This is a genomic window from Ruegeria sp. H7 (assembly GCF_056532945.1).
This window is the reverse complement of the sequence record NZ_JBQFNZ010000005.1, coordinates 1-114,423: the sequence shown is the minus strand read 5'-3', so window position 1 is coordinate 114,423 and position 114,423 is coordinate 1. Positions and strand designations below refer to the sequence as shown.

Here is a 114,423-nt window from a genome sequence, read left to right as displayed (position 1 = left end):
CCGAGTTTATAAACCGTTCGGTTCAGATACAAGGATTCTTGGCCATTGCGCGCAGTTTGACGTCACGATCCTGTGAAATCCGGCACTCCCAGCACGGTCACCCCTGTCCCAAGACCGGGCTTGCAGCAGGCCCAAACCATGCTAGGACAAGACCCATGGTCGAGGTCTTTCTGCGCACGCTGCCCTTCTTTGCGATCATCGGCCTGGGCTATTGGGCCGGGCGCACCCGGTTTTTCTCGGCCGAGGCCACCGCCTATCTGACCAAGTTCGTGTTCTTTTTCGCACTGTCGGCAATGCTGTTCAGGTTCGCAGCCACCCTGCCCTTTGCCGAGATTTTCAACGGCCGCCTGATCATCGGTTACCTGATCGGAACGCTGGCGGTCTATTCCCTTGCCACCTTTGTCGCGTGGTTGCGCGGCATGGACATCCCCACCGCAGCGGTCGAGGCGCAATGTGCCGCCATTGGCAATGTCGGATTTCTGGGCCTGCCGATGCTGGCCCTGCTGCTGACCGAGGCCGCAATTGGCCCGGTGATGCTGGTGCTGGCGGTTGATCTGGTGGTGTTTTCCTCACTGATTGTCATACTGATCAACGGTGGGCGGGACGGGAAACTGACCCCTTCAACGCTGCGCCTGATCGGGATCGGATTGCTAAAAAACCCGATGATCGTGTCCATTTCCGCCGGTCTGATCTGGTCAGCCTTGCAAGTGCCGGTACCCGGCCCCCTGAATGATTTCCTGACCATTCTGGGCGGGGCCGCAACGCCCGGCGCGCTGTTCGCCATCGGAGCCTCTCTGGCCGGAAAATCCGCCGAGCGCGTCCACATCGCCGCCTGGCTCAGCTTTTGCAAACTGGTCATCCATCCCGCCTGCGTGGCCGTGGCCGTAATATGGCTGGTGCCCGTCGAAGCCTTTCCGGCGGCGGTCGCAATCGCTGCGGCGGCACTGCCCGTGGCGGGCAATGTCTACATGCTGGCCGCGCATTATAATGTCGCTCCGCACCGCGCGTCAGCCGCGATTTTGTTGTCTACTGTGGCCAGCATCCTGACCGTCCCCGTGGTCATTGCCTGGGTCGGCACCTTCTGATCTTCACCTTTTCGAAAAATACGCGCGACGAAGGTGCCCGGACTTTACGTAGGGGCCTTGGACCGTTAGCCATGGGCGAACCCTAACGTAAGGAAAAGACCTGATGGAAACCCTTTCGGAAAATGCCTGTTTCGGTGGCGTGCAGGGCGTCTACCGCCATGCTTCGACCGCGTGCCAATGCGACATGACCTTTGGCCTGTTTCTTCCGGCCGAGGCAAAGGACGGCCCGGTTCCGATCCTGTGGTATCTGTCGGGCCTGACCTGCACCCATGAAAACGCGATGACCAAGGCGGGGGCGCAAGCCTGGGCTGCTGAACAGGGCATCGCAGTCATCTTCCCCGACACCTCGCCGCGCGGCGAAGGCGTGGCCGATCACGAGGATTACGATCTGGGCCAGGGTGCCGGGTTCTATGTGAACGCTACGCAATCCCCCTGGGCCCCGCATTTCAACATGTGGGATTATGTGGCCGAGGAGTTGCCCGCCTTGGTGGCCGAGAATTTTGCCATCGACATGGACCGTCAAGCCATCACCGGTCATTCGATGGGCGGCCACGGTGCGCTGACGCTGGCGATGAACCTGCCGGGACGTTTCCGGTCGGCGTCGGCCTTTGCGCCGATCTCGAACCCCACCGGGGCCGAATGGGGCCGCAAACAACTGAGAGCCTATCTGGGCGATGACGAAGCGGCCTGGGCGAAACATGATGCGTCCCTGCTGATGAAGGAAAAGGGGTTTGATGGCCCGATCCTGATCGACACCGGTGCAAGCGACCAGTTCATCGACCTGCTGCGCCCCGAAGCGCTGGCCGCCGCCATCGCCGAGCGTCGCCAGCAGGCCACTTATCGCCTGCAACCGGGCTATGATCATTCCTATTTCTTTGTGTCCACCTTCATGGAAGACCACATCACCTTCCATGCCGAAGCGCTGTACGGAGACTGAGGCATGACCGATTATGACTACGACCTGATCATCATCGGGTCCGGTCCCTCGGGGCGGTCCGCCGCGATTCAGGCCGGTAAGCTGAAGCGCCGCGTGTTGGTGATCGACCGCAAGGATCGGTTTGGCGGCGTGTCGGTCCATACCGGAACCATCCCGTCGAAAACCCTGCGCGAGACGGTGCTGAACCTGTCCGGCTGGCGCGAGCGCAGCTTTTATGGGCGGTCCTATCGCGTCAAGGACCAGATCCGCGCCGAAGACCTCAAGGCCCGTCTGCATATGACGCTGGATCATGAGGTCGATGTGCTGGAACACCAGTTCAATCGCAACCACGTGGAAACCCTGAACGGGTTGGCCTCGTTCGTTGGCCCGCATGAGATCGAAGTTGCCACCGATGCCGGTGAGAAAACGCGCCTGACCGCAGCCAAGTTTCTGATCGCCACCGGAACCAAAACCTATCGCCCCGATTATGTGCCCTTCAACGGCAAGACCGTCGTGGATGGTGACGATTTTCTTGAGATGGCCGAGATTCCACGCTCGCTGGTCGTCATCGGGGCTGGGGTGATCGGGGTGGAATACGCCACCATGTTCTCGGCGCTGGATGTGCGGGTGACGTTGATCGAACCACGGGAAACCTTCCTCGATTTCATCGACAGCCGGTTGATCCACGATTTCACCCATCAGATCCGCGAGAACGGTGTCGATCTGCGGCTGGGCTCTGCGGTCGAGAAAATCGAAGACACCGGCGACCACGTTGAAGTCACGCTGGAAAACGGGCGGCACGTCCGGGCCGAGATGCTGCTGTTTGCAGCGGGCCGCATGGGCGCGACCTCGGCGTTGAATCTGGACGCGGTCGGGCTGGAAACAGACCACCGCAACCGGATCAAGGTGGATCGCAAGACCTATCAAACCTCGGTGCCGCATATCTACGCAACCGGCGATGTGATCGGGCACCCCTCGCTGGCCTCTACGTCTTTGCAACAGGGTCGGGTCGCCGCCTGTCACGCGCTGGAAACACCGACCTTGCCTGAGAGCCCCTGGTATCCTTATGGCATCTATTCGGTACCCGAGATTTCCACCTGCGGCATGTCCGAGGAGGAGTTGCAGGAGCGTGGCATTCCCTATGAGGTCGGCGTGGCGCGGTTCCGCGAAACCTCGCGCGGGCATATCATGGGGTTGGAACATGGCATGCTGAAGATGCTGTTCTCGCTGAAAACCCGCCGGGTTCTGGGCGTGCAGATCGTCGGTGAAGGCGCGACCGAGCTGATCCATATCGCGCAGGCCGTGCTGAACCTGAAAGGCACCGTGGACTACTTTGTCCAGAACACGTTCAATTATCCAACGCTGGCCGAAGCCTACAAGATCGCCGGTCTGGATGCGTTCAACCGGATGCCGATCCCGGAAGAGTTCAAGGTGAAAAAGAAGCCAGCGGCGACGAAAGAGGCAAAGAAGGCGTGACAACGCTCTATATCGATGGCGATGCCTGCCCCGTGAAGGCCGAGGCCGAGCGGGTGGCGACCCGGCACAAGGTTCCGATGGCGCTGGTGTCGAATGGCGGACTGCGGCCTTCGGCAAACCCTTTGGTGCAGGTGGTCATTGTCTCGGAAGGGGCTGATGAGGCCGACAAGTGGATCGCCGAACGCTGCGGGCCGGGAGATGTGGTGGTCACATCCGACATCCCCTTGGCCGCAAAATGTGTCGAGGCCGGCGCGCGCGTACTGCGCCCCAATGGCGAGGCGTTCACCGCCGCCAATATTGGTCAGCAACTGGCGATGCGCGACCTGATGGCCGACCTGCGCGCGGCAAACCCGTTGGGTGCAGGGGGCGGCGGCAAACCCTTCGGCAAGGCCGACCGGTCCCGGTTTCTGGACGCCTTGGAACGGGAACTGAGAGCGGCAAAACGGGCATAGCCCTCCCGCCCGTCGGCGATGCATCAAGGATGCATCTTCTCCGGTTGGGCCGGGCAGCGCTGCGCGCTGCGGTTGGTGCTTGAACTTGAACGCCGGGCTTGGTTCAGTCGGCGCGGCAGGAAATTGAAGCAGGAACACAACATGCCCATCCAAGCGGTCATTTTCGACATCGGCAATGTACTGATCGAATGGCAGCCCGAGCGCTACTATGACCGCGTGATCGGAGAGGATCGCCGCCGCGCGATGTTCGACGAGGTCGATCTGCACGGCATGAACGATCTGGTGGATCAGGGCCATCACTTCACCGATACGATCTACAACTGGGCCGAGAAATATCCCAATTGGCGAAACGAGATTCGCATGTGGCACGACAAATGGATCGAGCTTGCCGCGCCAGAAATTCCGCATTCGGTCCGGTTGCAGCGGGCGTTGCGCGCCAAGGGCGTGCCCGTTTTTGCGCTGACGAATTTCGGTGTGCAGAATTTCGACTATGCCACCACCGTTTATCCGTTTCTGAACGAGTTTGACCGGCACTATGTCTCGGGCCGGATGAAGATGGTGAAGCCCCATGTGCCGATCTATGCGCAGGTCGAGGCCGATTGTGGTCTACCGCCCGAGACATTGCTGTTCGCGGACGACCGGATCGACAACATCGAAACCGCGCGGTCCCGTGGTTGGCAGACGCATCACTTCACCGGCCCGCAAGGCTGGGCGGACCGCCTGGTGGCCGAAGGCTTGCTGACCGAAGAAGAAGCCCGCTAGGCTGCAGCGGGTGTTGCGCCCCGGTTTTCGCGGATCGGCAGGTGGACGATGGCACTGAACGCTCCGACCGCGACGCCGATCCACCAGACCATGGTGTAGTCGCCATAGACGTCATACATCCGCCCGCCCAGCCAGACACCCAGGAACCCTCCGATCTGGTGGCTGAGGAAGATGAAGCCATAAAGCGTGCCCATGTAGCGCAGCCCATACAGATGCGCGACAAGGCCCGAAGTCAGCGGCACCGTAGCCAGCCAGAGCGATCCCATGACGATTGAGAAGACGATCACCGAGGTTGGCGTGATCGGCATCAGAATAAACGCCGCAGCCGCGAGGGTTCTGGCTGTGTAGATCGCGGCGAGCAGGTATTTCTTGGGGAAATGATTGCCCGCCCAGCCCGCCAACAGCGTACCGCCGATATTGGCAAGACCCACAAGCGAAATCGCCACCGCACCCAAGGCAGAAGTGGTGGTAATGCCCAGCGAATGCAGAACACCCCCGGGTTGGATGGGGCCGCACATCTCGGTCACGAAAGCCGGGAAATGGGCGGTGATGAAGGCCAGTTGATAGCCGCAACTGAAAAAACCCAAGAAGATCAAAGCGTAGGATGGGTCCCGGAAGGCGCGGCCCAGGATCTGGCTCATGCTTTCTTCCAGCTCGGCCTTGCTGACCGGTTGCGGCGCGCGCATGAAGGGCAGCGTCAGAACAAGCGCAAGGATCGCAACGGCGAACACGATAAACACCTGTTGCCACGGCAGGAAGGTGAGCAACCATTCCGCAGTTGGCGCGCCGATCACCTGACCAAAACTGCCCGCAGCAGTCACAATCGCCAGAGACATCGACCGGTTCTTGTCGGATGAGGCGCGGCCAACCACAGCCAGAACAACGCCGAACCCGGTTCCCGCGATACCGAAGCCCACCAGCCATGCATACATCTGGTGCCCGAAGGGCGTGATCGACCAGGCCGACAGAACCATGCCTGCGGCATAGGTCAATGCACCGAGGATGATCGCCTTTCGATCACCGATCTTTTCGGCAATCGCGGCAAAGATCGGTTGCCCAATGCCCCAGGCCAGGTTCTGGATCGCAATGGCCAGGGAAAAATCGGTGCGCAGCCAGCCGAACTCATCCGCAATCGGGATCTGAAACACCCCGAACGAGGCGCGGACGGCGAAGCTGACCGTGATGATGATACACCCCACGATCAGGATCGGATTCAACAGTCGGGCGGATTGCGGCATGGGGACCTCGGGGCGCATTGATCCGGCAGACGTTAGCGGATTCAGACGGCCCGTCAATTCAACAGATTTGCGGTTACGCATCAGAAATATTGATGCGCTAATCAACCTCGAAAGCAAAGGGCCGTCTGGTCGCGAATTACAGGCGGCCAAGTCGGACGACAGGGTCTAGACGGGCTTTCTAAGGTTCAATGTCGCCAAGGTCTCGCCCATCGTATGGTGCCACCGCTCTCGCAGCATGTGGTTCTCGGTGCGTCTCAGGTTCATGGATTTCAGAAGCTCGAACCGTTTCGGATCATCGCCCCCGAACGAGGCGGTCACGCGGGGCCACCAATAATCGACCGAGCTTTGCATCGCGTCTGCCTCGCCCGCCGCGATCAGCTTGGTTGCGCCTTCCAAGGCCAGATCGCCGTGGTTCGCCTCGATAGGCGCGACGATCCGGAAAGCCTCGGCCAGCGGCTGATACGAGATCGTCGAAAACTCAGCCAGTTGCTCGGCGACGGCGCGGCTCATCAGCAGGTTCATGACGACGGCATCTGTCCAGCCGCTGATCGGGTAGTTGAACACCGCAAGGCGCATGTCGTGTTTGCTGCGGGTCGCGCCAATATCGGCATCACGGTCCAGACGCGCGGTCCAGGGGTGATGGGTGGCGTATCTTTCGGTGTCCGCCCCGAACTCACCCATGATCTTCAGGACGCGATCCGCGTTGTCGGTTTTTTCAAGCACGATCTTGGCGGCCGCGATGCGTTCCTTGATGCCCGGCCCCTGATTGATGATGTCGGCAAACCCCGCGGCCCCGGCCAGTTCGCTATCCACGAAAGTGGCCATCAGCTTCATCAGTTCGGCCCGGTATCGCGGCGGGACATTGGTTGGATTGGTCAGCACCCCGCCTGCGGCCAGATAGCTGTCGAGTGTCATGGTATCGCTCATCAATCCTCTCCTGTCACTGATCGTAGTCGACGACGACGCGGTCGGTCACCGGATAGGCCTGACAGCTTAGGACATAGCCCTTTTCGACCTCGTAATCCTCAAGCGCGTGATTGGCGAGCATTTCGACCTCGCCCTCGAGCACGCGGCAGCGGCAGGTGGAACAAACTCCTGCCTTGCAGGCGTATGGCGCGTCCATGGCGTTTTCCAGCGCGGCCTCAAGAATGGACTGATCCTTGGGTAGGGTCATGGTCTGAGTGGCCCCGTCCAGCGTGATCGACGCACTGGTCTGGTTGGCCTGCGTGCCCGCCTGCGCCGCGCTTGCCTTGCGCTTGGCCCGTCCCGGTTGGGCGCTGGCGAAAAGCTCGAACTTGATCTGGCTGTCTTCCAGCCCGTGGTCGCGCAAAGCGGCGGCAATCCCCAGCATCATCGGTTCCGGTCCGCAGATAAAAGCGGTGTCCACGTTTGTGATATCGATCCAATGCTTGAAAAGCTGGCCGCATTTGTCCTGCGTGACCAGACCGGTGAACAAATCGATCTCTTGCGCGTCTGCTTCGAGGATGTGGATCACGTTCAGGCGGCCCATATAGAGGTTTTTCAGGTCCTCCAGTTCTTCCCGGAACATGATCGTGTTGATGCCTTTGTTGGCATAGATCAGCGTGAAACGGGATTTGGGCTCGCGGGCCAGCGTGGTTTTCAGAATCGACAGAACCGGCGTGATGCCCGAGCCGCCGGCAAAGCCAAGATACTGTTTCTGCGCATCTGCATCGATGGGCGCGTGGAAGCTGCCCATTGGTGGCATCGCCTGCACGACGTCGCCAACGGTAAGTTCTGCATTGGCCCAGCTTGAAAAGGCACCGCCCTCGACGCGTTTGATACCAACCTGCAAAACACCGTCATCCTTGCCCGCGCAGATCGAATACGATCGGCGCAGTTCCTCACCGTCAAAATCACGCCGGAACGTCAGATACTGACCGGCAGTAAAGTCGAACTGATCCGCCGCACCGTTTACCGGCTCAAGTGTCACCACAACCGCATCGCGGATGGTCTTGTGGATGTCGGTGACTTTCAGATCATGAAAACGTGCCATCCGGTGCTCCTCCTCAGATGCACTTGAAATAGTCAAAGGGTTCCAGGCAATCGGTGCAGCGCCAATGGGCCTTGCAGGGGGTCGAGCCGAACTGGCTGACCTTCTCGACCGCCTTGCTGCCGCAATGGGGGCACCGGTCCGGGCCGCCCGCCGGTTGCGGCGGTGCAATGCCATAGTCTTCCAACCGGGCGCGGCCCTTATCGCTCAGCCAATCGGTGGTCCAGGCGGGGGCGATGCTGGTTTCGATCCGCACATCCCCGATCCCATGATCGCGCAGGGCGGTTTCGATATCCATGCTGATCACCGACGTCGCCGGGCAGCCGGAATAGGTGGGCGTGACCGTAATGACCAACGTTTCAGCCTCCCACCGCACGCCACGGACAATGCCCAGATCCACGACCGAGATCACCGGGATCTCGGGGTCGGGAACGGCATCCAGCCAGCCCCAGATCTGTTCGGTCGAGGCCTGCATCACATCTCACCACTTCGCGCCGGGATAGGCGCGTTGCAGCCATTGCATCTGTGTCAGCAGGTGGCCCAGATGCTCGGTATGCATCCGCCCATCGCGCCCGCCCTTATGGGTAAAACGGCTGTCCGGAATGGTCAGCGTTGCCCTGGTCAGAACGCGTTCAACCAAAGCGTCATATTCGGCGCGCAGATCGGACGGGTTCGGTGCGATCCCCGCTGCAACCATCTGGGCATCGATGTCGTCGCCGACAAACATCTCACCCACGTAAGGCCACAGGTAATCCAGCGCCTCCTGCATCCTTGCGTGGCTTTCCTCGGTCCCGTCGCCAAGGCCCACAACCGTCTCGCCCGAGCGTTCCAGATGATAGATAACTTCTTTGCTGGCCTTCGCGGCAATGGCTGCGACCCGGTCGTCCGAGGATGTCATCAGACGCCCCAGCATGATCGAATGCCACGCGTCGAACAGGAACTGGCGCATCAGCGTACGGCCGAAATCGCCATTCGGCACCTCGACCAGCAGCACGTTGCGGAAATCCCAGGCATCGCGCAGAAAGGCCAGATCATCGGCGCTTTTGCCGCCTTCAACCTCACCCGCAAGGCCAAGCCACATCTGGGTCTGTCCGATCAGGTCCAGCGCCGTGTTGGCCAGCGCAATATCTTCCTCAAGCACCGGCGCATGGCCGCACCACTCGCTGACGCGGTGACCCAGGATCAGGGTATTGTCCCCCATCCGCAGCAGGAATTGCAGCAAAGCGTCGTTGGTAACCGAAACACTCATTACATCGCCCCCACATCTTCGGGAATGTCGAAGAAGGTCGGGTGGCGGTACACTTTGCTTTCACTGGGTTCATACAGCGGGCCTTTGTCGCTGGGTGACGAGGCCGAGATGTTGTTGGCTTCGACCACCCAGATCGAAACGCCTTCGTTGCGGCGGGTATAAACGTCGCGCGCGTTCTTGATCGCCATTTCCGCATCGGGCGCATGCAGCGAGCCGACATGCCGGTGGCTCATCCCATGCTGGCCGCGGATGAAGATTTCCCACAGGGGCCATTCGTTGTTCATCGGGTTTCCTCCTTTGGGCAAGCTTATTCCGCCGCCAGATTGCCGGCGCGTTTCTTGCGGGCATGGGCCAGTAGCCCGTCGCGGACCCACTGGCCGTCATCCCAGGCCTTGTTGCGGGCGGCCAGACGATCCACGTTGCAGGGGCCGTTGCCTTTGAGCACGTCGAAGAACTCGGACCAGTCGGGTTCCGAGAAATCGTAATGCCCGCGGTCCTCGTTCCATTTCAGGTCCGGGTCGGGGATGGTCAGACCCAGATACTCGGCCTGCGGCACGGTCTGATCGACGAATTTCTGACGCAGCTCGTCATTGGTGTTGATCTTGATCTTCCACGCCATCGACTGCGCCGAATGCACGGAATCCTTGTCGGACGGTCCGAACATCATCAGCGACGGGAACCAGAACCGGTTCAGCGCGTCCTGCGCCATCCTGCGCTGCTCGGGCGTGCCTTCGGCCATCTTGCGGATCGCGTCATAGCCCTGACGCTGGTGAAAGCTTTCTTCCTTGCAGATGCGGATCATGGCGCGGGAATAAGGGCCATAAGACGTGCGCTGCAGCGGCACCTGATTCATGATCGCAGCCCCGTCGACCAACCACCCGACCGCGCCGATATCGGCCCAGTTCAAGGTCGGGTAGTTGAAGATTGACGAGTATTTCATGCGCCCGTCCAGCAGCATCTCGGTCAGTTCATCGCGACTGACCCCCAATGTCTCGGCCGCGCAGTACAGGTACAGCCCATGTCCGGCCTCATCCTGCACCTTGGCCAGAAGGATCGCCTTACGCTCCAGCGTTGGCGCGCGCGTGATCCAGTTGCCTTCAGGCAGTTGGCCCACAATCTCGGAATGCGCGTGCTGCCCGATCTGGCGGATCAGGGTCTTGCGATAGGCCTGAGGCATCCAGTCCTTGGGTTCGATCTTGATATCCGCGTCGATCCGCGCCTGAAATTCCGCCAGCTTTTCCGGATCGTCGTCCGACGCTTCGGATTTTACCATCTGAGCGTACATGTTCCGTCTCCTCCGTCACACGCGTTCAAGAATAAGGGCCGCGCCCTGCCCGACACCCACACACATGGTGCAGAGCGCATAGCGGCCCCCGGTTCGTTTCAACTGATAGGCCGCGGTCAGCACCAGACGCGCGCCGCTCATGCCCAAGGGATGGCCAAGCGCAATCGCGCCGCCATTCGGGTTTACGTGCGGTGCATCATCGGGCAGGCCCAGTTCCCGCAGCGTCGCCAGCCCCTGGGACGCGAAGGCTTCGTTCAACTCTATCACGTCCATCTGTTCGATGCGCAGCCCCGCACGAGCCAAAACCTTGCGCGTCGCAGGCACCGGGCCGATCCCCATGACGCGCGGCTCTACCCCCGCGACCGACATGCCCACCACGCGGGCCATAGGGGTCAGATCGTTCTTTGCCGCTGCCGCCTCATTCGCCATCAGGATCGCGGCGGCCCCATCATTCACGCCCGAGGCATTTCCCGCCGTAACCGTCTTGTCCGGCCCGTTCACCCCTTTGAGACCCGAAAGCTTTTCTGCCGTTGTTCCCGGTCGCGGATGTTCGTCGGTGTCCGAGACAATCGGATCGCCCTTGCGCTGCGGGATCGAGACCGGGGTGATTTCGTCCCTGAACACGCCCGCTGCATGCGCGGCCTGCCAACGGGCCTGGCTGCGCGCGGCAAAGGCATCCTGATCCTCGCGGCTGATCCCGTAATCCTCGGCCACGTTATCAGCGGTTTGCGGCATGGAATCGATGCCGTATTCCTGCTGCATCTTGGGGTTCACAAAGCGCCAGCCAATCGTTGTGTCATACACCGCATTGCTGCGCGTGAAGGCGGACGTCGCCTTGGGCATCACAAACGGCGCGCGCGACATGCTTTCTACACCGCCCGCGATGGCCAGATCGTAATCCCCCGCTTTGATCCCACGCGCGGCCATTCCGACAGCATCCATGCCGCTGGCACACAGGCGGTTTATCGTTGTTCCGGGAACGTCAATCGGCAACCCGGCCAATAGCGCGGCCATGCGTGCCACATTGCGGTTGCTTTCACCTGCCTGATTGGCGTCGCCATAGATCACATCATCCACGCTGGCCCAGTCAACCTGGGGATTGCGGGCCTTCAGGGCGGCCAGCGGGATGGCGGCCAGATCATCCGTGCGCACAGAAGACAACGCTCCGCCATACCGTCCAATCGGAGTGCGCGTCGCGTCGCAAATGAATGCGTCCATCTGTAATGTCTCCTGTTCGCAGGAACCGTCATTAACCGTCTGGTCGGTTAATAAATGCAGATCCGATTCGAGGCAAGCCTTATGTTACCATATCATCGCCTGCTTCGCATATTGTGTAACATGATTATCCATGCCTATGCCGCCACAATGGTCGAACCAACCCAAGCCGCTGGTTTTGTGCCTTCACAGGTCTGGGCAACCGGCCCTGCGTCAATCGTCCAGCGCGGCTTCCAATGTTGCAAGATCGGGGCGGGGCAGCTTGTCCAGCAACCGAAAGACCGCCTCGCGGCACTCTTCCCCCTTCCAATCCGAAGGCAGAAACGCAGGTGGCAGGGCCGGGTGGCGCAGGATCAGACGCCGCCACCCGTGCACGATCAAAACGCGCAACACGGCAGTTCGCAGCACATCGTTCACCCCTTTTGCGGGCAGAAGGTGTTCGACACCCTGAATCGAGTTCCAGAACTGGTCATACGCCGTTTTCAGGGCCTCTGGCCCGCACAGATCACGCAGCCAATCGGGTGCCGCGATGGTGCTGCTTTCGATGCCCAGCAACTCCTCCAGCCCGTCCGGGATCGGGCCGGGCGCCATGGCTGTTGTGGGATTCACCGAGATATAATCTCCGGTCAGCATCAAATCCGACAATTCTTTCCGGGAACTCTCGGTATTGCTGGCAATCAGCACATGCCACACATCAGGCTTAGTCGTTTCGCGGGCATAGATACGCGGCGCGGCAGCCGCGCTTTGGCTGCGGCCGAATTCGGTGAGGCGATGCACACTGTTCCGCCCCACCCGCGTACTTTCGATCCAACCTTCCTTGCGCAACCGGTGCAGCGCGACACGCGTCGCTTCGGCCTTGATCCCGGCCAGAGCGGTGAGCGTGGTAATCAGCGCACCACTCACCTGATCCGATCCGTTCTGCGCCAGATCGCCAAAAATCGTAACCAGAACCGACCACACCCGCTGCGTGCCCGTGTTTGTCAGTTGGCTGACGCAGGTTTCGAACCAATCAGGAGCCGTATCTTTCATAGGCCAAGTATAATCGGGCCGGACGGAAATGCCATCCGGCCTTGTGGGTCTAGTAGGCGACCATGGTCAGCAATTCATACTCTGCGACCATGTCATCATCCTGCTGGGTCAGGGTGACATGCCAGCGAACCTCGCCATATTCGTCGTTTCGCTTGGTCTTGCTTTTGACTGTCAGGCGCACCTTGATCGTATCCCCCGCCTCGACCGGTTTCATGAAGCGCAACCCGTCCAGGCCGGTATTGGCCAGAACCGGCCCTTCATTCGGCTCAACAAACAACCCCGCAGCAAAGGACAGCAACAGGTATCCATGCGCGACACGGCCCGGAAAGAACGGGTTTCGTTCCGCTGCGGCCTGATCCATGTGGGCATAGAACGTATCACCGGTGAAATGGGCAAAATGTTCGATGTCCTCCAGCGTGATGGAGCGCGGGTCGGTGTGGATGGTCTCACCAATCGCAAGGTCGTGGAACCTGCGAGTAAAGGGATGCGCGGGGCCTTCGATTTCAGCAGCACCCGGCACCCATTTGCCGCCAATCGCGGTCAGCAGATCGGGTGAACCCTGAATGGCGGTGCGCTGCATATAGTGTTTCACGCCGCGCACGCCGCCCATTTCTTCGCCGCCCCCGGCGCGGCCGGGTCCGCCATGGACCATATGCGGCAAGGGTGAACCGTGGCCGGTGGATTCGGTCATCGAGTCGCGATTGTTGAAGTAAAGCCGCCCGTGATAGGCCCCCACCCCCATCGCAACCTGCCGCGCCACATCCGGGTCATGGGTGATAATCGACGCCACCAGCGACCCCTGCCCCCGGTTCGCCAGTTCGATCGCATGGTCGAGGTCGCGATACCCCATCACTGTGCTGACCGGACCAAAGGCTTCGGTGTCGTGCACGCGCTGTGCCGTGTCCGGGTTGGCGCAGTGGTACAGCATGGGCGGCAGAAACGCGCCTTTTTCGGCATCCGCGCCATCGACCGTGAAATCATCCGGGTTGCCAAAGACACGCTCGGCCTCTTTCCCGATGATCGCGGCCTTTTCCAGAACGTCGCGTTTCTGACTGGTCGAGACCAACGCACCCATGCGCGTGGTCTCCAGCTTTGGGTCTCCGATGGCCGTTTTGGCCAGCCGCGCGGATAGCGCCTCGATCACCGCCTGCACCTGCGACTCGGGCGCGATGATCCGGCGGATTGCGGTGCATTTCTGACCCGCTTTCGTGGTCATTTCACGCTGAATTTCCTTGACGAACAGGTCAAATTCCGGCGTGCCCGGCTGTGCATCGGGGCCGAGGATCGAACAGTTCAGGCTGTCCTGTTCCGCCACAAACCGCACCGAGTTCTGCAAGATCACAGGGTTGGATCGCAGGTTCAGAGCAGTATCGGCAGACCCTGTGAAACTGACCACGTCCTGCATGGTCAGGCGATCCAGCATATCGCCCAGCCCGCCCGAGACCAGTTGCAGCGCGCCCGCTGGCAAAATGCCCGAGTCCAACATCAGCCGGACACAGAGTTCAGTCACATAGCAGGAATTCGTCGCCGGTTTCACAATCGCCGGAACTCCTGCCAACAGGGTCGGTGCCAGCTTTTCCAACATCCCCCAGACAGGAAAGTTGAACGCGTTGATATGAACCGCCACGCCATGCAGCGGAGTGCAGATGTGCTGGCCCAGAAAGGTGCCATTGCGCGATAGCTGCTCGACCTCACCATCCAGATACACATGCCCGTCCGGCATCTCGCGCCGGCCCTTTGAAGCGAAGACGAACATCGTTCCGATACCGCCGTCGATGTCGATCAGGTGATCCGACTGCGTGGCGCCCGTGTTGAAGGACAGGTCATAAAGGGCCTGCTTGTGCTGGCCCAAATGCAGAGACAGCGCCTTGAGCATCTTGGCCCGTTCGTGAAATGTCATCTTGCGCAAGGCCGGGCCGCCGACGTTGCGCGCGTGGTCCAACATCGCCTGCACGTCCAACGCGTTGTTGCCCGCAGTGGCGATCACCTCGCCCGTGACAGCGCTGGCAATGGTGCGGGCCCCTTCGCCGGGCGAAACCCACTCACCGGCGGCGAAGCTGGAAATCTGTTGGATGGTCATGAGCGTCTCCTCATCTGCATGGCGATCTTCGCGCAGCCCTTTGCCGGTCTGGCGAAATGATATTTTAAACCGTACGGTCGGTCAATAAATTCCCGAACCGATACCCCTGAACCAAACATCTCAAACCTGCGCGGGCAGTCGTGCGAAGCCGCGAAACCGGATCCGCCCGCCGCGTTCGGCACCTTCCGTGATGCGATAGTTGGGGAACCGGGTCAGAAAACGCCCGACGGCAACGCGCCCCTCCATCCGCGCCAAAGTCAGGCCGACGCAGGTATGGGGTCCGCCGGCAAAGGCGTGATGCTTGTTGGGGCGGCGGTTCAACAGGACAGCATCGGGCCGGTCGAACTGCCGCGGGTCGCGGTTGGCCGCGCCGATGCACAGGTGAACGTCGGTCCCGGCCGGGATTGTTTCTCCGTGAAACGACACGTCTTGGGTGGTCAAACGATTGCCAAACTGGTTGGGGCTTTCCAGCCGCAGAAACTCATCCACTGCGGTGGTGATCAGATCGGGGTCGGCCAGCAACTCGGCCCGTTTGTCGGGGTGGCGGTCCAGCAACTCCAACGCGTTGCCGATCAGGTTGGTGGTGGTCTCATGCCCCGCATTCAGGATGAAAATGCAGTTCTGATACAGCTCGACTTCGGTCAACCCGCCATCGGTGTCGTCCTGCATCAGCCGCGTCAGAACATCCGTCGCGGGGTCTCCGGGATTGGCGCGGCGGTCTTCTACGATGTGCCTCAGGAAATCCTTGAAGTCGGATACCGAGCGGTTGCCCCACTCTTCTTGCTCTGGCGTCAATTTGGGCTCCAATGCGCCGAGAATGGCCAAAGACCAATCGCGCAGCGGCCCCCGTTCGGACCGGGGAATGCCCAAAAGGTTGCCGATGATTTCAATCGGGATCGCACCGGCAAAATCCTCGATCAGTTCCACCGTGCCCTTCGCCTGCATCTCGTCCAGCAACCCATCGACCAGCTGGATCAGCCCCGGCTCCATCTGCGCCAAAGCCCGCGGGTTCATCGCGCCGACCATCACCTTGCGAACACGGGTGTGCAGGGGCGGGTCGTTGAACACCAGGCTGGTCGTGTGATGTTCAAACAAAGGGCTGTCGATCCCGTATTTGGGGCCAAAAACCGCCTTTTTATCAGATATGAACCGGTCCGTGTCCCGATACACCAGATCCAGATCATCATATCGCGACAGAACCACAGATCCGTCGGGCTGCCAGCAGACCGGCGTGTCCTCGCGCAGCGTGGCGTAGATTGGATACGGGTCCGCGTGGAAACCTTGTGGCAATGCGGTCAGAGAAAACATCAGTGACCCATCGCCCCCATATGTTCAGGCAATACCAGTACCAGCCAAGGCACAAGAACGATCAGAGCCAGACGGAAGATGTCCGCCACCCAGAACGGCGTGACCCCTTTGAAGATTGTACCGGTCGACACATCGCCGACCACGCCTTTCAGGATGAACACGTTCAAACCGACAGGGGGCGTGATCAGGCTGATCTCGGTGACGACAACGACGACAATACCGAACCAGATCGGGTCATAGCCCAGCGACGTGACCAGCGGGAAAAAGATCGGCACTGTCAGCAGCAGCATCGACAGCGATTCAAAGACGCAGCCCAGAATGATGTAGATCCCGAGGATCATCAGGATGACCACGAAGGGTTCCACCTCATACGCCGTGACCAAGGCGATCAAGGCTTCGGGCAGACCGGCAAGGTTGATGAAATTCGAAAAGATCTGCGCCCCGATCAGAACCGAGAACAGCGCCGCCGCCGTGAATGAGGTTTCTTTCAGCACCTCAAAGGTGGACGCCAGCGTAAGCCCACCACGGGACAGAGCGATCAGGAACGCGCCCATTGCACCCATGCCCGCAGCCTCGGTCGGGCTGAAGGTCAGGTTCAGCGGGTAGAAATCGAACACACCATACAGGCCGCCGATCACCAGAAAGAATAACAGCAACACGGCCCAAACCGAACGCAGTGCTGACAGACGTTCGCCCCAGCCATGGCGTTCGCCCGCCGGGCCGGACTCGGGCCTGCGCCAAACCGTCCAGCGCACGGCAAACAGGTAAAACAGGATGCCCAGAACGCCGGGAATGATACCCGCGACGAACAGCTTGCCGATCGAGGTTTCGGTCAGCAGGCCATAGATCACAAGGATCACCGACGGCGGGATCAGAATGCCTAAAGTGCCGCCTGCCGCAATCGACGCCGTCGACAGCTCATCCGAATAACGGTAGCGGCGCATTTCCGGCATGGCAACTTTGGACATGGTTGCAGCCGTTGCCAGTGAAGAGCCGCAAATGGCCGAAAACCCGCCGCAGGCCGCGACGGTCGCCATGGCGATACCACCGCGAAAGTGCCCCAGAAAGGCGTTCGAAACCGCGTAAAGTTCACGCGCCAGACCGCCCTTGTTCACAAACAGCCCCATAAGGATAAATAGTGGTACGACCGACAGGCCGTAGTCCTGCGCCGTGTCGGTGATCTGACGACCCACCATCGACATCGCGGCCTTCAACCCGCGCTCGGACAGGATGCTGCCGCCGCGTTCATAAGCAAAACCCAGCGTACCGACCAGGCCCATTGCAAACACGATGGGCAACCGCAGCAGCACGAGGACAAGAACAAGGGCAAAACCGATTAGTGCGGCAGTCATCAGGCGTGCTCCGACAAGGCGTGGGGGGCAAAGATCTGCAGAAGGCCGGTGATGATCATTGCAACGGCGGTGATCGCAGTGAAACCGGCGATGAACCAACCCACGTAGAAAACCGGGATCGACAGGTATTCGGTGACATCACCATAATCCCGCGCGCGCTCCGCCAGAACCCAGACCCGCTGAATCGGCCAGATCAGCATGATACCGGACATCAGATAGACAATCGCATCGCGCACCCGGCTCAGTCGCAGGCGCGAGAATATCCCATCCGTCAGGTCCACTGCGATCTGCCCCTTCCCCGCCGAGATCATCGGCAGGACCGAGAACACAAGGATCGCCATCAGAATCCGCGTCAGCTCGGTCGCGGCCTCAATCGGAGCATTGAAGACAGAGCGCAGGATGACGTCGAAAAAGGTCATCACCATCAGGATGAACAGCGCCACACAGGCCAACACCGTCGGAATGATGCTGACGCGACGCGCAAAGGTCACGAGAGATTGCATGATTGGTCCCCGGTGGGTGAAACTGGCTGGCGGATCGATCCCGCCAGCCAAAGCGCGTTATTGCGCAGCCATTTCATTGACGATCATGTCATAGGCGGCCTGCGCATCGACACCGGTGCCGTTGACCTCATCGATCACCTTGGCGCGCACATCCACTGCAATCGCATTGAACTTTTCCAGATCCTCTGCAGAGGCTGTGTTGATCGCGTTGCCCTCGGTCCCTTCGGTGGCTTCCCGGCCAATCGCGTCAATCTCATCCCAGATCTTGCCAATCTCGCGGCTGAGCGGTTCGCCGAAGACGTTCTCTTCCAGTGCGGCCTGCAGGTCGGCGGGCAGATCGGCAAAGGTATCCTCGTTCATGATGAAAGCGAACGACCCGCGATACAGACCACCCGGAACCTCGTAAACGTTCTGCGCCACTTCGGTCAGCTTAAAGCCCTTGCGGGATTCAAAGGGCATGACCACGCCATCGGCCGCTTTCGAGGCCAGCGTTTCGTATACTTTCGGCGCAGGCACCTGAATACCGGTCGCCCCCAGCGCCGTACCGACGTCACCGCCAACACCGCCCGGAATACGGACCTTGAGGCCCGAGACCTCGTCCAGCGCGGTTACCGGGCTGCTGGAATGCAGCTGCGCCGGGCCATGGGTATGCAGGGCGATCACTTTAACCCCGCGATGTTCATCCGCTGCCCTGAGGTGCTGATCATAGGTGCGCCAATAGGCAACCGAGGCATCCTCGGCCGAGCCTTCATATCCAGGCAGTTCGATCAACTTGGTGGTGACGAACCGGCCCGGCTGATAGCCGTGGAAGATGATCGAGGCATCCGCCGCGCCGTCCATAATCAGGTCCATCTGCGCAGGCGGAGGGGCAAGACCCAGTTTCAATTCGGCAGTCACCTGACCATCGGTGGCCTCTTCAACCATCTCGACGAATTTCGGCCACATCTTGGCGTTGATGCCATGGGTCGGCGGCGCCCAACTGGAAATGGTCAGCGTGTAATCCGCCGCCAGCGCTACGGTGCCCGAAACGGCCAGCGCGGCCGAGGCCAAAAGCGTGCTCAACTTGGTAAGTTTCATGGTTCTGTCTCCTCCCTGTGAAACATGACTCGCAAATGCGTTAATGGTCGCTTTTGTAACCATCAACATGTTAAAGACCCTCAAGACCTTCCGCGATGCGCCACGACCCCGGACTTTCTGCAGCGACGGTTGCCATGGTTGCGCGGGTGACGTCCGGCCCGATCTCTTTGCAATAGGCCATCGGCCCACCCCGCCAGCGCGGAAAGCCGTACCCATGGATTTGTACCATATCGACGGCCTCGGTGTTTTCCGCGATCCCCTCTTCGAGGATCAATGCCCCCTCATTGGCCAGCACGGCGAGTATACGCGAGGTGATCCCGTCATCCGAAAAAGCGCGGCGAGTAATGCCCTGCTGCGCGGAATAGGCTTCGATCAGCGCCTCAACCTCGGGATCGCGGATCGGCTCGCGCTTGCCGTCCTCGTAGCGATACCACCCTTTGCCCGTGCGCTGGCCAAGCCGGTCCATTTCACACAGCTGGTCCGCGATAGTCACATAGCGTTCGCCCGGATCGCGGGTTGCAGCATTGCGCTTGCGATTGGCCCAGGCGATCTGAAGGCCGGTCAGGTCCTGCAACTCATACGGCCCCATGGGCATTCCAAACGCCCGCATGGCCCGATCCACCTGATAGGGCAGCGCCCCGTCCGCCAGCAGATAATCGGCCTCGCGCCGGTAAGCGGCCAGCATGCGGTTGCCGATAAACCCGTCGCAAATGCCCGACAGAACCGATATCTTGCGCAGCTTTTTACCCAGCGCAAACCCGGTTGCGACCACCTCGGCCGAGGTGTGCGGGGTTTGCACAACCTCCAACAGCTTCATGACATGAGCCGGGCTAAAGAAATGCAGGCCAATGCAGCGAGACGGGTTTTTAATGCCCTCGAAAATCTCCAGCGGGTCCAGATAAGACGTGTTGGTCGCCAGAATTGCATCTTGCGGCATATGGCGGGCCAGTTCCGCGAATACCTGTTGCTTGACGGACTGGTCTTCGAAAACCGCCTCGATCGCCAGTTCTGCATCGGCGGCTTCGGCGTACTTGTCCACGGCCCGAAAACCGGCCAGACGATCCCAAAACTGCACATCGGTCATCTTGCCCCGTTTGACGGCCCCTTGCAGCAGACCCTCGACCCGGTTGTGCGCCGCTGCCGCCGCATCCGAGTCCCGTTCGATCAAAGTGACTGACAGGCCACCTTTTAGGGCAGCGGTGGCAATTCCGGCGCCCATCAGCCCCCCGCCGACAACCGCGATCCGGCTTATGTCACGCGCGGTCGCGCCTTTGATCACAGCGGGTTTCGCCACGGTGCGTTCCGCAAAAAAGGCGTGGCGCAGGGCGCGACTTTCGGCGCTTTGGCGCAATTTCAGATGGCGGGCACGCTCTTTCGGCTGTGCTGTTGCAAACGGCTCGGCAGACCATTCCAGCGCGGTCAGGTTCTCCAGCGGCGATTGCTGCCCTTTGGCGCGTTTCTTCAGGGTCTGGCGGCTGATGTCCAGCAGGTCGGGCGCAAAATCTGCCACGGGGCGCTGGCTGACAGGGATCGGACGTTCGGGCAGCTTGGCGATGAAGTCGGGGATCGCGGCCTTGGGGTCCTCGGCAACAAGATCCACGCCCCCAAGTTCGGCCAAAGCCTCGGCTTTCAATATTTTTCCCGAGCACGCGATGTCGATTGCAGCCTGCATCCCCACAAGACGCGGCAAACGTTGCGTGCCCCCTGCGCCGGGGATCAGACCTACATTGACCTCAGGCAGACCAAAACCGGTACCCGGCGCGGCGATCCGCCAGGCGCAGGCCATCGCAACCTCAAACCCGCCGCCCAGCACATTGCCATGCATGCAGGCAATGAACGGCACCTGACTGTCTTCGATTTTCTGCACAACATCCGGCAAATGCGGCTCAACCGGCGGCGCATCGAATTCGGACATATCTCCGCCCGCGATAAAGGTTCTGCCCGCGCAACACAGCACCGCCACGCGCGCGCCTTTGACCGCGTCAACCGCGTCGGACAGCCCCTGCCGCACCCCGGTCGAGGTTGCGTTCACCGGCGGGTTGTCAACCGTGACCCAGGCCACGTCCCCCCTGAAATCAACACGCACCAGCGACATGAGCTATTCCTTTGATCGGCCCGGAATCGGTTCGGGTTTATATATTGACCAACCGTTCGGTTAATGCAATGATTAAGTTGGAACGGGACCGGGTGGGACAGTCATGAGCGATACGATTCTTGTGCAAGACAACGGGAACTGGGCCGAAATAACCCTGAACCGTCCCGACAAGCTGAATGCGTTCAACGAAGAGATGCACTTTGCCTTGCAGAGCGCGCTGAAATCTGCGCGCGACAATGGGGCTAGGGCGATCCTGCTGACCGGAGCCGGGCGTGGCTTCTGTGCTGGTCAGGACCTCGGCGACCGCGACCCGTCGAAAATGGACGGCCCGCCCGATCTGGGCAAAACGGTCCGCAGTTTCTATGCGCCGCTGGTCCGTTTAATACGGTCGATGGACTTTCCCGTGATCTGCGCCGTGAACGGCGTCGCCGCAGGCGCGGGCGCAAATCTGGCACTGGCCTGCGACATGGTTCTGGCCGGGGAAAGCGCAAAATTCATCCAAAGCTTCTCCAAAGTCGGTCTGATCCCGGATACCGGCGGCAGTTGGCACTTGCCCCGTCTTTTGGGTGAGGCTCGCGCCAAGGGTCTGGCCCTGACGGCGCAACCGCTTACCGCGAAACAGGCCGAAGACTGGGGGCTGATCTGGAAGGCGCTGCCCGATGATCAACTGATGGACGAGGCGCGCGCGCTTGCCGCGCAACTCGCCAACGGCCCCACTCTTGGACTTGGCCTGACAAAACACTGCATTCAAACCGCGGCCACCACATCCCTGAGCGATCAGCTTGAGATCGAAGCAGATGCGATGAAAACCTGCGGTGAAAGCGCGGATTATGCCGAGGGTGTTTCCAGCTTCCTGGAAAAACGCGCACCGAATTTTCAAGGACGCTAAGGATGACCCCAAAGGAACGCGCCGAAAAATCCGCCGCCGCAATGTGGGCCAATGATGAGGCCAGCAAATGGTTCGGGATGGAGATCGCCGAGGTCGATGAAGGCCGCGCAGTCCTGACCCTGACCATCGCGCCCCATCACTGTAACGGGCACGGCATGTGCCACGGGGGCGTCACCCATGCGCTGGCCGACAGCGCCTTTGCCTTTGCCTGCAACAGCCGCAACACGGCAACCGTCGCGCAGCATACGACGATCAGCTTTCTCGCCCCCGGAAAAAAGGGCGACCAATTGACCGCGACCGCGACCGAAGTCACCGTTGCGGGCCGCAACGGTATCTACGACGTCCGCGTTACCAACCAGGACAACACTCTGATCGCCGAGTTTCGTGGCATGTCCCGCGCGATTGGTGGTCAGAATTTCGAAGAATAGCTTCGCGACCAGAGGAGGCACGCGATGGAAGACCTTTCCCCGAACCGGGCGGACCTGGACCCGATCGAGATCGCCTCGATCGACGAAATCCGCGCCACACAGCTTGAGCGCCTGAAATGGTCGGTACGCCACGCCTATGACAACGTTCCGATGTATCGGCAGCGCTTTGACGAGGCGGGCGTGCATCCTGACGATCTGCAACAGCTCTCCGATCTGGCGAAGTTTCCGTTTACCTACAAGAACGACCTGCGCGACAATTACCCGTTTGGCCTGTTCGCCGTCCCACGCAGCGAGATCATTCGCCTGCATGCCTCATCCGGCACGACGGGCAAACCGACCGTGGTGGGTTACACAAAATCCGACATCGACAATTGGGCCGATCTGGGCGCACGGTCCCTGCGCGCGTCGGGGCTGCGCAAGGGGGACATGGTGCACAATGCCTATGGCTATGGGCTGTTCACCGGCGGTCTTGGGGCCCACTACGGGATCGAACGGCTGGGCGCGACCGTGGTACCCATGTCAGGCGGGCAAACCGAAAAGCAGGTCAGCCTGATCCATGATTTCCGGCCCGACGGGATCATGGTGACGCCGTCCTATATGCTCAATATCCTCGAACAGTTCCACAAAGCGGGGCTGGACCCGCGCGAAAGCTCGCTGAAGGTGGGTGTATTCGGCGCAGAACCCTGGACGGACGCCATGCGGGCCGAGGTTGAGGCCGCCTTTGACATGCACGCGGTCGATATCTACGGCCTGTCCGAAATCATGGGTCCCGGTGTCGCCAATGAATGCGTTGAAACCAAGGATGGCCCGGTGATCTGGGAGGACCATTTCCTGCCCGAAATCATCAACCCCGAAACCGGCGAGGTCCTGCCCGACGGCGAAACCGGAGAACTGGTGTTCACGACCCTGACCAAGGAAGGTCTGCCGATGATCCGCTATCGCACACGTGACCTGACCTGCCTTTTGCCGGGCACGGCGCGGTCCATGCGCCGGATGGCCAAGATCACTGGGCGCAGCGACGACATGATGATCCTGCGCGGCGTCAATGTCTTCCCCAGCCAGATCGAGGAACAGGTGATGGCGACCGGCGGCCTTGCGCCCTACTACCAGATCGAACTCTATAAATCCGGTCGCATGGACGCCATGCGTGTCTTTGTCGAGGCGGCGCTGGATTCCACCGATGAGCTGTCCAAGACTGCCGCGGCGCGAATGCTGACCAAGCGGATCAAGGACGTCGTTGGCGTTTCCACGGAAATTGTTGTAGGTGACCCCGGCGACGTCGAACGCTCTCAGGGCAAGGCGAAGCGCGTCATCGACAATCGCGACAAGGAATAAGCCGTGGCCCGGACAATTGCCAAAGACCACGACCAGAAACGCAAGCAGATCCTGAAAATGGCGGCCAAAGTGTTTGCCGATCAGGGGTTTGACCGCGCCTCGATGACCTTGCTGGCCAAGGAATGCGGGATCTCAAAGGCCAACATCTATCATTACTACGACAGCAAGGATGCCATCCTGTATGACATCCTTGAAACCTATCTGCGGGAACTGCGCGACCGGATTTGCAACGTCGATCTGAACGGCTTGGACCCTGAGGAAAAGCTGCACAAGGCCGTGCGCGAGATCCTGTTTGCCTATCAGGGTGCGGATGACGAACACCGGGTCCAGATCAGCGGCATGAGCGCTTTGACAGATGATCAGCAGAAGCGCCTGCGCGGCTATCAGATGGATCTGGTGAATTTCATGCGCGACATTCTGAGGGACCTGTCGCCGAAATCCTTTGGCGATGACAAGGACAAGCTGCGCGGGGCCACCATGTCTGTCTTTGGGATGCTGAACTGGTATTACATGTGGAATTCCGGCGCGGGGCCAAAAGCCCGCGAAGACTATGCCGATTTGGTCAGCTCCCTGACATCGGACGGGGTTCGAAACCTGTAGTTTCGGTATTTCTTCCCTGTCGGGTTATGTTGGCCTGAAACAGAATTCCTGCGCCTGCGCCGTGACCTTCTGGCAATTGGGCGGGCCATTCACCTGGGCACCACAACGATCCCGCAAAATTGATGCATTGTCCGAAATGACGCTTTTCAAGCCTGGGGGTCAAAGGTAAGGCTCGGGTTTATGACGGATTTGATCTCGCTTTACGACACCCGCATTGCCGAAGGCATTTTGACCCGCGACGACGCGCAAGAGGCTGTTCTGCCACATTTCGAACGGATCCGCGCCGCGCTGGCCGCGCCGGTGAAACGCGGGTTGTTTCGCAAGGCGCCACCTGCACCGCAGGGATTGTACCTGTGGGGCGGTGTTGGGCGTGGCAAGTCCATGCTGATGGATATGTTCGTCGACAATTTGCAGGACATCCCCGCGCGGCGCGTGCATTTCCATGCCTTCATGCAGGAAATTCATGCCGGGATGCACAAGGCGCGGCAGGACGGGGTTGAGGATGCGCTTGCCCCTGTTGCGCAAGCGGTCGTGAAATCCGTGCGTTTGCTGGCCTTTGATGAAATGCAGATCACCGATATCACCGACGCCATGATCGTCGGGCGGTTGTTCGATCTGCTGCATGAGGGCGGGGTTGTGGTCGTGACGACCTCGAACCGTCATCCGGATGAACTGTATAAGGACGGGCTGAACCGGCAGCTGTTTCTGCCTTTCATCGCGCATATCAAAGAGCAGTTGCAGGTGTGGGAACTGGTCTCACCCACCGATTACCGCCAGAACCGGCTGGAGGGCGCGCCGGTCTATTTCACGCCGATTGGCCCCGAAGCCCGGCAGAGCATCCGCGCGGTCTGGAGCGATCTGGCCGGTGGTCCGGCCGATCCGCTGGTGTTGCAGGTCAAGGGACGGGCGGTCGAGCTGCCCCAGTTCCGCAACGGGATCGCGCGGGCTTCGTTTTATGACCTGTGCGGACGGATGCTGGGCCCGGCGGATTATCTGGCCATTGCCGCTGAGGTGAAGGTTCTGGTGCTGGAAGACATCCCCCGCCTGTCGCGCAACAACTTCAATGAAGCCAAGCGCTTTGTCACGCTGATCGATGCTTTGTACGAGGCGAAGGTGCGGCTGATCTGTTCTGCCGCCGCCGAACCCGAGATGTTGTATGTCGAGGGTGAAGGGACGTTTGAATTCGAACGCACCGCCTCACGCCTGAGAGAGATGCAGGCTGAGGATTGGGGGGCTTAGGGGGCTCTGCCCCTGCCGCCTTTGGCGGCCCCCCGAGGTATTTTTAGCCAGATGAAGCCCTGCGGGCGGATCGCCTCAGCCGTTTTCGCGCAGGATATTGCCCGCAAGATAGAGTGAGCCGCAGATCAGGATGCGGGCTTGTGGATCTTGGGCCACGATGGAATTGAGCGCATCTGCAACGCTGCTGGCTGTGGTGGCGGGCAGATTGACTTTCGTCGCAGCCGCAGCGGTGTCTTCGGCGCTGAGCGTGGCGGTTTCACCGGGGATCGACACGGCGCTCAGGGATTCGGCCTGCGCCGCCAGCGGGGCGAGATAGCCGGTCACGTCCTTGGTGTTCAGCATGCCGCAGATCATATGGGTCGGGCGTTTGGGCAGTTTGGCCAGCACATCCGCCAATGCAATGCCTGCGGCGGCGTTGTGCCCGCCATCCAGCCAAAGTTCGGCCTGTGGGGCGGCTTCGACCAGCGGTCCGGATTTAAGGCGCTGCATCCGGGCGGGCCATTCGGCCTTGGTCACCGCAGCCTCATAGGCGTCGTCGCCCAGGTTCAGGTGCCGCAGAACCGCCAGCGCGGCGCCTGCGTTCTGGATCTGGTGCGCGCCCAGCAGATTGGGCAGCGGCAGGTCGCGCAGGCCGGTTTCGTCCTGATAGATCAGGCGTCCGTTTTCCTCGGCCACGTGCCAGTGCTGGCCATGGGCAATCAGCGGCGCGCCGAGGCGGGCGGCGGTCTGTTCGATGACCTCCATCGCCTCATCGTCTTGCGGGCCGACGATGCAGGGCACACCACGCTTGATGATCCCGGCTTTCTCCGCCGCGATCTTCGCCAGCGTGTTGCCCAAGAACTGCTCGTGGTCGATGGAAACCGGGGTGATCACCGTGACCGCGGGCTGTTCGATCACGTTGGTGGCGTCCAGCCGACCGCCCAAGCCGACCTCAAGCAGGGTATAGTCCGCCTGCGCGCGGGCAAAGGCCAGCAGGGCGGCGCAGGTTGTGATCTCGAAATAGGTGATGTTTTCGCCGCCATTGGCCGCGTAGCATTCATCAAGCACCGCGGTCAGATCGGGTTCCGAGATCAGTTCTCCGGCCAGACGGATGCGTTCGTGGAACCGTGCCAGATGCGGTGATGTGTAGGCATGCGCCGACAGCCCTGCCCCTTCGAGCCCCGCGCGGATCATCGCCTGGGTCGAGCCTTTGCCGTTGGTTCCGGCCACGTGGATCACCGGCGGCAGTTTGGTTTGCGGGTTGTCCAGCGCGTCCAGCAGACGCCAGACGCGATCCAAGGTCAGGTCAATGATCTTGGGGTGCAGCGCCATCATCCGGTCGAGGATGGCGTCCGATGTCTGCGCGGTCATTTCTTGTCCGTATCCTCAGCCGGGGCATCCGCCGCAGGCGCTTCGGGGTCCGGCGCGGGCAGATCGCCCTTGATCGCGGGGGGCTGTTTCATCAGCATCCGGGTGATGGTGATCAGTTCCTCGCGCATCTCGGTGCGTTTGGTCACCCGATCCAGCATGCCGTGGTCCAGCAGGTATTCGGCGCGCTGGAAGCCTTCGGGCAGTTTCTCGCGGATGGTTTGTTCGATCACGCGCGGGCCGGCAAAGCAGATCAGCGCATTGGGTTCCGAAATATGCACATCGCCCAGCATCGCGTAAGACGCGGTTACGCCGCCCGTCGTCGGGTGTGTCAGCACAACGATATAGGGCAGGTTCGCCTCTTTCAGCATTTCGACCGCGACAGTGGTGCGGGGCATCTGCATCAGGCTCAGGATCCCCTCCTGCATCCGCGCGCCGCCAGCGGCTGAGAACAGGATCAGCGGGCGCTTCAGTTTCACCGCCTCTTGCGCGGCGGCGATGATGGCGTTGCCGACATACATGCCCATCGACCCGCCCATGAACGAGAAATCCTGTGCGGCGGCAATGATCGGCGTACGTCCGATTTCGCCCGAAGCCACCAGCATCGCCTCTTTCTCGCCGGTCTTTTTCTGTGCGGCTTTCATGCGATCGGGGTATTTTTTCTGATCGCGGAAGTGCAGCGGATCGTCTTTGGGTGCGGGCACCTCGACCTCGGTGAAGATACCGCCGTCGAACAGATGGGTGAACCGCTCGCGCGGGGTGATCGCCATGTGGTGACCGCACTGGGTACAGACATTCTGGTTTTCCGCCAGCTCGCGATGGAACAGCATCGTTCCGCATTCGTCGCACTTGTGCCACAGGTTTTCGGGCACCTCGCGGCGCGAAAAGATCGAGTTGATCCGGGGGCGGACGTAGTTTGTGATCCAGTTCATGTCGGAACCTTGCTTGTGCGGCGTTGACGTCAAATAAGACGCTACGGAAAGAAATGCAATCAGCGCCTGATGGCAAGCCGTGCTGTGAGCCAACCGACAAACATTGCGACGAAATCCACCAGCAGCCATTGTCGCAACATGCCGGTTTCGGACATGTCATAAGGCAGCAGGTACAGGGCCAGCCCGCTGAGCGTGTCGGGCAGCGAGACAAACAGCAGCGCAACCGCATTGTTGAAGAAGTGCAAGGCGATAGCCGGGCCCAGGGTGCCGGACCGGGCCGTCAGGTCAGCGGCCAGCAAGCCGAAGACACAGGACCAGACCGCGACGATCAGGGCGTTGTCACCGGCAAGACCCGGGGCGTAGTGACCGGCGGCGAACAGGGCCGATGGCACCCCCATCCAGATCAGCGGCGATCTGAACCGCGCGGCCAGCGACTGTTGAAGGTAGCCGCGAAACAGGATCTCTTCGGCGCTGGTCTGGATCAGCACTGCGCAGGCGGCGAAAGGCAGTACGATCAACCAGATAGACAATGGCAAATTCGGCGTCAGCGGATCGCCCATGCCATAAGGCGGCAGGACAGCCATCGCAAATCCAAGCAGCACAAGGCCCACAAACACGCGCAAGAACTGATGAACGGCCAAAACTCGCGGCCCCAGAATCGCGCTGAGCGGGCGGTGCTGCATCACCCGGGCTGCAACGGCCACGCCCAGGGTCAGAAAGCCAAAGCTGGCCAGCAAAAGAAGCGCACCGGATGTCGAGGTTCCCAACAAGAACCCCTCGACCTCGGACGATGGGATCAGGCCCCCGATCAAGGCAAACAACACCGAGTTCAGTGCCAGATACAGCGCCATGACGATGACCAGCCCGGCCAGCAGCCGCCACAGCTCGGGCCGGGCACGGGCATCGCTGACCAGTTGCTCATGCGCGGAATAGGCCGTTGGCTCAGGCATCAGGGCCCGCACTTTCATCCTGAAGCGTCGTCGCAACTTCCGGGAAGATTTCCGATGGGTCCTTGGCGTTGTTGATACGTGTGGACAGCGTGGAAAGATAACCTGCCACAGTCTGCAACAGTTGCACGGCAACCCCGGCGTCGCTTTCGATCACGGCACGCAGTTCTTCCGCGCCGATGCGCAGGAAGGTGCAATCCTCGGTGGCGGTCAGATCAAGCTGCCGTAGATCTCCGGTGATGATCGACAGGTCACCGATCAGACGACCAGGTTCGATGATCGAGATCGTGCGGCGGTTTCCATCCTCGTCGGACCAATCCAGATTGGCCTTGCCTTTGATGCACAGATACGCCGCATCCGGAACCTGCCCGCGCGAAAAGATCATCTGACCAGCGGCGACATCATACCATTGCGCTGAAAATGCCAGCAGGCGCTGGTTTCGCGCGTCGATGCCCGAGAACAGCTCGGTCGACGATATGATTTCAAGCTTACGGCTCAGATCGGCCGAGACGCTTTCTTCGTGCAGGGTCTGCGTGCGGGACACACCGTCAATCCGGCCATCCTTGATCTCGATGAACAGATCATAGGCTTCGGGATGGGCAAAGTGATCCTCCATGAAAATCATGATCGAGTCCGGCAGCAGCTCGCGCAGTTTCAGGCGGGTGCGCAGGCGGCTTTCCGAATCGTGGCTGGCCAGTGCTTTGTCGAGGATCAGAACATCGGGCCGCTTGATACCGGCGCGCGAAAACGCGGCGCGTTCCTGAAACACCGTTGGCAGGTTGTTCCCGCCCAGACCCGATGGCAGATCGTAGATAATGGCCGCCGCGCGGCGCCGCAGTCCGGCCTGGTTCATAGCCTCGGCCACAACGTCCTCGATCTCGCCCGCATGGACGCCGGCGGTCAGAGAGATCCGCCCGTAGAGCGCGTTTTCAAGAACCGGCAGCATAGGGATATAGATATCCGGCGACAGCGGCAGGAACATACCGTTCATCGAACTGCGCAATTGTTCGCCCTGCCCCTGCCGGATCGCAAGGATCTTGTCCTTGTATTCATCGGGGAAATCCGCGCCGATCTGTTCTGCGGTCAGAAGGAAGGGCACGGTCAGCAGCAAGGCGCTTTCTTCATCGCTCAGCTCACCGTCGCCTTTGCCCTTGCGGCGATCTTCGATGTCCAGCCAGCGGTGGTACATCTCTTTACTCATCCCAAGTCGCAGGAACAGCGGGTGATCGGTGCCATCCCGGCCAAAGGTACGGCTCAGCGTATCCAGAACCGCCTTCGAGATGCTCATCGCGTCATCGGCCAGATCATGCGCCCTGAGCATGGAGAGGAAATGCCCGTCACTGGCCAGACTTTCGGGCGAGATATGGCGTGTGGGGGCTGCATACAGCAGGTTGCCGCCCAGCGGGACAGCCGGGTTAAAGCGGTTGGGATCGAACCGATAGACATATTTGTCCAACCCCTTCTCGCGCAGACGTTCGGCAATGGTGTCCCGCAAATTGACGATTTCCTGCGCCAGAACGGGATGCAGCTTAGGATCAAAGCGCGACCCAAGCGTCCGGCGGAACATGAATTCGTCAATGCCCATCGCCTCGACCAGCTCGAACCACCAATTGCGGATATCGTCGATATTCTCCAACCCCGCGAGACCCGGATCGATCCATTCATCGCTGAGCGAATCCGTCGGGTTGCCCGAGCGCGCGGATTCGATCTGTCGCCGCGTCGGGGCCTTCTTGTCGTCGCTTTCAGGCTGGGGATGCGTTCGCAGGGGCATCATCAGGTTGTCGCCCAGCGTTCCGTCAAACAGATATGGGCGCGAATAGGCATATCCGATGCGGGCCGCGATAACCGACTGATGCAATTCGCGCAAATCGTGTCCGGCCATGATCACGTCACCTTGAACCGGCAGAATCTCGCGCGTCAGCAGCTGACCCAAAGCGCTGCGCTCAGACGCGTGGGTGGACTGGATTGCCACGCGCGCGCCGTTGGGGATGACAAGATCAAGGTCCTCAAGGATGGTTTTGCCGTCACCATCCCGCACCGTTACATTCCGCAACTCGATATCACCATTCAAGTGCGGGATCGTGTCGGGTTCGCCGTCAAACAGATGCTCGGGGATCATGTTGTCCGGCGCAAATCGCTCGGTCACGATTTCCCAGCGCAGCGACATGTCCTGCACCTGATTGTAATAGGTCAGAAGATCCTTCCACGGACCGCTCAGATCCTTGTACGCGCCAAGGGCCGCGACCAGAGCGCCCACCGTGATCTCGCCCTTGATCGCCAGATAACCGCCGACGGAATAGAACAGAAACGGCGTCATCTGAGTGATCAGATTGTTGAGGAACTTCATGAAGAACTTTTTGTTGTAGATCTTGAACCGGATCTCGAACAGGTTCCCCAGCCGATGGCTGAATTGCGCCAGACGATAGCGCCAACCGCCATTGGTGCGCAGATCGCTGATCCCTGCCGCACTTTCTCCGATCTCGGAACTCAGGTGCCGGACCTCCTGAATGCGGTCCTTGTTCAGCAGGTTGATCTGACGTTGCAGCTTGGGGATCAGCCAGGCCTGCAGCGGGATCAGGGCGATGCTGGCCAGCCCGAACCAGACGCTTTGCATGAACAGGAAGGTGACGATGGTCATCATCTGGCCGAACTGGAACACCGGCTGTGCAATGGCGTCGCCCATCAACCCGCCCATCGGCTCGGCCTCGGAGGTGATCATCGAGACCAGCTCGCCCTGGCTTGTCGTCGCAAAGTAGGATTTTGGAAAACGCATGGATCGGTTGATCAGCGTGAACCGCAACCGGCGCAGCATCCGCTCGGCCAGAACGCCCTTCATCGTGTTGATGCGCATTTTCATCAACCCGCTTGCGATCACGGTGGCCAGAAAGGCGCAACACAGGATCAGCAGGTAATGGACCTGTGTGAAGGTGATCCCCAACAGGGTCACCGTATCCCCCGGCGCCCCAATGGCGTCGTTGATGATCTGCTTGGGCAATTCCAGCGAGGCATACAGGAACGGAAATGACAAAACGGTCAGAACCAGCAGCACAAGTTGCTGTTTCTTCGAGTATTTCCAAATAAACGAAAACAGAGTGGGTTCCATGCACTGGCCTTGTCTGTAATGAAATTGTTGCGCCGAGGTTCCTAAGAAAGACCCACTTTAAGTCAGGTGGCAGACGGTAAGCACTGGCCCCGCGTAATACAAGAACGCTTGGGGTGTTTCTTGGCACGAAATCGGGGCCTGCGGGGGTGCGTCTTCAGGATTGGTGAATATTCGCCCCCTACTGTGCCATTCCGGGTTTGTCCCGCACCGCGTCTTTGACTAAAGAGGTACAACTTCGGACGATGGGACCATGGGCAGGATTCTGGATCGCTATATTCATCGACGGGCCATGCAGCGTTGGCGCACCGCCGCGCAGCAGGCGCAGGATGTGCCGCAGTCCAAACTGCGGCTTCAGCGCGATCAGGCCCGCGGGCTGCGGGCCCATCTGAACAAGCTGATCCATATTGCCGATGGGCGTCTTATCCGTCCCCAGATTGGCTCGGTTCAGTTTCCCAAACCCGTCGGCACCGACTGGTCCTGGCGCCCGGACCTGTGGCGCGGACCTCTGGCCCGACCGGGTGTGGCCTCGGCCCCGCGCAAGGCCGGGATTGACGGTCAGGTCACCCTGTTCCACGACTGTCCACAATCCGAGATCGCGGTGCGGCAGGTCCGCAACCGGGGCGACGATGATCTGGCCCCGTTCAGCCTGGCGGTTGAGGCGTTCAGCTTCGAGGGCTCATTCCTGTCACTGTCCGTCGAACTGCCGCCCGAGGCCGCACGGGATCTGACCAAACAACATCTGATGCGTGTCGATACGTTGATTGACAGCGAACAGAACTCGGGCGTGTTTGCACGCCTCAACATCCAGCACGGGCCAAACACCGAACAGGTGCTGCGGCAGATGGATTTATCCGTATCCCCCGTGGCGGTGGATTTCGATCTGGCGCATCTGCCCCTGAACGAGCGGCGGATCGAAAAGATCTGGCTGGACCTGATCTTTAAAAACCCGCGCATGAACCGCATCGTTCTGCGCGATCTGACCTTCTGCCGCCGCCACCGCGCCGATTTGTGAGACGCCAGGACATGACGCAGCCCAGCTTGACCCCATCCAGCTTTGAAAACGGCATCTGGCAAGGCCATCTTGAGGCAGACACGCAGCCTCAGATCGAGGCCCGCTATCTGGGCGAAACCTTGTCTGGGGTCGAGGTCTCACCCGCCGATGGCGGTTGGACCATCACAGTGCCCGTTCCCGTTGCCGCCCTGTCCGAAGGCGTTCATAGCTTTGTCATCATCGACACGGCCAACACGCAAAAGCTGGGCGGTTTCACCATAATCGCGGGCGAGCCCGCCGCCGATGATCTGCGCGCCGAGGTCGAGCTGTTGCGCGCCGAACTGGAGATGCTCAAACGCGCCTTCCGCCGGATTTGCCGGGACGACGCCTGACCGCCCCGGGCCGGTTTCCCTATCTTTTCAGCCCTTTTCATGCATCATTGACCCACCAGGATCGAAAAAGGTGCGGATATGGAGCGGAGCAGCATCATAAAAGTCATCGCTTTGATGGTGACCGCCTTCGGCATCGGGATCGATTTTACCGGCGCCCTGATGCTGGTCCCGGCAATCGAGAACAGCTTTGACACCGATATCACCAGCACCCAATGGGTCCTGAATATCTATGCGCTGTTCTTTGCCATGACCATGGTGGCCGGGGGCCGCCTTGGCGATATGTACGGCCACCGCAAAATCATGATCATCGGCCTGACGATCTTTCTGTTTTCGTCGGTGATGTGTTTTGTGGCCCCCAGCCTCGATTTCCTGATCGGCGCGCGGGCGCTGCAAGGGATCGGCGCGGGCTGCGTCTGGCCCTGCACGCTGGCTTTCGGGGCCACCAAAGTCTCGCGTCAGGAACACCGCGCGCTGGTGATGGGTCTGATCCTGGCCGGCGTCACCTCGGGCAACGTCTTTGGTCCGATGATCAGCGGGCTTGCCGTAAACCTGGGCGAGTGGCGCTATTTCTTCCTGGCGAATGTGATTTTTTCCTGCATCTCGATGGCCACCGCGCTGGTCCTGATGGAGCGCGAGACCCAGCACAAGCAGGGCGAGCATATCGATTTCGCCGGTATGGGCCTGTTGTCCCTGGCCGTACTGCTTCTGCTTTACGGGCTTGATGTCGGCGCGGATTGGGGTTGGACCTCGGTTCCGCTGCTGCTTTTGTTCTTTGTCAGCGCGGTTCTGTTTTTCCTGTTCCCAAAGGTCGAGAAACGCGTGAAGGAACCACTGCTACTGCCGCAGATGATGCAGAACAAACAGTTCCGGATCACACTGGGGCTGAACATGTTCAACGTCTCCGCTGCCTTTGTCGCCCTGCTGTATTTCCCGCAATACATGCAAAAGGTGCTTGGCTGGTCGACCTTTGCCTCGGCTTTGGGGCTTGCTCCGCTGACCGTTCTGCTGGCCGTGGGCTCGATCGTGTCGGGGACGCTTTACAATGATTTCGGGCCCAAGCGGCTGTTGTTCTGGGGATACATGCTGGCCACCATCGGCTCGGCCAGCATCGTGCTTCTGCCCGGCGGGTTGGGGTATTTCCAGATCCTGCCCGGCATGGCGATGATCGGGCTGGGGGCAACGCTGACGGTTGGTCCGTCGGGCACCGCGGCAGTTTGTGCGGTCAAGCCCGAACGCGCCGGTCTGGTCGGTGGGCTGAGTTTCATGACCCACCTTGTTTACGGAGCGATCTCCGTCGCCTGCGCCACCGCGATCATGTATGTGGTGTCCCTGTCCAGCCTGCGCGACAAACTGGCCGCCGCCAAGATCACCCTGTCCGACACCGATCTGCGCGCCATCAACGGCGGCACACTCGATACAAACTCGGCCCGCGCGGTTTTGGCCAAATTTGATGCGGATCAGGTCGAAACGGTCAAATCCGCCCTTTCAGCGGCCTTCAACAGCGGCATGAGCATGGCCTTTGTCTTTTCCACCATCTCGGTCTCGGTCGGTATTCTTCTTGCGCTGAGGCTGGACGAAAGCAAACTGCACAAGATCGAGGGATGAAGAAGGTCCGCGCCCTGCTGCAAGCAACTTACCAGAAGTATTGCGAGGCCAGATACAAAGCACAGTGTACTAAACTACTCTAAAATTTAACCCTCGCATATTTCTGGGAATGTACCGCACCCGGGAACGGCGGCAGTGCGCAACAAAGCCGCAGTTTAATCGATGGCTTTTTTTACTGATCAGAACAGTACGCTTAAATTTGCTCCCAGGCCATGTTCTTCGCCATTGGAACGAGCCGAATAACTGTACCCTGCCGTGAACCTAGTTTGCTCAGACATCTGATACCCTAGCCCCAGCCCAAGAACGAACCCATTGGCTCCTCGGTTTTGTCCGACTTGAGTGAATGTCCCAAATATCGGGCTCGTAACGGTGATTTCGTGTTCCCTGTTCTTGTTGGCATAGAAGTCGTACTCGTAGCGGGCAAAGGCTATTGGTGTGAGCAAACCATTCTCGGTTAAGAAGTCCTGTTGATAGTCAATTCCAATGGAAGCGATCAGGGACTCCGCATCCGCATTTTCAACTGAATAGTTAAAGTCACCGCCCCCGGTCTCTGTCCCAGAGCCTTGCCGGATGCGACCAAAATTCAATCCAAAAACTGTGGACATTCTTGCACCGCTTTTCAGGTTGACCAGCTTCCTTGCCTGAACACCGGCGTGAATTCCCTCTTGGTCAAGATCCGATTTTGCCTCACCTCCAGTAAAGCCATCAAGAGAAGGGTTAATCCGCCTGGCGTCGGTTTCACCGAACATGTATCCGATCAACCCGGAAAATTCCCAGGTTCCGGTTGTCGTACGACCGTAAACACCAGCGTGATAGCTGTCGGTCGAAAAGTCTTGATCGACTTGATCGTGCTCATCCATGGAGGACGTCCCAACGCCTGCGTAAACGCCAACGACCCCTCTATCGGAACTTACGACATCCGCACCGGCCACAATGGTGCTGAGCGAATAATCGAATGTTCCGAGGCCGTTACTGCCATCGACATTGCCACTCACATAAGCTGTATCGATCCACCAGCGACGATCAGCACAGTCTATTGCACCAGTCCTGTTCTGGATGGCATCGATGTCACCGGACGCAATGGGTTGGTCCTGGGTCCTGAAGCCAACCGATTGATACCTGCGACAATCTGCGTGGCTAAGCACAGCGTTGGTTATCAGGTCCAGTTGCTCCAACCCGATTGTCAAATTTGAGGAATAGGGCTCGGCATGTACCCGATTGAACCCGGCCAACCCAGCATTGGTTAGCGTGCTGACAGCGTTGCCCAAAGTCGCGCCACTGCTAAGCATGGTTCCCGGCGAAGTGCTTGCCGTGTTCGCAACTGCTCCGGAAAGGTTACTGGCATTGGGAGAGCCTGCAACTAGGGGGTTCTGCGGCAGGCTTGAAACGGGCAGCGTCGTAAACGCTATATCAATTCTACCGTCTGCCGTTGGCACATTTGCGATACTCAAGCTGGAGAGAGCTGGCAAGGAACCCCCGGCAACAAGTATGGGGGTGTCACCGTCGAAACTGGAAGCTTGAAAGACTGTGTAATCGTTGCCAGACGCATAGTCTTGTGCTGACAAACCGGGTCGAGCTGCTTCGACCTGTATCCTCGCACGATTGATTCCGGTCACTGGACCGGTGGATGTAACCAAGTCGGCTTTTTGTCCGGCTAAGGGATCAACTTCAGTCAAGATGGTTGATCCGGCATCAAAGGCGATCCCTCCAGTGTTGTGGAGCGTTCCGATAGAAAAGCCCGGCGAAAGTACGCCGCCGTTTTTTACCGTGAAATTGACGGCATTTACCGTGCCATTGCCCGCCAAAGTGCCAAAATTGTCGAAGTTAAAGGAAGAAAGACTGCTTGACGCATCCAGGCGCAACGTTGTTCCGGCGGCAATCTCCATATCGCTGGTTGAAGAAATCGAACTATTGGTCAGTGTAAAATCAGAAGCCTCAACAATCCGAGTTTGAATAAAATATGCACCGAAAACGAATTCGGTTGCTCCCACAACCGTCAGGTTGTCGTAGGTTAACGGACGGTCGGATTGAAAGTACACTTCGGTGGGGTCGATGTTTTGGCCATTGAATGGCGCAAACGTCATGGATCGGCCCGATCCAATCGAAGTGTTGATCAGATTTACTCTAAGCTTGCCGTTCAGGTTTGTAGCCAGCGCTTCTCGGGAAACAAAGTCTCCACTACCTGCTGCGACATCTACATTAAGCAGGGTCAATACTGAAGCGTTACTGGGAACTACGTTCCGACCCGGGACATATATCTCGATCTCCCCAGAGGACGTTATTGATGAGTTTTCAATAGTAAGTCCCGTTATCGGTCCATTCGGGATTGGAAGACACGTACGCTCGGTTGTAGAGATAGTTTGGTTTGTAAGAGTAGTTTCAGATCCAGATGAATACTCTACTCGAGGCGATCCCAATTCAGCGCAAACCTGTGAGCTTTGGGCTTGTGCGCTGGCTGACAACAAAAAGTAAGCTAAACTTACGAATGTTAAACTCGTCAAAGCCGCGCGCTGCAATTTGCGACCCAAATCGATCGGGCTATTGATTATCACCAACTGTCTCCTCTCGCGGCAAAAGGCGAAACCACTTCACCATCATAAGGCTTGAAGAGAACAATTCATATATTTGTTTTTGATAGGAAATTCCTGTGGCATTTGAGCAAATTCACCAAACGAACACCGTTTGCTTTGGCACCCACAACTACCATTCACACGTTGTCGATCGCGCACTTATTCGCACACGATCAACACTTTTGGTCAGAGGTTCGGCCCTACGCCGCCCCGCGCCCCTAATGTCCAAGCGCCCTACTGCGAAGGCCCGTTTGGATTGAAGGCCGACAGGCCCTTGAGGATGTCGATGGCATAGGCCAGCTGGTAATCCTCTTCCCGCAGTTCAGCGGTGGCTTCGGCTTTGGCGCGGTCTTCTTCGATCTGGCGAATCTCGTCCTCGCTCAGGCTGTCATTGTCCAGGCTGCCGCGCAGTTCGGCCTCGGACCGGGTAAAGCGGTTTTCCTCTTCCTCCTCGGCTTCGGGCTGCGGGCGTGGTTGTTCGACGATGATATCCGGGCTGACGCCAAGCGCCTGGATCGAGCGTCCCGACGGCGTGTAATAGCGCGAGGTGGTCAGGCGCATCGCCCCGTCGCCCCGCAGCGGCATAACCGTCTGGACCGAGCCTTTGCCAAAGCTCTTGGTGCCGACCACGATGGCGCGGCGGTGATCCTGCAGGGCACCGGCCACGATTTCCGAGGCCGAGGCCGAGCCGCCGTTGATCAGAACAACGATGGGTTTGCCCTCGGCCAGATCACCGGGGGTTGCGTTGAACCGCTCGCCCTCTTCCGGGTTGCGGCCACGGGTCGAGACGATCTCGCCTTCGTTCAGGAACGCGTCCGACACCCGGATCGCCTGCGTCAGCAGACCGCCGGGATTGTTGCGCAAGTCCAGAACCACGCCATTGACCTTGTCGATACCACCGGCTTCGGCGATCTGTTCTTCCAGCCCGGCCTGCAGGTTGGGGAAGGTCTGATCGTTAAAGGTTGTCACGCGCAGCACCACGCTGGTGCCCTCGGTGCGAGCGCGCACGGCGGTCAGTTTGATCGTGTCGCGGATGATGGTGACATCGAAGGGCTCGGGCTCGCCTTCGCGGACAACGGTGATGATGATCTCGGAGCCCACCGGCCCGCGCATCAGCTCAACGGCCTTGTCCAATGTCAGGCCCAGAATGCTTTCGCCATCCACATGAGTGATGAAATCCCCGGCCTCGATCCCGGCCTCATCGGCGGGCGTGTCATCGATGGGCGAGACAACTTTGACAAAGCCTTCTTCCTGCGTGACTTCGATGCCAAGGCCACCAAACTCGCCCCGTGTCTGCACGCGCATCTGTTCAGCATCATCGGGCGACAGATAGCTGGAATGCGGATCCAGCGAGGTCAGCATGCCGTCAATTGCCGCTTCGATCAGTTCCTCGGGCTCGACCTCTTCGACATATTGCGCGCGGATGCGTTCGAAGATGTCACCGAACAGGTCGAGTTGCTGATACACATCGGCCTTCTTTTCGGCCTCTTGCGCCAGCAACGGGCCTGCAATCTGAGTGGTTGCAATGATGCCTGCCACGGTTCCGGCCAGTCCGGCCATCACAAATTTCTTCATACTCGTTTATCCATCCTTGCTGGTCCGAAACCACGATTCCGGGTCCACGGGGCTGTTGTCTTCTCTTACCTCTATATAGAGCGTTTCTGACCGGTCAGTTCCAGTGCCATCACCAGTTGTTGACAAAATAGCGCCGATTTCCGGGGTTTCACCGGGCATCAGCCCAACCGGTGTGCCTTCGGGGATCACTTGTCCGATGTCGCCATAGACCTCTTGCAGGCCGGAAAAAACGAACAGAAGCCCCGGTTGCGGTTCCAGAATAATCAGGTTTCCAAGATCCAGCAGCGGGCCGCGATAACGGATGGTTGCCGCAGTGGGCGCAGTCACCAGCGCGCGGGGCCGTGTGCCCAGGACCAGACCGGGGCGCGTCACGCCCGCAGCGTCGGTTTCGCCTGCCCTGTGCAGAAGAATGCCCTGAACCGGCAGCAATATATCACCCTTGCGACCCGAGACGCTGGCATTGGTGGCCGCAATCTCCCCTTCCGAGATTTCGGACAATCCGCTGGCAAACCCGTCCAGCGTTTCGGTGGACGAGATCAGGATCGCCGTCTTGATCGGATCCTCGACAAAGCGCTGCGGCAGGTCGGTGCGGTCGGCAATCGCCTCGCTCAGACGGGTGCGGGCCGATTGCACACCGGTCAGGCCTTCGGTCAGGGTTTCGGCGGCGTCCTGTTGCAACAGGCGCAGGGTCTGAACCTCTTGCAGATCACGCGCCAAAGCTTCGGCCTTGGCGTTTAGGCCCGGTGTGACCTCGGACAGCATCATGCCGGTGCGGGCCGCGCCCAAAGGGCCAGAGGGATGCAGCATCAGAACCGGCGGTGCGGTGGTCTCGATCGTCTGCAACACACCCAGCAGCTGCGCCACATCCTTTTCGCGGGCGCGCAATTCGGCAGACAGCTGCGCCTCACGCGTGGCGGCCATGCGCAAACCGTCGCGCATGGCGGACAGTCCGGCCTCGTAGGCCTGGATCGTCTGGGTCAGGGCCCGCACGCGGTCCCTCGCGCTGTCGGCTTCGGTCAGTGAAACCGAGGCCTGTTCCAGCATCTCGGCCGCTGCCAGCGCCGCCTCAGACGGATTGCTTTGGGCCGTCGCCGAACCGGCGAGACACAGCGCGACTGCGACGGCCAGACCCCTCATGACAGCAGGCTTTCCCCGGTCATTTCAGGTGGTTTGGGCAGGTCCATCAGGTCCAGAAGCGTTGGCGCAAGATCCGACAATCGCCCGCTTCGCAACGCGGCACCTGCGGGGCCACCGACCAGAGCAACCGGCACCGGGTTCAGCGTATGCGCGGTATGTGGCCCGCCGGTTTCCGGATCGACCATCATTTCGCAATTGCCGTGATCGGCTGTGACGATCATCGCGCCCCCGGCGGAGTTCAATGCTTCGACGACCTGTGCCAGACCCTGATCCACGGCTTCGCAAGCTTTGATCGCGGCCTGCAAATCGCCTGTATGCCCAACCATGTCCGGATTGGCATAGTTGGTGACGATCAAATCATAGCCCGCCTCAATCGCCTCGACGAATTTGGCGGTCACTTCGGTCGACGACATCTCGGGCTGCAGATCATAGGTCGCCACTTTGGGCGATTTGGGCATGAAGCGGTCCTCGCCTGCCTCGGGCACCTCTTTGCCGCCATTCAGAAAGAAGGTCACATGGGGGTATTTCTCGGTCTCGGCCAGCCGGAACTGGCGCAGGCCCTGTTTGGCCACCCATTCGCCCAGCGTGTTCACGATGGCGCGTTTCGGGAACACCGTTGTCATGTAACCGTTGTGGCCGTCGGAATACTCGACCATCCCCAGCAATGCCGACAGCGCCGGGCGCGGGCCGGTATCGAAATCGGCAAAGCCCGGCTCGCCAATAGCGCGCAGGATTTCCCGTGCGCGGTCGGCGCGGAAGTTCAGGCAAAAGAACCCGTCGCCGTCTTTGACACCCTTATAGCCATCCAGCACCGTGGGCGAGATGAATTCATCGGTTTCCGATTGGTTGTACGCGTGATCGACCGCGCCATGTGCGGAACTGGCCGCGCGACCCTGCCCTTTGATCATGGCGTTATACGCCTCTGACACGCGCTCCCACCGGTTGTCGCGGTCCATCGCAAAGTAACGCCCGCTGACGGTGACAATGCGCGCGCCTTCGGGCAGACGATCCTCAAGCTCGGCGATGTACCCAAAAGCCGATTTCGGGGCCACGTCGCGACCGTCTGTCACCGCGTGCAACGCGACCGGCACCCCGGCATCGGTGATTGCCTTGGCCGCAGCGACGATGTGATTCACATGGCCATGTACGCCGCCGTCCGAGGCCAGACCCATCAGATGCGCCGTACCACCCGCCGCCTTCACCTTGGCGATAAAATCCTGCAACGCCTCATTGTCGAAGAAGGATCCATCCTCGATGGCCAGATCGATCTGTCCAAGATCCATCGCCACAACCCGGCCCGCGCCGATATTGGTATGGCCAACCTCGGAATTGCCCATCTGCCCGCTGGGCAGACCCACATCCGGGCCGTGGGTGATCAGCGTGGCATGCGGGCCCTGAATGATCGCATCGAAGGTGGGCGTTTTCGCCAGATAAGGCGCGTTGGCCTGCGTGTCCTCGGACAATCCCCAACCATCGAGAATGCACAGGACTACGGGTTTGGGCGTGGCCATTTTACTCTCCGGTAACTGCTCTTGGCGAACCTTCTACCCGGTGACCGCCGGGGGGTGAACCGCCTTTGAGGCAATTGGCGCAGATTTAATCAACCGCTCATCGGGCATAGAGGCCCGGATTTCCATACCCCAACAGGTAGCGAACCTTACGTCACGCCACCTTGCGCCATTGAGGTCGGGCTGCCTAGTCTCGACCACAGGGGAGAGGACAGTCATGCAGCCAGAGATTGCGGTGTTTGCACTGATCTACGTATTCGCGCCTGCCGCGCTGATGCTGTTGGCGCGGCATTGGGCGCTGGCCGGGCGGCTGGGGCCGATTGTGCTGTGCTATATGGGTGGTCTGGCGCTGGGTCTGTCGGGCCTGCAACCCGAGACGGCCCAGCACATCCGCAACAGCGTGATCGAGGCCAGCCTGGGGCTTGCCCTTCCGCTGCTGCTGTTTGGCGTCAATCTGCGCGCCTGGGGTCGGATCGCCGGATCAGCCCTTTTGTCCATGGTGTTGGCCGTGTTGTCCGTAAGTCTTGTTGCTACCGGTCTGTTTTACGTGTTCAACGCAGGTGGCACCGAACAGGCCGAGCAGCTGTCGGGCATGGCCGTCGGCATGTATACCGGCGGGCTGGCCAATATGGGCGCGATCAAGCTCGCGCTGGATATCCCCGAGGGTCGCTATCTGCTGTTCGCCACCGTCGATACCGTTGTCGGCGCGGCCTACCTGCTGTTTGTGCTGACGCTGGCCCCTGTGGTCTTTGGGCGATTCCTGAAACCCTTTGTCGGATGCGTTGAATCCAATCCCCCGGAACCGGCCGAGGCCACCCGGCCCAACTGGATCGCACACGGGCTGATTGCGTTGCTGGGGGCCTCGATGTGCGTCGGTGCGGCATTGACCTTGGCCCCTTTCGTCACCTTCGCCGCGCCGCAGGTGATGATCGTCGTTCTGCTGACGACGCTGGGCATTCTGGGGTCCCTGACCCCGTCCTTACGCCAAAACCGGGCCGCGCCGCATATGGGGATGTATCTGCTTTATGTGTTTTCGTTCAGCGTTGCGGCCTCGATGGATCTGGCAACGCTGCGCCACTTGGATCTGGCCGTTCTGGGGTTTGTCCTAATCGCCACCTTTGGCAGTTTTGCCCTGCATGCGCTGCTGGCGCGACTGGCGAGGGTGGATCGGGACACGTTTCTGATCACCTCGGTCGCCGCCGTCATGTCACCTGCTTTCGTGCCCATGATCTCGCGCAGCCTGCGCAACCCGGCGATCTTGATGTCGGGCATGGCAACCGGCATTCTGGGTTTCGCCATCGGGAACTATCTGGGCATTTCACTGGCGCTGCTGCTGGCCCAAGGGGGATAGGATATGGACCATCAGAAACTACCGGAAACGGGCCGCCCTGAGGGTGAGATACTGGATCAGCTCAAGTCCTTTGCCGAGGATGACCCGAATTACCGCGATGGCCGGACCTGGAGCCTGGTTTACCATCTGGATGACGACCACGACGCCTTCACCGCCAAGGCCTACAGCGCGTTTTCTTCGGCCAACGGCCTGAACCCAGCCGCGTTTCAAAGCCTGAAACGGATGGAGACCCAGATCATCTCGACCATGGCCGGTCTGCTGCATGGCGGGCCGGACACGTGCGGCGTTGTGACGGCGGGTGGGACGGAAAGCTGCCTGATGGCGGTCAAAACCTACCGCGACATGGCGCGCAAACGGCGCAAGGTGACACGGCCCAACATGATCCTGCCCAAGGCGGCGCATGTGGCATGGTTCAAGGCGGCGGAATATTTCGGGGTCAAGGCGCGCCTGCTGCCGATGACACCGGATTATGCGACCGACATTTCCCGGCTGAAGCGAATGATCAACGCGGGCACGGTCATGATCCTGGGTTCAGCCCCGGAATACCCGCATGGCACCATCGACCCGATTGCCGAAATGGGGGCGATTGCGCAGTCCAAAGGCATCCCATTGCATATCGACGCCTGCGTCGGCGGGCTGATCCTGCCGTTCATGGAGCGGAACGGGGTCGACCTGCCCGACTGGGATTTCCGGGTTCCGGGCGTCACCTCGATCTCGGCCGACCTGCATAAATACGGCTATGCGGCCAAGGGGGCCTCGACCATCCTGTATCGCGATCTGGACCTGCTGAAGCACCAGATGTTCATCTGCCAGGATTGGCCCGGCGGAGTCTTCGCCTCTCCCGCTCTGCTGGGCACCCGACCGGGCGGAGCCTATGCTGCCGCATGGGCCGTCATGCAAAAGCTGGGGGTCGAGGGCTATTGTCGGCTGGCCAAAGACACGACCGAGGCGGTCGAACAGCTGAAGGCAGGCATCACAGCGATCGAAGGGCTGCGCATTCTGGGCAACCCGCAGGGGCCGCTGCTGGCTTATGGTTCAAGCGACCCAAAGCTGAACATCTACGCCGTGGCGGATCAGTTGGAACGGGCGGGTTGGAACATCAACCGGGTGCAAAACCCCGATGGCATCCATTGCATGGTCACCGCCAAACACCTGCATGTGACCGACGAATACCTGTCTGATCTGGCGCAGGCCGTCGCAACCGTGCGCGCCAATCCCGAACTTGCCAAGACCGGCGGGGCGGCAACCTATGGCATGATGGCCCATGTCCCCCTGCGCGGAATGGTCAAATCCAAAGTGCTGGATGTGTTCGCCGAGATGTATCGCGCGGGCGGCGGCGGGTTGCATCTGGACGATGGTAAAGCGCCGAACCTGCTGGAACGCGGCATGGCGCGCTATGTGCAATGGAAAGCGCGGCGCGGCTAGTCTTTCAGATAGTCCTTGTAAGGCTTCGCTTTGCGGTTGCGATATTTGACTGTCAGGTCCAGCGGCATCTCGTTCTCATCGTAGATCCCGACGACAATCCCCCTGCCCCGGCTTTTGGTCCGCATCTCGAACAGTTGCTGCTCTGATCGGGTGGTGCGCTGCGACGGGCGGCGGGTCCAGGCGAACAGATGCTCGTACATCTCGGCAATCACCTCAGAATGATCGGCGCTGTCGCCCAGATCGATCAGTTCCTGCGGGTCGTTTTCCAGATCGAACAGGATGGGGCGGTGCCCGCCCTCGCAATGGATCAGTTTCCAGCGTTTATTGGCGACCATGAACATCACTGCATCCCGGACCGAAGCATTCAGACGCTCGGCAATGGGTGAGGCGGAATAGTCGTATTCGCAGATCACTACATCCCGTGGCACCTCTTGCATCTGCCCATGCAGGATCGGCAGCAGGGAATGACCTTCGAGGATATGGTTGGCCACTTCCCCTCCGGCCACATCGACGAAAGTGGGCGCTAGGTCGATGGACTCGACCAGCGCATCACAGACGGTGCCGCGGGTCGCATCAGCCTCGGGCGATGGGTCATAGATGATCAGGGGCATCTTGGTCGAGGCATCGTGGAAGAAGGTTTTCTCACCCATCCAGTGATCGCCCAGAAAATCCCCGTGATCCGAGTTGAGAACGATCATCGTATCGTCCATCCGCCCGGTCTGTTCCATCCAGTCGAACAGGCGGCCCATCTGGTCATCGGCCTGCTTGATCAGGCCCATATAGGCGGGGATCACGGCCTCGCGGACCTCCTGACGAGAAAAGGTCTGGCCAATCTTGGTGTCCATGAATGCCTTGAGCACCGGATGCGCGTTCTGGCGTTCTGCCTCGGATCGGACCACCGGCAGCACATGTTCGGGGCCGTACATCGAGGCATAGGGTTCCGGCACGATGTAGGGCCAATGGGGTTTGATAAAGCTCAGATGGCAACACCACGGGCCGTCATGGGTTTCCATGAACTCCATACCGCGCCCGGTCAGATAAGGCGTTTCGCTATCCTCTTCGGCGATATTCGCGGGCTCGGTTGCGTTCTTGAGGAACCAACCAGACAGAACGTTGCCCTCGGCATCCAATCCGGAGTTGGCGAAGTCGTGCCAGGGATTGTCGCTCTCATAGCCCTTGGACTTCAGATATTTATTGTATTCCTTTGCGCCATCCGGGTCGTAGAAGCCATCTGGGCCCTCGGGCAACATTCCGTCATCGCGTTCGAATACGTCAAAGCCACACTCGGCCACGCGGGCACCGATCAGGCTGTCCGGTTCCAGCCCCAACCGCGCCATGCCTTCAGCATCGGCGCGCATATGGGTCTTGCCGACAAGGTAACAGTCCATTCCGGCCTTGCGCAGGTGATCGCCCATCGTGATCTCGCCCACTTTCAGCGGAATGCCGTTCCACGACGCGCCGTGGGAATGCACGTAGCGCCCGGTATAGGTGGACATGCGGGAACTGCCGCAGATCGGCGACTGGATATAGGCCCGGTCGAAACGCACACCACGGGCGGCCAAACGGTCAATGTTCGGAGTGTGCAGATGCGGATGCCCGTAGCAGCTCAGATAATCCCAGCGCAGCTGGTCGAACATGATGAACAGGATGTTTCTGGCTTTGGCCACACGCGCCTCCCGACTGGTCCGGGGGCTATCTAGCCGGTTCCAAAGGCGCTGCGCAAATACAGATCAGGCCTGCCGTTCCATCTGTTCCAGCATCTTCTTGGCGCGCTTGCACTGAAGCTGATCGCGCAGGGGGCTGTTCGGGTCTACATCCTTTTGGCAGACCACGCATTTATCCGCGCCCGAGATCGCGTTCAGACCACCGCAGCTGCCCTTGATGGTCTTACCCATCAGCATCACACCCAGCGACATGCCGACCATGACCAGAGACAGAAGAATAAAGGCCAGAATGAAGGTGCTCATGTCGGTTCCTACCGGTCAGTTGGTTCCCAGGGCGTCTTTGAACGCGCTGCTGTGGACGGTTATATAGGCATCGTCGCCGCCTGTCACATCGCGCGAGATGAAATACACGGCAAGTTTATACTGTTCGGCCAGTTCCATACCCTTTTCCTGCCCCAGCGCCAGCATGGCAGTCGCCCAGGCATCGGCCATCATCGCGTTTTCGGCCAGAACCGTGACCGAGGTCGTGCGATGCGTGATCGGACGCCCGGTGGTCGGGTCGATGATATGCGAATAGCGCACGCCATCCTGCTCGAAGAAGTTCTTGTAATCGCCCGAGCTGGCCATGCCGCGATCATCCAGCGACACAATCAACTGCACGCTCTGCGATCCGGCCTCGGGTTTTTCGATGCCGATCCGCCAGGCCTCGCCCTGATCGTTCTGGCCCTTGGTGACCAGATCGCCGCCGATTTCGACCAGATAATCCTCGATCCCCGCATCCTGCAGGGTTTCGGCCACCGCATCGATGCCATAGCCCTTGGCAATCGCTGACAGGTTGATCCCGACAGACGGATCAGATTTCGCCAACGTGCCAGCCGAGGCATCCAGCGTCAAAAGTCGCGCCTGCCCCACACCATTCAGGGCGGCCTGAATATCGGCATCCGATGGCACCGGATCCTCGGGCTTGCGCGGGCCAAAGCCCCAAAGCTCGATCAGCGGGCCCAGTGTGACGTCGAAAGTACCGCCGGTTTTCTCATGCACATCATTTGCCGCCGCCAAGACCAACGCGAATTCGTCAGAGATCGCCACCGGGTCGGTGCTGGTTGAGGCCGAGAAGGTCGAAACCTCGGAATTCGGGTCCCAGTTCGACATCTTGGCGTTGACCTCGGCCAGTGCCTGTTCGACCGATGCGGCCAGCGCGGCCTCGTCCAGATCCTCGCCAATTGCGGTGATGTTGAAGGTCGTGCCCATCGTCTCGCCCGACAGGCGCACCACGTCGGGTTCCTTGTCGAACAGGCAGCCGGTCAGAAAGGATGCAAGGGCCAGTGCAGACAACAGACGCATGGATCGGTCTCCGGGGAAAATCAGTGCCCGGCATATGCCAGCGCCCCCTGTCAGAGTCAAACCGGCTTCACAGCTTCAGCGGCAAAAAGCCCAGCACCAAAAGGCCGATCCCCGCCGGAAGCCCGAACAGCCACGCGCGTTTCTGCCAACCCTCGGGCTGTTGTTTCCACGCCATGCGGAAATTATGGCCACAGACGACCACCGCAAAGAAGATCAGCGCCGCGATGGGGGGTGTCAGGTACAGATCGCTCACAAGGTCAGACTCCGGGTTTTCGCCGATCAGGGCATTTGCACCCTATACAGGCCATTTAGCTGCGCTAAGGTAAAAGGGAAAGACACTGCAAGAACCAAGAAGGAGATTGCCTATGGCCCCAACCTCTTACCAGGCACCGATGCGCGGCGATAAAGACAAAAAGACGACGCACAGCCAAACGACGGGGTCCAATCTGGCGCAGTCACAGACGACCGTGGCCAAACTGCTTGAGGGCAAGGGTGACTCGGTGTTTTCAGTGCGCCCGAACGAGACGATCCATTCCGTGGTCAACACCCTGAAAGAAAAGCGGATCGGGGCTGTTCTGGTAACCGATCAGAACGGCGCGCTGCAGGGGATCCTGTCGGAACGCGACATCGTGCGCCGGATGGCGGACACGCCCGGCCAGACCCTGCCGCAATCGGTCGAGGATCTGATGACGCGCGAGGTCAAGACCTGCTCGCCAGATGATCCGTTGAACGAAGTTCTGAAAACCATGACCGAAGGCCGGTTCCGTCACATGCCGGTCCTGCGCGACGGCAACCTGTGCGGCGTGATCACCATCGGCGACGTGGTGCATTTCCGCCTGAAAGAACTGGAATACGAAGCGCTGCGCATGAAGCAGATGATTGTGGGCTAGGTCGAGGTAAACCGCACCCCGCCCCTGAATATCTCAGCCGCCGTCAGGCGGCTGCTTGAATAGGCCCCGGTATCGATTGAGACAACCCCGTTCTGCGCCCGCGCGTGGGCGACAATCGTGTGCCCGTGCACAACCCATTGCCCGTCCTGTCTGGCCTGAACCCGGAACATCGGATGCCCCCACAGGCAAATCTGGCGCAATTGCGCGTCCAGCGCCTTGCGCGGGTCCAAAGCGGCGTGGACAACCGTGACATTCCCGCTGGTCCAGCTGAGCGGGCGGTTTGACAGCCAGCTCAGCAACTCATTCCCCATGGCTTGCCGCAGTTCTTCGGCCACAGCAACGGCCTGTTCTCCTTCTGTCACCTCGGCACCGCCTGACACTCCGAACGAGTTCAGCGTCTCAACGCCGCCGTTTTGCTGCCAAAGGTGACCCACACGCTTTGGGTCTTCGACAAAGCGCAACAGCATCTCTTCGTGATTGCCCAGCAAACAGATGATCCGCCCGCCCGAGGATTCGCTGAGGTGGTGCAGGTGATGCAGAACCTGTGCGCTGCTGTCGCCGCGATCCACGTAGTCGCCGACAAACACCCATGGACACGTATCATCCAGACGAGGCAGTAGATCCTGTAACAGGTCCAGCCGCCCGTGAATGTCCCCGATCGCGATGAACCGCTCCTCGGGCGCGATTTCCGGCGCGTCAACCTCTGCGGTCTGCGCGTCACCCTGCCCGAACAACCCTTTTATCCAGTTCCTAACCATCACAGTCTTTCACTACCCGGCCTGATGCGTTCCGACAATCGGCAATTCCGGGCCATGTCACGATGTTGACCAATCCGGTTGCAGATTTGCTATGACGGATAAAAGGGAGATTCTACTTGACCTTGCAGCAAGGAGAGTATCCCTGATGCCTAGGGTTTTATTGTGTTCGAGGGTTTTATGAAGCGAGTTTTGATTACCGGTACGGCGGGTTTCATCGGGTTCCATCTGGCCAAGCTGCTGCTGTCAGAAGGGTTCCGCGTGCATGGCTATGACGGGATGACCGACTATTACGACGTCACCCTGAAACAGCGCCGCCATCAGATGCTGATGCAGACGCCGGGCTTCACCGCGACCGAGGCCATGCTGGAAGACCACGACCAACTGATGAAAATCGCCGACGAGTTTCAGCCCGAAGTCATCGTGCACCTCGCCGCCCAGGCCGGTGTCCGCTACAGTCTGGAAGAACCGCGCAGCTACATAAACTCCAATGTTGTCGGCACCTTCAACGTGATGGAGGTTGCGCGTGTGCATAAGGTCGATCACCTGCTGATGGCCTCGACCTCGTCGGTCTATGGCGCGAATGAGGATATGCCCTTTATCGAGGTCGAAAAGGCCGACACGCAGCTGACCATCTACTCGGCCACCAAAAAGGCGAATGAGGCGATGGGGCATTCCTACGCGCATCTGTGGGACCTGCCGACCACCATGTTCCGCTTTTTCACCGTCTATGGCACCTGGGGACGGCCCGATCTGGCGCTGTATAAATTCGTGGATGCGATTCTGGATGATCGTCCGATCGACATCTACAACCATGGTGACATGTATCGCGACTTCACAAACGTGAACGATCTTGTCCGTGGCATCCGATTGTTGATCGATGTGCCTCCGGTCCGACCCGCCAGCGCGGATGAGATCGATGACGGCGACAGCCTGTCCCCGGTCGCCCCCTATCGGGTCGTCAATATCGGCAATGGCGACAAGGTGCGCCTGATGGACTTCGTGGAAGCCATCGAAGAGGCGGTGGGCAAAGAGGCAATCCGCAATTATATGCCGATGCAGATGGGCGATGTTCCCGCCACATGGGCCAATACAGACCTGCTGCAACGCCTGACCGGTTACCGCCCGCAAACCGATTTCAAGGATGGAATCGCCCGCTTTGTCGAGTGGTTCCGAGAGTATCACGGCAAATAAGGGGCAAAGCTTGATGCTGGACACAAACCCGGATGCCCGCAAAATCGCTGTTATTGGACTGGGCTATGTCGGCCTGCCGCTGGCCGTGGCCTTTGGCAAGATCGGCCCGGTCGTCGGCTTCGACATCAACCAGCCGCGCATCGACGCCTTGCGCGGCGGCAATGATGCCACGCAAGAGGTCGAGCCCGAAGATCTTACCGCCGCCTCAGGGCTGAGCTTTACCACCAATGTGTCGGATCTGGCCGACTGCGACACCTATATCGTCACCGTTCCAACCCCAATTACACCGGGCAAACGGCCGGACCTGTCGCCTTTGCTGGCAGCGTCCGAAACGGTGGGCGGGGTTCTGAAACCCGGCGATCTGGTGATCTACGAATCCACCGTCTATCCCGGCGCGACCGAGGAAGACTGTGTGCCGGTGCTGGAACGCGCCTCGGGCCTGCGGTTTAACGCCGATTTCTATGCAGGCTATAGCCCCGAACGGATCAATCCCGGTGACAAGACCCACCGGATTGCGGATATCTGCAAAGTCACCTCGGGCTCGAACCCCGACGTGGCAGATCTGGTCGATGCGCTTTACGCGCGGATCATCACCGCCGGAACCCACAAGGCCGAGAGCATCCGCGTCGCCGAGGCCGCAAAGGTCATCGAGAACACGCAACGAGACCTGAACATTGCCTTGGTGAACGAACTTGCGATGATCTTCGGCCGGATGGAAATCGATACCGAGGCCGTTCTGCGCGCCGCAGGCACCAAGTGGAACTTTCTGCCCTTCCGCCCCGGTCTGGTCGGTGGGCATTGTATCGGCATCGACCCCTATTACCTGACCCACAAGGCCGAGGCGGTGGGGCACCACCCTCAGATCATCCTCGCCGGGCGGCGCCTGAATGACGGGATGGGCGGTTATGTGGTCTCGCAACTGATCAAGCGGATGACGCGCGACGGTATCAATGTCGGCGCGGCGCGGGTTCTGGTGCTGGGGCTGACCTTCAAGGAAAACTGCCCGGACCTGCGCAATACACGCGTGGTTGATATTATCGAGGAACTGCAAAGCTATGGCGTCAGCGTCGATGTGCACGACCCGCATGCCGACCCGGCAGCGGCGCAGGCGGAATATGGTCTGTCCCTGATCGATACGCCACAGGACGGGACCTATGATGGCGTCATTCTGGCCGTCGCGCATGAGGAATACAAAACGCTCGATCCGGCCCAATTCCGCGCCTATGGCAAATCGCAAAGCATCGTCTATGACATCAAATCCTGCCTGCCGCGTGAGGCCAGCGATCTGAGGCTTTAGGCCTAGATCCGACAAGCCTTGGGGGCCTCAAGCCCCTAGGCTTGCGAAATGGGGCCGCTTTCGGTATATACATCCATATATACCGGAGGTCCAAATGATCGAAACCAAGATCCGCAAGGTCGGAAACTCGGCCGTTATGACATTATCGACCGAAATGCTGACCATCCTCGATGCCAAGGAAGGGGACACTCTTTTTGTGCTGCGCGGGGATGATGGCACGTTGAAAGTCATGGCGCATGACCCTTCGGTGGCCGAGGCGCTGGCAGCGGCCGAGATCGTCATGGATGAAAACCGCGATCTTCTGCAGGCCTTGGCTTGAAGCTGCGGATCTGGGTTCCGCTGGCCGCAGTCATCGCCATTCACGACCGACAAATCTCGCGCCATGGCGGCGCGCCCGGTATGCGCGACCGGGCGCTGTTGGAGATGGGCTGCGCACGCGCCATGAATCTGGCGGCCTATGAAGATGCCGATCTGGCGGCAATCGCAGCGGCCTATGCGTTCGGCATCGCCAAGGCCCATGCGTTCATCGACGGCAACAAACGCACGGCTTTCGTCACCGCCCTGACCTTTCTGAGGCTCAATGGATATGCCTTCCTGCCCGACCCGGTCAAAGGTGTCCAGATGATAGAAGACCTTGCAGCGGGTCAGGTTGACGAGGCGGAATTTGCGGCCTGGCTGAAGGCTGGCTGGACGCAGATCTAAGCCGTCTCGGCAATTGCTTAAGATCACCAAATAGCAAAGCCCCGCTGCGAATGAGCGGGGCTTTTCTATCTTGGTCCTGCGTTAATCTTACCCGCCGAAATCGTCGAGCATGATGTCTTCGCGATCCACGCCCAGATCCAGCAGCATGTTGATGACCGACTGGTTCATGATTGGTGGGCCACACATATAGAACTCGCAATCCTCAGGCGCGGGATGGTTCTTGAGGTATTCGTCGTACAGAACGTTATGGATAAAGCCGGTGTAGCCTTTCCAATCGTCCTCGGGCTGAGCATCCGAAAGCGCCACGTGCCATTCGAAATTGTCAAACTCTTCGGCCAGCTGATCGAAATCCTCGACAAAGAACATCTCTTTCTTCGAACGCGCGCCGTACCAGAAGGTGATCTTGCGGTTGCGGTTCTCAAGACGCTTGAGCTGGTCGAAAATGTGGCTGCGCATCGGGGCCATACCGGCACCACCGCCGATGAAGACCATCTCTTTTTCCGTCTCGCGGGCAAAGAACTCACCAAACGGACCCGAGATCGTCACCTTATCACCCGGTTTCAGGTTGAAGATATACGACGACATCTGACCGGCCGGGATCCCTTCGGAGCCCGGAGGCGGTGAAGCAACCCGGACGTTCAGCATGATCATGCCCTTTTCATCCGGATAGTTGGCCATCGAATAAGCACGTTCGATCGGCTCGTTCACGACGGACTCGTATTGCCACAGATTGAAGCGGTCCCAATCCTCGCGATACTCTTCCTCAACGTCGAAATCGGTGTATTTCAACTGGTGCGCGGGGGCCTCGATCTGGATGTAACCACCGGCGCGGAAGTTCACATCCTCGCCTTCGGGCAGGTCCAGCGTCAGTGCCTTGATGAAGGTGGCCACGTTCTCGTTCGAGCGAACGGTGCATTCCCACTTCTTGACGCCAAAGACCTCTTCCGGGACTTCGATCTCCATATCCTGCTTGACCGCAACCTGACAGGACAGGCGGTCGCCGCAGGATGCCTCGCGCTTGGTGATGTGGCTTTCCTCGGTCGGCAGGATCGACCCGCCACCCGAATGCACACGCACCCGGCATTGCGCACAAGTACCGCCGCCGCCGCAAGCGGAAGGAACGAACAGTTTCTCGGCCGCCAGCGTTTGCAGCAGCTTGCCACCCGCCGGAACGGATACGGTTTTCTCACCGTTGATCGTGATGTTGACGTTACCGGTCGACACCAGGCGCGAGCGGGCGGCCATGATGATGGCAACCAGTCCCAGAACGATCAGAGTGAATAGGATGACGCCTAAGCTAAAGGTTTCCATTGCGCCCTCCTTACAGTTTCACGCCCGAGAAGGACATAAAGGCCATAGCCATCAGTCCCGCGGTGATGAAGGTGATGCCAAGACCCTGCAAGCCGTCCGGAATGTCCGAATATTTCAGCTTTTCGCGCACACCCGCCATCGCGGTGATCGCCAGCGCCCAGCCAAAGCCCGAAGACAGACCATAGGTCGCCGCCTCGGCAAAGTTATAGTCGCGCTCCACCATGAACAGCGAGCCACCAAGGATGGCGCAGTTCACCGTGATCAGCGGCAGGAAGATCCCCAGCGCGTTGTAAAGCGGCGGGAAATACTTATCCAGGATCATCTCGAGGATCTGAACCATCGCCGCGATGACACCGATATACGAGATCAGGCCAAGGAAGGTCAGGTCCACATCCGGGAACCCGGCCCAGGCCAGCGCGCCCGGTTTCAGCAGGTAGTTCAGCAGCAAGTTGTTGGCAGGCACGGTGATCGCCTGAACCAGCATCACCGAAATCCCCAGACCCAGCGCTGTCGAGATCTTCTTCGAAACGGCGATGAAGGTACACATCCCCAGAAAGAAGCTGAGCGCAAGGTTTTCGACAAAGATGGCCTTTACGGCCAGTGAGATCAGACCTTCCATCAGTGGGCCTCTACCTGCTGAATTTTGTATTCACGCTCTTCCACCTGGTTCGGCTTCCATGTGCGGAAGGCCCAGATGATCAGACCGATGATGAAGAACGCCGACGGGGGCAGCAGCAACATGCCGTTGGGCACGTACCAGCCACCGTTGTTGACGGTCTCCAGAATGGTGACGCCAAACAGCGACCCGGCGCCGAACAGCTCACGAATGAAGCCGACCAGCAGCAGGATCAGACCATAGCCCATGCCGTTGCCCATGCCGTCGATGAAGGACGCGACCGGGGGGTTCTTCATCGCAAACGCCTCGGCGCGGCCCATCACGATACAGTTGGTGATGATCAGGCCAACGAAAACCGACAGGGTTTTCGAGATCTCAAACGCGTAAGCCTTGAGGATCTGGTCCACCAGGATCACCAGCGAGGCGATGATCACCATCTGCACGATGATCCGGATCGAGCCCGGGATCTGGTTGCGCAGGCACGAGATGAAGAAGGACGAGAACGAAGTCACGAAGATCACCGCCAGCGCCATCACCATCGACACCTGCAGCGACGAGGTCACCGCCAGCGCGGAACAGATGCCCAGCACCTGCAAGGTGATCGGGTTGTTGTCGACAAGCGGGTCGACCAGCATCTCTTTCTTGGTCTGAGACATTAGAACTCTCCTGCTTGCAGCTTGGCCAGGAACGGAGCGTAGCCCGCGTCGCCCATCCAGAATTTCACCAGGTTATCGACACCCACCGAGGTCAGGGTCGCCCCCGCCAGCGCGTCGATATAGAAATCAGGTCCGGCCGCAGGCTGGGATTTCGACACGGTGATCTGCAGATCGCCATTGTCATCGCGCAGCTTTTTACCGTTCCACAGCGCCTTCCAGCGGGGGTTGTCCACCTCGGCCCCAAGGCCCGGGGTTTCGCCATGCTGATAGAATTGCAGACCGTAGATATCGTTGCCGTTATTTTCCAGCGCGATAAAGCCATAGAGCGTGGACCACAGGCCATAGCCGTGCAGCGGCAGGATCACCTTGTCCAGATCGCCCGCATCGTCGCGCAGCAGGTAGATTACGCGATACTTCGACTTGCGGCCAATACCAGCCGGGTCATCGTCCAGCGCAACGCTCAGCTCAGGATCGCTGGCGGCGGCAATGTCGTCGAAGGTGGCCGGGTCGAACTGGTCATCGACGAAATCGCCGGTGGACAGTTCCACAACATGCGGCTCGAACGCGGCGAAAGCTTCGGTCACGTCGGTGCCCGGCTCATAAACGCCTGCCACCTGCAACACGTTGATCTGCTTGTCCTTCAGGCGGTTGACCTCTTGCACCGGGCGCAGGCTGACCGCCGCGGCTGAGACAACCATCGAGGCGACAAGACAGACGGCGACCGCGATGAAGATCGTCTTGCCGACCGAATCCGGCGAGGCCGCCAGAAACTTGGCAATCGCGCCTTTGGGTTCTGGGGATTGCGTATCAGACATGGCGACGCGCCCTCCGTTTGATGTTGGCCTGAACGACGAAATAGTCGATCAGCGGTGCAAAGACGTTGCCGAACAGAATGGCCAGCATCATGCCTTCGGGGAAAGCCGGGTTGATGACACGGATCATCACAACCATGACACCGATCAGCGCACCGTAGATATAGCGGCCCATGTTGGTGTGGCTGGCCGAGACCGGCTCGGTCACCATGAAGGCCAGACCGAAGGCGTAGCCGCCGATGACGATGTGCCAATACCATGGCATCGCAAACATCGGGTTGGTGTCGGAACCGATCAGGTTCAGCAGCAGGGTAAAGCCAATGGTGCCCGCCAGACAGCCGATGATCAGGCGATAGTTGGCTATCCGCGTGGCCAGCAGGAAGGCCAGACCGATCATACAGGCCAGCGTCGAGGTTTCGCCAAAGCTGCCCTGAATCGAGCCAAAGAACGCATTCCACCAGGTGATGCCATCAGCGGCCAGCGCCTGAAAGCCCTGCGAGGCCGAGACGGACAGAGCAGTGGCGCCCGAGAACCCGTCAACCGGTGTCCAGACCGTGTCACCGGACATGCTGGCTGGATAAGCGAAATACAGGAACGCCCGGCCCACCAGAGCAGGGTTGAGGAAGTTCTTGCCGGTGCCGCCAAACACCTCTTTCCCGATCACAACGCCGAAGATGATCCCCAGCGCCACCTGCCACAAGGGCGCAGTAGCTGGCATGATCAGCGTGTAAAGCATTGAGGTGACAAGGAAACCTTCGTTTACCTCATGTCCACGCACGGTGGCAAAGATGACCTCGAAGATACCGCCTGCAACCAGCGTCACGATGTAGATCGGCAGGAAATACATCAGCCCGTGCATCACATTGGCAAAGACGCTGGAGGGGTCCAGCGAAATCCCAAACATCTGCAACAGCGCAATCCGCCATCCGGTCGCCGAGTCAGGCCCCAGCGCAGCAATGGCCGAGTTCGCCTGATAACCGGTGTTATACATCCCCCACAGGATACAGGGGATTGTCGCGAACACGACATAGGTCATGATCCGCTTCATATCGATATACGACCGCGCATGCGGCGCGACGGTGGTTACGGTTTTCGGAGTGTAGATAAAGCTTTCTACCATCTCGTAGATGGGGAAGTACTTCTCGTACTTGCCGCCCTTGGTAAAGTTCGGCTCGATCCGATCAAAGAAGCTGCGCAAACCCATTTGGCTCAGCCCTCCTTTTCAATCTTGGTCAGGCAGTCGCGCAGCGCCAGCCCGTATTCATATTTCGCCGGACAGGCAAAGCCGACAAGGCCCAGATCCTCTTCGTCCAGCTCCAAAGCACCCAGCGCCTGCGCGGTATCGGTGTCCATCACCAGCAGCGCGCGCAGCAGCTGTGTCGGCAGGTAGTCCTGCGGCATCAACTGCTCGAACGTGCCGGTCGGAACCATCGCGCGGCGTCCGCCATTCAGGTTCGAGGTCAGCGGAAACAGCTTCTTGGCAAGGGCAGACCCCAGAACCGGCTGCACCGCGAATTTCGACGGCATCGGAAGGATCCAGCCCAGCGTATGCTGGTCGTGATCTTCGCGAATGATCGAGATCTGGCGGGCAAAGCGCCCCAGATAAGCGGTCGGTCCATCGGCCTGCGTTCCCGACAGGATCGAGCCCGAGATGATCCGGGGCGTGCCGTCGACATTGACCTCGTCCCGGGTCAGATCGTCGGTCGAGGCACCCATGACGGTACGGATCAGGCGCGGTTGCCGCGCGCCGGGGCCGCTGATCGCGATGACGATATTCGGGTCCAGATGACCGGTCTGCACCAGACGACCGATGGCGATCACGTCCTGATAGCCGATCGTCCAGACCTGTTTGTCGCCTGCCAGAGGTTCAAGGAAGTGGATATGCGTACCAGCCAGACCTGCCGGGTGCGGGCCCGCGAAGGCGGCGGCTTCAACAACGGGCATATCCGCACCGGGAACGCTGTCGCCGTCCTTGTGGCACAGATATGTCTTGCCCTCGGTCAGTTTTGCAATGGCCCCAAGACCCGCAGCAAACGCATCCCCCGCATCCGCAATGATCACAGCGGCATCTGCGGCCAGAGGTTCGGAATCCATCGCCGTCACGAAGATTGCAGCGGGTTTGGTACCGGGTTCGGGCATTTTCGAATAGGGCCGCGTACGGAACGCGGTCCACAGACCGGCGGCGCACAGCTTTTCGGTCACGCCTTCGGCACTGTCGGCATTGCCAACACCCGAGAAATCGACGCCCGTATCATTGGGGTCCGATACCTCGATCACCACACTTTGCAGCACACGGCGGGCACCGCGATTGATGGCCACGACCTTGCCGGTCAGCGGGGCCACCATCATCGCATCGGGCGCATCCTTGTGACAGAACAAGGGCGTGCCACGTTGAACCGCATCCCCTTCCTGCACCAGCATGCGTGGTTTGAGCCCCAGATAGTCTGCGCCCAACGCCGCTACGGTTTTGAATTCCGGCCCCGGATGGATTTTCTGTTCAGGCGCACCCTGAACCGGCAATTCCATCCCCTTCTTCAGTTTGAAAGTTTGCATGTCGCTACTGTCTTCCAAGCCTCTTTACCTGCGCCGACCATCTCTGCCATCGGGTCATGGCCCGAGATAGCGCGAATTGTCTCATCCAAGGGAGGGCAAAAGCGCCATTTCCCTGCCAAAATCCGCTGGCGTTTTTTCGATCACGGACCCTTTACGCGCGCCTGTCGCGAAACGCAAACCTGTTACCGCCGAAAATGCGGAAACCCTATCACTTTCTGTGTGAACAGGCACAATGGCAGCAATCTAGCATAAAAAAAACCGTGTCGCGCCCGGTTTCTATCCGGTGTAAGCAACGGAAATGACAACATCTGACCAGTTCGAGATCTTTTTGGCGGCGACCCCGGGCCTCGAGGCGCCGCTCTGCGACGAAGCCGTTCAGAACGGATTCGCAAACGCCCATCGCGTGGCCGGCGGCGTCAGTTGCCGGGGCGACTGGTCCGAGGTCTGGCGCGCCAATCTGTGCCTGCGCGGGGCAAACAAGGTTCTGGTCCGGATCGGCAGTTTCCCCGCTGTTCATCTGGCACAACTGGACAAACGCGCCCGCAAATTTCCATGGGCCACATTCCTGCGCCCCGGCATCCCCGTGAAGGTCGAGGCCACCAGCCGCAAATCGCGCATCTATCATGCCGGAGCTGCGCGCCAACGCGTGGAACGCGCCATCTCGGAAACGCTGGGCGCGCCGATTTCATCCGAGGCAGACCTGCGCGTCATGCTGCGCATCGACAAAGACGTCTGCACCCTGTCGCTGGATACCTCGGGCGAGCCTTTGCACAAACGCGGCCACAAACCCGCCATCGCCAAAGCGCCAATGCGCGAGACCATGGCTGCCATGTTCCTGCGCAATTGCGGCTTTGACGGGACCGAGCCGGTGCTGGACCCCATGTGCGGCTCGGGCACTTTCGTGATCGAAGCCGCCGAGATCGCCCTTAGCCTGCCCCCCGGCCGCTCGCGCCGGTTTGCGTTCGAAGACCTCGCCTGCTTTGACGCACAAGCGTTTGACGCGCTGCGCGTAACCGGGCCTGAGGTACAGACGTCCATCAGGTTCTACGGCTCGGACCGGAATGCAGGCGCCATCGAAGCCGCCACCGCAAACGCAGATCAGGCCGGTGTTTCGGACGTGGCCCATTTCACCCAACGCGCGGTCAGCGACATAAAACCACCCGAAGGCCCCGCCGGGCTGGTCATCGTCAACCCGCCTTACGGAGCCCGCATCGGCGATGAAAAACGCCTCAGATCGCTTTACGGCAGCCTCGGCAAGACCCTGCTGGCGCGCTTTTCCGGCTGGCGCGTCGGGATCGTGACCAGCAATCCTTCTCTCGCCCGATCCACCCGCTTGCCTGATTTGTCCGCCGGGCCAGTGGTCGATCACGGCGGCACGAAAATCAAACTCTACCAATCCGGCCCGCTGCCCTAAAGGCCCGCATAGCTGCGCTTGACCCGCGCGCCTGCCTATTCCAGTTGCCCGCGAGATATAGAAATATCCCTCTTGCACATCCCAAACACCGGGTATAGACCCGCCGCCACGGTCGGAGTGTAGCTCAGCCTGGTAGAGCACTGTCTTCGGGAGGCAGGGGTCGGAGGTTCGAATCCTCTCACTCCGACCAAAATCAAAGTTGTCCCCTAATTACGCAATCATTCTGCTTGCAGAGCTGCCGTTGCGTGTTTCAGTGGTGCTTGAGTCCTATGCTCCTTGTCCACCAGCCCCCTTCGCAAGTGGTCCGCCGTGACCTGGCACACATAAAAGAGTTCGATGCCGACTGCTTTGACGCAGTAGCAAGAGCGCAGTGCAAGATGTTTCGACAGCTTTGCGGACGCAGCCGAAGCCTTATTTTTGTGCTTTGTAAAACGGGCGTTTAGAGCGGCGCAACAAAGAACGCAGGGGCTTTCTCGCCTTTGCTAAGACTCGCCTCAAATGCGCGGGCGGTGTCGAGGGCTTCGCGGATTGTCACGTCCATATCGAGGTAGCGATAGGTTCCCAACCGGCCTACGAACGTCACTCCGTCCGTTGAACGAGCAAGATCAACGTAGGATCCGAGCAACTCCTTTTCCTTCACCTGACGGATTGGATAGTAAGGCGTGTCACCGGGTTCTGCCAATCGAGAGAACTCGCGATAGCAGACCGAGCTTTCGTGCTGTTCCCATGGGGCAAAATGCTTGTGCTCGGTGATACGGGTATAGGGCACGTCCTCGTCACCATAATTCATGACCGCACAGCCTTGGTAATCCCCATCATAGTCAAACCGTTCGAAATCAAGCGTGCGATAGCCAAGGCGCCCCAACTGGTAGTCGAAATACCCGTCAAGCGGCCCCGAATAGAACACATGATCGTAGTCTGCCCCCATATCCTTGGTGAAATGGGTGTTCAGATGCACGGTGATCCCGGGATGATCCAGAATGGCCCCGATCATCACGCTGTAACCGTTTTCCGGCATCCCCTGAAAGCGATGAAAGAAATAGTTGTCGTCGTAGTTAAATCGGACCGGCAGTCTTTTCAGGATGGATGCCGGCAATTCCGACGGATGAAGGCCCCATTGCTTTTTCGTGTAACCCTTGAAAAACGCTTCGTACAAATCCTTGCCGACAAAGCGCAGGGCCTGTTCCTCGAATGTCTGGGGGTCGTCGATACTGGTGTCTGCTTGCTCTTGCGTGATGAAAGCTTTAGCATCATCCGGGCGCAGGGTTTTGCCGAAGAACTGGTTGATCGTGTGTAAGTTGATCGGCAGCGAGAACACGCCGCGTTTGCCGTCCGCGTCGCGCGACGTGGTTTTGACGCGGTTCTTGTAAGGCAGGAAGGTCTCGAACCGGTTTACGTAATCCCACACCTCGGCGTCGTCTGTGTGAAAGATATGGGGCCCGTAGACATGCAACAGCACACCGGTTTTTTCATCGCGGGCCGTGTGGCAGTTTCCGCCAATGTGATCCCGCGAGTCGACGACGGTGATGTCATGGCCCGCCTCTGCCAGGTACCGACCGATTACAGCGCCGGACAAGCCCGCGCCCACCATCAAATATTTTCCAGACATTCCGGGCCTTCTCGGTTTCTGTTGGCGGTATGTGTCGATATTTGATTGCAGAATATCTTGCAACCAGAGTCTTGTTGGGCCCCTTGCACCGATTCACTCTGCCCGCGCAATGCTGTTCCCGCTCAGGTCTTTTTGGAAATTGTCGTCATGTCCAACGGTTTGCTCAGCTGTCGCCGCGCGATCTTGAATATCCCGGCGCGGGCCTCGCTGGTGCTGCGAAAATGCGGCAGAACCGACATCCAGCCGCGGCACATGCGCCAGCCTACCTGTACCCGGCCCGAGATTGGCTGACCGCCCTGCAAAATCCCGGCAAAGACAATCGGGACCGTGCGGCGAGACAGATCGAACATCTCTTTTAGGGCCGCCTCTTCCTCTTCCGAGCTCCGGTTGCCCGTCTCAGCCATCACCGCTTTCAGGTTCTTGCCGATGGGTCGGGTATGATGCATCGCAATCCCGTCCAGAATGGCAGTGCGATATGCTCCGGCCTCGTCCCAGCGGCACCAGATATAGTCCAGACCATAGCCGCTCATCGTGCCGCGGAACAAAGGCAGGGCCTTCCTGAGAACATCCCGATGCAGACAGGGGGCCATGATCTCGATGTAGTTGGTGTATCGCAGCACAAATCCGGGGCATTGGCTGAACACGAAATGCGAGAAATAGCTTTCGGGGCTGAGCGAGGGCTGCGCGATCCTCAGACCATGCGTGTTCATCGCATCAAACAGCGCGTTCACATCCTTGGCGCTGATGTCCAGATCGTCATCAGGCAACCAGTAGAAATCATACGCATCCAAATCCCGATCTGACAGGGTCGCGAACAGCCCGTCCCACTTCCCGCCCTTGATCAGAACCGCCTCGACCCCGGGCTCTGGCTGGAACGCCGCAAAAGCCTCGTCCGAGAAATAACTGATCAGAAGGTCATAGTTCCGGTCTTCATAGGGAATCTCCGCCCAACGGGTATGGAGGGATTTGCCGCCCGCACGGACGACGACAAGGTTCTTTTTCATATACGGTTCCGAAGCGTGTTATCCGTGCGCAGCAAGGGGCCCAGCCCCTCAATCATCTCTGGCTTCAGGGGATGGCTGAGCCGCCCGTAGGTATACTTGATCTGGTACAACAGGTTCCGCACGAACCGGCCGATGGACGACTCGCTTTTCTTGCTGGTGCGGCAGGCTTCAATGTTGCTGTCAAACACCCCACGCTCGGCCACCATCTGCTCTGCCAGGGTCAGGATTGGGACTTTGTGTTCCCAATAAAACTTGAGATCGATGTCCACAGGCCGCGCAAACGGCGCGTGTACCCGAAGCAATTGTGCCGCAGCACGGCGACCCAGAATATAACCCGTGGTTCTGGGCGGCAGACAATCCGACAAGACAAGGCTCTGATCAGCAAAGGGTTTCAGTATCTGATTATTTCGGCCTGAAACGCCATCCAGTTTGATCATGACATCTTCAAAGCATTCGGAACATTTCGACAATGCTCTCAGAAAGGCCGTCGGGTCCTGCACAAAAGTCGCATCGTCCTCCAGCACCAGAACAACGTGATCCTCGGACTCGGCTACAGCTTGCCAGATTTGCCGATGCCCAAGCGCACAGGCCACTTCGTTTGCGCTGAGGGGACGTTTGAACTTGCTTCGGTTCATGTCCGCGTCATAGTAACGACCCAAGTCGGTTTCGTTCAGCTGATCACCGGCAAGGGCGTCCGAAAATTCGTACTGCAAACCCAGGCGCGCAAGTTCGTCTTCGCAGGAGCGTCGCCGGTCTACGTCTTTTGGCAGACTAAGAATTACGGCTTTGATCGACACTTGCTTTCACCTAATCAAATTTGCCGGGGTTCTAAGGGCCATACATGACATTCACAAGCGTTAAAACGGCACCTGCATGCGCCGTTGGGTGCGCTGAGCCCAATGGCGGTTTTCCGCTGAACAACAAGCCAGGCGTAAATATTCAGAAACCCGTCCCCCAAAGATGTACCGCGATAGGCCAATGTCAGGCTATCACACTGAAACTGCTTATTCAAATTTCGAATTACGCTTGGTGAGATGCAATAATACTTGCGCTGAACGGAGGCTTAATCAGACCGCCCCACATAGCGTAAGGCAACAGCTTTCCCTTGTAATATTGGGTGATCGGCGTGACCGATAAGACACATAATACCGGATGACCAACTGATCCCTTGCGCATTCATATGCTGCGCATACGGGGCAAACGGCAATGCGCCGACCTCTTGCAACTCTGCTCGATCATTCCTAGCTGAGCATCCCTACGCGGCGAATATTGCCGTCATACGCTCGCCCATCGAAAACGGTCACTCTGTCACGTGATACAATCTGCCCTTTAGGCAGAAATGATTATAGGTTATCTGAGCGAGCGCATGGTTTCATGATCTGGAGAATGCAATGATTAAGCGCGCCTGGAATGAATGGCGATCCGGCTATATGGGCCGCCTGATGGGCGAAAGTTTGCGTGCTCAGGGCTGGATGTACGCTGTCGCAATTGTTGCGATGATCATCGTGGCGGCCACCACTGCCGGGTCGGCCTACATGATGGAATACATCGTAGATGCCATGACCAGCCCCGAGATGCGCGAATGGGCCCCATTGATTGCGCTTGGCGTCATCGGGTTGTTCCTGGCCAAGGCGGTGGCTTCGTTCGTGCAGGCGGTCTACCTTGCGCGGGCGGGGAACCGGATCGTCGCGTCGCAGCAGCAAAAAGTGTACCGGAAATTGATCCGGCATGGCGTTGGTTTCTTTGGCAAGAATGAATCCTCCGGACTTCTGATGCGAACGACAAATGGCGCGCAGGCCGCCCGTAAACTGATCGACGTTCTGGTGACCGGCTTCATTCGCGATGCCCTTACGTTGTTGGGGCTGGTTATCGTAATGGTCTATCAGCAACCGCTGTTGTCCGTCATGTTCCTGATCGTGGGCCCCGTTGCCTTGCTGGGTGTCCGGTACCTTTTGAAAAGTGTCCGGACGATTATGAAGGCCGAATTCAAATCGATGGCCGAAATCATCCGCGTACTGCAGGAAACCTCTGCCGGGATCCGGGTCATCAAGGTGCTTTCACTGGAAGATCGTATGACCGAGCGGATGGATACCGCCGTTCGGAAAGTTGAAAAACGCGCCAATGACATTGCCCGTCTGCAGGCCATTGCAAGCCCGCTGATGGAATTCCTCGCGGGCTTGGCGATTGCAGGCATTCTGATTGTCAGCACCCTCGGCATTGCCGGAACCGAGCAGCCCACGGCCGGCCAGCTGATGTCCTTCATCACCGCCTTGCTGATGGCCTATGAACCCGCAAAACGCCTGTCGAAAATGCGCGTCCAGATCGAGGCAGCCATGGTCGGCGTAGGCCTCCTGTTCGGCCTGCTTGACCAGAAGGATACCATGATCGAAAGCCCCGATGCCGAGGATCTGCCTGACGGGCCGGGTGAGATCGCGCTAAAGAACGTGAAGTTTGGCTACCAGGGCTCGATCTCGGTGATCGACGACATGAATGTGACCTTCGAAGCCCGTAAGACCACGGCTCTGGTCGGTCAGTCTGGCGGCGGGAAATCCACGATTTTCGGTCTTATCATGCGCTTCTACGACCCGCAGGAAGGTACCGTGGAGATCGACGGCCACGATGTGCGCCTCGCAAGCTTCGACTCTCTGCGCAAGAAGATCTCCTATGTGGGTCAGGACACGTTCCTGTTCTCGACCACCGTCATGCAAAACCTGCGCTTCGCGGCGCCGGATGCGACGGATGAGGAAATCTATGACGCCGCCCGCGCCGCCTATGCGCATGACTTCATCACAGAATTGCCCGATGGCTACGACACGATGGTGGGTGAGAACGGTGCATTCCTGTCTGGCGGTCAGAAACAGCGATTGGCAATTGCCCGCGCCATCCTTCGCAAAGCGGAAATTCTGCTTCTGGACGAGGCAACCAGCGCACTTGATGCCGAATCCGAAAACCTTGTGCGCGAAGCGTTGGATTCCCTGACCAAAGACATGACCGTGATCGTCATTGCGCACCGTCTGTCGACGGTTCTGGAGGCTGACAAGATCATGGTGGTTCAGGATGGCTCGGTTATCGAACAGGGCAATCTGGACGAGCTGATGGCCCGCGATGGCAGCTTCCGCAAGCTGTTTGACCAGCAGTTCAAGAAGGGCAACGAAAAAGCAGCGATTGCCGGGTGAGTATCCGGGCCTCGGTCTGTTCCCGAGGCCCGGAACACTAACGCTGGTCGCAGGACCCTAGGGCAGATCGTCCAGCAACATCGGATAAAGCAGATTGCCCGCCTGTGGCCCGGCCCCCAGATAATCGACCCATTGATCCGTCGACTCATTGTAGCGGCGATAGCGTTCGATCTTGTCGTATAGACCGTTAACGATGGTCTGCTGTTCCGAGATCGGCAGGCGCACCCAGTCATCTTCGGTAATCGCCATGATCTGCGATTTGTAGGGCAGATCGGCCAGATATTCGTCCAGCGCCACCGCCTCGGCCAGACTGGGATCGGACTGGCGCGACACCTGATCGGGTCGGCGGCTCATATCCGCGGCCACACCCAGAACCTGCGTAAAGAACTGATCCGGGTTCACCACGTTGCGCTCGGCCTGATCCACGATGATACGCAGGGCCTCTTCCAGATTGCTCAGATCGGCCTTGGAAATCAGCAGCCGGATCGACAGCGGTTTCAGGCCCGTGCGGTCAAAATCACGGTCAGCCACGTAAGCCTCGAACAGATCGGGCGCCTTTGCACCTTCGGTCCGGCCCAGATAAGCCAGTTGCATGGTGCGGCTGGCGGTGTTCAGACCGCTGAACAGCCCGCCTTCACTTTCGTCGATGATCGCGTCCTCGTTCAGCAGTTCATCGCCACCGCTACGCCGATAGGATGACGCCTGCTGCGCCACGAACTGTCCCAGCTGACGGGCGGTGTCCTTGTAGATGGCCGGATCGCCGTTTTCGATCGGGAAATACAACGGCGCGGAGTTCGGGAAAGCGGTCAGTTGCTTATAGGCTGCCTCGGCCGAGGGGTGATCTTTTGCCCCGCGCTCGGTCCGCAAGTGCATGACCGCCATGGCCCCGCCAATGCGTTCACGGATCAGCCGGTTCAGGCTTTCCGCGCTGAGGCCGGTGGACGAGTATTCGTCATCGAACTCACGAGGCCCGGCATCGGTGACCAGCACGATAAACCGGCTGCCGAACTCACCCCAGTCCATATCCTGCAACGCATGTTCGATGCCACGATAGCTGTCTTCGCGGAAGTTCTTGCTGCTGGATTCGGCCTCCTGCATCTGGTCGATACCGGCCAGAAAATTCTCGACATTCAGGCCCTGTTCCAGATCGACAAAGGTTTTGACGTCATACCCCAGCCCCGGAGCCGCCTGCAGGCTGTCGCGATAGCCCACAAGCCCAAAGCTAAGCGCATTAGCCGCGTCCGAGGATGCCGCCTGACGATATACTTCCTGCAGCGCATCCCGTGTGGCGCGGATATAGGGCTCCATCGAAATTGTTGTATCGACGACAAACACCACCGCTGTTTTCAGATCACCCGTCGCGTCGGGGCTGGTCACGTCCGGCAGGTTCGGCGCGTTGGCGCTGGCCACGGCAACCTGCAACAGATTGACGAAGGGGCCGATATCGAACACCGCCTCTTCGGTGGACAAGATCGGCATGACATAGAGGTTCTGCCGCTGGTCAATCGTCTCACGCGGGCCAAGGGCGATCACGGTTTCCGACGGCGTGCCGCCCTGTTCCGCCGCCAGTGCCTCATCCCGGGCATCCTTGGCCAACCCGGCTGGATTTTCGCTTTCGATGATGTCGTAGATCGGATCGATGTCGTTGAAGAACAGAACCCGCCCCACATTGTCGCTGCCTTCCAGCGTCGCGACGATGTTCTGGTTCCAGTCAACTGTCGCCGTCTGCGGCACCCACATCAGATCGTCACCCTGATCGGTCGCGCCAATCTGCATCCAATCGCCGTCCCGTTCGTAAACAAAGAACACCTGCAAAGGCGACAGGGCGGTGGCCGTTTCTTCACTATCAGGTTCAACCCGCGCGTCGATGCGTTCGCGGATCAGCACCCTTTGGAACAGGCTGGTTTTGCCCTCGATCGGCAACGGCGATTTCGATTGCGCCAGCACCGGCCCGGCCAGCATCAAGGCAGTTGCAAGAAGGGCTATCCGTTTCAACATCATATCCGTCTCCTCACTCGCCCAAGCGGTTCAGGGCGTCGCGTGCAGGGTCCGAGCCCAGATCAGCCGCACGCTGATAATAGCGCCGCGCCGCAGAAGGGTCGGGGCGCGGGAAGGGTGAAGTCACTGTGCTATGGGTCTTGGGATCGTACATCTCGGCGATCAGGATATTGGCGTCAGCCCTGTCCTGCTGCGGCAGTTCCTGATCATTGCTGATCGCGATCAACGCCCCAAGCGCGGCATCCAGATTCTGTGACCCGCCCGCGGCCAATAGGTCTCGGGCCGCGGTCAGAGGGTTGTCGGCAGCAACCGCATCCTGAGCGATGCCCACAGATTCGTTGACTTCAGCCGAGGGGCCACCTGCGCCGTTCAGAACATACCACGCGCCGCCCGCGATCACGGCCAATCCAACAACAGCAGCCGCAATAAGGGGCAGTTTGCTGCTGCCCGACGCCTCGGGGGTTGCGGCGGGTTGTTTTTCAGGTGCCGCACCAGCCGATGCGGATTTCTTGGCCCCGCCACTCAGCGCCTTGCGGAACAGGCCGGGCAAATCGGTGGGGCGGTCCTTGGGGTTGGCTTTCAGCAACTGCTCCAACGCCCATTTCAGGCCCGGCTCGACCTTGGGATCGGTGATCTTTACGTCCGTCTTGCGATCTTCGACAGCAGCAAACCCCTTACCTTCACCCGGCAGTTTCAGCCCCGATGTCCGCATCAGGACCAGCCCCAGCGCATAGGCATCGGTGGCGGCTGAGACCTCATTGCCAAACAGGCCCAATTGCTCGGGCGCGCAATAGCGAAGCTTGCCGGCAAAACTGTCGCCGATAATCGACTTGTCCGTGCCCACACTGTCCGAGGCGAGGCCGAAATCAATGAACTTGGCCTGATTGATATCCTCGTGCGAGATCATGACGTTGTCCGGGGCCACGTCACGATGCACGATGCCCAGCTTGTGAATGGCCTCAAGCCCCTGCGACAGGCGCAAACCCAGTTTCAGAACATCGTCCGAGGACAACCGCGCACCCTTCTTCAGGTAGTGTGCAAGGGGGTGGCCCGGCACAAACTCCATCACCAGAAACAGACGGCCATCCTTGTCCAGCATCGAGGTTTCGAACCGCACAACCGCATCGCTGCGCACGGTGCGCAGCAGGTTCGCCTCACGCCGGAACAGGTCGACCGCTTTTTTGTTTTTGGCAAAGCTGGGCGTCATGACCTTGATCGCCACCTCATGCCCGCTGGCCCTGTTCAACCCGCGAAAGGTGGCCCCCATGCCGCCTTCGCCCAGCAGGGACTTGATCTCGTAGGTGTCCTGCAGAACGCTGCCGGGTTTCAGGCCAAGTACCGAATGTTCCATGGTCGTCCTTACCTCCGGTTTTTCAGGCTGATGGCGCTGTGTTTGCTAAAGGTGCGGATATCCATGATCTGAAAGCAGATGCCCGCGAACACCAGCGAGGATGTGATCCCGAACACAACGGTCAGAAACGCCGCAATGATCGTCGTTGTATCCGGCCCCAAAGGCGACAGGCGCAGCATGTTCACCGCGATAAAACAGAAAAAGACAATGGATATGCCGGTGGTAATCCAGACCAGCACTTCGAGCGATTTGTTCAATACATCCCGCATTCTTCAACCTTTCCAATTCATTCTTCGACAAAGCCCAGGGCCACAGCCTGAAAATCATCTGCGATCTGATCCAAATCCGAATAACCCGCCACAGTGCGGGCACCGATGTGATCCTGCACCATCGCCAGACAGGTCGCCCGTTCGCGGCCACGCTCGGCCTCGGTGGGGTAGATGAAATCGATCTGTTTGCGCAGCAGAACGGGCGAGTACTGATCGACCAGACCCTCGATCAGGTTGGCGTATTCGACGATATCCGCCTTGGCCTTGGCCTCCAGCTCGGCCAGTTTGGCGGCGGCGTCTTCCTTGGCGGCCAGAACTTCATCAAGGAAAGCCTGATCGCCGCTTTGGCGCGCCTCAGCCTCCAGCGCGTCCAGTTCCGGCGCAATGGTCAGGGATGAAATCAGCGCGTTCAGATAGCGCCGGATGCCCTGCCCGCAGACCAGCACGCCCGAGGTCAGGATCAGGCGAATAGACTGATCCCGTTGCGCGTTGCGCTCGACCCGGCCCCGGTTCAGCGTGTCCTTGATCACAGCTAGCTGCGTCTTGGTGCGGTCCGACAGGGTTTCCGCCGAGATCTCATCCAGAAGGTCCATCGCCTCTTGCTCGCTGGCGGCGACCGCCAGTCCTTCATCGGGGCGCGCCAACTGGTCCAGCCCGTCTTTCAGCGCCTGATCCTGATCGGCCGAGGTAATCGCCAGACCCTGCAACACCAGCCGCGTGCCGGTGAACCGGTCCGCCGAGGCGGTGTTGGACAGGATGTCAAAAGGCGGCACCTCGAACCGGGTCGAGGATGTGATGTCAGACAAAGGCGTCCGCGCATCGCCACCGCGCTTCACGAAACCACCCGCGTGACCATGCAAACGCCCGTGACGCACCAGCGCAAACGGGTCCCCCACAATCTCGGACGCATTTCCCAGCATGTCGTGCAGACCCAGCGGATTGGGGCGCAGAGAGCCCACGACCTGCAATTTCCCCCCCGCCGAGGCTGTGCCACCATGGGCAATGTACTCATCCTGTGGCGTGCCTTCGGGCACAGGCGGCAAAGGCGCCCGGAACAGGGCCTGATCGACTTCCAGACCTCCACGGGCGGAATACTCCCACTCTTCCTCGGTCGGCAGGCGCAGGTAGGCGCGGGTATCACCCACTCTGGGCAGCGAGTCCGGCGCGTTTTCCATCAGCCACAGGGTGTAGGCTTCGGCAAAGCGCTGATAGTCCAGCTTGGTCTGCCCAACCGCCGGAACAAAGCCTCGGCGGCGGGGTTCCTTGTCGGGGCAGCCTTCCATAACCACATCCCATTGCGCCTGTGCCAACTCATACTTGGCCATGTAGAAATAGCCCTTGGCCGCGCCTTCGGGATCGGCAAACGCGCCCGAGACAAAGGCCCGGCGCAGACCGTTCAGATAGGGCTGATCGCTGCCTTCCTGTCCCAACACGACCGAAACATCGCCGATCACACCATCGGTATTGGGCGTCGCCACCTTGCGAAAGGTCATGGCCCCGCCGCAGGGCATGGGCAGGGACAGGTCTCCATCCGCAGGCTGCGGGTTATAGTATTTCTCGCGCCATGTGATGTCCTGCGCCTGTGCGGTTGCGGAGAAGGTCAGCAGACCGATCAGCGGGGCCAGGGCAAGGCGGGTCAGTTTAGGCATGGGTCAACACCTCCTGAGGTTCGACATTGCGCACGGCAAACACCGCCCAGACCGCTGCGGTCACCGCTGTCACGGCCCCCAGAACCAGCGTCGCCAGAATGTTTCCCACATAAAGGCGCGCCACGGATTCACCCGGGGCGGTTTCAAACGTTGCGTTGATGGCCAGCAGGAAGGGCAGGATGATGATCAGCGTGGCAATCACACCGCCCAGCACCAGCGTCAGGCTTTGCACCACCGGGATCACACAGCGTTGCCGGTCGGGCATGGTCAGCATGGAAAACAGGCTGAAGATCACCCGCTGCCGCTCGACCATGCCGCGCAGATTGGCCGACATCGCCGCCCAGAAGCCAAACATCGCCAGCGCCGCAATCGCGGTGAACAGAATGTTCAGGTTGCGCCGGAAGGACAGCAACAGGGCCGCGTTTTCGGCCCGTGGGCGCGATTGCAGCCCCATCTCGGACAGATGCGCGGACAGGGTTCCGATATCCTCAAGCGAGCGCGCATAAAGGCGGAAACTGGCATAGGTCTTGGGCTCGGCCACAGGGTCCGTCCAGTTCGCGGGGGTCGAGGTCAGATCGTCCCGGAACCGCTCGACCGCCAGAAGATCGGGCAGCGACAGAAAGATGGCCGGGCGGGGCCAGATCTCGGGCGGCAGCACGCCGATGACCTGCAGATCGCGGCGCGCGTTTTCGCGCTGGCCGTCCACCTCGCGCCCGATGATCATGTCCAGCGTATCGCCCGCCGATACCGACAGATCCTGCGCCAGCTTGTCTGAGATCCATACACGCCCCGGCGCAACCGCTTCGCCGTCGATCAGCGGATCGCCAGCGGCTGAGGGGATCAGCGGCACCGCGCGCTCCAACTTGCGCTGTGCTTCATGCCGCACCGCATTGGCCGATGTGTTGATCGAACGGGTGGCAGGCACAATGAACCCCACATCCTGCCGCGCGCCTAAGGCCGCGAAGAAAGCCGCGTCGTGCTGTTCGGCCCCGATGGCCAGAATTTCGCGGTTCGACGGATCCTCGATCAACCGGCCCACCATGGTGCCGATGATCCCGTTTTTCAGGGCCAGAATGATCAGCAGCGGGCCCAATACGCCTGCCAAAGCGGCCACGAAACACAAAGCCGATTGCCAGTCATGGCGCAATTCGCGCAAGGCCAATAGGGTCGGTATCCGCACCATCACGCCACCCTCGCCGCCGCGCGGCCTGCGGTTGAGAAGATCGAGTAGGACTGCCCCTGATGATCCAATATGCGGTGATCGGCGCGGGGGGTGTCCGCAAATTCACCGGTTTGCGCCTGATGGCTGGCCAGAACCACCGCCGATCCGGCCTCGGCCGCCAGATGCACAATCAACCCTTCGACCTCGGCCACATTGGCGGGATCAAGGGCCGAGACAGGCTCATCCAGCAACAGCAGCGCAGGTTGCCCCAGCAACGCCCGGGCGACCGAGGCGCGTTGGCGTTGGCCCACGGACAACTGACCCGGCTTGCGCGTGGTCAGATCCCGCAGCCCCATGGCGCGGATCAGGTGATCCTGCCATTCGGCATCCGGTACCTGCCCGGCAACACGCACCGGCAGTTCGATGTTTTCCTGCAAGCTGAGATACGGCACCAGAGTATTGGTTTGCAGCACAAAGCCCAGCTTGTCCGGCCCGGCAAACGCGGCCCTTGGGGTGTCGGGCGTGACCTGAACCCCGTCAATCACATGCCGCCTGTCCGGCAGGTCGGTCAGAGGCAACGCCCCGGCAATCAGCCCAAGCGCGGTGCTTTTGCCCGCACCGCTAACCGCGTCCAGAACGATGGTTTCGCCCGCGTTCAGCTCCAACTCTTCGATCACCACGAAGAAACCGGGCGCACGTTCGATCCCAAGGTTGCGGATCGACAGAACCGTATCAGGGACGTCTGAGGACAAGCGCTACCCCCCCGAGTTCAACCTTGGACTTGGTGTTGATCTGCACCGGTTCATTCGACTTCAGACGCCGGCCATCGACCTTGGTGCCGTTGGACGAGCCCAGATCGGTCAGCATCATCTTGCGCCCCTGCAAGGACAGGCTGGCATGACGCCGGCTTAGGTTGCGATCGGTAATGGTCAGCGTGTTTTCACTGGCCCGCCCGATGGTGACGCCGGATTGCAACTGCGACGCGCTGAATTTGGCCGATTGCCCGTCCATGCTGACAGCCAGAATCGCCCGGCCCGAGGATTTAACACCCCCGCCACGCAAGGATTTTGACCCGTCATCGCCCTTGTTTTGCGACGCAACATAGTAGATCCCGCCGATCACCAGGGCCCCGGCCCCGCAAAGAACCGCCAGAATGATCAGCAGGCTGTTGTCACCCCCGGCGGGGTTCACCATTTCCGGGTTTTCCGGATCGCATTCCTGTTGATGGGACGTGAACGGGATACCCGTATCCCGCAAAAACCCGGCAATGGGGTTCGCGGACGAGGCCCAGAACGTGTTGTTCGTGGGTGTAACGCCATCCGAGCTCCAGACTGAGATCACCGTGTTGATGCCCAGAACCGAACCGCAATAGTCGATCAGCGGCCCGCCCGAATTGCCCGGATTGACCGATGCGGTGTGCTGCACAATCTCCAGCGTCCGGCCGGTTTCGTTAAACGATCCCGGTGCCACCTTGCTGATCGCGCCTTGGGTCAGAGTTGGTTCCAGAAACGGCAGCATATCGCCGCCCGCGTTGATCTGATCTGACGATCCCGGATAGCCGATGGCGGCAACCTGTTCGCCCTTCAGCGCCTTGCCTTCGCGCAGCGACAGGATGCCGGGCCGATGCCCGCCGTTTTCCTGCGGGACGATCCGCAAAACCGCCAAGTCCAACTCGCGCGAGGCATGCAGCACCTGCGCGTCGTAAAAGAATACCCGATCACCCTGTTTGAACCCGACCTGAATATACTGGCCGCCATCAATGACGTGATGGTTGGTGATATAGTAATACCCGTTGCCTTCGGGCAGTTCCGACAGAACAAAGCCCGATCCGGTACCACCCCGGCCACCGCCCCGGTCCACCAGGGTCCGCCCCATCGCCTTATCGGCCTCGGCAACAATTTCCGGGACGATCTGGGCAGGTGCCGCGCAAGCCATGGCGATCAAACAGGCGGCAGCGAAGCCAAGGGAACGGATAACTTTCACGACACTCACATCAGGATTCCATATGCAATGACGGCCGCAGCCACGACCAGGATCAACAGCAAGACCAGTACCGACGCCGCCCGCGATCCACCCCGTTTTCGGGGTTTCGGCGTTGGGCGGTTGGTCCCCTTTTTGCGCGGTTCGGGCGCGGAATTGCGCGGGGCTGCTTGGGGCGCGTGCAGGTCGATACCAACAACGCGCGCATAGTCGCGGGCTGTGCGGATGCGATCCCGTGGCAGCAGCTTACAGCCCATGTCGATGGCATTCAGCAGCGCGTCGTCATATTGCGCCTGAACGCGGTTGCGTTTCAGGTTCTGACGCACCGGGACATAAGGGTCCCGCCCGCTGGCCCGCATTTCTTTCCAACGCTCTTCGGCATTGGGCGGCAGGCTTTGCGAGACCATCTCGTACAGGATCACGGACAAGGCGAACAGGTCGCTCCACGGGCCTTCATGAACGCCTCCGGCCAGACCGGTCTTTTCCGCGGGGAATTGCTCAATCGCCGCATATTTCCGTGTGAACATCGAGGCCAACCCGCTGGATTTCCCCATCAACCGCGCCGCGCCAAAGTCGATCAGGATCGGCTGACCGTCTTTGCGGATCATGACATTCGCGGGCTTCATATCCCGGTGCACCACGCCAACCTCATGCACCGCGTCCAACGCGCCCAGCATCGATCTCAGGAAGGTCATCACCAGGTCCTGCGGCACCGACCCCCGCGCGTCGATCATGCGCGCCATCATTCGGTCCAGCGGATCGCCGTGGATATATTCCATCACGCAATAGGCCGTGCCGTGCTTGCGAAACGCCGCGCGTACCCGCATCAGGCCCTGCTGCTGGGGCAGATCGCGCAGCAGGTTGGCCTCTTGCAGGAAGGCTTCCAGCCCCATGTGAAACAGCTGCCGCCCCTCGGATGTGGGCGACACCGCATTGTTGGGGCCGCGATCCGCATAATCCGCCGGAAAGTACTCTTTGATCGCGAACCGCTCGCCGGTTTCGCGATTGCGCGAGCGGTAGGTGATGCCAAACCCCCCCTGCCCCAGCACGTCGCCAAGAACGTAACCGGCAAAGGTTTCTCCCTTTGGCAGATGCACGGACACTGTTGGGTCTACCTTCCTTCACCAAGGGGTTCACCATCCTCTGCCGCGTCCTCGTTCGGGACGGGTTCGGATGCTGGTTCCTCTTCCACTTGCGGGGTTTCCGACTCTTGCGGCGCTTCCGGGGCCGGTGCTTCGGGCTCGGCTTCATCCGGCGAGCGTGTCGCGGGCCCTGTATCCGGGTCCTCCTGACCCTCCGGCTCGGGTTCCGTCAGCGGCTGACCATCGCCGTCCGGGTCTGACACTGCCGGATCTTCGTCGACCGAACTGTCACCGATTCGCCGTTCTTCCTGCTGCACGGGCGGGGTTGGCGCGGGCTCTTCCTCCTGCGTGACCTCGGGTTCGCCGCCCTGGCTGAAAATCAACGCCCCTGCCGTTGCGACAACGGCCAGCGCCCCCAGTCCAATCGCCGCGTATTTCAGGGATTTGTTATTCCTGTCCGAATTGTGGAACGCCCATTGGCTACCTCGCAAAAGGCTGCTCATGCCGTCCTGAACATGGGCGTAGACGACAACCGTGGTGTTGTCCTGCTTCGGCTTTCCCTTCGCCTCGACCGCGTTCAGCAGATCGGATGCAACACCGCGCATATCGCGGCTTTTGCCATTCTGAAGGATTTCGCGAATCTCGGCCTGTGACAGGGTATCCAGCCCGTCCGAGCAGGACAGAACCACATCCCCCGGTTTCAGGCTGATCGCGTTGACATCCGTCAGCGAAATCCGGTCGCCCATCAGGGCCGAGCGCAGCGCGTTGCGGCGCGGATGGCTGTCGGCCTCTTCCTGCGACAGTTTTCCGGCCGCCACCATCTGCAGCAATTCACCATAAAGCGAATGATCCGCGTTCAGCTTTTTCAGCCGCCCGTCCCGCAGCAGGAACAGGCTGCTGTCGCCCACCGACACCCAGATCAGCCGGTCCCCCAGCTTGAGCGCCGCCACCAAGGTACAGCCCATCCCCTTAAGGTCGGGCTGCGTGGCGATACGCTGGCGCAGGGCCTCGTTTGCCGCCGTCAGCGACTCTTGCAACCGGTCGCGCGGGCGCGGCGCGTCCGAGCCCCCGACAAAGTGCTTTTTGAACGCCGACAGGGCCAGGTTGGATGCAACCTCACCCCCGGCATGGCCGCCCATCCCATCGGCGACCAGCATCAGGATGTCGGACTTGGGATCACGCTCGTTCTGATAGACAAGATCGAACGCGTCCTCCTGATTGTCGCGCTGGCCCAGGCTCTGTTTGCCGCTGATGATTGTCATCTGGATCAGTCGTCAGAGCTTTCGGCCAGTTCCGACCAGTCAAAATCCTCGTTACAGAAGGCGACGAACCGCACATGCGTCTGCTTGGACAGTTCGATCAACGCGTAGTTTTCCAGTGGCATGGTCGTCGCCACGATCTGACCATTGATCCGGCTGATATTGCGGCCCGTGCCGGGGGCGGCAAAAAACACCCGGTTGGCATCGTCGAAAATGATCCGAAGGTGATCATTGCCGGAAATCATCTTGTCGCCGAAATCCAAAGATACACGCTCGCCACCGTCGCGGCCCAGCGTGTTCATGCCCGAGCCCAGATTGACCGATTGCCCCAGCCCCGGTCCCTTGACCACGACCAGCCAGCCGGTGATCGGATCCACCATCGGGTCGAATTCGGCCTTGTCCGAGAAGTTTTTGGACATGCCGCCGTGATAGATCTGCGTCTTGTCATCCTCGACATATTCCGTCGGCGCTTCGCTGAAGGACGACCCGCTTGGCATAGCATGCGTCGCCTCGTCATCCGACGGAGAAATGCTTTCGGTAAATCCGTCATCCGAGCCGAAATCCAGATCGTCGTTCAGGTCTTCTTCGTCCTTGTCGAACAGCCAGCTTGTCTTGTTGTCGTTGCCCATGTTCTTCACCTTTCCTGTGTGTTTGGCCGCTGGGTTATGCCCGGACCAGTTTCAGGCGAACGGACCCAAGGCCCAACGTGTCACCCACATTCACTCTTTGTGCGCCTTTGATCTTGCGTTCGTTGACCAGCGTCCCGTTCAGGCTGTCCAGATCGCTGAGCGTGAACCGCCCATCGGGTGAGCCGCTGAGCTCTGCATGCACCCGCGAGATACCGCCATCCGGGATCACCACGCCGTTCGTACTGCTGCGCCCAAGGGTCGAGCGGCCAGACGGCACCGGAAACCGATGCCCGTTATCGACCCGCACCAGATAGGCAATCGGTGGCGGAGCGGTGGCGACGGTGCGCGCGTCATCCTGCGGCGGGCGCATGCCGGTGATGTCGCCATCGTCGAACTCTCCCGCTTCCAGATCATCGCCGTCATCGCCCGATCCGCGCCGGGTCAGCAGCACGATCAACAGGATCAGCAACAGCAACAGAACCCCGGCCCCGATATACACATACAGCGCCGGCAGGCCGAAAATCAGATCCTCTTCAACCGGGTCGACCACTGGATCCGGCGTCGGCGTGGGATCGACCACGGGCTGGAATTCGGCCGAGTAGCTTTTGGTTTCCGTCTGTCCAGGCTGGCCCACAACCGGTTGGATCATGTCGATGGTGATCCGCGCAGGCGCGGGATCGCCAACGGGAACGATCAGGCCCGAGCCTTTGACCGCGTTGCCATAAGACCGGATGAAATCCGCCACGACCGAGGTCGCATCGGATTGGTTCTGCAGGAACACCTCTTCCATCAACCCGTTTTGCGGGTCGGTCAGGCGTTTCAGAACATCGATGCCGCGCGTTGTGCGCGCATTGCCCTGCGCCCGCCAGAACATGCCAAGGGCCGAGACCGATACACCCTCACGCTCAGCCGCTTCCGAGATCTCTTCGACCGTGGCCAGACCTTCCTCATCGCCGTCGGTGATCAGGATCAGGTTTTTCAGCAGCACATCGTCCTGCTGCCTCAGCAATTCGATGGCGCGGGTGGCGTTGGCGACAAGGCGGGTGTTCTGTTCCTTGATCTCAAGGTCTTCGATCACATCCTCGGCGCGGGCGCGGCTGGTCGAAAAGGGCGACAGTTCGACAATGTCGTTGCCAAACCCATAGATCGCCACTTTCTCATCCGCCGGCAGGTTGCTGACAACGCGCGAGATCAACTCGCGTTCGCGGTTCCAGCTGCGCAGGCGGCCACTGCCGTCGCCCACCGACAGGTCGATCAGAACCATCGTGGCCGACAGCGTCAGATTACCGGGCAGATCGTCCACAGATTTGACGAACTCGAAATCGGCCTGTGCATCGCCCAGTGACCGAAAGCTCATCCCGCCGCGTTCATTGCCGGACGGGACGCGCACAAGGCAACTGTCCTCGGGCGCGGGGGCTTCCGGGGCGCAATCCAAAATGGCCAGCCCGGTGGCTGGTGCGCGGGTCTTCCCCTCTTGCGCGTGGGCTGCGCCCGAAATGACCAAAGCGGCGGCAAGCGCCAGAAATCTGCGTGAAAATCCGTAGGTCACGATCCCAAGACCCCCCTCAGGCAAGACGTCCCGGTCGTCGCATGCGTCGACAAGCGCCGACCTGACGTGATTGGTATTAAATCGACAACGCGCGATAGGCCGCCTTGATCCGGTTCAGTTCGGACGACACGACCGACGCACTTGCGCCACTGTTCACGTCACGCTCGACCGCGCTCAGCTGGTTATCCAGCGCCTGCACCTGCTGCAGCTTCACCGGGTCCGAGGCCGAGGCCGCACGCGCCTGCGCACCTTGCGCCTTCACTTCGGCAATCTGCTGGCGCAGCGACGCGATTTCGGAACTGTTGGCATCCCGTTGTGCGGCCAATTGCGCGTTGCGCTGCTCGGCTGCCCGGTTTTGCGCAATAATGGCATCCGCCTGCGCCTTGTTATTGGCGATCTGGCGGTCATATTCGCCCGAATTCAGGTTTGCGATATTGTCGAACAATGTGGCCGTTGTCGGATCGGTCGATCCGGTACAACCGGCAATCGCAATCAAGGAAACAAAAGCTACTGGTTTTGAGAAACGGAAAAGATCACACGTCATTTTACCACACTTACTATTGGAAAACCCGCGCCTGAAAGACAGGCGCGGGTCAAAGGAAATTAAAGCAGATTAATGGATGCGCGGGTCCGGGCCAGACGGTTTTTATTGCTGACCGCCGCATTGGTCGCACCGCCCAGACCGGGCTGACCTTTGCTTGAGGCCGTCCGAAGTTCGGAAATGGTGTTGTCCATATTCTGTTCGCTGCGCTTGAGCTCGGTCGAGACCACCTGACGGTTGGACTTGATCGCCTTGACCCGCTGGTTATACGCGGATTGCGACAATTGCCCGCCATCCAGCTGACGACGCAGCGACTTCAGTTCTGCGTTCTGCGAGGCCAGAACCGAACGCAGGTTCGCTTCGACCGAGTTCAGCTGTTTGCTGACATTCGACAGATTGGCCAGAACCGCCTTACTGTTTACAATCTCGACGTTTTTGGCTGCGGCCTGCTTGCCGACCTGATTGCCGCCAACACCGCCGATCAACCCCCCTGCGGCGGCACCCGCAGCGCAATCACCGGCGTCACCACCCAGCAGCAGTCCAAGTCCGCAGCCGACAATGGCACCCGCAACGGCACCCTGAACCGTGTTGTTCACGATGATGTCCTTCGAGACCTGATCCAGGCTGCGGACTTGCTTTTCAAGTTGCTTTTCCTGCTGGGTCTTGCCGGCCACCGACGATGATGACGCGGATTGGATCGTCTCTTCGGTGCAGGCTGAAATAAAAAGGGAAATAGCAGCAAAAAGGGACACTGCGGCTGTACGCATCTCGTTACTCCGTAATACAAATTTTTCTTCGTAGTTGATTATGAACTCACATGTTTTTTATTTTCAATCAACGATTCGCGAATGTCTTGTGATTACAGGATACTGATTCGGGACACTTTCGACCAAACACTTTCGAAGATTCGTTCATAGGTAGAGTTTAAAGATGAAAATACCCCTTGGTATTCGGGACAAGATGAATCTGGCAAACGAGATTTTTGCATTTGCCGGACACATTGCCGCAGGAATTGGCGCGCTGTTTGCGCTTTTGGGCATTAGCTCGAATTTCGCGAACAATACCACCAGTGTGGTCTTTAATGTTGAAGTCGCCAGCCTCTCGTTGCCAGTTCGCATGACGCTGCTGATTCTGATTGCGGCGGCACTGGGCTGGGGGCTGGGCGCTCTGGTCGCGTGGCTAAGCCGGTCCAACAATGAATCCCTCAGCTTCGCGGCCTATGTCGTGGCCATTCTGTGGGGCGGAATGATCGTCGGCGCGGCCGAGTGGCTGGCGGTATCGCTCAGACAGCAGATCCTGTCCGAAACCCTGCTGTTCACCGTCGCGGGCATGGGTCTGGCGCTTTGGGTGGCGGGTTTCCATTTTCGCAGTTCCAACGCCGGGGGCAGACATACGCTGAGGTTGCGTTGTGACGCGCTGCTGTTGTTTTCAATCGGCGCGGCCCTGTTTCTGGTTCTGACATTGCTGGGGACACGATAATGATGATCGGCGGACCTTTGGACGACAAGAACGCCGCGCGCCTGCTTAGCGCGGCGGCCCTGCTGGATTTCATGTTCCTGGGTTTTGTCGTCGCCACGCTTGAACCCGTACTGCGGCAAGAGCTTCGGTTGCATCAGGCGGGCCTTGCCCTGCCGATTGGCCTGTTTCTGGCGCTGGTGCTGATCTACTGGCTGATCTGCGAAGGCATCCTGAGCGGCGCAACCATCGGTCGGTTTGTCATGCGCCTGAACATGCGTGACAAAAGCGGCAAGCCGGTTTCGGCAATGCGCCGGTCGTCGCGGGCGATGAAAAAGATCATGACCCTTGGCCTGACTGGCCTGAACCCGAACTCGGCCGCGCGCTATGACCGGGCCGCCGAGGTGCGATGGTTCAGCCCCATGGCGCCGCGCCCGATCAAGATGTGGCGTCTGGCGGTTTCGTCCGGCCCGGATCAGGGCAAATCCATCGTCTTCCGCGATGTGCCGGGAATCGCATCCACCCATCAGATCAAGATCGGGCGCGATTCCGGTTGGGCCGATCTTTCGCTGGAGCGTAGCAAGAAGGCGTCCGGGCAGCATTGCGTGATCCAGATCGCCAAGGGCAATCAGCTCTACCTGCGCGATCTGGGCTCGTCGAACGGAACATTCATCGGTGGACGGCAGATCAGGCCGGAAAAACCGACGCGTCTGGGCATGAACAGCCGGTTCCGCGTTGGCGATGTCTGGATTTCGATCATCCGCTGATTTCAGGGCAGAGACAACGCGCCACAGGAGTTGTGCTTGCAACCGGCTGGCATTTCGTATACCGCGGCATACAAACTAAATGGCCAGGTGCCAAACGCACCTCGCGCTCTCGCCCAAACCGTCGGAAAACGCCATGAGCCTTTATACAGATTATCTTGCCGAAATCGAAACCCGCAAAGAACAGGGCCTCAGCCCCAAACCCATCGATGATGGGGCTTTGACGAAAGAAATCATTGATCAGATCCGCGATCCGCAGAACGAATATCGCGCGGATTCGCTGCACTATTTCATCTACAATACCCTGCCGGGCACAACCAGCGCCGCCGGTGAAAAGGCAGGCTTTCTGAAAGAGATCATTTTGGGCGAAGCCGCCGTCGAGGAGATTTCGCAGGATTTTGCGTTCGAGCTGTTGTCGCACATGAAAGGCGGCCCCTCGGTCAAGGTTCTGCTGGATCTGGCCCTGGGTCAGGACACCTCGATCGCTGGCAAAGCGGCTGAGGTGCTGAAAACACAAGTCTTCCTGTATGATGCCGACACCGACCGTCTGAAAGCCGCGTTCGAGGCTGGCAACCCGGTCGCGAAGGACATCCTGGAAAGCTATGCCAAGGCCGAGTTCTTCACCAAGCTTCCCGACATCGACGAAGAGATCAAGGTCGTCACCTATGTCGCTGCCGAAGGCGATATCTCGACCGACCTGCTGTCGCCGGGCAATCAGGCGCATTCGCGAGCTGACCGGGAATTGCACGGCAAATGCCTGATTTCCGAGAAGGCGCAGCAAGAGATCGAGGCGCTGAAACTCCAGCACCCCGACGCGCGCGTGATGCTGATTGCCGAGAAAGGCACCATGGGCGTGGGCTCGTCCCGCATGTCTGGCGTCAACAACGTGGCGCTGTGGACTGGCAAGCAGGCCAGCCCCTACGTGCCCTTCGTCAACTTCGCCCCGATCGTGGCGGGCACCAATGGCATCTCGCCGATCTTTTTGACCACCGTTGGCGTCACCGGCGGCATCGGGATCGACCTGAAAAACTGGGTCAAGAAGGTGGACGAGGACGGCAACGCCATCCTCAACAACGACGGCAACCCGGTTCTGGAACAGAAATATTCGGTTGCGACCGGTACGGTTCTGAAAATCGACACCAAAAGCCACAAGCTGCTGAGTGAGGATGGTGACGAACTGGTCGACGTCTCGTCGTCCTTCACACCACAAAAGATGGAATTCATGAAGGCGGGCGGTTCATACGCCATTGTCTTCGGCAAGAAACTGCAGACATTTGCAGCCGAGACACTGGGCGTCGAAGCACCCTTGGTCTTCGCCCTGTCCAAGGAAATCAGCCACGAGGGTCAGGGCCTGACCGCGGTTGAGAAGATCTTCAACAAAAACGCCGTGGGCGCCACGCCGGGCAAGACCCTGCATGCCGGATCGGATGTGCGGGTCAAGGTCAACATCGTGGGTTCTCAGGACACCACCGGTCTGATGACCATGCAGGAACTTGAGGCGATGGCCGCAACCGTCGTGGCCCCCAGCGTCGATGGTGCCTATCAGTCGGGCTGTCACACCGCATCGGTCTGGGACGCCAAGGCACAGGCCAACACGCCACGTCTGATGAAGTTCATGAATGATTTCGGCCTCGTCACCGGGCGTGACCCGAAAGGCGTCTATCATTCGATGACCGACGTGATCCACAAGGTGCTGAACGACATCACCGTGGATGACTGGTCGGTCATTATCGGCGGCGACAGCCACACCCGTATGTCCAAAGGCGTCGCCTTCGGCGCGGACTCGGGCACAGTGGCGCTGGCGCTGGCCACCGGTGAAGCCTCAATGCCGATCCCGGAATCGGTCAAAGTGACCTTCAAGGGCCAAATGGCCGAGCACATGGATTTCCGCGACGTGGTTCACGCAACCCAAGCGCAGATGCTGGAACAGCATGGCGACAACGTCTTCCAAGGCCGTGTGATCGAAGTGCATATCGGCACGCTGCTGGCGGATCAGGCCTTTACCTTCACCGACTGGACCGCCGAGATGAAGGCCAAAGCCTCGGTCTGTATCTCGGATGATGAGACGCTGATCGGCTCGCTGGAACTGGCCAAGTCGCGCATTCAGATCATGATCGAAAAAGGCATGGAGCATGAAAACGGCATGCTGCAAAAGCTGGTCAACATCGCCGATGCGCGCATTGCTCAGATCAGGTCGGGTGAAAAGCCTGCCCTGCGCCCCGATGACAATGCGAAATACTTCGCCGAAGTTGTCGTCGATCTGGACCAGATCGTCGAGCCGATGATCGCCGACCCGGATGTCAACAACGCCGATGTTTCCAAGCGCTACACCCACGACACGATCCGCCCGATCTCGTACTACAATGCTGAAAAGCATGTGGATCTGGGTTTTGTCGGCTCGTGCATGGTGCACAAGGGCGACATGAAGATCGTGGCGCAGATGCTGCGCAACCTCGAAAAAGCCTCGGGGAAAGTTGAATTCAACGCGCCGCTGGTTGTGGCCGCACCGACCTACAACATCATCGACGAGTTGAAAGAGGAAGGCGACTGGGAGATTCTCCAACGCTATTCAGGATTTGAATTCGACGATCTGTTCCCCAAAACCCAGGCGCGCACCGAGTACGAGAATATCCTGTACCTCGAACGTCCGGGTTGTAACCTCTGCATGGGCAACCAGGAGAAAGCGGCCAAAGGTGACACGGTTCTGGCCACCTCGACCCGCCTGTTCCAGGGCCGCGTCGTGGCGGATGCGCCCGACAAGAAGGGTGAGTCGTTGTTGGGCTCGACTCCGGTTGTCGTACTGTCCGCCATCCTTGGCCGGACCCCGACACTGGACGAATACAAGGCGGCTGTCGAAGGCATCGACCTGACCAAATTCGCCCCGCCGGTGCAAGCGCCCGCCGGAACGAAATCGGTCCACTTCTAAAGCCGCGATCCGATCAAACCAAAAGCCCGGCCTTCTGGCCGGGCTTTTTTGTTCAGGCGGTCATGTCCTTCACGGCAGTCAGCAACTGCGCCACCTCCTGCTCGGTATTGTAGTGGCACAGCGAAATGCGGATGCAATCCGACAGTCCCAGCGGCGTCAGCACATTGCCCGAGTAATGATCTGCCTTGCGGGTATGGGTGCGGATACCCTGCTGATTGAGCGTTTCGACCACCTGTTCCGACGGGATGCCATCCACCACAATCGACACCAACCCCTCACGCGCAGCGTTGTCCGCCCCGGCCAGAATGCGAATGTGGTCCATATCCCGCAGCCCCGGCAGGTTTCCGACCCCGTTGATCATCGCGTTCGTCAGATGCGTCTCGTAGCCGTGAATGGCGCGACCCGCAGCCTCGATCCGTTTGCGCGGATCGGTTTCGTCGGACACCTCGCCGCCCAGCCAGATGAAATAGTCGATCACGTCGGACATGGTGGCGTAGGACCCGGTGTCGCGGGTTCCGAACTCCCACCCTGTTGCCGGCGCATCGATCAGCATGTCATGGGGCAGCGCGCTCAGCTTGTCGGAAATCCATGCGATGCCATAGCCGTGGCGCGAGAACACTTTGTAAGGTGAGATCGCATAGCCATCGACGTTGTAGGCATCCAGATCCAACTGCCCGTGTGCCGCGTGCTGAATACCATCAACGATGATCAGACAGTCGGGTGAGACAGCCCGGATCGCGGCTGAGATCGCGGCCACATCCATGCCCATCCCCGTCACGGGTGAGGCATGCAGGATTGTCGCCACCGCCACGTCCGGAGTCATCCGCGCGGCATAATCCTCAGCCGTGACCAGCCCGGTTTCGTCGTCATGCTGCACGTTCACGTAGTCCAGCCCGGCAATCCAAGCCCAGCGACGCGCAGCACTGCGGGTCGCCGGGTGTTCGATTGAGGACCCGATCACCTTCGCCCCTTTCGGCGCAACCAGACAGGCCGTGCGGATCAGCCGGAACAGCAACTCAGTCCCGCTTTCCCCGGCAAAGAACTGGCCCGATGAGGCGTTCATGAACACGCCCAGATCGGCCTTGGCCTTGTTGATCACATTTTGGGTGCCCTGCCCCGCCGGATTGATCCGCCCCGGATTGTCCGGGATCGCCGCATAGAAAGCCGAGGTCTCGGCCACCTTCTTCAGCGTCAGCGCGCCGCCTGCGTTTTCAAAGAAAACACGCTCGCCCTGAAACGGGCAGCTATCCACATGGGCAAAACGATCGCGGATCGCCGCGATCAGACCGGGGTTGTCTTTGATCATGTTGTACTTCCTGTCACTGCGTCCAAGTGTCGGGGCCGCGATGGCCTGCGCCCGTGTGGGATCCGTATCTCAAAGGAAACCATCGTCAATGTCAGCGATGGCGGCAAGGGGTTGATCCATAGGGTCATCTCACGGCAATCCTTCTGCACAAAGGGTTTAGCTGGCATCCGAATGTCGACAAATCAGAACCTTCCTTACAATCGGTCGAACAGCCGACCCGGAAGCCCGGCATGTGGTGGCAGCCCAAGCTGCTGGACCAACGCAAACATCATCGCCTGGTTCGAGGTCACGACCGGTTTGCCAAGCGCATCCTCGATCCGCTCAACCGCCTCGACCGCGCGCATATCGGTGCAACTCAGGACAATGGCTTCGGCCTTGGGATCGTCGGCCCGGCAGGCAAGGTCAAAAACCTCCTCTGGCGTCAGCTCTCCCTGACCGTAATTGCCCAGTTCGCGCCCTATGTCTGCGCAGCGCACCGTCTCGATCCCGTTCTGAGCCAGAAAACCCATGGCCTGCGTGTTGATCTCGCCCAGATAGGGCGAAGAGAAACCCACATTCGACACACCCAGCGCCTTGATCGCCTGCACCAACGCACCGGCGGCGGTAAAGGTGATCGCACCCGAGGCGGCCTTGATATCCTGTGCCAGTTGCGCGTCAAAGCCGGGGCCATGGGTCAGCGTGGCCGAGGTGCAGCCGTACAGAACCACATCGGGCCGGACGCCCGCGATCATCCGCAGATCATGGCTGATATCCGAGGCCCCCAGCCCGGCCATCTGGTCCGAGCCCGGAATCTCATCCACGTCATAGCCACCCATGCGCTGAAAATGCACCGTCGTATCCGGGCAGCGCATCAGCATCATATCCGCTTCGAGGTTGGTGTTGGTGAAAGGCACCAAAACGCCGATTTTCGCGCGCCTGCGGGTTTCATGGGTCATGACGTCACCTTTCGCAGCCCGGCCAGACAGCGATCCATGATCGCTTCCCGGCAGATCGTGGCCCGCAGGCAATCAGCTAAGCCGTATCCGCCCATACCGCGCATCAGCAAGCCCTCGGCCCGCAGAGCCTGATCGGCTTTCCGGGCGGTTTCAAAATCTGCGAACCGGATCAGCACAAAGTTGGTATGGCTGGGCGGAACCGACAGACCAAGCGCCCGGCACCCTTCGGCAAAGCGATCCCGGATCGCAGCCGTTTGGTTCACCGTTTCCCGCATATGCGCCTGATCCCGGATCGCCGAAGTTGCCATGGCTTGCGACGGGATCGACACATTGTTCGGGTTCAGCACTTTCCGCATCTCAGCCGCAATCGCGGGCGGGAACACGCCCCACCCCACACGCGCACCCGCCAGCCCATAGGCCTTGGAGAAGGTGCGCATGACGACAGTGTCTCCACGTTCGATCAAATCAAAAACCTCGGCCGGGTTCTGGCCATCATCCGCAAATTCCGCATAAGCCTGATCGACAACCAGCAGCACATCCTTGGGCAAGTCGTCACGAAGACGGATGATCTCGGCATTAGGGATCAGCGTCCCCGTCGGATTTCCCGGATTGCAGACAAAAACGATCCTCGTTTGGGGCGTGACGGCGGCCAGAATATCATCGACGGAAACGGTCAGATCGACCTCACGCGCTTGCACGTAATCCGCCTGCACCTGCGCTGTGGCCGACGCCACATAGGCATAGCCGTAATCCGTACCCAGCACCCGGTCCCCCGACCCTGCAAAGGTGCGGATCAGACAGCCGATCAGTTCCATCGACCCTGCACCGCACAGGACCGTGTTGGGGTCAAGCTTGTGGACCTCGGCAATCGCCGCGCGCAACTCGGGCCAGTCCGGGTCCGGGTAGAGCGGCATCTGCCCCATCACCGCCTGCCCCGCCGCAATCGCCTTTGGGCTGGCTGGAAAGGCGCTTTCGTTCTGTGCCAGCGAAACGGTGCCCGCATGCCCAAGATCGGCCAGCGCATAGGCGGCCATGGAACGGATGTGATCGACCGCCCGGATCATGGTTTGCCCCCATAGGCCTTGGCCCCTTCGGGCGTCACCAACCCGCGCCTCAGATCCAGCGCCAGCGCATCCGGGTCCCGATCTGCCGGGTCACCAAACCCGCCACCGCCGGGCGTGTCGAAGATCAGGTAGTCCCCGCCTTCGACCCGCAACTCGCCCTTGCCGGGAATGTCGCTGACCCCGTCCCGAAACCGTATCCGCCCCGGCGCGCCGGACTGCCCGCCCATCCGGCCCAAGGCGGGGAATTTCAGCCGCTCGACCGACAGGAACACGATGAAGGGCGCGTCGTTGGACGAGGTCATCTCGATCCTCTGCCCCAGCCCGCCGCGATATTTGCCCGCACCGCCCGAATCCGGCAGCAACTCGCGCCGCCACATGATCACCGGGGCCACGCTTTCGGTGATTTCGACCTGTGAGCCAAAGACGCCCGAAGGATAGGCTGTGGCCGACAGCCCATCCGCATGAGGCCGCGCACCGGTGCCGCCATTGTGCACGGGTTCAATGGCAAACTCGCGCCCGCCATTGGCCGCAACCTCGGGCGCGTGGCGCATGGGCAAGTCGAACATGCACGAGGCACCCTCGGCCGGAACCTTGTCAGGCAGTGCCTGATGCAGGCAGCCCAGCACCAGATCGGGTGTCACCTGCCCCAGCGTGTGGCGCATCGCCACCGGAACCGGGCGTTGCGCGTTCAGGATACAGCCCTTGGGGCCGTCCACCGTAAACGGCCCAAGCGAGCCCGCATTGTTGGGAATGTCCGGCCCGACGATGCAGCGCAGGGCAAACACGGTATAGGCCGTCGCATAGTTCAGCGGCACGTTGATGCCTTTTCTTGAACAACCCGACGTGCCGGTGAAATCCACATGCATCCCGTCCTTGGTAACGGTCAGCGTGGCGTGTAGCTCCAGCTCATTCTCGTACCCGTCCATGCGCAGCACGTTCTTGTAGACGCCTTCAGGCACCTCGGCGATGGCCTCCAGCGCGCCGTTGCGCGAGGTATCGATGATATAGCTGCCCAAACGGTCCAGATCGTCGATCCCGAACTCATCCATCATCGCCACCAGCCGGTTCACTCCGGCCTCACAACAGGCGATCAGGGCGTAGATGTCGCCCTCATTGGCGATCGGCTCGCGCGAATTGGCACGGATGATGTCCATCAGCAGCGCGTTTGGCGTGCCTTCTTCGACCAGTTTGCAGGGCGGGATCAGCAGCCCCTCGTCATAGATATCCGAGCCTTCCGGCCCCATGCCCAAGCCCCCCAGATCCACCAGATGCGAGGTGCAGGAGGTAAACCCAACCACCCTGCCATCCTTGAACGCGGGCATCATCAGCAGGAAGTCGTTCAAATGACCCGAGGCCAGCCACGGGTCATTGGTCATGTAGATGTCACCGGGCTTCATGTCCTGAACGGCAAAGCGTTGGCGCAGATGCAGGACGGCTTCGGCCATGGTGTTGATATGTCCGGGGGTTCCGGTCACGGCCTGCGCCAGCATACGGCCATCGACGTCGAATATCCCGGCAGAGATATCGCCGCATTCCCTCACGATGGGGGAAAAGGCGGCGCGGATGAGGGTCTGGCCCTGTTCCTCAACTACTGCCAATAGGCGGTTCCACATCACTTGCAGGCGGGCCGGGGAAAGGTCGGAGCTCATCATGCGCCTCCTTTCTGGTCCTGGATCAGAACCAAATTGCCAATTGCATCCATATGGGCCGAGAAATCGGCAGATACGAGCGTGGTGGTCTGCGGTTCATGGATCAACGCCGGACCTGAAACGTGATCGCCGGGTTTCAAATCGGCACGGGCAATGAAAGCGGCGTTTTTCGCAGTTCCATCCACATCGCAGGTGATCGGGCGCGTCTCGGTTGCGGTGAACACATTGCGTTCGGGCGCATTGAGCACCCGTGCAACCATGTTGTCCAGCGTCGCTACCCGCACGGCCCAGTTCAATATCTCGATCTGCATCCCCGGCACGGGGCGTGAAAATTGCTTGCGGTATTCTTCTTCGAATGCTGCGGTCAGCGGGGCAATGTCTTCGGGCGTCAGCGCACGATCCGGCAGGGGGATTTCGATCTCATGTCCCTGCCCGTTATAGCGCATAAACGCGGTGCGCAGGGTCTGGGTTTGCGCATCACCCGCCCCTTGGGCCACGACCTCTTTCGCCTCGGCAATCATTGTATCGAACAAGGCATTCACCCCGTCCAAATCCATGCTGTCCAGCAGCGAATAGCGCGAGCGGACGATCTCAAACGAAACCGGCGCGAACAGGAAGCCCACCGCCGACCCAACACCCGGATTGGGTGGGATCACGATGCGCGACACGCCAGCAGAGCGCGCGACACGGCTGGCATGCAACGGACCATTGCCGCCAAAGGCGATCATCGTGCGCGGGCCCAGATCCTTGCCCGATTCCACCGCATGCATCCGCCCCGCGCTGGCCATGCTTTCATCCACAATCCGACTGACGCCATCTGCCGCGCCCACGGCGTCAAGTTGCAGCCGTTCACCAACCACGCGGGCCAGCGCCGCTTTGGATCCTTCGGGGTCCAGCCGGATATGTCCTTCGGCAAAGGTGTCCGGGACGATGTAACCCAGCGTGATGTCGCTGTCGGTCACGGTGGGTTCGGTGCCGCCGCGCATGAACGCCACTGGCCCCGGCTCGGACCCTGCAGATTGTGGCCCGACGGTCAAGCGGCCCAGACGGTCCACCCCGGCAATCGAGCCGCCGCCGGCGCCGATCTCGATCATCTCGATCACCGGAATACGCACCGGCATGCCCGAGCCTTTGATGAACCGCGCCGCCCGGGCGATCTCAAACGCGCGCGAGGTCTGCGGGCGAGCCCCATCAATCAGGCACAGCTTGGCAGTGGTGCCCCCCACATCGAATGACAGCACCTGATCCAGACCCGCCCGCGCCGCGATACGTGCCGCCAGAATGGCCCCACCCGCCGGGCCGGATTCTACCAGACGGATCGGAAAACGGGCCGCAGTTTCGACCGTGCACATGCCGCCCCCTGCGGTCATCATCAGGATCGGGCATGTTACGCCTTCGGCCTCGAACTGATCTACGAACCGGGCCAGATAGCTTTGCATCAGAGGCTGGATATAGGCGTTCGTCACCGTGGTGCAGAGCCGGTCAAATTCCCGCGCTTCGGGGCTGACATCGGATGAGATCGAGACGGTCAGGCCGGGGCGGTGCCGGGCCAGCAAATCACGCAATCGCCGCTCATGCGCGGGGTTGGCATAGGCATGCATCAGGCAGATCGCCACCGCCCCGGCCCCACTTGCGTCCAGTTCGGCCAGCAAGTCACCCACTTGCGCCTCGTCCAGCGGGATCAGCACAGCGCCCTCGGCGGACATGCGTTCGCGGATCACAAAGGACCGCTCGCGCGGGACCAGAAGATCGGGCTTTTCCAGATTGATATCGTATTGGGAATAGCGCCGCTCATACCCGATATCGAGGATGTCGCGGAACCCTTCGGTGCAGATCGTCGCCACCACGGCCCCGCGCCGTTCGATCAGAGCGTTGGTGGCCAGCGTGGTGCCATGGATGAACCCCGTCACTTGCGACAGGGACCGCCCGGTTGCGGCCATGACCCGCCGCGCGCCCTCCATCGCGCCATCCGCCGGGTTTCGATGGGTGGTCAGGGTTTTGGTCGAGGCCAGAATCCTGTCTTCGCCTTCGACCAGAACCGTGTCGGTAAACGTGCCGCCAATGTCGATGGCCAATCGCAGCGCGTGTGTCATGTGGTGGTCCGTCCTCGTTTGCAATCCTGCCAGTCAAATGCCCAAAAGGGCGATTACTGACACATCGCAACGAGGTCGCAGCCCGTGGCCCGACGATCCAGAGGGTTGAGGATACACACGCGGTTCATACCTGTTTGTTCCGTGGTTTTCCCGGCGACACTAGCACATTTGCGACATAACTGCTGCCAAATGCCGTCGCACGGGTGGGGTCTCGCTATTGCTACGTCATCGTTTTCCAGTCGCCGGTATTCAGGCTGTTGGGCGAGAACTCGGTCAACGCGCCGCGGAAGGGTAAGGCGTCATAAAGCCGAAGGCCTTGAACCATATCAAACCGCCAGCCCCGTTCGGCCCCTTGGAACCCGGCGATGTCGGGGTGGTGCGCGTCCAGCACCTCGACCGTTCCGGTCAGCATCAGCAGATCGCCGTTTTGGTAATCCGGGAACAACAGCCCCGCGCGCGGCGTAACATGGAAATTCCCCAGCGTGTTAAAGAAGTTGTTTCCAAGGAAATCGGGCACAACAAGGCTGTTGCCCTGAACTTTCACAAACCCGGACCGCCCGCCGCGATGCGAGACGTCAACGCTGCGCTCGCCTTCGGTGTCAGCATAACTGGCGACGTAGAACGAGTTGGCCGAGGCGATGAACTCGCGCGCCGCCGTGTCCAGAGCTTCAAACCGTTCGCTTTTGATCTGTGCCCCCTCGGGTGCGGGGTCGCGGATAAACTCAACATCATGGGTCTGGATGTATTTCGGACAATTCCCGAAGGATTGCAGCACGTCCAGCGAAAAGCCGGTTTCCGACACCTCTTGCACCGTCGCATTCATCCGATTGCGCCGCCGGGTCGACAACTCGACCCCGACCACTCCAATCGGTGCTGCGGTTTCAAGGGCCGCTTTCAGCGGATCATCCGGATGCGGTTGGGCCTGAACGTCCAGCAAAATTTCGGTTGGCGTGGACAGAAACCCAGGCCGCCCGGACAGGACCGAGGCCCAGGGCCAGCCCTGCGGATCAACGCTGCCCAGCACGACAAAGGGCAGTTTGCCGAAGAACTCACGATGCTGATCCGGCATGTAGGGGCGTATGACGGTGCGGCCGATTTTCTCCATCCGCTCGCGCTTGCCAATACGTGTCTGCATCTCGCGTTCGCCGCGGTGAAACGGGGATTTGGCGGTTTGTCCGGTGGCATTCATCGGGGGCCTCGCATGGGTTTGAGGGCCCGGCCGTGGCATCGCACGGCCGGTTTTGTCATGGGTCCGAACCGCGTCAGGCGGCGTTCAGACCGGCTGCGGTCTTGGGCATCGGGACAAAGCCGTCCAGCGCCTCAATATTCGCCAAAAGACGGCGGACATTCGGGTATGGATCCAACGAGACGTCACCCTCGGGCGCATGGGCGGTATAGCTGTAGATCGCCACGTCGGCGATGGTCGGGCGGTCGCCCACCAGCCAGTCGCGCCCTTGCAGATGCGCGTCCAGCTTGCCCAGAACCCTGGCCGCCGTCGCGTGGGTGAACGCCTTGTCCAGCGGTGCGTTGAACACGTTGATCAACCGGGCCGCTGCGGGGCCAAAGGCGATCTCACCAGCGGCGAGGGTCAGGAACTTCTGCACCTCGGCCTCAAGCACGGGGTCATTGGGCAGGTAGTCAGGCGCATATTTGCGCGCCAGATACACGAGGATGGCGTTGCTGTCGCAGATGATCACCTCACCATCTTCCAGAACCGGCACCTGCCCTGCCGGGTTCATGGCCAGAAAGTCATCCTGTTTATGCGCCCCGCCCGGCAGGTCCACATCAATCACCCGATGCGGCAGGCCGGCGAGATTTGCGAACAAAACGGCCCGGTGCGCGTGGCCCGAAAGCGGAAAGCTGTGAATGCGGAGGGTCTGGGACATGGGGGATTCCTTATTTTGGCGATTGTCACTGAACCCCAAGCTAACTTGCCCGCATCTAAACTATAATATACTCAACTGGTGAATAACTATGAACGTTTTGTAGACAATGGACACGATCATCGGAATGCGCACCTTTGTGGCCGTGGCCAGCCACAACTCGTTCACCGACGGTGCGCGGCAGGTTGGGATCAGCACCAAACTGGCCAGCAAATATGTCGGCCAGCTGGAACAGCGCCTGAACGCGCAACTGTTCCACCGCACCACCCGCAGCGTGACCCTGACCGACACCGGCAAAGCCTATTTCGAACGGTGCCTGCCTTTGTTGGAACAGTTTGAGGAGCTGGAGGGGCTGGTGCAGCAACGCCAGACCGAGCTGGCAGGCCGCATCCGTATCACGGCCCCGACCGGCTATGGGTCGGCGGAACTGGTCCATCTTCTGAAACCGTTTCAGGACGCACATCCGAATGTCGTGATCGAGCTGCACCTGTCCGATCACCACGTCTCATTGGTGGATGAAGGCTTTGACCTGGCCATCCGTTTCGGTGGGCTGAAGGATTCAACCCTGGTCGCGCGCAAACTGACAGATATGCGGATCGTCTGCTGCGCCGCGCCCGATTATCTGGCCCGGTTCGGCGCGCCGGATGTACCCGAGGATCTGTCAGAGCATAATTGCCTGCTGCAAACGACCGGCAATGTGATCGACAGCTGGGCGTTCAAAGGGCCGGACGGGGACATCATGGTGCCGGTATCCGGAAATTTCCGCGCCAATTCCCCGCGCGCAGTGGCCAATATGGCGGCGGACGGGCTGGGTATCGGTCGCGTCCCACTTTATACTGCCCGGCCCTTTCTGGCGGACGGGCGGTTGCAGCTTATCCTTGAGGCGCAGGAGACCGCAGTCTTGGGCCTCTATGCCACCTACCCGCCCAACCGGCACCTGACGGCCCGCATTCGGGCTTTGATCGATCATCTGGCGGCAGCCCTCGCGCACGGGTGATCTGAGATCAATCCCACAGGTTTTTGAAGTCGGAAGTGAGTATTTGGAACTGATACTTGAAATTTCCCTACCTAGTAGTAGGTAGTTTATCTCAAACATATCCCACAGCCGTGGTCCGTCCAAAAAAGGGAAAACCGTTATGGAACTGAACTCAGATTTCTCTGCCCGCGTTGTCGTTCATTCTGATCGATTGGACTGGCAGCCTTCGCCGATGAAAGGCGTTGATCGCCGTATGCTGGACCGGATAGGCGGAGAAGTGGCACGTGCCACGACAATCGTGCGCTACGCCCCCGGCAGTTCGTTCTCGGCCCATACCCATACGGGCGGAGAGGAATTCATCGTGCTGGACGGCGTGTTTCAGGATGAACATGGCGACTTCCCGGCAGGGACCTATGTGCGCAACCCGCCGACCTCATCCCACACGCCCGGCTCTGCCCCCGGCTGCACGATCTTCGTCAAACTCTGGCAATTCGATATGGATGACCGCACGCAGTTTCGCAAAACCATGGCGGATGAGCTTGGAACGCCCGTCAACGGTGTGGCAACCGCAACCCTGCATGAAGACGCGCGCGAAGTTGTCACATATAGTCGTCTTGATCCGGGCGCTGAATTGATCTCGGACGCCAGCGGCGGGCACGAGATCCTGGTGATCGATGGACAAATCACAGCGGGTGGGGACCAATTGGCCAAAAACGCCTGGTTGCGTTTGCCCGAAGGTGAAACCCTGTCGGCGGTTGCTGGGCCAGACGGCGCGAAGGTCTGGATGAAAACCGGGCATTTGCCCTTTGCCCAACCTCCTGCAGTGTGATCGGGGGCCGAGACCGTGAGGCGCAACCTTACGCTGGACACCCAGACACTGATCATCGGCGCAGGTTTGTCAGGTCTCAGCCTTGCCGCGCAACTGGCGCGGCAAGGGCAGGATTTTGTACTGGTCGAGGGGCGCGACCGTCTGGGGGGCCGTATCCTGACCCACCACAACGGCAGCGCGGGGTTTGATCTTGGCCCCGCGTGGTTCTGGCCGGGGCAGCCCCGGATCGCAGCGCTGATCGCGCGGTTGGGGTTGGCCGCGTTCGAACAGTATTCCGCGGGCGAGTTGACCTATGAGGACGAGCAGGGCCGCGTCCTGCGCGGGCACGGGTTTTCGTCGATGCAGGGGTCTTTGCGGGTGGACCGAGGGTTTGGCGCCCTGATCGATGGCTTGGCGAAGCAGGTTGATCCCGACCGCATATATCTCGCGACCCCAATCCAGGCATTGCAGCGCACCGATGATGGTGTGATCGCCACCAGCCGGAACGGTCTGACCTTCCGCGCGAGGCATGTTGTTCTGGCCCTGCCCCCTCGGGTCGCGATGCGCATGTCTTTCACGCCAGCCCTGCCAGAAGCCGCCACAAATGCAATGGCAGCCGCCCCCACGTGGATGGCCGGTCAAGCCAAGGCCCTTGCGATCTATGACACGCCGTTTTGGCGCAAGGCCGGGCTGTCGGGTGATGCCATGAGCCGCCGGGGCCCGATGGTCGAGGTCCACGATGCCTCGCCCGCTGAAACCGGCCCTTATGCGGTGTTCGGCTTCATTGGAACGCCGCCGCAGGCGCGCACAGATCAACAGCGCCTGCGCCAGATGATAACGGAACAACTGACCCGCTTGTTCGGGGCTGAGGCCGCGCAGCCGTTGGATGTGCAAATCAAAGACTGGTCCGCCGACCCGTTTACCGCCGTGGAAGAGGATCAACACCCGCTGTTCAGCCACCCCTCCTATGGCCTGCCCCGCACGCTGGACCGAATTTGGGACAACCGTCTGATCTTTGCCGGAACCGAAGTGGCCCCGCAGTTTGGCGGCTATCTGGAAGGCGCATTGGAAGCGGCGGACCATGTTGCCGCGCGGCTTTTGCAGGAAAAGGTTTGAGACACTATGAGACCAGACACCAAAACCGCCCTTCTGGATGTCGCCGAACACGCCGCCCGCGCGCGCGGTTTCGATGGGTTCAGCTATGCCGATCTGGCCGTTGCGGTCGGTATCCGCAAGGCGTCGATCCACTATCACTTTCCGACCAAAGCCGCCCTCTCGGTGGCCTTGATGGACCGCTATCACGCAACCTTGCAAGGCGAATGCGACCGGATCGACGAAACCTGCCCCACCGCCGCGCAACGTCTGCTGTCCGTTATCGCGTTGTATCGGGATGCGTTGAACGATGGCAAAACGCTCTGCCTGTGTGTCGCGCTGATCAGCAGCCGTGAAAGCCTGTCAGACGAGGTCATCCAGAAAATCAACGACTTCCGCGCCATGATGGTGGCCCGTCTGACAGGAATCTTTGAGCTTGCGCAGACGGATAACAGCATCCGCAATTTCGACCGCCCCCCGGCCGAGGCCCGCGCGACCCTTGCCTTGCTGGAAGGCGCGCATTTGACAGCCCGCGCGGAAAGCAACGTCGCGCCCTTTGATCTGGCGGTAGAGTTATTGCAGGCCCGCTGTCCGCACGACGGTCAGACCATCACGCCGCGTCCGGTGCCCTGAGCCCGCCGATCGAGGTCAGAAGTTCTACGATCGCGCCAATTCCTTCCCTTCGCCGCAATGACGAGAACACAAACGGGCGGCCATTACGCATTCTGGTCGCGTCGCGTTCCATTACCTCAAGCGACGCGCCCACATGCGGGGCCAGATCGGTTTTGTTGATGATCAGAACGTCCGATTTCGTGATCGCTGGCCCACCTTTGCGCGGGATCTCCTCACCCGCCGCCACGTCGATCACGTAAAGCGTCACATCCGCCAGTTCAGGGCTGAAGGTCGCCGACAGGTTGTCGCCTCCGCTTTCGATCAGCACAAGTTCAACATCCGGGTGGCGCGTTTGCATCTCGGCCACGGCTGCCAGATTGATCGAAGCATCCTCGCGGATCGCAGTGTGGGGACAACCGCCTGTTTCCACGCCGATAATCCGGTCCTGTGGCAGGATTTGCATCCGCATCAGGGCCTCGGCGTCCTCCTGCGTGTAGATGTCATTAGTGATCACACCAACCGAATGCGTATCGCGCAACGTCTCGGACAAGGCGGCTGTCAGCGTTGTCTTTCCAGCCCCAACCGGGCCGCCAATCCCAACCCGCAAAGGGCCATTCATCTGGGTCATGTTCGGAACACCCTTGAATATTGGGTCTCATGTTTCATTGACGCGATATCGGACAGAAACGCGGTCGAGCTAAGCGCTTCGAGCCCTAGATCCTGCGCTTCGGTCGCCAGTCCGGAGCATAGCGGTGTCAGGTCACGGATCAGCCGTTGCGCCTCGGTCTGGCCCAGCGGAACCAGCCGCGTGGCACATGCCACAAGGTTCGACATGAAGGATTGCACGAACATCTGTGTGGTCAGGAGCAGAGGCAGACCATGCAAACGCGCGGCACGTCCGACCGCAGCCGGATAGGTCAGGTCGGCCAGATCCACCTTCCAAACCTGTGCAGTGACACCACAGAACGCCTCACCCAAAAGCTGCGTTTCCATCAACCGCTCGGACGAGGCGCAGAAGGCGCGTGCCGTTGCGTCGATCTCGGTCAGTTCCTTCTTCGAATTGGCATTATAAGCCGCCACAAGAAACAAAGCGTCATTCCGGCCCGAGCCATGGTTCAGCACATCCGAAATCCACGCGCCCGCGCTGTTGGCATCCTTCACGGCCCCGCTATCGATGGCCCATTCCAGCCCGTGCGAATAGGCGAACCCGCCCACCGGATAGGCGGGTGACAGCCACTGGTTCAGCGTCAGGATATCGGCGTCAGTGGGCGTGGCCATGGGTCCTGCCGTGCCCGTAAGCCCCGCCTTCCGGGGTGAAGGGTTCCACAACCTCGCGCGTGGTGGCACCCAGTTTGTCCAGCATGTCCCGGATCACATGATCGCGCTGGATCAGCAAACGGCCCGGTTCGATCTGGCAGGGCGTGTGGCGGTTGCCGATATGCCAGGCCAGGCGCAGCAGGTTGTCTCCGCTGACTTCCAGCAGATCTTCGGGCGCGGCCACCACTTCGATCTCGCGCCCATCTTCCAGAACAAGAACGCCGCCGTGATCCAGCGACAGCGTCTGCGCCAGATCGACCAGAAACGCCTCACCATCATCGGTGGCCAGCATCTTGCGGCGCAGGAACCGGCCGTCATAGTCCAGCGAAACCTGCGCATGGGCAGGGGCATGGGTGTGATCGTGATAGATGCGGGCGGTTTTTATATCGGGTGTCATCGGGGCCTCTTCCAATCTCAGAACATGAAATAGCGTTGCGCCATCGGTAAAACCTCGGCCGGTTGGCAGGTCAGCAATTCGCCATCTGCGCGGACCTCATAGGTTTCGGGATCGACCTCGATATGCGGGGTTGCATCGTTCAGCAACAGGTCCCGCTTGCCGATGTTTCGCGTGTTTCGCACGGCAACCGTTTGCTTGGCCAAACCAAGCGCGTCACCAATCCCGTCGGCCTGTGCCGCTGCCGAGACAAAGGTGATCGCCGAATGCTCGACCGAGCGGCCATAGGCCCCGAACATCGGACGGCTATAGACCGGCTGCGGCGTCGGGATCGAGGCGTTCGGGTCCCCCATCTGTGCACAGGCGATGGTGCCGCCCAGCAAGACCATCTCGGGCTTTACCCCGAAAAACGCTGGGTTCCACAGCACCAGATCGGCGCGTTTGCCTTCTTCGATGCTGCCAATTTCATGGCTCAGGCCATGCGCGATGGCCGGGTTGATGGTGTATTTCGCAATGTAGCGACGAACGCGCAGGTTGTCGTTGTCGCCGGTTTCCTCGGGCAGGCGTCCGCGTTGCTTCTTCATCTTGTCGGCGGTCTGCCAGGTGCGGATCAACACCTCCCCCACCCGGCCCATGGCCTGGCTGTCGGACGCAATGATGCTGAACGCGCCCATGTCGTGCAGGATGTCCTCGGCAGCAATGGTCTCGCGTCGGATGCGGCTTTCGGCAAAGGCCACGTCCTCGGGGATGGATTTGTCGAGGTGGTGGCAGACCATCAACATATCCAGATGCTCTTCGACCGTGTTCACCGTGAAGGGCCGCGTCGGGTTGGTGGATGAGGGTAGAACGTGATTCTCGCCGCAGATCTTGATGATGTCCGGCGCATGGCCGCCACCCGCGCCTTCGGTGTGGAAGGCGTGAATCGTCCGGCCTTTCATCGCAGCCACCGTGTTTTCCACGAAACCGGATTCGTTCAGCGTATCGGTGTGGATCATCACCTGCACGTCCATCGCATCCGCCACAGACAGGCAGCAATCGATGGCGGCGGGCGTTGTCCCCCAATCTTCGTGCAGTTTCAACGCGCAGGCCCCGCCCTTGACCTGTTCCTCAAGCGCGTCGGGCAGCGAGGCGTTGCCCTTGCCCGCAAAGGCCAGGTTCATCGGAAAGGCGTCCGCCGCCTGCAACATCCGCCCGATATGCCAGGGGCCGGGGGTGCATGTGGTGGCCAAAGTGCCATGGGCCGGGCCGGTGCCGCCGCCCAACATGGTCGTCAGACCGGAATGCAGCGCGTCCTCGATTTGTTGCGGACAGATGAAATGGATATGGCTGTCGAAACCACCGGCGGTCAGAATGCGCCCTTCGCCCGCAATAGCCTCGGTCCCCGGTCCGATGACGATGTCGACACCGGGCTGCGTATCCGGGTTTCCGGCCTTACCGATCTTCGCAATGCGCCCGTCTTTCAGGCCCACATCCGCCTTGTATATGCCCGAGTGATCGACGATCAGCGCGTTGGTGATGACCGTATCCACGGCCCCCTCGGCCCGCGTGACCTGAGACTGCCCCATCCCGTCGCGGATCACCTTTCCGCCACCAAACTTGACCTCTTCGCCATAGACCGCGTCGCGATGCCCGGTTTCGGTGAACCGGGCCGCTGTCGCGCGATCCACGATCAGGTCCTTTTCAACCTCGATAATCAGATCGGTATCGGCCAGACGCACCCTGTCGCCCACCGTTGGCCCGAACATGGCGGCATAATCACTACGGCTGATCTTGCCCGGCATCTCTCAAAGCCCCCATGATATGCATGTTGAAACCGTAGATGTGCCGACGCCCCTCGTACGGAACCAGCATGACCTCGCGCGTTTGCCCCGGCTCGAACCGCACGGCTGTCCCGGCCGGAATATCAAGCCGCATCCCCAATGCGGCATAGCGATCAAAATCAAGTGCCGAGTTCGCCTCGGCAAAGTGATAATGGCTGCCAACCTGAACCGGGCGATCACCCGTATTTGCAACCGCAATCAAACGACTGCTGCGCCCGGCATTGAGCGTCAGCGACCCCTTCGCCGGAATGACCTCACCCGGGATCATTTGGGCAGTTTGGATATCAGAGTGATGGCGACCAGCGCGATCAGGGCCAGCCCAACACCCAACGTGACGTAATCGCCGCCATGAGCGTGAATATGGGTGTCCGAGTGGGCCAGCGCCGGGCCGGACAAGACAAGGGCGGGAAACAGCATGCGGTTCATTTGGACCTCCTGTATGGGTTAGCGAATAGGGTTGTGGACGGTCACAAGCTTGGTTCCGTCCGGGAACGTGGCCTCGACCTGTACGTCGTGGATCATCTCGGGCACGCCCTCCATGCATTGATCGCGTGTGATGACTTCGGCCCCGGCCTGCATCATGTCAGCGACCGAGCGCCCATCCCGCGCGCCTTCGACCACCGCATCGGTGATCAGGGCGATCGCCTCGGGGTGGTTCAGCTTGACGCCCCGCGCCAAACGCTTACGGGCGACCTCGGCTGCCATGGCGATCAACAGTTTGTCTTTTTCACGCGGGGTCAGATTCATGTCACAGCATCCAGCATCGTGGGAGAGTTTCGGAATTCAGTCGTCGCAGGACCGGCAGCAAAATGCGGCGCAACGCGAACCCGCTGGGCGCCAGTATCCGAACCACCATCAGGTCCTCGCGGATAAGGCTGGCACCTCCGGTGTCCGGCAGTATTTCCCGCACTGCTTGCAGATGACCGCCTGCCGAGGCAGAGGCCAGAATGACCAACGCCATAGCCCCTGCCCCGCCACCAATGTCGGGCCTACCAAGATGCGCATTCAAATCTCCTTCAAACCGGATCGCATCCAGAAACAATGGCTGATTGCCGAGGCGGAGTTCGATGTGGTCCCACAAGCGTATGTCGCCGAGGGTTTCGCCCATGGCCTGCCGCCCGAAGATCAGTGGCTCGACCACCAGCGCCTGCGCGCCGGGATCGAGATCGACGATCAGACGCCGGTGCAGAGCGCTGTTGTCATACAAGATCGTCTCTTGTGGCAGCCAGTTCAAACGCGCGCGCCTGCCCACCTTGATCGTGTTTCTGACGGTACCAACTTGTCCGGGCTGCGCCTCATAAACCCGCTCACACGCCTGGGTTGTCAAAGTCACCGTCGTGTCAGGGGCTATCTGCCCGGCAAAGCGGAACTGGTCGCCGCCGGTGATCCCACCGGCCGTGTTGAGCAAAACGGCCTCCAGGCCCAGGTCCTGCGCGCGCGGGAACAGGCATTTGAACGAGCCTGACTGCTGGAACCCGTCGATGACTGTTTTGCGGCCGAGTGCCTTGCTGGACAAAAAGACCCTGCCCTCGGCGCGGGGCGGATTGGCCAAATTGGGGGACGATATCGGGATGGTCTGGGTGATGGGAACGGCTCATGCTTCAAGGCTGCGGGAAATTTGTCGCCGCCTGTTGCAGTGAACTCTATGAACTGCGACCTGGTCCTGCCGATTCTCCTGTCTAACTGCTTAAATCCTGGGCGAATTGACGCCATTCGCCCAGTTTTTGCTCAGGTTTGTGTCGACGACCTTATTGATTGGTCGCGTCCATTGTCAGCGCAACACACCCCGCGCCTTCCAGCTTTTTGCTTCGCGACAGTCTTTGAGTTGAATTTTCGCCTGCTTTAGGGGTGCATTCTCAAACAATGACGCGATGCACATAATGCTCTTTTTCTAACATTAATGCGCACAACTTGAAGCCTTCAATGAAGGGCCTAAACCAAGTTGGAACTAGTCGCCTAGATTGCCCCTCAGTTTCGTTGCGAAACCGAGGTCAGAGCATGTGCTCTGCAATCTGCTCGACGATGCGCGCCGCATCATCTGCAGACAGGTTGCGCCCGCGAATGCGAAGGCGCATTTCGCCTGCCGAGACCTCTGCCTGAATTTCGCCACCACCCAGAAGACTGACCGGTGCCAAACGCTCAACCTGTTGCGGCCGCCCGCCACGCGTTTTGTCTCTGGACGGTTCGGGCGCGTCCCTGAGCGCATTTTCCAGCAAGGACCATTCCGCCTTGGCATCCAGAACATCTGCACCTGCCAGGGCCTGCCGCAGTTTGGCTTGTGCCCCGTCCCGCAATGCGGCCGCGAGCTTCAGACCAGCCTTCTCGGTCAAGGCGATGGGATGCTGCAGCAAATCCCCCAGCGCCTCGTGAACACTGGCAAAGCTGCGCACCTTGGAACGTTTGGCCTTGGACGCCGCTGCAAACAAGACGTCCACTGCGGCTTCGGTGGAGTCGAAAACCCCCTGCCCTGCGGCCAGAACAGCGATCCGACCGCGCTCATACGGGCTCAGGTTGGCGCGCAGCTCGTTCTCTTCGACCATCGAAACATAGGCACCCTGCCCTGTCTCGGCGTTGCGCACAAAGGCCGGGATCGCCGCAAATCTCGGATCGGTTTTGGCCAGACGCCGGAAGGCATCCAGGCGTCTAAACCCGGAAATAAGGCCATACCCCTCACCGTCCGGTGTAACCTCGATCGGTGTGCGAAGGCCGTGGACGCGCAAGGACTCCAGCAACTCGGCCATTGCCTCTTCATCCTCGACCATGCGGTCCCGTCGGATGTAGTCGGCATCAATATCGTCCAGGGCCAGCTTTTGCGCCACCAGACCAGCGTCTTTTGCGTCGCGCCAGGCGGCGGCATCTGTTTGGTCCTGCGCCAATGCGACCCTGTCCGTCACCGCAGCCATCCCGTTCAAAGACGCAGCCTCGGCCGCAACCTGTGCAATCGGCGGTGCCGGGGATTTTGTATCAAACGGGCTGATCGAAGGTTTCGCGACGAAACCAGCCTCGAGCTGTTCCAGTTCCGCCGTGTCCGGGGCGGTCAGTCTTCTGCGTTTAGCCATCTGCCTCTCCTCCCATCTGAGCATCGCGCCACCAGCACCCGATCAGAACCTCTTTGAATTCCGCATAGGTCCGGTCAAAGGTCTCGCGGCCTCGCACATAGGTGTCGCGGTTGAAATCGCGGTAATCCGCTTCGTATATCCCGTTCACTTGCTCCCCCGCCTGCCCGACCAAAGCGGTATAATCCTGACGATAGGCATTCATGAAATCCCCGAAATAAGCCTGTATGACGTTTGCCATGTCGGTCTGCTGACTGGCGTCAAAGCGCGTGATGATTGCCCGGACTACATCCCATTCGAACTTAAGTTCCGGTAAACCTGCCGCCCGTTGCGCGGCATTCTCGCCATCTTCGATGCTGGCAAAAGTCGTATACAGCATGTCGAAGAACCGGCCCGTCGAATCAAACTCCAGGAATGACGCCCCAAGGGGCACCAACAGAATATCCGCCGCAGCCAACGCGTTGATCGTTAGGTACCCAAGTGCAGGAGGGGTATCGAGGAATACGATGTCGTAATCATTCAGAACGCCTTCGTCCTGCAGGAAGTTCGTCAACCCATCCCAAAGAGGCCAGCTGCGCAGGCCCATGCGCCAGACGGGAATCTGGAACTCGGCCCAATACAGGTTCAGCTGCGCGCCGATCAGATCGATATTGGGCCAGTGCGTCTGTTGAATGACATCGCGGGGCAGGGTGGTCAGGGCCTCTTGTAGCGTTTCGTCCAAGGGGATTTCGGGTTGACCCGCCGCGCTGCGAACCCTGTTTTCCTCTTGCACGGCGCGCGCATAGTCTTTGGCGATCAATGGAAAAACCGTTTGCCACTCATCCGCGACGCTACCACCAAGGATCGAGGTCATGGACCCCTGGCTGTCCAAATCAATCACGAGAACCTTGTAGCCGTCCAGCGCGGCGGACATTGCCAGATGAGCGGCGGTCGAGGTCTTTCCAACACCACCCTTGAAGTTGGCGACGGCGACAACCTTTGCCGGAAGGCCCTCCGGACGATAAGGCAGATATTCCTTTGTGCTGACGCCTTCAGCAGCGAAATGCTGGCGCAGGGTCAGAACCTCTTCCAAAGTGAACCATTTGGATCCGGCCTCACCCTCACCCTGGGGCAGGTCGGGATTGGCCTTCAGAACCCGTCTCAGATGGGCGGGGGCGACTGGAATAAGATACTTGGTGATTTCCCAAATGGAAAACCGCCGCAGCCGTTTCTCTCCGTCAGGGGCATAGCCACGGCGGGCAAGGTCTTCTCGTCCCTTGGCGCAGAATGTGGCCGCTTTTGCGAATCGAGATGTCCCGATAGGATCAGGCAACTTGGTTGCCGCGACCTCTGGATCAAGATTCAAATAGGGCGGCACGGGAGGTTGGTTGGATTTGTTCACTGTCGATGCCTCGGATAATGTTCGCCTTACCAGCGTATATTCCAAAATGTAGCGAACATTTTGTCTGGCGGCTATCCTTGATTGCGTTTTTTTCCACAGAAATACATCAATTGACCGAGTTTCGTCGCGAAACCAATTCTTAAAACAGAAAAAGGCGCAACAAAGAGTTTATTCTATTTAGAAGTTTTAGATTCTTTGGGCCCAAAACTACTAATAATAACAATGAGATGAATGTACTACCGGACCTCAATACGGTACGAAAGGAACCCGTTTTCAGGACAATAGGTTCCTGTTTGCAGGACGAAAAGCGCCAGAATCCGGGAAGAGGGGGCCCGATTCGCGGTATTCGAAAAAACAGGCGAAATCAGAGCCTAATCCTGCCCCTCGGAACAGGTTGACGAGTCGTTTTGACCGGCATCCAGTCTTCGCCGAGTCCCTGCCTTGGGGATAACTCTCGGTGCAGAGTCATTAGGTACCTGTCTACGGGATTCCTTTCATCCTGTATTTGGGCACCCAAAGAAGATTGATCATTGGGTACCTTTCATGGCACAAATATCAAAACGAGCAGTCAGGCAGAATCATGCCGGATACATTATTGGACATGGATACCCTCTCTGGTGCGCTACGCCGGGAGACGGTGAAAAAGAATGTCGCCGCGATTCATATCAGCGGCAAGCTAACGCTGTTGCAGCGCAAGCTGTCCAATGTGCTGTTGCTGAATGCCTATGATGCGCTCACCTCAGCCCCCACCCATACGATCGATGCCAGAACCCTGGCCATGATGGTCGGTTACAATTCCAATGACTTCGATACGCTGCGCGCCAGCCTGCGCGCTTTGGCTGAAACCGTAGCCGAGTGGGATATGCTGGATGAACAGGGCCGTCAGGAATGGGGCGTCTCGTCCTTGCTGAGTTTTGCCAAGCTGAAGAACGGGGTGTGCGAATATGCCTATTCCCCGGCGTTGGCGCAGAAGCTTTATGACCCCAAGATCTATGCCCTCATCAATGTGCAGATTCAGAGGAATTTCAGCTCAGGCCATGGCCTGGCATTGTATGAGAATTGCTATCGCTTCGTCAGAACGGGCTCGACAGGGTGGTGGGCGCTGGACGTGTTCCGCAAGTTGATGGGCGTGGATGGCAGCGACTATTACAGCAGCTTCAAGCATCTGAACGCCAAGATCATCAAACCGGCGGTGGCCGAGGTGAACAAAAGCTCGGACATTCTGATTGAACCGGAATTCAAGAAGAAGGGTCGCACCGTCACGGACATCCGATTCCGTATCAAGGGCAATCCACAGAAAGCGATGTTCGAGATTGATGACAGCGACGGCGTTCGCAACCTGCCGATCTACAAGACGATGCGCGATCAGGGGGTCTCGGACAGGTTGGCGCGGCAATGGATTGCTGAACATGGGGAAGACTATGTGCGGCAAAAGCTGGACTATGTAAGCGGGCAGGGGGGCGTGAAATCAACGCTGGGCTACCTATCGGCTGCGCTGCGCGATGATTACCAGCCACCCGATCCGGACACGAAACCAGAGCCAAGCCCTGAGGCTCTGGCCGCGGCGGAACAGCGTCAGGAAGAACGGGCTGAGGAAGATCGCGCCTATGCCGCGCGGGTGGCTGAGCGATCCGAAAGGGCGCGAAAACTCTCGATCGTCGAGGAGCTGGTTTCGCGGCGAAACCCCACGCAGAGAGATGCCGACAAGCGTTTGTTTCTGGCCGGCCTGGACAATGACCTGGACCGAGAGCATTTCCGCGCACATGGGTGGCGTTCTGGTCTGAACGCGGCGGCAATCTTTGCCTTTTGGCAGGACCTGGAGCCAGAGGCGTTTGAGTAAATCGCCTGCATCCGGTTTGCCTGTCCAACACACCCGCCCAATGTAGCGCGCAAAAATCCGAAATAATGATTATTAAAAACCAAATAGCTCTAAGTCCTTTTGGTCCTTAGGACGAAACCCTCGCGCGCAATACGGACCCAAATATCAAAACCGCAAAATCAGGAATTTCCCCGTTTGCGTATGCCGCGCCCTTAGGTCAAGTTGCCCGTCAGAGACTGCGCAATGCCGCAGACAGGTTCGAAGGACAGATCCGAGATGACGCAACGAAATGGCGGTGTGGTACTGGTTGAATGCCTGCAGGGGCTTGGGGCGCGGCACAGTTTTGGCGTTCCCGGTGAAAGCTATCTGGCAGTTCTGGATGCGCTGCATGACACAAGCAGCACAAGGCGGGATACAAACGGCGCGCTGGATTTCACCTTATGCCGGAATGAAGGTGGTGCTGCGTTCATGGCTTCGGCTTACGGCAAGCTGACCGGTCAGCCCGGTATCTGCTTTGTGACCCGAGGACCGGGCGCGACCAATGCTTCAATTGGCGTGCACACGGCGATGCAGGACAGCGCCCCGATGATCCTGTTCGTAGGGCAGGTCGGGACGGACATGAAAGGGCGCGAGGCGTTTCAGGAGATCGACTATCGCGCCTATTTCGGCACTGTCGCCAAATGGGTAACCGAGATTGAGGCGGTGGACCGCATCCCCGAGATCATCGCCCGCGCCTGGACCACCGCAATATCAGGCCGCCCCGGCCCAGTGGTTGTCGCCTTGCCCGAGGATATGCTGACCGAAGTAACAGACGTCCCCGCGTTGACGGGCCCTGCGCCGGTTCACGAACCCGGCCCAACGCCCGACGCGATTGCGGCGGTTGTGTCCAAACTCTCGACCGCAAAACGCCCGCTGATCCTGATTGGTGGTGGTGGCTGGCGGGCCGAGGGCAGCACGGCTTTGCAGCGATTTGCCGAAGCCGCCGATATTCCGGTGATCGCCGCCTTCCGGTTTCAGGACATCCTGGACAACCACTCGCCCAGCTATGTGGGTGACGCCGGGACCGGCATGACACCGGCGACCCGAGCACAGATCCAGGGCGCGGATGTGATTCTGGCCATTGGCGTGCGGTTCGGAGAGATGACAACTGATGGCTACACCTTGCTGAACGTGCCCAAACCGGATCAGACGCTGATCCATGTGCACGCCTCGGACCGCGAGATTGGAAAGGTCTACATTGCTGACCTAGGTGTCCAATCCGGCCCGAATGCCTTTGCTCAGGCCATGTCGCAACAGGTTGTGCAAGGCAGCTGGGCGGACTGGCGGGCCAGAGCCCGCGCGGATTATGAGGCATTTTTCGATCTGCCCGACCTGCCCAGCCCCGTGGATATGGGTAAGGTCTCGGCCTATCTGCGCGACCGTCTGCCCGAGGATGCGATCCTGACCAATGGTGCCGGCAACTTTACCGTTTGGCCGAACAAGTTCTTCAAGTACGGCCCGAACCAGCGGCTGCTGGCTCCGCAATCCGGGGCGATGGGCTATGGGCTTCCGGCTGCCGTTGCCGCCAAGGTCGCGCATCCGGACCGGACTGTTGTCTGTTTTGCCGGGGATGGTGATTTTCAGATGAACTGTCAGGAGCTTGGAACCGCCATGCAGGCCGGGGCCCAGCCCATCGTATTGATCCTGAACAATGGCACATACGGCACCATTCGGATGCATCAGGAAAAAGCCTATCCCGCTCGCGTCTCGGGCACGACGCTGGAGAACCCGGATTTCGCAGCACTTGCAAGGTCTTACGGTTACCATGCTGAGCGGGTTGAGCGGACCGAGGAGTTCAAGGCCGCGTTCGAACGGGCGCTGGCGTCGGACAGCGGGGCGGTTTTGGATCTGAACATCTCAGCCGAAGCGCTGACTCCGCGCCAGACCCTCAGCCAGATGCGCGAGGCAGCACAGAAGGCGGGCTCCTGATAAAAGTTTCGGGGCCTCTTTCCCTTGTGGGACGGGCTGTCTAAGAAGTGCGTCCAACTTGATTTCAGGAGGCCCCATTGGACCGTATCGCCCGCACCATCGCCACCGAGATTCAAGCCCGCCCCGAACAGGTGAATGCAGCGGTCAAACTGTTGGATGACGGGGCGACGGTGCCGTTTGTGGCGCGGTATCGGAAAGAGGCGACGGGCGGGCTGGATGACGGTCAGCTGCGCACCTTGTCCGACCGCCTGACCTATTTGCGCGAGCTTGAGGCGCGGCGTGACACGATTCTGAAATCGATCAAGGATCAGGGCAAGCTGAGCGACGATCTGGCCAAATCCATCGCACAGTCCGATACAAAAGCGCAGCTTGAAGACATCTATCTGCCCTATAAACCCAAACGCCGCACCAAGGCGATGATCGCCCGCGAAAACGGGTTGGAGCCTCTGGCCGATGCGATCCTTGCGGATCGGTTCGCTGATCCCGAGGCGCTGGCAAACGGGTATTTTACTGACGCCGTGCCTACGCCGCGCGACGCGCTAAACGGGGCGCGGGATATTCTGACCGAACGGCTGACCGAAAACGCCGCCCTTTTGGGCGAGTTACGCAGTTTCATGCAGCGCGAGGCGTATCTGAGTGCCAAGGTCATTGAGGGCAAGGAAAAGGAAGGCGCCAAGTTCAGCGACTATTTCGACCATTCCGAGTTGTGGGCCGACGTCCCCTCGCACCGGGCGCTGGCGATGCTGCGGGCCTCGAAAGAGGGGATCGTAACGCTGGACATCGCGCCGGAGCCGGAATTTGGTGCAGGGCGGGCCGAGACGATTGTGGCCGCCCATTTGCAGACGCGCGGCGATGGGCCGGGCGACAAGTGGCTGCGCAAAGTGGCGGGCTGGACCTGGCGGGTCAAGCTGTCGCTGAGCATGATGGTCGAGCTGATGGCCGACCTGCGCAGCCGGGCGCAGGACGAGGCTATTCAGGTCTTTTCCCGCAACCTCAAGGATGTGTTGTTTGCCGCCCCCGCAGGCGCGCGGCCTACATTGGGGCTGGATCCGGGTATCCGGACCGGGGTGAAGGCGGCTGTGGTGGATGCAACGGGTAAGGTTGTGGCGACAGACACGCTCTATCCGTTTCAGCCCAAGAACGATTTGCGCGGGGCGCAGGCGGCGATCCTGAACCTGATCTCGGCCCATCAGATCGAACTGATTGCCATCGGCAATGGCACTGCCAGCCGCGAAACCGAACGGATGGTGGCCGACGCGATCAGCCTGTTGCCCAAGAGCGTGAAAGCACCCACCAAGGTTGTGGTGTCCGAGGCCGGGGCCTCGGTCTATTCCGCCTCGGAACTGGCGGCGCGCGAGTTTCCCGATCTGGACGTCTCGCTGCGCGGAGCGGTGTCGATTGCCCGCCGGTTGCAGGACCCGCTGGCCGAACTGGTGAAGATCGAACCGAAATCCATCGGCGTGGGGCAATACCAGCACGACGTGGATCAGCACCGCCTGTCCCAGTCGCTGGCAACCGTGATCGAGGATGTGGTGAACGCGGTGGGGGTTGATCTGAACACCGCCTCGGCCCCGCTGCTGTCGCATGTGTCGGGTCTGGGTCCGGCGCAGGCCGAGGCCATCGTCAGCCACCGGGACATCAATGGACCATTTCGGTCGCGCAAGGATCTGCTGGACGTCGCCCGCCTTGGCCCCCGCGCCTTTGAACAATGCGCCGGGTTCCTGCGGATCCGGGACGGGGCTGAGCCGCTGGACGCCTCCTCGGTTCACCCCGAGGCGTATGACGTCGCGCGCCGTGTGGTCGCCGCCTGTGGCCGGGACATCCGGCAGATCATGGGGCATGAGGGTGCCCTGAAACGCCTGCGGGCGGAACAGTTTGTGGATGACAGGTTCGGCCTGCCCACCGTGCGCGATATTTTTGCCGAATTGGAAAAACCCGGCCGCGACCCGCGACCCAGTTTCGTCACGGCCTCGTTCACGGACGGGGTGGAAGAGATCACCGACCTGAAACCCGGCATGATGCTGGAAGGCACCGTCACCAACGTCGCGGCCTTCGGGGCGTTTGTCGATATCGGCGTGCATCAGGACGGGCTGGTCCATGTCAGCCAACTGGCGGACCGTTTCGTCAAGGACCCGCATGAGGTGGTCAAGACCGGTCAGGTCGTCAAAGTGCGCGTGGTCGAAGTGGATGTGCCGCGCAAACGCATCGGCCTGACCATGCGCAAGAAGGGCGGCGACACGCGGCGCAGGGCGTGAACAAAGGGCAGACACGTCGCAAATTCGTTAAGCAGCCAATGATACGCTGCCGGCGACCGGGCTGCATCCGGCTGGACTTGGTTGACACAATGCAAGACGCTCGGGTCGGATTGTTTGGAAATGGGCGGCCTTGGGGTCGTAGGTGACTGAAAAACATGCAATATCACAACAAACCATACGATCAGCTCAAAGTCGGCGACAGCGCCGAAATCACGCGTAGCTGTTCGGTCGATGATTTCTATGTCTTCGCCAACAACTCGGGCAATCACAACCCGCTGCATCTGGCGCATGAAGATGGTGACGGCGACAATGAGCCCGAGGCGCTGGCCCCGGCGATCTTTGTCGGCGCACTGGTCTCGGCGGTGCTGGGCAACGTTCTGCCGGGCGCTGGCACCTTGTATAAATCCCAGAGTTTCGAGTTTGTCGCGCAAGCCTATGCGGGTGACGAATTGACTTCGAAAGTCACCGTTCTGGAAAAGCGCGACAACCGCGAGGTTGTGTTTGACACCAGCGTCACGCGGGCATCGGATGGGGCCGTGATCCTGCGCGGTCAGGCCGTCGTGATTGCGCCGGAAAAACAGATGACCTTTGCCGAGGTTGATCTGCCCGGCCTGGTGGTCAAACGTCATCGCCATTTTGACGCCCTTCTGGAACGGGTGCGCCCATTGGACCCGATGCCAACCGCAATTGTCGCCCCGGAAGAGGCGAACTCATTGGGAGGGGCCCTGCTGGCGGCGCGTGAGACCATTATTCAACCGATCCTGATCGGTGATTCGGATAAAATCTACGCCGCCGCGCGTGAGATCGGTCAATCGCTGGATGCGTTCGAGATTCTGCCGGTGATGGATCACCTTGGCGCGGCACACACCGCCGTTGATCTGGTTGCCGAAGGGCGGGCGCAGGCCGTGATGAAAGGGCATTTGCACACGGATGAGCTGCTTAAGGCAGCATTGCGCCGGGATCAGGGGCTGCGGACCGGTCGGCGCTTTACCCATGTCTTTGTCATGGATGTGCCCGGCCAGCCGCGGCCTTTACTTGTGACCGATGCGGCGATCAACATTGAACCGGATCTTGAGACCAAGATCGACATCACCCAGAACGCCATCGATCTGGCGATGTCGCTGGGCATCGAACAGCCCCGCGCCGGGGTGTTGTCGGCTATTGAGACGGTGAACCCGGCGATCCGGTCTTCGGTCGATGCGGCACTTCTGTCCAAGATGGCCGAGCGTGGCCAGATCAAAGGCGGCTTGGTCGATGGGCCGCTGGCGATGGACAATGCGGTCAGCCTTGCCGCCGCACGCACCAAGGGCATCGTGTCCGAGGTTGCGGGCCGCACCGATATTCTGGTCGTGCCCAATCTGGATGCGGGCAACATGATGGCCAAGCAACTGACCTATATCGCCAATGCCGAAGGGGCAGGGGTGGTCATGGGGGCCAAAGTGCCGATCATCCTGACCAGCCGTGCGGATGACGACAAGGCGCGGCTTGCGTCTTGCGCAGTGGCGGCGCTGCATCAGGCGCGCATCTCAGCAGTTGGGAAGGGGCGGGCATGACCCATGTTGTGACGCTGAATGCCGGGTCATCGTCGCTGAAGTTCGGGTTCTACGAACTTGCCCCCGGCGACCCGGTCGAGAAATGCACCGGCACCGTCGAGCGCATCGGCGAGGCGAGCGTCTCGGTCACGGCAAAATCGGCCAGCGGCAGGGCGCTGGCCAATGGCAGCCCGGGCGAGACGCCGGACCATGCAGCAGCGCTGGATTGGGTTCTGGGCTTTCTCAGCCGAACCTATCCGTCCGCGCAGGTGTCGGCGGTCGGGCACCGTGTCGTCCATGGTGGCCCGGATATCGACACGCCCTTGCCATTGACCGCAGACTCGATCGCGGCGCTGGACAAACTCTCGCCCTTCGCGCCGCTGCACCAGCCGCATAACCTGGCCGGGGTGCGGGCGGCGATGGAACGGTTTCCCGACGCGGCGCAGATCGCCTGTTTCGACACCGCCTTTCACCGCAACCACCCGTGGGAGAATGACGTCTTCGCCCTGCCGCGCGAGTATTATGACAAAGGTGTACGTCGCTACGGGTTTCACGGCCTCAGCTATGACTACATCTCGGGCCATATGGCGGATACCGCGCCATTGCTGCATGAAGGCCGGGTCGTTGTCGCGCATCTGGGCAACGGGGCATCAATGTGCGCGATGATCGGCGGGCGCTCAGTCGGATCGACCATGGGGTTCTCGGCCTTGGACGGGCTGCCGATGGGCACCCGCTGCGGTCAGCTTGATCCCGGTGTCGTGCTGTACCTGATGGAGCAAGAGGGGCTGAGCGCCACAGAAATCTCGGATCTGCTGTTCCGAAAATCCGGCCTGCTGGGCCTGTCGGGTCTGTCCAATGATATGCGCACGCTGGAAAAGGCCGACACCCATGAAAGCCGACAGGCGATCAGCTATTTCACCTTCCGTCTGCGGCGCGAACTTGGTGCGATGGCGGCGGTTCTGGGCGGTATCGATGCGCTGGTCTTCACCGGTGGCATCGGTGAAAACTCACGCCTTGTGCGCGACCGGGTCTGTACCGGGATGGGCTGGCTGGGGATCGAGCTTGATCCCGACGCAAATGCAGACAACAACCGGATCATCTCGACCAACCTGTCCCGCGTGGTGACAATGGTGGTCCCCACGAATGAGGAACTGGTCATCGCCCGCGCCGCCGCCGATCTGCTGGCAGGTTCGGATGTCCCAGCTAGAGGCAGCCACTAAAGCGCTGGCTGCGGATCGCGTCCGGGGTCAGGCGATAGCGGTCGCGAAACGACCGGGTCAGCGTTGTGACCGACGAAAACCCGGTCGCCGCCGAAATCTCGCGCTGTGACAGATCGGTGTGGCGCAGCAATTCATGCGCCCTTTCCAACCGCAAGGCCTTGTAGGTCGACAACAGTTTGGTTCCGGTTTTTTCCAGAAACCGCCGCTGCAACTGTCGGGTCGAGGTTCCCAGAATGCGCGAAATATCGGGGATTTTCAGCGGGTCCTCGATATGCGCCAGCATGGCATCAACGGCGTGCAAAACCATCGGGTCCGCGCCGGATCTTTGGATCAACCGTGTGGCCAAAGTGCTTTTGTGCTGCGCTTCCGGCTCGGTCAGGCCGATATACGCGCGCAGCGTGTCCGCGATATAGGCCCCGTGATCCAGTGAGGCCAGATCAGCCAGCAACCGCAACGCACCAAGCCGGGTCGAGGCGCTATGCGTGCGCCCCTCAGCCGTCAGGTGCCTGTCACCACCACAGATGCACAGCCCGCTTTCCTGTGCGGCGGCGGCGAAGTTCGGGTGCACCGCAACGGATTTCTTGTGCGTACGCCCGATTTCGGCCAGCAACAACACGGCGCTTCCAACAAAGATGGTGCGTGGGGCCAGGCTGATCACCTGCGCGGTCCATGCTCTTTCCATGGGGGACAAGGTCCAGTGATTTTCCAGATCCCCCCAGAAGATCGCGGTCCGCCCGTGCCAGAAGATCGGGTTCCCCGGTTTTTCCTGTGCAATCTGGCGGATGTTTACCTGATAGGAATAGTCTTCGGAAAACGCGTTAAGGGCCTGGAAGAATTCCGCAATCATTCCGGTTGATGCGGCTGCAATATCGGTTGCCACAAACACGTCAACGTCGCGCTGCTTTTGGGGCTGCGGCGACACTGATCCAGCCAGTTCCAGGCACGCATCGGTAGGGACGTAATGTTTCATTGCGATGCCTTTCTACAAGTGGAACGTACCATTACTAAATGCTCGGGGCGGTTCGTGGATGACCCCCCCCGCCTTTTTGTGGCGGGGGGTTTTGTTTGTGTTGTTATTCAGCTGCGTCTTTGTATGCGTCCATTGGGGGGCATGTGCAGACGAGG

The 114,423-nt window shown here is 60.0% G+C and carries 102 protein-coding genes and 1 tRNA gene; 35 read left to right on the top strand and 68 right to left on the bottom strand.

Annotated features, from left to right (window positions below; translation table 11 throughout):
- The first annotated feature begins 155 nt into the window (after positions 1–155).
- From ACR0AC_RS12575 to ACR0AC_RS12555, 5 genes are all read left to right on the top strand, one after another.
- Positions 156–1,085, top strand: a complete 930-nt coding sequence (locus ACR0AC_RS12575) for an AEC family transporter (RefSeq protein WP_170622208.1) — start codon at positions 156–158, stop codon at positions 1,083–1,085.
- Positions 1,086–1,188: 103 nt separating this feature from the next.
- Positions 1,189–2,022 carry an S-formylglutathione hydrolase gene (gene fghA, locus ACR0AC_RS12570; protein WP_480873777.1) on the top strand — a complete coding sequence of 278 codons (834 nt, stop codon included), beginning with the start codon at positions 1,189–1,191 and terminating at the stop codon, positions 2,020–2,022.
- A gap of 3 nt (positions 2,023–2,025) precedes the next feature.
- Entirely contained in the window at positions 2,026–3,477 is a 1,452-nt protein-coding gene (sthA, locus tag ACR0AC_RS12565; protein ID WP_480873774.1) for a Si-specific NAD(P)(+) transhydrogenase, read from the top strand.
- Entirely contained in the window at positions 3,474–3,929 is a 456-nt protein-coding gene (locus tag ACR0AC_RS12560; RefSeq protein ID WP_170453873.1) for a YaiI/YqxD family protein, read from the top strand. The genes sthA and ACR0AC_RS12560 overlap by 4 nt, the downstream gene beginning before the upstream one ends.
- Before the next feature lie 141 nt (positions 3,930–4,070).
- Positions 4,071–4,691 (top strand): HAD family hydrolase, encoded by a 621-nt coding sequence (locus ACR0AC_RS12555; protein WP_480873771.1) that lies wholly within the window; start codon positions 4,071–4,073, stop codon positions 4,689–4,691.
- Here the strand turns inward: ACR0AC_RS12555 and ACR0AC_RS12550 are convergent.
- The 15 genes from ACR0AC_RS12550 to ACR0AC_RS12480 form a co-directional block, all read right to left on the bottom strand.
- Positions 4,688–5,929, bottom strand: coding sequence for an MFS transporter (locus ACR0AC_RS12550; protein WP_170523024.1), 1,242 nt, complete (start codon positions 5,927–5,929; stop codon positions 4,688–4,690). The two genes, ACR0AC_RS12555 and ACR0AC_RS12550, sit on opposite strands and share 4 nt — an antisense overlap.
- 165 nt (positions 5,930–6,094) lie before the next feature.
- Positions 6,095–6,856, bottom strand: coding sequence for a Phenylacetic acid catabolic protein (locus ACR0AC_RS12545; protein WP_480873768.1), 762 nt, complete (start codon positions 6,854–6,856; stop codon positions 6,095–6,097).
- A gap of 13 nt (positions 6,857–6,869) precedes the next feature.
- On the bottom strand, positions 6,870–7,943 hold the full coding sequence (locus ACR0AC_RS12540; protein WP_170453876.1) for a 2Fe-2S iron-sulfur cluster-binding protein: 1,074 nt from the start codon (positions 7,941–7,943) through the stop codon (positions 6,870–6,872).
- Positions 7,944–7,956: 13 nt separating this feature from the next.
- Positions 7,957–8,415, bottom strand: coding sequence for a 1,2-phenylacetyl-CoA epoxidase subunit PaaD (paaD, locus tag ACR0AC_RS12535; protein WP_170522634.1), 459 nt, complete (start codon positions 8,413–8,415; stop codon positions 7,957–7,959).
- 6 nt (positions 8,416–8,421) lie between these two features.
- Positions 8,422–9,189 (bottom strand): 1,2-phenylacetyl-CoA epoxidase subunit PaaC, encoded by a 768-nt coding sequence (paaC, locus tag ACR0AC_RS12530; protein ID WP_480873764.1) that lies wholly within the window; start codon positions 9,187–9,189, stop codon positions 8,422–8,424.
- A complete protein-coding gene (gene paaB / locus ACR0AC_RS12525; protein ID WP_170453879.1) occupies positions 9,189–9,473 on the bottom strand; it encodes a 1,2-phenylacetyl-CoA epoxidase subunit PaaB in 285 nt (94 codons plus the stop codon). Before paaB ends, paaC begins: the two co-directional genes overlap by 1 nt.
- 23 nt (positions 9,474–9,496) lie before the next feature.
- Positions 9,497–10,474: a 1,2-phenylacetyl-CoA epoxidase subunit PaaA gene (gene paaA, locus ACR0AC_RS12520; RefSeq protein ID WP_480781234.1), complete on the bottom strand. Its 978-nt coding sequence runs from the start codon at positions 10,472–10,474 to the stop codon at positions 9,497–9,499.
- Between the two features lie 15 nt (positions 10,475–10,489).
- Positions 10,490–11,692, bottom strand: a complete 1,203-nt coding sequence (pcaF, locus tag ACR0AC_RS12515; RefSeq protein ID WP_480626654.1) for a 3-oxoadipyl-CoA thiolase — start codon at positions 11,690–11,692, stop codon at positions 10,490–10,492.
- Positions 11,693–11,902: 210 nt separating this feature from the next.
- Positions 11,903–12,718 (bottom strand): PaaX family transcriptional regulator C-terminal domain-containing protein, encoded by an 816-nt coding sequence (locus ACR0AC_RS12510; protein WP_170522622.1) that lies wholly within the window; start codon positions 12,716–12,718, stop codon positions 11,903–11,905.
- Between the two features lie 49 nt (positions 12,719–12,767).
- Positions 12,768–14,798 (bottom strand): phenylacetic acid degradation bifunctional protein PaaZ, encoded by a 2,031-nt coding sequence (paaZ, locus tag ACR0AC_RS12505; RefSeq protein WP_480873761.1) that lies wholly within the window; start codon positions 14,796–14,798, stop codon positions 12,768–12,770.
- Between the two features lie 120 nt (positions 14,799–14,918).
- The gene (locus ACR0AC_RS12500; RefSeq protein ID WP_480626652.1) at positions 14,919–16,106 is read right to left on the bottom strand and encodes a cytochrome P450; all 1,188 of its coding nucleotides are present in this window, start codon (positions 16,104–16,106) and stop codon (positions 14,919–14,921) included.
- On the bottom strand, positions 16,106–17,458 hold the full coding sequence (locus tag ACR0AC_RS12495) for a TRAP transporter large permease (protein WP_170522613.1): 1,353 nt from the start codon (positions 17,456–17,458) through the stop codon (positions 16,106–16,108). Before ACR0AC_RS12495 ends, ACR0AC_RS12500 begins: the two co-directional genes overlap by 1 nt.
- Positions 17,458–17,961 (bottom strand): TRAP transporter small permease subunit, encoded by a 504-nt coding sequence (locus ACR0AC_RS12490; RefSeq protein ID WP_170622221.1) that lies wholly within the window; start codon positions 17,959–17,961, stop codon positions 17,458–17,460. The genes ACR0AC_RS12495 and ACR0AC_RS12490 overlap by 1 nt, the downstream gene beginning before the upstream one ends.
- Before the next feature lie 57 nt (positions 17,962–18,018).
- Positions 18,019–19,038, bottom strand: coding sequence for a TRAP transporter substrate-binding protein (locus tag ACR0AC_RS12485; RefSeq protein WP_480873756.1), 1,020 nt, complete (start codon positions 19,036–19,038; stop codon positions 18,019–18,021).
- 70 nt (positions 19,039–19,108) lie between these two features.
- Complete coding sequence (locus tag ACR0AC_RS12480; protein ID WP_480873753.1) at positions 19,109–21,133, bottom strand: FAD-dependent oxidoreductase; 2,025 nt, start codon at positions 21,131–21,133, stop codon at positions 19,109–19,111.
- A gap of 103 nt (positions 21,134–21,236) precedes the next feature.
- On the opposite strand from ACR0AC_RS12480, the gene paaG reads away from it, so the two are divergent.
- From paaG to zapE, 5 genes are all read left to right on the top strand, one after another.
- The gene (gene paaG, locus ACR0AC_RS12475) at positions 21,237–22,022 is read left to right on the top strand and encodes a 2-(1,2-epoxy-1,2-dihydrophenyl)acetyl-CoA isomerase PaaG (protein ID WP_480626649.1); all 786 of its coding nucleotides are present in this window, start codon (positions 21,237–21,239) and stop codon (positions 22,020–22,022) included.
- A gap of 2 nt (positions 22,023–22,024) precedes the next feature.
- Positions 22,025–22,450 carry a hydroxyphenylacetyl-CoA thioesterase PaaI gene (gene paaI / locus ACR0AC_RS12470; protein ID WP_170453890.1) on the top strand — a complete coding sequence of 142 codons (426 nt, stop codon included), beginning with the start codon at positions 22,025–22,027 and terminating at the stop codon, positions 22,448–22,450.
- A 24-nt stretch (positions 22,451–22,474) separates the two neighbouring features.
- Positions 22,475–23,785, top strand: a complete 1,311-nt coding sequence (gene paaK / locus ACR0AC_RS12465) for a phenylacetate--CoA ligase PaaK (protein ID WP_170736007.1) — start codon at positions 22,475–22,477, stop codon at positions 23,783–23,785.
- Positions 23,786–23,788: 3 nt separating this feature from the next.
- Positions 23,789–24,385 (top strand): TetR/AcrR family transcriptional regulator, encoded by a 597-nt coding sequence (locus tag ACR0AC_RS12460; RefSeq protein ID WP_170453892.1) that lies wholly within the window; start codon positions 23,789–23,791, stop codon positions 24,383–24,385.
- A 180-nt stretch (positions 24,386–24,565) separates the two neighbouring features.
- Positions 24,566–25,624 (top strand): cell division protein ZapE, encoded by a 1,059-nt coding sequence (gene zapE, locus ACR0AC_RS12455; protein WP_480873748.1) that lies wholly within the window; start codon positions 24,566–24,568, stop codon positions 25,622–25,624.
- 75 nt (positions 25,625–25,699) lie between these two features.
- On the opposite strand, the gene ACR0AC_RS12450 is transcribed toward zapE, so the two are convergent.
- From ACR0AC_RS12450 to ACR0AC_RS12435, 4 genes are read right to left on the bottom strand one after another with little or no spacing between them, the layout of a single operon-like run.
- The gene (locus ACR0AC_RS12450) at positions 25,700–26,974 is read right to left on the bottom strand and encodes a bifunctional folylpolyglutamate synthase/dihydrofolate synthase (protein ID WP_170453894.1); all 1,275 of its coding nucleotides are present in this window, start codon (positions 26,972–26,974) and stop codon (positions 25,700–25,702) included.
- Entirely contained in the window at positions 26,971–27,903 is a 933-nt protein-coding gene (gene accD, locus ACR0AC_RS12445) for an acetyl-CoA carboxylase, carboxyltransferase subunit beta (RefSeq protein ID WP_170453895.1), read from the bottom strand. The genes ACR0AC_RS12450 and accD overlap by 4 nt, the downstream gene beginning before the upstream one ends.
- Before the next feature lie 59 nt (positions 27,904–27,962).
- Positions 27,963–28,853: a CPBP family intramembrane glutamic endopeptidase gene (locus tag ACR0AC_RS12440; protein ID WP_480873745.1), complete on the bottom strand. Its 891-nt coding sequence runs from the start codon at positions 28,851–28,853 to the stop codon at positions 27,963–27,965.
- The gene (locus tag ACR0AC_RS12435; RefSeq protein ID WP_480873743.1) at positions 28,846–31,953 is read right to left on the bottom strand and encodes an ABC transporter transmembrane domain-containing protein; all 3,108 of its coding nucleotides are present in this window, start codon (positions 31,951–31,953) and stop codon (positions 28,846–28,848) included. The genes ACR0AC_RS12440 and ACR0AC_RS12435 overlap by 8 nt, the downstream gene beginning before the upstream one ends.
- Before the next feature lie 250 nt (positions 31,954–32,203).
- Between ACR0AC_RS12435 and ACR0AC_RS12430 the strand changes: the two genes are divergently transcribed.
- The 3 genes from ACR0AC_RS12430 to ACR0AC_RS12420 all read left to right on the top strand — a co-directional run bounded on the left by ACR0AC_RS12430 (position 32,204) and on the right by ACR0AC_RS12420 (position 34,941).
- Complete coding sequence (locus tag ACR0AC_RS12430) at positions 32,204–32,965, top strand: DUF6478 family protein (RefSeq protein ID WP_480626644.1); 762 nt, start codon at positions 32,204–32,206, stop codon at positions 32,963–32,965.
- A gap of 11 nt (positions 32,966–32,976) precedes the next feature.
- The gene (locus ACR0AC_RS12425; protein WP_170453899.1) at positions 32,977–33,336 is read left to right on the top strand and encodes an Ig-like domain-containing protein; all 360 of its coding nucleotides are present in this window, start codon (positions 32,977–32,979) and stop codon (positions 33,334–33,336) included.
- 78 nt (positions 33,337–33,414) lie between these two features.
- A complete protein-coding gene (locus ACR0AC_RS12420) occupies positions 33,415–34,941 on the top strand; it encodes an MFS transporter (protein ID WP_170453900.1) in 1,527 nt (508 codons plus the stop codon).
- Between the two features lie 179 nt (positions 34,942–35,120).
- Here ACR0AC_RS12420 and ACR0AC_RS12415 read toward each other — a convergent pair whose 3' ends face one another.
- From ACR0AC_RS12415 to gpmI, 4 genes are all read right to left on the bottom strand, one after another.
- Positions 35,121–37,154 carry an autotransporter family protein gene (locus ACR0AC_RS12415; protein WP_480873738.1) on the bottom strand — a complete coding sequence of 678 codons (2,034 nt, stop codon included), beginning with the start codon at positions 37,152–37,154 and terminating at the stop codon, positions 35,121–35,123.
- 591 nt (positions 37,155–37,745) lie between these two features.
- On the bottom strand, positions 37,746–39,086 hold the full coding sequence (locus ACR0AC_RS12410; protein WP_170622231.1) for a S41 family peptidase: 1,341 nt from the start codon (positions 39,084–39,086) through the stop codon (positions 37,746–37,748).
- A gap of 6 nt (positions 39,087–39,092) precedes the next feature.
- Positions 39,093–40,223, bottom strand: a complete 1,131-nt coding sequence (locus tag ACR0AC_RS12405; RefSeq protein ID WP_170453902.1) for a peptidase M23 — start codon at positions 40,221–40,223, stop codon at positions 39,093–39,095.
- Positions 40,220–41,734 carry a 2,3-bisphosphoglycerate-independent phosphoglycerate mutase gene (gpmI, locus tag ACR0AC_RS12400; protein ID WP_480873735.1) on the bottom strand — a complete coding sequence of 505 codons (1,515 nt, stop codon included), beginning with the start codon at positions 41,732–41,734 and terminating at the stop codon, positions 40,220–40,222. The genes ACR0AC_RS12405 and gpmI overlap by 4 nt, the downstream gene beginning before the upstream one ends.
- 214 nt (positions 41,735–41,948) lie before the next feature.
- Here gpmI and ACR0AC_RS12395 point away from each other — a divergent pair, with 214 nt between their 5' ends.
- Both ACR0AC_RS12395 and ACR0AC_RS12390 read left to right on the top strand, forming a co-directional pair.
- Positions 41,949–43,082: a DUF819 family protein gene (locus ACR0AC_RS12395; protein WP_480873732.1), complete on the top strand. Its 1,134-nt coding sequence runs from the start codon at positions 41,949–41,951 to the stop codon at positions 43,080–43,082.
- A gap of 3 nt (positions 43,083–43,085) precedes the next feature.
- Positions 43,086–44,507 (top strand): pyridoxal phosphate-dependent decarboxylase family protein, encoded by a 1,422-nt coding sequence (locus ACR0AC_RS12390; RefSeq protein WP_480873729.1) that lies wholly within the window; start codon positions 43,086–43,088, stop codon positions 44,505–44,507.
- Here the strand turns inward: ACR0AC_RS12390 and ACR0AC_RS12385 are convergent.
- From ACR0AC_RS12385 to ACR0AC_RS12370, 4 genes are all read right to left on the bottom strand, one after another.
- A complete protein-coding gene (locus ACR0AC_RS12385; protein WP_480873727.1) occupies positions 44,504–46,174 on the bottom strand; it encodes a sulfatase-like hydrolase/transferase in 1,671 nt (556 codons plus the stop codon). The two genes, ACR0AC_RS12390 and ACR0AC_RS12385, sit on opposite strands and share 4 nt — an antisense overlap.
- A gap of 63 nt (positions 46,175–46,237) precedes the next feature.
- The gene (nqrM, locus tag ACR0AC_RS12380; RefSeq protein ID WP_480873724.1) at positions 46,238–46,474 is read right to left on the bottom strand and encodes a (Na+)-NQR maturation NqrM; all 237 of its coding nucleotides are present in this window, start codon (positions 46,472–46,474) and stop codon (positions 46,238–46,240) included.
- A 15-nt stretch (positions 46,475–46,489) separates the two neighbouring features.
- Entirely contained in the window at positions 46,490–47,515 is a 1,026-nt protein-coding gene (locus tag ACR0AC_RS12375) for an FAD:protein FMN transferase (RefSeq protein ID WP_480873722.1), read from the bottom strand.
- Positions 47,516–47,582: 67 nt separating this feature from the next.
- Positions 47,583–47,768, bottom strand: a complete 186-nt coding sequence (locus ACR0AC_RS12370) for a hypothetical protein (protein WP_170453909.1) — start codon at positions 47,766–47,768, stop codon at positions 47,583–47,585.
- Between the two features lie 112 nt (positions 47,769–47,880).
- Here ACR0AC_RS12370 and ACR0AC_RS12365 point away from each other — a divergent pair, with 112 nt between their 5' ends.
- Positions 47,881–48,405 carry a CBS domain-containing protein gene (locus ACR0AC_RS12365; RefSeq protein WP_170453910.1) on the top strand — a complete coding sequence of 175 codons (525 nt, stop codon included), beginning with the start codon at positions 47,881–47,883 and terminating at the stop codon, positions 48,403–48,405.
- Here the strand turns inward: ACR0AC_RS12365 and ACR0AC_RS12360 are convergent.
- Positions 48,402–49,163 carry a metallophosphoesterase gene (locus ACR0AC_RS12360; protein ID WP_170632533.1) on the bottom strand — a complete coding sequence of 254 codons (762 nt, stop codon included), beginning with the start codon at positions 49,161–49,163 and terminating at the stop codon, positions 48,402–48,404. The genes ACR0AC_RS12365 and ACR0AC_RS12360 overlap by 4 nt on opposite strands.
- Before the next feature lie 177 nt (positions 49,164–49,340).
- Here ACR0AC_RS12360 and ACR0AC_RS12355 point away from each other — a divergent pair, with 177 nt between their 5' ends.
- From ACR0AC_RS12355 to ACR0AC_RS12340, 4 genes are all read left to right on the top strand, one after another.
- The gene (locus ACR0AC_RS12355) at positions 49,341–50,354 is read left to right on the top strand and encodes an NAD-dependent epimerase/dehydratase family protein (RefSeq protein WP_480873717.1); all 1,014 of its coding nucleotides are present in this window, start codon (positions 49,341–49,343) and stop codon (positions 50,352–50,354) included.
- A 13-nt stretch (positions 50,355–50,367) separates the two neighbouring features.
- Positions 50,368–51,651 carry a Vi polysaccharide biosynthesis UDP-N-acetylglucosamine C-6 dehydrogenase TviB gene (gene tviB, locus ACR0AC_RS12350; protein WP_480873714.1) on the top strand — a complete coding sequence of 428 codons (1,284 nt, stop codon included), beginning with the start codon at positions 50,368–50,370 and terminating at the stop codon, positions 51,649–51,651.
- Positions 51,652–51,745: 94 nt separating this feature from the next.
- Entirely contained in the window at positions 51,746–51,970 is a 225-nt protein-coding gene (locus ACR0AC_RS12345; protein WP_170453913.1) for an AbrB/MazE/SpoVT family DNA-binding domain-containing protein, read from the top strand.
- A complete protein-coding gene (locus tag ACR0AC_RS12340) occupies positions 51,967–52,353 on the top strand; it encodes a type II toxin-antitoxin system death-on-curing family toxin (protein ID WP_480873711.1) in 387 nt (128 codons plus the stop codon). Before ACR0AC_RS12345 ends, ACR0AC_RS12340 begins: the two co-directional genes overlap by 4 nt.
- Positions 52,354–52,440: 87 nt before the next feature.
- On the opposite strand, the gene nqrF is transcribed toward ACR0AC_RS12340, so the two are convergent.
- The 6 genes from nqrF to ACR0AC_RS12310 are packed head-to-tail and all read right to left on the bottom strand — an operon-like array spanning position 52,441 to position 58,301.
- Complete coding sequence (gene nqrF, locus ACR0AC_RS12335) at positions 52,441–53,664, bottom strand: NADH:ubiquinone reductase (Na(+)-transporting) subunit F (RefSeq protein WP_480873708.1); 1,224 nt, start codon at positions 53,662–53,664, stop codon at positions 52,441–52,443.
- Between the two features lie 10 nt (positions 53,665–53,674).
- A complete protein-coding gene (gene nqrE, locus ACR0AC_RS12330; protein WP_170453916.1) occupies positions 53,675–54,283 on the bottom strand; it encodes an NADH:ubiquinone reductase (Na(+)-transporting) subunit E in 609 nt (202 codons plus the stop codon).
- Complete coding sequence (locus ACR0AC_RS12325; protein ID WP_152460184.1) at positions 54,283–54,936, bottom strand: NADH:ubiquinone reductase (Na(+)-transporting) subunit D; 654 nt, start codon at positions 54,934–54,936, stop codon at positions 54,283–54,285. The genes nqrE and ACR0AC_RS12325 overlap by 1 nt, the downstream gene beginning before the upstream one ends.
- On the bottom strand, positions 54,936–55,751 hold the full coding sequence (locus ACR0AC_RS12320; protein WP_170522537.1) for a Na(+)-translocating NADH-quinone reductase subunit C: 816 nt from the start codon (positions 55,749–55,751) through the stop codon (positions 54,936–54,938). The genes ACR0AC_RS12325 and ACR0AC_RS12320 overlap by 1 nt, the downstream gene beginning before the upstream one ends.
- Positions 55,744–56,952: an NADH:ubiquinone reductase (Na(+)-transporting) subunit B gene (locus ACR0AC_RS12315; protein WP_170622244.1), complete on the bottom strand. Its 1,209-nt coding sequence runs from the start codon at positions 56,950–56,952 to the stop codon at positions 55,744–55,746. Before ACR0AC_RS12315 ends, ACR0AC_RS12320 begins: the two co-directional genes overlap by 8 nt.
- Before the next feature lie 5 nt (positions 56,953–56,957).
- Entirely contained in the window at positions 56,958–58,301 is a 1,344-nt protein-coding gene (locus ACR0AC_RS12310) for a Na(+)-translocating NADH-quinone reductase subunit A (RefSeq protein ID WP_480873706.1), read from the bottom strand.
- 298 nt (positions 58,302–58,599) lie between these two features.
- Here ACR0AC_RS12310 and ACR0AC_RS12305 point away from each other — a divergent pair, with 298 nt between their 5' ends.
- On the top strand, positions 58,600–59,715 hold the full coding sequence (locus ACR0AC_RS12305; protein WP_170622246.1) for a THUMP domain-containing protein: 1,116 nt from the start codon (positions 58,600–58,602) through the stop codon (positions 59,713–59,715).
- Between the two features lie 113 nt (positions 59,716–59,828).
- Positions 59,829–59,905, top strand: a tRNA-Pro gene (locus ACR0AC_RS12300).
- A gap of 249 nt (positions 59,906–60,154) precedes the next feature.
- Here ACR0AC_RS12300 and glf read toward each other — a convergent pair.
- The 3 genes from glf to ACR0AC_RS12285 form a co-directional block, all read right to left on the bottom strand.
- Entirely contained in the window at positions 60,155–61,324 is a 1,170-nt protein-coding gene (glf, locus tag ACR0AC_RS12295; protein ID WP_480873703.1) for a UDP-galactopyranose mutase, read from the bottom strand.
- Between the two features lie 122 nt (positions 61,325–61,446).
- Complete coding sequence (locus tag ACR0AC_RS12290) at positions 61,447–62,328, bottom strand: hypothetical protein (protein WP_480873700.1); 882 nt, start codon at positions 62,326–62,328, stop codon at positions 61,447–61,449.
- Positions 62,325–63,125 (bottom strand): glycosyltransferase family 25 protein, encoded by an 801-nt coding sequence (locus ACR0AC_RS12285; RefSeq protein ID WP_480873698.1) that lies wholly within the window; start codon positions 63,123–63,125, stop codon positions 62,325–62,327. Before ACR0AC_RS12285 ends, ACR0AC_RS12290 begins: the two co-directional genes overlap by 4 nt.
- Before the next feature lie 594 nt (positions 63,126–63,719).
- Here ACR0AC_RS12285 and ACR0AC_RS12280 point away from each other — a divergent pair.
- Positions 63,720–65,504, top strand: coding sequence for an ABC transporter ATP-binding protein (locus ACR0AC_RS12280; RefSeq protein ID WP_480873695.1), 1,785 nt, complete (start codon positions 63,720–63,722; stop codon positions 65,502–65,504).
- 57 nt (positions 65,505–65,561) lie between these two features.
- Here the strand turns inward: ACR0AC_RS12280 and ACR0AC_RS12275 are convergent, their stop codons facing one another.
- From ACR0AC_RS12275 to ACR0AC_RS12215, 13 genes are all read right to left on the bottom strand, one after another.
- On the bottom strand, positions 65,562–67,505 hold the full coding sequence (locus ACR0AC_RS12275) for a vWA domain-containing protein (RefSeq protein ID WP_480873692.1): 1,944 nt from the start codon (positions 67,503–67,505) through the stop codon (positions 65,562–65,564).
- 10 nt (positions 67,506–67,515) lie between these two features.
- The gene (locus tag ACR0AC_RS12270) at positions 67,516–68,853 is read right to left on the bottom strand and encodes a protein kinase domain-containing protein (RefSeq protein WP_480873689.1); all 1,338 of its coding nucleotides are present in this window, start codon (positions 68,851–68,853) and stop codon (positions 67,516–67,518) included.
- A gap of 8 nt (positions 68,854–68,861) precedes the next feature.
- A complete protein-coding gene (locus ACR0AC_RS12265) occupies positions 68,862–69,122 on the bottom strand; it encodes a hypothetical protein (protein WP_170453926.1) in 261 nt (86 codons plus the stop codon).
- Between the two features lie 17 nt (positions 69,123–69,139).
- Positions 69,140–70,771 carry a formylglycine-generating enzyme family protein gene (locus ACR0AC_RS12260; protein ID WP_480873686.1) on the bottom strand — a complete coding sequence of 544 codons (1,632 nt, stop codon included), beginning with the start codon at positions 70,769–70,771 and terminating at the stop codon, positions 69,140–69,142.
- Complete coding sequence (locus ACR0AC_RS12255; protein WP_480873685.1) at positions 70,764–71,954, bottom strand: ABC transporter permease family protein; 1,191 nt, start codon at positions 71,952–71,954, stop codon at positions 70,764–70,766. Before ACR0AC_RS12255 ends, ACR0AC_RS12260 begins: the two co-directional genes overlap by 8 nt.
- Positions 71,954–72,685 carry an ATP-binding cassette domain-containing protein gene (locus ACR0AC_RS12250; protein WP_480708466.1) on the bottom strand — a complete coding sequence of 244 codons (732 nt, stop codon included), beginning with the start codon at positions 72,683–72,685 and terminating at the stop codon, positions 71,954–71,956. Before ACR0AC_RS12250 ends, ACR0AC_RS12255 begins: the two co-directional genes overlap by 1 nt.
- Entirely contained in the window at positions 72,666–73,916 is a 1,251-nt protein-coding gene (locus tag ACR0AC_RS12245) for a trypsin-like peptidase domain-containing protein (protein WP_480873681.1), read from the bottom strand. Before ACR0AC_RS12245 ends, ACR0AC_RS12250 begins: the two co-directional genes overlap by 20 nt.
- 5 nt (positions 73,917–73,921) lie before the next feature.
- Positions 73,922–75,016: a serine/threonine-protein kinase gene (locus ACR0AC_RS12240; RefSeq protein WP_170524696.1), complete on the bottom strand. Its 1,095-nt coding sequence runs from the start codon at positions 75,014–75,016 to the stop codon at positions 73,922–73,924.
- A gap of 8 nt (positions 75,017–75,024) precedes the next feature.
- The gene (locus ACR0AC_RS12235; RefSeq protein WP_170453941.1) at positions 75,025–76,257 is read right to left on the bottom strand and encodes a protein phosphatase 2C domain-containing protein; all 1,233 of its coding nucleotides are present in this window, start codon (positions 76,255–76,257) and stop codon (positions 75,025–75,027) included.
- A 5-nt stretch (positions 76,258–76,262) separates the two neighbouring features.
- The gene (locus tag ACR0AC_RS12230) at positions 76,263–76,883 is read right to left on the bottom strand and encodes an FHA domain-containing protein (RefSeq protein ID WP_170453943.1); all 621 of its coding nucleotides are present in this window, start codon (positions 76,881–76,883) and stop codon (positions 76,263–76,265) included.
- 34 nt (positions 76,884–76,917) lie between these two features.
- Positions 76,918–78,432, bottom strand: coding sequence for an FHA domain-containing protein (locus ACR0AC_RS12225; RefSeq protein ID WP_480873678.1), 1,515 nt, complete (start codon positions 78,430–78,432; stop codon positions 76,918–76,920).
- A 76-nt stretch (positions 78,433–78,508) separates the two neighbouring features.
- Positions 78,509–78,976 (bottom strand): hypothetical protein, encoded by a 468-nt coding sequence (locus tag ACR0AC_RS12220; protein WP_170622254.1) that lies wholly within the window; start codon positions 78,974–78,976, stop codon positions 78,509–78,511.
- A 59-nt stretch (positions 78,977–79,035) separates the two neighbouring features.
- Positions 79,036–79,740 carry a hypothetical protein gene (locus tag ACR0AC_RS12215; protein WP_170453949.1) on the bottom strand — a complete coding sequence of 235 codons (705 nt, stop codon included), beginning with the start codon at positions 79,738–79,740 and terminating at the stop codon, positions 79,036–79,038.
- Positions 79,741–79,903: 163 nt separating this feature from the next.
- Between ACR0AC_RS12215 and ACR0AC_RS12210 the strand changes: the two genes are divergently transcribed.
- The 3 genes from ACR0AC_RS12210 (at position 79,904) to ACR0AC_RS12200 (ending at position 84,118) form a co-directional block, all read left to right on the top strand.
- On the top strand, positions 79,904–80,452 hold the full coding sequence (locus ACR0AC_RS12210; protein ID WP_170453951.1) for a sensor histidine kinase family protein: 549 nt from the start codon (positions 79,904–79,906) through the stop codon (positions 80,450–80,452).
- Positions 80,452–81,195 carry an FHA domain-containing protein gene (locus tag ACR0AC_RS12205; RefSeq protein WP_170453953.1) on the top strand — a complete coding sequence of 248 codons (744 nt, stop codon included), beginning with the start codon at positions 80,452–80,454 and terminating at the stop codon, positions 81,193–81,195. The genes ACR0AC_RS12210 and ACR0AC_RS12205 overlap by 1 nt, the downstream gene beginning before the upstream one ends.
- Positions 81,196–81,328: 133 nt before the next feature.
- Positions 81,329–84,118, top strand: coding sequence for a bifunctional aconitate hydratase 2/2-methylisocitrate dehydratase (locus ACR0AC_RS12200; RefSeq protein ID WP_480873673.1), 2,790 nt, complete (start codon positions 81,329–81,331; stop codon positions 84,116–84,118).
- A 52-nt stretch (positions 84,119–84,170) separates the two neighbouring features.
- Here ACR0AC_RS12200 and ACR0AC_RS12195 read toward each other — a convergent pair whose 3' ends face one another.
- The 7 genes from ACR0AC_RS12195 to ACR0AC_RS12165 form a co-directional block, all read right to left on the bottom strand.
- The gene (locus tag ACR0AC_RS12195) at positions 84,171–85,424 is read right to left on the bottom strand and encodes an aminotransferase class V-fold PLP-dependent enzyme (protein ID WP_480781259.1); all 1,254 of its coding nucleotides are present in this window, start codon (positions 85,422–85,424) and stop codon (positions 84,171–84,173) included.
- 194 nt (positions 85,425–85,618) lie between these two features.
- Positions 85,619–86,359, bottom strand: a complete 741-nt coding sequence (locus tag ACR0AC_RS12190; RefSeq protein WP_480781260.1) for a maleate cis-trans isomerase family protein — start codon at positions 86,357–86,359, stop codon at positions 85,619–85,621.
- A complete protein-coding gene (locus ACR0AC_RS12185; protein ID WP_480781261.1) occupies positions 86,356–87,423 on the bottom strand; it encodes a pyridoxal phosphate-dependent aminotransferase in 1,068 nt (355 codons plus the stop codon). The genes ACR0AC_RS12190 and ACR0AC_RS12185 overlap by 4 nt, the downstream gene beginning before the upstream one ends.
- Complete coding sequence (locus tag ACR0AC_RS12180; protein WP_480873668.1) at positions 87,420–89,072, bottom strand: hydantoinase B/oxoprolinase family protein; 1,653 nt, start codon at positions 89,070–89,072, stop codon at positions 87,420–87,422. Before ACR0AC_RS12180 ends, ACR0AC_RS12185 begins: the two co-directional genes overlap by 4 nt.
- Positions 89,072–91,165, bottom strand: a complete 2,094-nt coding sequence (locus ACR0AC_RS12175) for a hydantoinase/oxoprolinase family protein (RefSeq protein WP_480873666.1) — start codon at positions 91,163–91,165, stop codon at positions 89,072–89,074. The genes ACR0AC_RS12180 and ACR0AC_RS12175 overlap by 1 nt, the downstream gene beginning before the upstream one ends.
- A 220-nt stretch (positions 91,166–91,385) precedes the next feature.
- Positions 91,386–92,354 (bottom strand): pyridoxamine 5'-phosphate oxidase family protein, encoded by a 969-nt coding sequence (locus ACR0AC_RS12170; RefSeq protein ID WP_480873663.1) that lies wholly within the window; start codon positions 92,352–92,354, stop codon positions 91,386–91,388.
- Between the two features lie 73 nt (positions 92,355–92,427).
- Complete coding sequence (locus ACR0AC_RS12165) at positions 92,428–93,051, bottom strand: glutathione S-transferase (RefSeq protein ID WP_170453967.1); 624 nt, start codon at positions 93,049–93,051, stop codon at positions 92,428–92,430.
- 106 nt (positions 93,052–93,157) lie between these two features.
- Here ACR0AC_RS12165 and ACR0AC_RS12160 point away from each other — a divergent pair, with 106 nt between their 5' ends.
- The 4 genes from ACR0AC_RS12160 (at position 93,158) to ACR0AC_RS12145 (ending at position 96,557) form a co-directional block, all read left to right on the top strand.
- Positions 93,158–94,045 (top strand): LysR family transcriptional regulator, encoded by an 888-nt coding sequence (locus ACR0AC_RS12160; protein WP_170524658.1) that lies wholly within the window; start codon positions 93,158–93,160, stop codon positions 94,043–94,045.
- 139 nt (positions 94,046–94,184) lie between these two features.
- On the top strand, positions 94,185–94,853 hold the full coding sequence (locus ACR0AC_RS12155; RefSeq protein ID WP_170453971.1) for a cupin domain-containing protein: 669 nt from the start codon (positions 94,185–94,187) through the stop codon (positions 94,851–94,853).
- A gap of 15 nt (positions 94,854–94,868) precedes the next feature.
- Complete coding sequence (locus ACR0AC_RS12150) at positions 94,869–95,948, top strand: flavin monoamine oxidase family protein (RefSeq protein ID WP_480626618.1); 1,080 nt, start codon at positions 94,869–94,871, stop codon at positions 95,946–95,948.
- A gap of 6 nt (positions 95,949–95,954) precedes the next feature.
- Complete coding sequence (locus ACR0AC_RS12145; protein WP_480873659.1) at positions 95,955–96,557, top strand: TetR/AcrR family transcriptional regulator; 603 nt, start codon at positions 95,955–95,957, stop codon at positions 96,555–96,557.
- Here the strand turns inward: ACR0AC_RS12145 and ureG are convergent.
- The 10 genes from ureG to ACR0AC_RS12095 form a co-directional block, all read right to left on the bottom strand.
- Positions 96,535–97,164 carry an urease accessory protein UreG gene (gene ureG, locus ACR0AC_RS12140; protein WP_480873656.1) on the bottom strand — a complete coding sequence of 210 codons (630 nt, stop codon included), beginning with the start codon at positions 97,162–97,164 and terminating at the stop codon, positions 96,535–96,537. The two genes, ACR0AC_RS12145 and ureG, sit on opposite strands and share 23 nt — an antisense overlap.
- Positions 97,161–97,814, bottom strand: a complete 654-nt coding sequence (locus ACR0AC_RS12135; protein ID WP_480873654.1) for an urease accessory protein UreF — start codon at positions 97,812–97,814, stop codon at positions 97,161–97,163. The genes ureG and ACR0AC_RS12135 overlap by 4 nt, the downstream gene beginning before the upstream one ends.
- Positions 97,798–98,250, bottom strand: coding sequence for an urease accessory protein UreE (gene ureE / locus ACR0AC_RS12130; protein WP_170453979.1), 453 nt, complete (start codon positions 98,248–98,250; stop codon positions 97,798–97,800). The genes ACR0AC_RS12135 and ureE overlap by 17 nt, the downstream gene beginning before the upstream one ends.
- A 17-nt stretch (positions 98,251–98,267) precedes the next feature.
- Positions 98,268–100,028: an urease subunit alpha gene (gene ureC, locus ACR0AC_RS12125; protein ID WP_480873650.1), complete on the bottom strand. Its 1,761-nt coding sequence runs from the start codon at positions 100,026–100,028 to the stop codon at positions 98,268–98,270.
- Positions 100,006–100,335 (bottom strand): urease subunit beta, encoded by a 330-nt coding sequence (locus tag ACR0AC_RS12120; protein ID WP_170453983.1) that lies wholly within the window; start codon positions 100,333–100,335, stop codon positions 100,006–100,008. Before ACR0AC_RS12120 ends, ureC begins: the two co-directional genes overlap by 23 nt.
- The gene (locus tag ACR0AC_RS12115) at positions 100,332–100,493 is read right to left on the bottom strand and encodes a hypothetical protein (protein WP_480873646.1); all 162 of its coding nucleotides are present in this window, start codon (positions 100,491–100,493) and stop codon (positions 100,332–100,334) included. The genes ACR0AC_RS12120 and ACR0AC_RS12115 overlap by 4 nt, the downstream gene beginning before the upstream one ends.
- Positions 100,494–100,511: 18 nt before the next feature.
- Positions 100,512–100,814, bottom strand: a complete 303-nt coding sequence (locus tag ACR0AC_RS12110) for an urease subunit gamma (protein ID WP_170524634.1) — start codon at positions 100,812–100,814, stop codon at positions 100,512–100,514.
- Position 100,815: 1 nt separating this feature from the next.
- Entirely contained in the window at positions 100,816–101,583 is a 768-nt protein-coding gene (locus tag ACR0AC_RS12105; protein ID WP_480873645.1) for an urease accessory protein UreD, read from the bottom strand.
- Positions 101,584–102,058: 475 nt separating this feature from the next.
- Positions 102,059–103,126, bottom strand: a complete 1,068-nt coding sequence (locus ACR0AC_RS12100; protein ID WP_480873643.1) for a ParB/RepB/Spo0J family partition protein — start codon at positions 103,124–103,126, stop codon at positions 102,059–102,061.
- Positions 103,119–104,504, bottom strand: coding sequence for an AAA family ATPase (locus tag ACR0AC_RS12095; protein WP_480873639.1), 1,386 nt, complete (start codon positions 104,502–104,504; stop codon positions 103,119–103,121). The genes ACR0AC_RS12100 and ACR0AC_RS12095 overlap by 8 nt, the downstream gene beginning before the upstream one ends.
- Before the next feature lie 580 nt (positions 104,505–105,084).
- Here ACR0AC_RS12095 and ACR0AC_RS12090 point away from each other — a divergent pair.
- From ACR0AC_RS12090 to ACR0AC_RS12070, 5 genes are all read left to right on the top strand, one after another.
- Positions 105,085–106,344: a replication initiation protein gene (locus ACR0AC_RS12090; protein WP_170453993.1), complete on the top strand. Its 1,260-nt coding sequence runs from the start codon at positions 105,085–105,087 to the stop codon at positions 106,342–106,344.
- Between the two features lie 255 nt (positions 106,345–106,599).
- Positions 106,600–108,291 (top strand): thiamine pyrophosphate-binding protein, encoded by a 1,692-nt coding sequence (locus ACR0AC_RS12085; RefSeq protein WP_170453995.1) that lies wholly within the window; start codon positions 106,600–106,602, stop codon positions 108,289–108,291.
- 77 nt (positions 108,292–108,368) lie between these two features.
- The gene (locus ACR0AC_RS12080) at positions 108,369–110,546 is read left to right on the top strand and encodes a Tex family protein (RefSeq protein ID WP_480873635.1); all 2,178 of its coding nucleotides are present in this window, start codon (positions 108,369–108,371) and stop codon (positions 110,544–110,546) included.
- Between the two features lie 155 nt (positions 110,547–110,701).
- Positions 110,702–112,099, top strand: coding sequence for a bifunctional enoyl-CoA hydratase/phosphate acetyltransferase (locus ACR0AC_RS12075; protein ID WP_480873633.1), 1,398 nt, complete (start codon positions 110,702–110,704; stop codon positions 112,097–112,099).
- Entirely contained in the window at positions 112,096–113,298 is a 1,203-nt protein-coding gene (locus ACR0AC_RS12070; protein ID WP_480873630.1) for an acetate/propionate family kinase, read from the top strand. Before ACR0AC_RS12075 ends, ACR0AC_RS12070 begins: the two co-directional genes overlap by 4 nt.
- Here the strand turns inward: ACR0AC_RS12070 and ACR0AC_RS12065 are convergent.
- A complete protein-coding gene (locus ACR0AC_RS12065; RefSeq protein WP_480873627.1) occupies positions 113,282–114,268 on the bottom strand; it encodes a helix-turn-helix domain-containing protein in 987 nt (328 codons plus the stop codon). The two genes, ACR0AC_RS12070 and ACR0AC_RS12065, sit on opposite strands and share 17 nt — an antisense overlap.
- Between the last annotated feature and the right edge of the window lie 155 nt (positions 114,269–114,423).

What these genes read in the sequence shown, in the direction of transcription:
- ACR0AC_RS12575 (WP_170622208.1), top strand. Translation starts at nt 156, where the DNA reads ATGGTCGAGGTCTTTCTGCGCACGCTGCCCTTCTTTGCGATCATCGGC.
- fghA (WP_480873777.1), top strand. Translation starts at nt 1,189, where the DNA reads ATGGAAACCCTTTCGGAAAATGCCTGTTTCGGTGGCGTGCAGGGCGTC.
- sthA (WP_480873774.1), top strand. Translation starts at nt 2,026, where the DNA reads ATGACCGATTATGACTACGACCTGATCATCATCGGGTCCGGTCCCTCG.
- ACR0AC_RS12555 (WP_480873771.1), top strand. Translation starts at nt 4,071, where the DNA reads ATGCCCATCCAAGCGGTCATTTTCGACATCGGCAATGTACTGATCGAA.
- ACR0AC_RS12550 (WP_170523024.1), bottom strand. Translation starts at nt 5,929, where the DNA reads ATGCCGCAATCCGCCCGACTGTTGAATCCGATCCTGATCGTGGGGTGT.
- ACR0AC_RS12545 (WP_480873768.1), bottom strand. Translation starts at nt 6,856, where the DNA reads ATGAGCGATACCATGACACTCGACAGCTATCTGGCCGCAGGCGGGGTG.
- ACR0AC_RS12540 (WP_170453876.1), bottom strand. Translation starts at nt 7,943, where the DNA reads ATGGCACGTTTTCATGATCTGAAAGTCACCGACATCCACAAGACCATC.
- paaD (WP_170522634.1), bottom strand. Translation starts at nt 8,415, where the DNA reads ATGCAGGCCTCGACCGAACAGATCTGGGGCTGGCTGGATGCCGTTCCC.
- paaC (WP_480873764.1), bottom strand. Translation starts at nt 9,189, where the DNA reads ATGAGTGTTTCGGTTACCAACGACGCTTTGCTGCAATTCCTGCTGCGG.
- paaB (WP_170453879.1), bottom strand. Translation starts at nt 9,473, where the DNA reads ATGAACAACGAATGGCCCCTGTGGGAAATCTTCATCCGCGGCCAGCAT.
- paaA (WP_480781234.1), bottom strand. Translation starts at nt 10,474, where the DNA reads ATGTACGCTCAGATGGTAAAATCCGAAGCGTCGGACGACGATCCGGAA.
- pcaF (WP_480626654.1), bottom strand. Translation starts at nt 11,692, where the DNA reads ATGGACGCATTCATTTGCGACGCGACGCGCACTCCGATTGGACGGTAT.
- ACR0AC_RS12510 (WP_170522622.1), bottom strand. Translation starts at nt 12,718, where the DNA reads ATGAAAGATACGGCTCCTGATTGGTTCGAAACCTGCGTCAGCCAACTG.
- paaZ (WP_480873761.1), bottom strand. Translation starts at nt 14,798, where the DNA reads ATGACCATCCAACAGATTTCCAGCTTCGCCGCCGGTGAGTGGGTTTCG.
- ACR0AC_RS12500 (WP_480626652.1), bottom strand. Translation starts at nt 16,106, where the DNA reads ATGTTTTCTCTGACCGCATTGCCACAAGGTTTCCACGCGGACCCGTAT.
- ACR0AC_RS12495 (WP_170522613.1), bottom strand. Translation starts at nt 17,458, where the DNA reads ATGACTGCCGCACTAATCGGTTTTGCCCTTGTTCTTGTCCTCGTGCTG.
- ACR0AC_RS12490 (WP_170622221.1), bottom strand. Translation starts at nt 17,961, where the DNA reads ATGCAATCTCTCGTGACCTTTGCGCGTCGCGTCAGCATCATTCCGACG.
- ACR0AC_RS12485 (WP_480873756.1), bottom strand. Translation starts at nt 19,038, where the DNA reads ATGAAACTTACCAAGTTGAGCACGCTTTTGGCCTCGGCCGCGCTGGCC.
- ACR0AC_RS12480 (WP_480873753.1), bottom strand. Translation starts at nt 21,133, where the DNA reads ATGTCGCTGGTGCGTGTTGATTTCAGGGGGGACGTGGCCTGGGTCACG.
- paaG (WP_480626649.1), top strand. Translation starts at nt 21,237, where the DNA reads ATGAGCGATACGATTCTTGTGCAAGACAACGGGAACTGGGCCGAAATA.
- paaI (WP_170453890.1), top strand. Translation starts at nt 22,025, where the DNA reads ATGACCCCAAAGGAACGCGCCGAAAAATCCGCCGCCGCAATGTGGGCC.
- paaK (WP_170736007.1), top strand. Translation starts at nt 22,475, where the DNA reads ATGGAAGACCTTTCCCCGAACCGGGCGGACCTGGACCCGATCGAGATC.
- zapE (WP_480873748.1), top strand. Translation starts at nt 24,566, where the DNA reads ATGACGGATTTGATCTCGCTTTACGACACCCGCATTGCCGAAGGCATT.
- ACR0AC_RS12450 (WP_170453894.1), bottom strand. Translation starts at nt 26,974, where the DNA reads ATGACCGCGCAGACATCGGACGCCATCCTCGACCGGATGATGGCGCTG.
- accD (WP_170453895.1), bottom strand. Translation starts at nt 27,903, where the DNA reads ATGAACTGGATCACAAACTACGTCCGCCCCCGGATCAACTCGATCTTT.
- ACR0AC_RS12440 (WP_480873745.1), bottom strand. Translation starts at nt 28,853, where the DNA reads ATGCCTGAGCCAACGGCCTATTCCGCGCATGAGCAACTGGTCAGCGAT.
- ACR0AC_RS12435 (WP_480873743.1), bottom strand. Translation starts at nt 31,953, where the DNA reads ATGGAACCCACTCTGTTTTCGTTTATTTGGAAATACTCGAAGAAACAG.
- ACR0AC_RS12430 (WP_480626644.1), top strand. Translation starts at nt 32,204, where the DNA reads ATGGGCAGGATTCTGGATCGCTATATTCATCGACGGGCCATGCAGCGT.
- ACR0AC_RS12425 (WP_170453899.1), top strand. Translation starts at nt 32,977, where the DNA reads ATGACGCAGCCCAGCTTGACCCCATCCAGCTTTGAAAACGGCATCTGG.
- ACR0AC_RS12420 (WP_170453900.1), top strand. Translation starts at nt 33,415, where the DNA reads ATGGAGCGGAGCAGCATCATAAAAGTCATCGCTTTGATGGTGACCGCC.
- ACR0AC_RS12410 (WP_170622231.1), bottom strand. Translation starts at nt 39,086, where the DNA reads ATGAAGAAATTTGTGATGGCCGGACTGGCCGGAACCGTGGCAGGCATC.
- ACR0AC_RS12405 (WP_170453902.1), bottom strand. Translation starts at nt 40,223, where the DNA reads ATGAGGGGTCTGGCCGTCGCAGTCGCGCTGTGTCTCGCCGGTTCGGCG.
- gpmI (WP_480873735.1), bottom strand. Translation starts at nt 41,734, where the DNA reads ATGGCCACGCCCAAACCCGTAGTCCTGTGCATTCTCGATGGTTGGGGA.
- ACR0AC_RS12395 (WP_480873732.1), top strand. Translation starts at nt 41,949, where the DNA reads ATGCAGCCAGAGATTGCGGTGTTTGCACTGATCTACGTATTCGCGCCT.
- ACR0AC_RS12390 (WP_480873729.1), top strand. Translation starts at nt 43,086, where the DNA reads ATGGACCATCAGAAACTACCGGAAACGGGCCGCCCTGAGGGTGAGATA.
- nqrM (WP_480873724.1), bottom strand. Translation starts at nt 46,474, where the DNA reads ATGAGCACCTTCATTCTGGCCTTTATTCTTCTGTCTCTGGTCATGGTC.
- ACR0AC_RS12375 (WP_480873722.1), bottom strand. Translation starts at nt 47,515, where the DNA reads ATGCGTCTGTTGTCTGCACTGGCCCTTGCATCCTTTCTGACCGGCTGC.
- ACR0AC_RS12365 (WP_170453910.1), top strand. Translation starts at nt 47,881, where the DNA reads ATGGCCCCAACCTCTTACCAGGCACCGATGCGCGGCGATAAAGACAAA.
- ACR0AC_RS12360 (WP_170632533.1), bottom strand. Translation starts at nt 49,163, where the DNA reads ATGGTTAGGAACTGGATAAAAGGGTTGTTCGGGCAGGGTGACGCGCAG.
- ACR0AC_RS12355 (WP_480873717.1), top strand. Translation starts at nt 49,341, where the DNA reads ATGAAGCGAGTTTTGATTACCGGTACGGCGGGTTTCATCGGGTTCCAT.
- tviB (WP_480873714.1), top strand. Translation starts at nt 50,368, where the DNA reads ATGCTGGACACAAACCCGGATGCCCGCAAAATCGCTGTTATTGGACTG.
- ACR0AC_RS12345 (WP_170453913.1), top strand. Translation starts at nt 51,746, where the DNA reads ATGATCGAAACCAAGATCCGCAAGGTCGGAAACTCGGCCGTTATGACA.
- nqrF (WP_480873708.1), bottom strand. Translation starts at nt 53,664, where the DNA reads ATGGAAACCTTTAGCTTAGGCGTCATCCTATTCACTCTGATCGTTCTG.
- nqrE (WP_170453916.1), bottom strand. Translation starts at nt 54,283, where the DNA reads ATGGAAGGTCTGATCTCACTGGCCGTAAAGGCCATCTTTGTCGAAAAC.
- ACR0AC_RS12325 (WP_152460184.1), bottom strand. Translation starts at nt 54,936, where the DNA reads ATGTCTCAGACCAAGAAAGAGATGCTGGTCGACCCGCTTGTCGACAAC.
- ACR0AC_RS12320 (WP_170522537.1), bottom strand. Translation starts at nt 55,751, where the DNA reads ATGTCTGATACGCAATCCCCAGAACCCAAAGGCGCGATTGCCAAGTTT.
- ACR0AC_RS12315 (WP_170622244.1), bottom strand. Translation starts at nt 56,952, where the DNA reads ATGGGTTTGCGCAGCTTCTTTGATCGGATCGAGCCGAACTTTACCAAG.
- ACR0AC_RS12310 (WP_480873706.1), bottom strand. Translation starts at nt 58,301, where the DNA reads ATGCAAACTTTCAAACTGAAGAAGGGGATGGAATTGCCGGTTCAGGGT.
- ACR0AC_RS12305 (WP_170622246.1), top strand. Translation starts at nt 58,600, where the DNA reads ATGACAACATCTGACCAGTTCGAGATCTTTTTGGCGGCGACCCCGGGC.
- glf (WP_480873703.1), bottom strand. Translation starts at nt 61,324, where the DNA reads ATGTCTGGAAAATATTTGATGGTGGGCGCGGGCTTGTCCGGCGCTGTA.
- ACR0AC_RS12290 (WP_480873700.1), bottom strand. Translation starts at nt 62,328, where the DNA reads ATGAAAAAGAACCTTGTCGTCGTCCGTGCGGGCGGCAAATCCCTCCAT.
- ACR0AC_RS12280 (WP_480873695.1), top strand. Translation starts at nt 63,720, where the DNA reads ATGATTAAGCGCGCCTGGAATGAATGGCGATCCGGCTATATGGGCCGC.
- ACR0AC_RS12275 (WP_480873692.1), bottom strand. Translation starts at nt 67,505, where the DNA reads ATGATGTTGAAACGGATAGCCCTTCTTGCAACTGCCTTGATGCTGGCC.
- ACR0AC_RS12270 (WP_480873689.1), bottom strand. Translation starts at nt 68,853, where the DNA reads ATGGAACATTCGGTACTTGGCCTGAAACCCGGCAGCGTTCTGCAGGAC.
- ACR0AC_RS12265 (WP_170453926.1), bottom strand. Translation starts at nt 69,122, where the DNA reads ATGCGGGATGTATTGAACAAATCGCTCGAAGTGCTGGTCTGGATTACC.
- ACR0AC_RS12260 (WP_480873686.1), bottom strand. Translation starts at nt 70,771, where the DNA reads ATGCCTAAACTGACCCGCCTTGCCCTGGCCCCGCTGATCGGTCTGCTG.
- ACR0AC_RS12255 (WP_480873685.1), bottom strand. Translation starts at nt 71,954, where the DNA reads ATGGTGCGGATACCGACCCTATTGGCCTTGCGCGAATTGCGCCATGAC.
- ACR0AC_RS12235 (WP_170453941.1), bottom strand. Translation starts at nt 76,257, where the DNA reads ATGACAATCATCAGCGGCAAACAGAGCCTGGGCCAGCGCGACAATCAG.
- ACR0AC_RS12230 (WP_170453943.1), bottom strand. Translation starts at nt 76,883, where the DNA reads ATGGGCAACGACAACAAGACAAGCTGGCTGTTCGACAAGGACGAAGAA.
- ACR0AC_RS12220 (WP_170622254.1), bottom strand. Translation starts at nt 78,976, where the DNA reads ATGACGTGTGATCTTTTCCGTTTCTCAAAACCAGTAGCTTTTGTTTCC.
- ACR0AC_RS12215 (WP_170453949.1), bottom strand. Translation starts at nt 79,740, where the DNA reads ATGCGTACAGCCGCAGTGTCCCTTTTTGCTGCTATTTCCCTTTTTATT.
- ACR0AC_RS12210 (WP_170453951.1), top strand. Translation starts at nt 79,904, where the DNA reads ATGAAAATACCCCTTGGTATTCGGGACAAGATGAATCTGGCAAACGAG.
- ACR0AC_RS12205 (WP_170453953.1), top strand. Translation starts at nt 80,452, where the DNA reads ATGATGATCGGCGGACCTTTGGACGACAAGAACGCCGCGCGCCTGCTT.
- ACR0AC_RS12200 (WP_480873673.1), top strand. Translation starts at nt 81,329, where the DNA reads ATGAGCCTTTATACAGATTATCTTGCCGAAATCGAAACCCGCAAAGAA.
- ACR0AC_RS12195 (WP_480781259.1), bottom strand. Translation starts at nt 85,424, where the DNA reads ATGATCAAAGACAACCCCGGTCTGATCGCGGCGATCCGCGATCGTTTT.
- ACR0AC_RS12190 (WP_480781260.1), bottom strand. Translation starts at nt 86,359, where the DNA reads ATGACCCATGAAACCCGCAGGCGCGCGAAAATCGGCGTTTTGGTGCCT.
- ACR0AC_RS12185 (WP_480781261.1), bottom strand. Translation starts at nt 87,423, where the DNA reads ATGATCCGGGCGGTCGATCACATCCGTTCCATGGCCGCCTATGCGCTG.
- ACR0AC_RS12180 (WP_480873668.1), bottom strand. Translation starts at nt 89,072, where the DNA reads ATGAGCTCCGACCTTTCCCCGGCCCGCCTGCAAGTGATGTGGAACCGC.
- ACR0AC_RS12175 (WP_480873666.1), bottom strand. Translation starts at nt 91,165, where the DNA reads ATGACACACGCGCTGCGATTGGCCATCGACATTGGCGGCACGTTTACC.
- ACR0AC_RS12170 (WP_480873663.1), bottom strand. Translation starts at nt 92,354, where the DNA reads ATGAATGCCACCGGACAAACCGCCAAATCCCCGTTTCACCGCGGCGAA.
- ACR0AC_RS12165 (WP_170453967.1), bottom strand. Translation starts at nt 93,051, where the DNA reads ATGTCCCAGACCCTCCGCATTCACAGCTTTCCGCTTTCGGGCCACGCG.
- ACR0AC_RS12160 (WP_170524658.1), top strand. Translation starts at nt 93,158, where the DNA reads ATGGACACGATCATCGGAATGCGCACCTTTGTGGCCGTGGCCAGCCAC.
- ACR0AC_RS12155 (WP_170453971.1), top strand. Translation starts at nt 94,185, where the DNA reads ATGGAACTGAACTCAGATTTCTCTGCCCGCGTTGTCGTTCATTCTGAT.
- ACR0AC_RS12145 (WP_480873659.1), top strand. Translation starts at nt 95,955, where the DNA reads ATGAGACCAGACACCAAAACCGCCCTTCTGGATGTCGCCGAACACGCC.
- ureG (WP_480873656.1), bottom strand. Translation starts at nt 97,164, where the DNA reads ATGACCCAGATGAATGGCCCTTTGCGGGTTGGGATTGGCGGCCCGGTT.
- ACR0AC_RS12135 (WP_480873654.1), bottom strand. Translation starts at nt 97,814, where the DNA reads ATGGCCACGCCCACTGACGCCGATATCCTGACGCTGAACCAGTGGCTG.
- ureE (WP_170453979.1), bottom strand. Translation starts at nt 98,250, where the DNA reads ATGACACCCGATATAAAAACCGCCCGCATCTATCACGATCACACCCAT.
- ureC (WP_480873650.1), bottom strand. Translation starts at nt 100,028, where the DNA reads ATGCCGGGCAAGATCAGCCGTAGTGATTATGCCGCCATGTTCGGGCCA.
- ACR0AC_RS12120 (WP_170453983.1), bottom strand. Translation starts at nt 100,335, where the DNA reads ATGATCCCGGGTGAGGTCATTCCGGCGAAGGGGTCGCTGACGCTCAAT.
- ACR0AC_RS12115 (WP_480873646.1), bottom strand. Translation starts at nt 100,493, where the DNA reads ATGAACCGCATGCTGTTTCCCGCCCTTGTCTTGTCCGGCCCGGCGCTG.
- ACR0AC_RS12110 (WP_170524634.1), bottom strand. Translation starts at nt 100,814, where the DNA reads ATGAATCTGACCCCGCGTGAAAAAGACAAACTGTTGATCGCCATGGCA.
- ACR0AC_RS12100 (WP_480873643.1), bottom strand. Translation starts at nt 103,126, where the DNA reads ATGGCTAAACGCAGAAGACTGACCGCCCCGGACACGGCGGAACTGGAA.
- ACR0AC_RS12090 (WP_170453993.1), top strand. Translation starts at nt 105,085, where the DNA reads ATGCCGGATACATTATTGGACATGGATACCCTCTCTGGTGCGCTACGC.
- ACR0AC_RS12085 (WP_170453995.1), top strand. Translation starts at nt 106,600, where the DNA reads ATGACGCAACGAAATGGCGGTGTGGTACTGGTTGAATGCCTGCAGGGG.
- ACR0AC_RS12075 (WP_480873633.1), top strand. Translation starts at nt 110,702, where the DNA reads ATGCAATATCACAACAAACCATACGATCAGCTCAAAGTCGGCGACAGC.
- ACR0AC_RS12070 (WP_480873630.1), top strand. Translation starts at nt 112,096, where the DNA reads ATGACCCATGTTGTGACGCTGAATGCCGGGTCATCGTCGCTGAAGTTC.
- ACR0AC_RS12065 (WP_480873627.1), bottom strand. Translation starts at nt 114,268, where the DNA reads ATGAAACATTACGTCCCTACCGATGCGTGCCTGGAACTGGCTGGATCA.